This is a genomic window from Microcoleus sp. MOSTC5, assembly GCF_036701825.1.
GTDB classification, from domain to species: Bacteria; Cyanobacteriota; Cyanobacteriia; order Cyanobacteriales; family Microcoleaceae; genus Microcoleus; species Microcoleus asticus.
Map to the genome: position 1 here is coordinate 1 of NZ_JAUBRK010000027.1, position 96,965 is coordinate 96,965.

A 96,965-nucleotide genomic window follows, 5' to 3' on the forward strand; every position below is an offset into this window, starting at 1 on the left:
TTGTGTGTTTCTATAGCTTAACCGAAAAGAGTGCCTTTTTTTCTGTTGATTTTGGGGTCAGATTGCACTCACTTTTTTCACTTCTCTGCTGCAAAAGCGATCGTATCCCTCTTTAAAAACTGTCCGGAGTATTGTAATAAAACGGTGGGTATAAAACCGATGAATACATAGAGAATGCGAGTATAAATTCCGCCGAAAAGACCGAAATGAAGAGTACCGATCGCAATCATAAACTTGAACATAGGCGGCGGTTCTACAACCCGATTGACATTCAACACTTTCCCACTGTATCGGTTCAGTTCTACGTTACTCAAAGCAAATCGAATTGACTCGTGAGGAAGTTGCTTGCTAACCGTAATTTTTTCAGGTTGATGTTCGTCAAAAACTACATAAGTCGTTTTTCCATCCGGCATAGCTGCATCAGCTTTGCGTAATAGTTCGCTTAAAGCTACCGGTTGTTTGGCAGGAGGTAATACTTTTGCAACTTGCGGAGGTTGATTGAATGCAAATAGCAGGGCTAAGCCTGAAAGCGTGGCACCTGTCGCAGCCAGAATCAGTAAAAATGTACTTGATAAAATGCCTCCGACTTGATGGATGTCGTAACTTAATAACGGTAGTGGCGCCGTTGTGCGAACTGTAAAGCCGCTTTTCAATTTTCGCCAACCAGTCCACAACATTGTCCCTGTAATTACGATCAGTAAAAATAGCAAACCAGTCACGCCGACAATCACTTCTCCAACTTGACCTAGAGCTAATTTGGAGTGCAAGTTGTAGATAAATCCCATTAGCGATCGCTCCCATTTTCTCGCCCCTAAAACCTTAGCCGTGTAGGGATTGACAAATGTATCTAGGTTTTCCCCGTCTTTGGCTTTTATTGTTACCTGATAGCTGCCATCCGGCGTTTGAGGAAAGCGAATCGACTCTAGAGGGAAGTCAGGATAAGCAGCTTGAACTGGCGCAACTATTTTATCAAGGGATACTAGCTTTGCTTGGGGAACAACTCGCATTAAAGATGGGTTAATTCTGCGATCGAGTTCTTGGTGAAAGACAATGGCGCCACCTGTCAAACTAATGATACTTAGTAATAGCCCGATTGCGATCCCAATCGCACCATGTATTGTTACTATTTGTTGGCGAACTTTCATAAGTTTCCACTCCTTATTTATATAAAAACCGTATTTAGCGGTAGGTTAATGACACTAGCTGTGAGATTTTAAACGGCGATAATTAGCCATCAAAACTATACGGAAACCGTGGACTCTGCCTCTGTTAAGCTAATGGTCATAGCAGGTATTGGGTTCAGTTCTGAGTTAACCATTCTAAGATCGTTGGCGGAGGCCAAATGCGTCCGCCCTCGCGCCGTGCTTAAAATGCCTTTGTTAGCGTTACTTCGCACTGCTCAGCTTTCAGGCCGTGCAAAATATTAGAGAGAAAAACCACGTCACTCACTCTCCTTTGCCACATTTTGTTTTGCCACCGCCACAATAAGTCCCCCACCAAGGATTGAATTTAGCCGGATCTTCTTGATCTTTGGTCATATTCACAAGCGTTGCAAAGCTAGATGGCTTACTGGCATACCGCAAGTGCATATGTATTGGTTCACCGTTTGATTCACCGTGCGGCGGGATGAAACTGAGATACTGGAAGCGATTGCAGCCTGGATCTTGCTTTTCTTGTTTCACCAACTCAAATAAATCCCAAGTCATTTTATATTCGGCGTAATACTTGGCATCGCCAGTTGCACCCATGTAGACATACTGGCAGTTGCGCGCGATCGGTTTTTTTCCGGCTGCATCTGCGTAGAAGCTGAATTTCTCCATTTTTTCGACATCAATGCGTTTGGGGTTGCGCGGATCTTTGACAGAGTTCTGGTGTTCTGTGTTGAGATTAAACACGCCATTAAATCCTAAGTAAGGGACTTTATAAGCATTCATCGAGATAACTTGAGTGGCTACAGGTGATGGAGGCGTAATTTTTGGGGGCGCTGCCGGAGCAGTCTTTTCAGATCCACTTGCAATGTTTTCTGAGGCTGGTTTCGCGTCAGGTTGACTGACTTGTGGTGCATCTGATAGGGGTTGACAAGCGATCGTTGCTACCCCAGTTAGAATGAGAATTGGATTAAGTTGAAATCGTTTCATGGTGGAGTCTAATGGTAGAAAAATTTAGAACGCGATCGAGCCGTTGCCAAGTCGAAAAATAACTATCAAAACTGTATGGAAAATGAACCAATTACTGTCAATGGTTCACCAGGCTGATTGCTTGAGTCGCGGGCACCACTGACAGATTCAATGTAGTTGACATTGAACAGGTTTTTAATATTTATGGCAGCTCGCCAATTATCGCGCTGATAAAAAACAGCAGCATTGGGGAGGAAATAACTATCCGCTTGAAAGCTGTTAGCTAAATCCCCTTCTCTCTCGCCCACATAGCTGAACCCAAGCCCAAAACCTAAACCCTGCAACTCGCCCCTTTGAATTTCATAAGTTGTCCACAGACTACCGCTATGTTTGGGAACATTAAACAATCTGTTGCCCACCAACTCGCGGTCTGTATCTGCTGTAACTTCAGCGTCAGTGTAGGCGTAAGCTGCAATAATATTCCAACCCGGTAAAATTTGTCCCGAAATATCGAATTCAAGACCTCGACTCCGCTGTTCCCCAGAGGCAATTGAGAATAAAAGATTATTCGGATCTGTGACAGCAACGTTCTGTTTTTTAATGTCAAAGTATGCCACTGTAGCCGCCAGCCTTCTGTCGAGCAACTCAGCTTTGACACCGACTTCGTAACCTTTTCCGGTTTCGGGTTCGATCAGAGCGCCCCCGGCTGTTGTTGCCGAACCTGGATTAAAAGAGCGCGAATAACTCGCATAAAGAGAAAGTTCTGGGATGGGTTGATAAACAATCCCTACACGGGGGGTAAAATCATCGTAGTTTTGAGTTGTTTTGCTTCCCTCTGAGCTGGAATCACCCGGAAGAACTCGGTTTTTTTGCTCTGCGGTGTCATAGCGAATACCTGCTAGCAGCTTTAAATTATCGAAGATTGAAATTTGATCTTGCACGTAGAATCCATATCGGCTTGTCTTTACCCTATTTCCTCCAAAACCAGGTAGTGTATCCTCATCTGGCCTGGGAATTTGTCCGTAAACCGGATTGAAAATATTGATGGAACTCGGTGTTTCAAAATCACCGACTGTGAAAATTCTTTCATTATTGTAGCTGATGTCTGCACCGAATAGAAGAGTGTGTTTGACTGAACCTGTAGCAAACTCACCTACGATGTTTGTTTGGAAGGCGTAGTTTTTATCTTGCCCGTCTTGAGAAGCAAAGAAGCGATCGAGGGTGCTAGTTGCATCATCAAAGCCAAGTTGAAGAGCGATTACATTGAAATCGTAGTCGTAGGATGAATAGCGAAACGCATTTCGTAGCTTCCAGTTGTTACTGAAACGGTAATCGAAATTGTAGCCAACATTCAAGTATTGAGTGTCTACTCTATCCTCGGGTTCGCCGGCAACGCGATCGCGCGGAACGTCAACAACCCGACGACCAATCACAGGCAGTCCATTATCAGCAGCCCGCTTATCATCGATGTATTCTAGAGAAACTGTCAAGTCGGCGCGATCGCTTATTTTCCAAGCAAGCGTCGGCCCAATAAAGAACCGCTGATTGTCTTGGTTAAAGCCCCGATAATTATCACTTGTTTGGTACAATCCGTTCAGGCGGTAAAGCAGGCTGCGATCTGAGGTTAAAGGGCCGGAAATGTCAAAGCGGGGTCGGATAAAACTCTGGTTTCCAAGTTGCAGTTCAGCTTCGTAGAAAGGTTCTGACAGCGGTTTTTTGGATACTAAGTTAATTAAACCGCCTGGTTGAATCTCGCCGAACAAAATTGAAGCTGGCCCTTTCAGAACTTCAACGCGATCGAGGTTGGCGATTTCTGGAAAAGACTGATAATTACCATATCGCCTGAACCCATCTCGCAAGACAGGGGCATCGCCAAAACCCCGAAGGCCGAATGTGGTGCCCCGCCCTGTAAGATTTCCGCCCACTGTGACACCGCTAACGTTGCGGAGTGCCTCATCTAAGCGGGTGACTTGTTGATCTTCTATCACTTCTTGAGGAACTACTTGGATCGACTGAGGAATATCTCGAATTGGCGTGTCGGTTCTCGTCGCAGTGGAAGCATCGGGAGCTCGATAGGGAGTTTGCTGACGGGCGGTGACTGTGATATTAATATCTTCTTGGGGGCTGGGTGTCACGCCTAAAACTAATCCCCGATCGCTGTTTACTACCTCTGATGTCGGTGCTGCTTTTATGCCAGTTACACTCACTTGAATCCGATTGCCTTCCAACTGAGTTACTGTTACGGATGCAATTCCTCGATCGGCACTAGAAGCTTGAAATCCCGCACCTGAAGGTAAAGCTAATTGGGCATTTTCAATATCTGCGATCGCGCTTTTTCCCTCTATTCTGGTCGTAGCTTGCAGCACTTGCCCGTCAGGTGTCTCTAGAATTACTTGTAAACCGCTGGCAGTTGGGTTCAATCGCACGCCCGTTACTTGTACGACTGATTGAGAGATTTGCACAGTATCGTCCAAACCTCTAAAACTCAGTACCGACGGACGCAATAGCCCTTGGGCGCTGGTGCTGGGTTGTTCTATTTCGTCAACTTTAGGAATGGATGTCGTCGGTATTGATAGCCCAGCGGCTACTGGTGGAGGATTGGGGATAGAGGTAGAGCGATCGTCGTTGTCAGAAATATTTTGCGTCAAGAGGGGATTGGGTTGGCGAGATTCGTCCTCCGCAGTTTGCTTTGTTTCAAGCTTTTCACTTTTAATCGACGACTTCTTAAGGGAAAGTTCTGGCCGTACCCCAAGAGCACGATCGGGCAACGGTTGAGGCAATTCCTCTGACTCGCCCGGACGCTCGAAAGGCGTTGGTGTCTGGGGGCTCGATCGCGATGCTTCAGTTAAGTCCTCCTTAGCAGCGTCAGCCGCCACAGACGGCGCGGTACCAATACTCAGCAGTGCAACGCACGCCAACGGTAAATACAGTTTCATCGGAACACCACACACCGGTAATATTTTTGGGCTGCTACGCAATTAGTAAGGGTCGCGGTCAACAAGCCAGCAGTTTATTGCTAATAATTTGCAGTAACTCCGTCAAAATAAAATAACTCTGCTGCCAATGTCAAGTAAATCTCCAACTTTTTTTTTGATAAAGCCTATTCCAGGTTTATGAAGTGTAGTAGGGACACGGCTGGGCCCCGTATCCCTAAGAGGATCGAACGGTAGGCGGGTCTACTTCATAAACCTGGAATCTGCTGTAAGTAGCGAGGACTTGAGCTATAAGCTTCGGACTTAAGTCTTGGAGCGGTCTTTCGGCTTAAGTTGACATCTCGTCGTCGGCTCGCTCTAATCAAGAACTAATCTTAATAAGCTCTTGCGACAGAAGCAAGAAAAACTTTTTGAGGAGGAACATCGAGCGGGCGATCGAACCCCCCTGGATCTGACTCGCCGGGAAGTCCCCACCTAACATTCCTATAGGTAGGGACTTCCCGGCGGTTTTGTTAAAACTTAAAATAGTGTGCAGAATAACGGACTTGCACCTAAAGACAGAGGAAAATAGCGCTACTCCAACATAAAAGCTTTGTCTATGCAGCCAATTCGCACATTTAACGTTTCCCCCTCGCTACCGACAATTCTCGAACCCCTGCGCAAGCTTGCCTACAATTTGCACTGGGACTGGAACGTCGATACCAAAGACCTCTTCCGCCGCCTCGATCGAGACCTGTGGGACTCCAGCAACCAAAACCCGGTACTGATGCTCGGAACCATATCTCAAGAGCGACTGCAAGAAATGGCAGAAGACGAAGGCTTCATCGCCCAAATGAACCGAGCCGCCCAGCAGTTAGACGATTACCTCAAAAATCGCGCCTGGTACCGCAAACAGCGCGGCACCGAGCTGCAGGAATGCTATGCTTACTTTTCGATGGAATTCGGCTTAGTTAAAGCCCTACCGATCTATTCCGGCGGTTTGGGCGTGCTCGCAGGCGACCACCTCAAATCAGCTAGCGATTTGGGCTTGCCCTTAGTCGGTGTCGGCCTGCTGTACCAAGAAGGTTATTTTTCGCAGTATCTCAACGCCGACGGCTGGCAGCAAGAACGCTATCCGCTCAACGATTTCTACAATATGCCGCTGCACCCTGAACGCAATCCCGACGGTTCGGAATTGCGGATTGAGGTGGACTATCCCGGCCGCAAGGTGTATGCCCGAATTTGGCGGGTACAAGTGGGAACGGTTCCTTTGTACCTGATGGATACAAATATTGAACCTAACAGCCGCTACGACCAAGATATTACCGACCAACTGTATGGCGGTGATAAAACTCTGCGGATGCACCAAGAAATCATGCTGGGCATCGGCGGCGTGAAAATGCTCAAGGCATTGGGGCTGACAGTTACTGCTTATCACATGAATGAAGGCCACGCGGCTTTCATGGCTTTGGAACGCATTCGGATGCTGATGGAGGAATATCACCTGAGTTTCGTGGAAGCGGAACAGGTGGTGGTTTCGAGCAGTATGTTTACGACTCACACGCCGGTACCTGCTGGGTTTGACTTGTTCGAGCCGGATATGGTGATGCACTATCTCGATCAATATCCCAAGATTTTTGGCTTGTCGCAAGATGAGTTTCTGGGATTGGGCCGCGAGAATACTCGCGATTTGTCCGGGCCTCTGAATATGGCTATTTTGGCTATTAAAATGTCAAGTTTTGTCAACGGGGTGGCCGCTTTGCACGGTGTGGTGTCGCGCCCGATGTTTCAGGGATTGTGGCCGGGTTTGCCGCAGGAAGAAGTGCCGATTACTTCGATTACCAACGGGGTTCACGCTCGCAGTTGTGTGGCGAAGTCTACTCAGGAGTTGTACGATCGATACCTCGGCCCGGATTGGGAAATGACTCGCAAGGACGATCGACTCTGGGACAGGCTGTCGTCGATTCCTGATGAGGAATTGTGGCGGAATCACGAACGCTGTCGATCGGAGTTGGTGGTGTTCGCACGGGAGTGGCTGCAAAAGACTTTGCGCGAGCGCGGTGCGGCCCAAACGGAAATCGAGCGGGCGCGGGAGGCTCTCAATCCCAAGGTGCTGACGATCGGGTTTGCCCGCCGCTTTGCTACTTACAAGCGGGCTACACTGTTTTTGCGCGATGTCGAGCGAATTATGCGGATCATGCGGGACAGCAACCGTCCCGTGCAGTTTGTGATTGCTGGGAAGGCTCACCCGATGGATATTCCGGGTAAGGAATTGATTCGGGATATCGTTCACTTCATCCGCGAGCACGACACGATGAGCTCGATGGTCTTTTTGCCGAACTACGACATTAACGTCGCTCGGATGATGGTGTCTGGCTGCGATGTGTGGCTGAATACGCCGCGCCGCCCCCGGGAAGCTTCCGGGACTTCGGGGATGAAAGCTTCGATGAACGGTTTACCGAATCTCAGCATCCTCGACGGATGGTGGGATGAGGCTGATTATGTTCGTACCGGTTGGCCGATCGGACATGGGGAGTTTTACGAAGATACTAAGTATCAGGATGAGGTCGAGGCGAATGCTTTGTACGACTTGATGGAAAAGGAAGTTGTACCGCTGTTTTACAACCGGGATGATGATGGAATTCCCCGCGGTTGGACGGCGAAAATGAAGGATTCGATTCGCTTGAATTGTCCTTTCTTCAATACTGCTCGGATGGTGAAGGATTACGCGCGGCGGGCATATTTCCCGGTGAGCGATCGATTCCACACCATGACTTCGGATAATTGCGCTCCCGCCAAGGAGTTGTCTCACTGGAAGAAGCACATTCTCGCGAAGTGGAAGGATATTAAAATTGAGGCTGTTGATATTTCCCAGGATAAGGAAGTTAAGGTCAATCAGTCGATCGCTGTTAAATCTCGGATTAATCTGATGGGATTGACGCCTGCGGACGTGCAAGTCGAACTTTATCAAGGTTCGGTTGATGCTAACGGAAATATCATCGGTGGCGTGCCGGTGGTGATGGAGTATTTGGGAGAAGATTCTCACAATACTAGCCTTTATACGGCTGACATTACTTATACTTCTAGCGGCTTGCAAGGTTTGTCGTTGCGGGTTTTGCCGAAGCACGACAATCTCAGCAGTCCTTATGAAGCTGGCGTGATTCTCTGGGCACATTAGTCAGTTGACTGTTGACTGTTGACTGTTGACTGTTGACTGTTGACTGTTGTCATGCCCTATTCTGTCATTCTTCTTCTTTTTTATCGAAGTTGGGGAATAACGATGTAGCCGGTTGTGCGATCGCCCAATACCAAATTCCGCTCGATTCCCCAGTACCACCAGTGCGCGCCTATATAAGCGCACAGCAAGGCATCTAGCTTGTCTTCTAAGGCTTTGAGGGTTGCAACACTGGTGGGGATTTTTAAAGGAATTAAACCGCCAAGGCTCACAGGCATCTTGCCTGTGCCACAAGACAGATTTAGAGAGGGTTCAAGGCTCGGTAAAATATCTATAATATACTGGCAGAGTTTCATCAATTCTAGTTGACGTTCTGCCAGTTTTCCTTTTTTGTATTTGATGATTTTGTCTAATTTAAATAAGTTTATTGTGGCTGGATGGGGATAGACTTCTATTTGATATCTGCCTAATTTTTGAGCTTCCATTATCGGTGCGTGGACAAATCCTCTGGCTTCTAAACTGAGGCCGAATTCGATTGTTTTTTGGGCGAAGGGGCGGGAAAGATTGGCGGGATAGCAGCCGGCGTGGTAGCGCCCGAAGTGTTTGTGGGTGAGTTTGTCTGCTTCGCGCATTCCCACAGGATTAGGGATGATTGTGGGGGCGTCTACTGCGATTATTGCTGGTTCGGTTGGGGAGACTTGGGTATCGATCCAGGTGAGAATGTCGTTAAGGGATTGTTGGCGATCGCACTCTATTAATTCTAATTGGTTATTTTGCCAATTCAAACAGCACAAACCGCTTGCTCCTGAACTCCAACCTAAGTCTATGCCGATAAATTTCATATAGTTCTGGACGCACGGGTGGTCAGAAACCGGGTTTTTTTGCGAAATACTTAGTTACAGCCGGCAAAAACCGCAAAAAACCCGGTTTCTTTGGCTTTGATGCGTCCACTCAACTCTTCTCCTGCTTCTCATCCGATGGCGGGGGTTGTTGTTTCATTTCCTTTTGGTGTTCTCTGGCTGCTTGCTCCAAAATGAATGCTGACAAGCTGCTGACTGAACGGCGTTCTTGACTTGCCCACTCTTCAAGGATGTCATAGATTCCATCGGCTAAATAGGTCGCTAAGCGTTTGGTCATCAGAGATTCATTATTTTTTAGTATAAGCCGATCGTAATTGTGCTGTATCTAGACCATCCTGTCGAGTTTGGCTCATTTAAAGCATTTATGTGTGCTATATCTATGCTATAGTTTCAAAAAGTCAAAAGCCAGCGCCGAACTTTCCGAGGGCCTGCGCTGGCTGATGGTTCCCCAGATACAAGGAGACAATCCACATAAAAGGAGACTATTACTATGGTAAAGCCTGTGAGCGACGGCAGCGAATATACCCGCGGCTATCAACAAGCTGTGAATGATTTTGGCATAACGCAACTGCTGTCGGGTATCCGCAGCTACTCTGATGAAGACTTTGATGCCGATCGCGCGCACATGACTGGGCCAGAGATCGAAAGCTTTGCGGTGTTTCTGATTCTGCGCGTCGGGGCGAATCTCAAAGGTAGTACGATCGCCCGCTACCTCAACACTCTCAGAAAAGCCAATTCTCCGACGATCGCCGATCGCCCCGCGATCGAACTCAACCCCAATCCGCGATCGAAAACACCTGAAAAGTCAAAGGGGGGCGATCGCACTTCTTGGGCGATCGTCCGAATTTTACCGAATGCTGAGCACTATACAATTGCGCGTTTTGTCAACCGCCAAGATGCGGACGATCGGCGGAGGGCTTTGTGTCGGTTTATTCCAGGGGGTGTGTTTGAAGTTGTGTGCGATCGGGCTTAATTAAAAAACACAAATCCCGTAGTCCGTCGGGGGTTAAAACCCCCGCCGGACTGTTGCAATAAATGTAAAATATCAGTTGGAATGAACTTTTGCTAAAAGGTCGATCGCTTCAATATCGCTTGTACTACAATTAAAATCTATACTCTCTTTACTAAAACCGATGGAAACCATCAATCTTAAAGAAGAAGTCCGCAGCTTAATAGATCAACTGCCTGAAAACTTTACCTTGTCTGACCTGATATCTGCAATTTATCTCAGGCAAGCGATGAAATCCGAACCTATCCATGTTAAAGGCATAAAACAAGGTAAAAAGATCCAACTGTCAGATTATCTCAGGCAACTGTTGAAATCCGAACCTCTCCAAGTTAAAGGCATAAAACAAGGTAAAAACATCCAACTGCCAGCAAATTTTAACATTCCTGATGGCTGCGAAGTTCTGATTGAAGTGCGGGAAGTTTCGCCTGTAAACCATGAGGAGAAACTGAAAAGGATGAAAGAGTTTCTGGCAGCTTTGTCAGATGAAGACAGAGAGGAATGGCAAAAAATTGGAGAATTCTTAGAAAGCGATCGCACAACCAATAGAAAATCATCGGTGATGCCTCCTAAAAAGCGCGGTGCACCACTGTTTGGCAGCGATCGCGATTTAATTTCAATATCTGACGGTTTTGACGAGCCGCTGGAGTTATTGCCATCGCCGTTGGTCGATCGCTTGCTTGAAAAAGCTAAAGACTTGACTAAAGTATCCGCAGAATTAGCTGAAATTATTGCTAAAGTTGAGAAAGAACGCCATATCGATAAACCTGATAATTTTTGGGAAGCACTCCAAAAGTTTCGTCAAGAAAACAATTTAGAAGCAGCAGGAATTGAGCCAGAAGTTTTTGAGGGAGTCAGGGATTCATCACCGGGGCGCGAGGTTATTTTGTGAGTTGGCGATTTTTATTAGATACTAACGTGCTTTCGGAACCAACTCGACCAATTCCCAATTCCAATGTGCTGGAAATGTTAGAGCGACACAAACACGAAATTGCGACGGCAACTGTCGTGTTTCACGAACTTTTTTTCGGGTGTAAACGACTTCCTGAATCAAGGAAACGTGGAATTATAGAAAGTTACCTCAACGAGGTGGTTCGAGTTCAAATTCCTATGCTGCCTTATGATGCTAATGCTGCCATCTGGCACGCGACAGAAAGAGCGCGTCTCTCCAGTATTGGCAAGACCCCATCATTTGCAGACGGTCAAATTGCGGCGATCGCTAAAGTAAACGATCTGATACTCGTAACGAACAATGTGTCAGACTTTGCCGATTTTCTAGATTTACAAATAGCAAACTGGTATGTGTAAATATCGCCGGCTCATCGCACAAGCAATGGTGGAAGAGATACCTCTATTAAGTAAAGATTCTGCGTTTGAGGTCTATTATATTAATCGACTTTGGTAAATTATGAAAAAGATGAAATAAATTATTAGCAGTGTTTTGGTTTTGGGTGTGTGTCTGATTCCTCTGACTGTGCCGATGATGGTACAACCGAGTTGGGCGCAAAGCCAAAATTCACAGGTTGAAAAATTAAAGCAACTCATAGAACAAGTAAAGCAACAGGAAAGGCAAGGACAAGCGCGACAGGCAATAGAAACATGGCAGCAGATTCTAGCCATTGCGCGACAATTTAAAGAGAAAAAAAGTGAAGCTATAGCACTCAATGCCATTGCTCTTAACTACAACAGCATTTCCCAACCGCAAGAAGCATTGAAATACTATAACCAAGCTTTACCAATTTGGTGGGAAGTGAGCGATCACGCAGGGGAAGCTACTACTTTGAGTAATATTGATGCAGTAAACAACCGAAGTCAACCGCCAAGCAGAACAAATCTCCCGCCAATCCCCAAATGAACCAGGTTATTTCCCTGCTGTATTGCAGGCAATTAAGAAACGCTAAACTCTCCCCCACAAAGCCAATCCGCCGCCCCTTCCCCTAGCGGCAATTATCCCATCTTCTACCAGAAAATATGCAAAAAATGCCTGTTTCCCCACACTCAAACTAAAAAATTCCGCCTCCCGCGCTTCTCCACCGCGAATAAATCCTTGATACACAGTTTTACCCAACACTTTCACTGTAATTCTGGTAAAATCAAAAGCTAAAATATTTTTATTAACCAAAAACTTAGTCGGCCCGGAAAGAGTTAGTACGATCGCCCCAACTTGCACCGAATTCTCCACCCGGCCGGTTTCGCTATTCTCTTCCCCTTCAGCAACAGGTTCTGCCGCATAAGCAATTTGAATTTTCGCAATCCACTGAGGGATGTAACGTCCCGCACCCAACACAATCCCCGCTGTTTGTCGAGTCTTTTTGGTGCCGGTGATAAAGCAGAGTTGCCAGTTGCCGATTAATTGCTCGAAAGAATAGCGAATTTTATTTTTTTTCGCGGTTTTCTCAGCTTCTAGGAGGGCGGCGACTACAGCGTCGGGAGATGGTTTAGAATTAGATTGGGCAGCTTGTTCTAGAATAGATATATTTTCCATTTAATAATATACAGATTTGTATTTTAAGGGTGGTAGCTGAGTCTAGATCCCCCTAAATCCCCCTTAAGAAGGGGGACTTTGAATGCTTTTAAGCCTGCCCTTTTTAACAAGGACTTTGACTGCTTCTTGTCCCCCCCTTATTAAGGGGGGCTAGGGGGGATCGAGCCTAAAGTCAACTGCTTGCTTCTTCCCCCTTGTTAAAGAGGGCTAGGGACGATCGCATATGTTAAATGCCTAAGTCCTAAAGCTGCAAGACATTGATAATATTAGCTGAAGTAGCGGAGAAAAACATGGTTGCGATCGCCCCCACAGAGACAGAAATCATCGTCATCGGCAGCGGGATCGGCGGCTTGACTTGCGCTGCAATGCTCGCCCGCTATGGCTTTGAGGTTTTGGTTTGCGAAAGCCATTCGATCGCGGGCGGGGCCGCACACGGTTTTGAACGCAACGGATTTAGCTTCGACTCCGGGCCCTCCCTGTACTCAGGATTATCCTACAGCCCGTCTGCCAATCCCCTGCGGCAAGTTTTGGATGCGATCGGCGAAAAACTCCCCTGCATCACCTACGATACCTGGGGTTGCTGTTTGCCAGAAGGCGACTTTGACACATCCGTTGGTGCGAGTCAATTTGGCGAAGTGCTGGCACGACTGCGCGGCGCGGCAGCAGTCGCCGAATGGCAACAACTCCAGCGCATCATGGAACCCTACGCCAAAGCTGCCATAGCCTTGCCCTCCCTGGCTTTGCGCTTCGATTTGGGCGCTGTTTTTACCCTCGGCCAATTTGCGCCGGCTTTCCTGCAAAGTGCTGGCGACGCGATCGCACTTGCAGGCCCTTTCAGCAAAATTATGGACAAAAATGTCAAAGATCCGTTTGTCCGAAATTGGCTGAATTTGTTGTGCTTCCTGCTGTCTGGACTTCCAGCAGACGGAACGATCGCAGCCGAAGTCGCTTTCATGTTCGCCGACTGGTATCGCCCCAATGCAGTTTTGGACTATCCGATCGGCGGTAGTGCAGCTTTGGTAAATGCCCTGGTACGCGGTTTAGAGCGCCACGGAGGGCGGTTGCTGCTAAATTCCCACGTTGCAGAAGTTTTCGTGGAAAACAACCGGGCTGCGGGCGTGCGGCTGCGATCGGGCAAAATAATTCGATCGCACAAAGCCGTCGTCTCCAACGCTTCCGTTTGGGATACCCTGAAACTGTTGCCTGAAACCTCTGTCCCGCAAAGGTTTCGGCAACAGCGACAGGCGACGCCCGAGTGCGACAGCTTCATGCACCTGCATCTGGGAATTGATGCTGCCGGAGTGCGATCGGACTTGGCTTGTCACTACATCTTCGTCAAAGACTGGGAAATGGGCGTTTCGGCCCCTCAGAACGTCGTTCTCGTCTCGATTCCCTCCCTCCTCGACCCCGACCTCGCGCCTCCGGGAAAGCACGTCATTCACGCATATACCCCCGGAAACGAGCCTTACGATTTGTGGCAAAAGCTCGATCGCACCAGCGAAGAGTACAAGCTGCAAAAACAAGCGCGCGCCGAGGTAATGTGGGAAGCCTTAGAGAGAATTATCCCCAATATTCGATCGCGCTGCGAAGTCACCTTAGTTGGGACACCCCTAACCCACGAACGGTTTTTGCGCCGCCATCGCGGTTCCTACGGGCCCGGAATTCGGGCGGGTAGCGGCTTGTTTCCCGGGCCGAGAACGCCTTTAGCGGGGCTGTTTTGCTGCGGAGATTCGACGTTTCCCGGAATTGGTTTGCCGGCTGTTGCTGCTAGCGGGGCGATCGCAGCCAATACGATCGCACCTTTGTACAAACATATGCAATTGATTCAGGAAGTTATTAGTTAGTTGTTATATCGATTCCGGTTGCACCGTCCGTGCTTGTTGACTGTTGACTGTTGACTGATGACTGTTGACTGTTGACTAATGACTGATGATATCATTTCGGCGCAGGCGGGATTGATATTATTAGACATCTCCCATAATTATTGTGGAACAGGCACCGTGCCTGTTCAAAACCTGCTTTTTAGGAGATGTTTATTAGTTATTAGTTATTTGTTATTTGTTAACGGGATTATTGAAGCGCTTTCCTAGCGAAGGACGCGAAGCAAGAGTAAACAATAATTGTATATACAGCAGTTCTCAATAAAGTGAGGTATGCCCTATGCCCTATGCCCTATGCCCTATGCCCTATGCCCGCTTATCAAGCGTCCACCTCATGTTACTGAGAAAGGCTATAGTTAGTAAAATGTGACCGAGATCTGTCAGCATAGAAATAGATAGTTCGATCGCAAAGAGGCCACCGTGCAACCCGTAGACTTTACAACTTTAACCGCAGCTTGCAGCGAACTGCGAGCCCAATGGCTGCCAGCGCGCTTAGAACAAGTCTACCAGCGCGATCGCTTCACCGTGTCCCTAGCCCTACGCACCATGAAAGGGCGCGGCTGGATTGACCTTTCCTGGCATCCTGTGGCCGCCCGCATCTGCGTCGGCGACCCCCCGCCCCGCATTCCCGACACCTTCACCTTCAGCGAACAACTGCGGCATCAACTCAGCGGTTTAGCCTTAGTTTCCATCGCCCCCGTTGCATCCTGGGAAAGAGTCATCGACTTGCAATTCGCCAAACGCCCCGGAGAACCCGCCCTCTGGCACCTGTACGCCGAAATCATGGGCAAGTACAGCAACGTCATCCTCACCGCCCAAGACAACCTCGTTGTCACCTGCGCCCACCAAGTCAGCGCCAAACAGTCCACCGTCCGTCCCATCCAAACCGGGCAGCCCTACGAAATGCCCCCGTCTTTGACCGATGCAGTCCCGAGTCTAAGCGAATCTCAAAACCGCTGGCAATCGCGAATTAGCCTGGTTCCCGGTCAATTAAAGGGCAATCTGCTGAAGAATTACCGAGGAATGAGTAAAGCCTTAGTTTTGTCAATGATTCGATCGGCAAATTTAGACCCCGAACAATCCACCGACAGCCTCAATCCCGACGACTGGCAGCAACTATTCCAGCGCTGGCTATACTGGCTGCAATGCCTTGAAAACTCCAAATTTCACCCGAGTTTTACCCCCGAAGGCTACACCGTCATCGATTGGCCCGCACCAGAAAATGTAGGGGGGGTGTCCTGCCCGCCCTCTGATTCTTCCTTCCTGACATCCGTTAAATCCGTTACAGAATCCGTTGCCGAACTTCCTTCTTCCGTTCAAGAATTACTTAACAGCTATTACACAGGCGAAATCAATCAAGAAGTATTCGCCCAACTGCGGCACCAGCTTACCCAAAAACTCAACAATGTCTTAGCAAAACTGCGCCTCAAAGCCAACACATTTAAAGAACGTTTGCAGCAATCGGCAGACGCCGACACCCACAAATCCCAAGCCGATTTGCTGATGGCAAATTTGCAGCATTGGGAACCGGGAATGAAATCAATTTCTCTCCCCGACTTTGAAACCGAGAAACCAGTTATCATTCCCCTAAATCCGGAAAAAAACGCCGTTCAAAACGCTCAAGCCCTCTACAAAAAACACCAAAAACTTAAAAGAGCTCGCATTGCAGTAGAACCTTTGTTAGCCGCCGTACAGGAAGAAATCGACTATTTAGAACAAGTTGAAGTCGCACTTTCGGTATTGGAAACCTACCGCAACACCCAAGATTTGCAAACCCTCGCCGAAATCCGCGAAGAACTGATCCAGCAAAAATATCTAGAGGTACCAGATTACCGCAGTACCGACAAAAATGCTGCGATCGAATTTCACCGCTACCAAACCCCCAGCGGCTTTGAATTATTAATCGGGCGCAACAATCGCCAAAACGACCAACTCACTTTTCGCACCGCCAACGACTACGACTTGTGGTTCCACACCCTAGAGATTCCCGGAAGTCACGCTTTGCTGCGTCTGAAACCCGGTACTGTGGCTGAAGAAACCGATTTGCAATTTGCCGCCGACATGACTGCTTACTACAGTCGCGCCCGCCACAGCGAACAAGTCCCCGTGGTTTATACAGAACCGAAATATGTATACAAGCCGAAAGGTGCTAAACCTGGTATGGTTGTATACAAGCAGGAGCGGATTGTCTGGGGCAGACCGCAGCAAGCTCCAGCTTGATTTATACAAAGTGAGTAAAATGGTCGATCGGCAATCGAAACCTGGTTTTTACTCCAAATAACCTGTTTGCAACCGATAAACCTACGCAGAAACCGGATTTTTGAAGCCGCGTTGGATTATACAAAGTGACGGGGAGTGCGATCGCCCTAAAAATTAAAATGCCTCTGTAATATAAAGTTTTATTACACAAAATTAAATTTTGTTGTTATAATACCGCTTAAGAGAGATGATATTTCTTTGAGAACCCGCTGCAAAGAAACGTGCAACTTGGGTTTCCTCACTGTGAGAAAAACACTGTGGGAACACAACGGATTTAACTATTTGTGCAGACCAGCTTTTGCTAAAGCTGGTCGTTTCTGTTTAAACATTAAACCCAAGCCCCCACCGATTTTAGATTGGCGATTGTAGATTTTAGATTAAAACCGCCAATCTAAAATCTAAAATCTACAATCGGTGTGGGCTGCTCCTAGAACGTAAACGTCGTTCTGACAACCCCAATCACCAAATCAGAATTATCTTTATTGTGGTCGGGAGCAGTCAGCCAAATCAGGCCAGGAGTGATAGAAATATTGTCGCTCAACTTAAACTGATAAAAACCTTCAAGGTGCAGCGAAGTATCCTTATCTTCCGGCAAAGTCCGATTAGTAGAATTCGTCACCCGCGGCTCCATACCTACCAGAATCCCCGCCACATTTCCTTCTTTCAACAAATCGGGAAAAGCCAAAGTAACTGCCCAGTTCCAGATTTTTTGATCCCCACGCTGCACAGAACCGGTAGGAGTAGCCAAGTTGGATAAAATGCGCTGGTTGGTGTAACCCGCCCAACCGCCAATTGCAAATCTCCGGTTCAACTGCCACGAAGCTTGCGCGCCGTAGGAATTGCTAGAAACTGGCAGATTGCTATCGCTGTCGAGCCCGAAAGAACCGAGACGCGCCGGGAAATTAGAAGCATTGCTGCCGGTACCGGTAACAAAGTTGTAGGAATTAACGTAAGTTAAACCTAAAGCCATGTTATCGTTCGGTTTGAAAGTCAACTGAGCCAAACCGCCGTAAGAACCGTTGAACAAACCGTTACCCTGCGTCGGGTTCGCCGCGTTGCCGGCCAAATATCCCAAACTCAGCTCGAGTTTTTCCCCGAATTGCTGCCGCAGAGCTATGCCAGAACCGCCAGTCAAGTAGTAAATCGGATTGCGAGTACCGAAGTTAGAAAGAGCGCCGTAGCCGCCGTCTCCGTCAAAGTAAGGGTTGACTGTGTTGGTAAAATCGTCAGCCGCGCCGGCGTTGGCTTCTAGAATTACAGTAGTGCTTTTGCCTAGAGGGAATTGGTAAAGCAGCGCATCTAAACCTACAGTATTGCTAGCCTCGCCAAAAGGCCCAGCATTAAACCGCAATTCCCCTTCAGCAGTTTTCGTATTATTAGTAGAAAACGAACCCAGATTCAAAACTTGCAGTCGAGTTCTGAGCAAATCTTCGCCAGAGAAACTCGTGTCGAAATTGAGACGAACCCTGCTGCCAAAAGCCGTCGTTTTATCAGCTTCGCGACCCTCGGCATCATCTCCTCCGGCGATTCCAGTCAAAGCAAATACCACTTCGCCGTTGAGTTTAGTTGTAGTTGAAAACTGATTTGCTTCTAATTCAGAGGTGCGCGCTTCCAAAACATCGACGCGGCCGCGCAAAGTTGCCAATTCCGCCGCAAATTCTTCTTGCAACCTTTGCACAGAAGCCAAATCTTCTCGCGTCGCCAGATTTCTCGAACCGCCTTGAATCAGTTCGCTAACTTTATCCAAACACGCATTTAAACCTGCTGCAAACTCGTAGCGAGTCATCGCGCGGTTGCCGCGGAAAGTGCCGTCAGGATAGCCAGCTATACAACCGTAGCGCTCTACTAGGGATTGCAAAGCTTGGAATGCCCAATCGGTGGGCCGAACGTCGGAAAGTTGCGAAACAGAAGTTACTTGGCCGGCAGCATCTTCGCTGCTGCTGTCTTCTGCGCTGTATTGGTTGATTTGTTCTAAAACATTCGACTGTGCTTGAGGTTGGGCACTTGGATGGCTCGATTGGGCAATCGGCTCGGGTTGTGCGACGGATTTTTCCGCGCTTAAATTAGCAGGTGCAACGGCGGGTTGCGTTTCGCTTAAGTTTGCGGGCGCGACTGCGGGGATTTGCTCTGCGACTGGTTGTTCGGCACTTAAATTTGCGGGCGCGACTGCGGGTTTGGTTTCGCTTAAATCTGCTGCTGCAACTTCCGGTGCTTTTGCTTGTTCGGCAACTGGGGCGATCGCTTCGTTAGCTAAGCCCTCGTAGAGGTTCGCACTTTCTTTCTCAATAGTTTCAACAGTCAAGTTGCTAGCTAGTGACGCTGGTTCGACCGTCATCGCTGCCGTCTCAGACTTTGCCACCTCGGTTGCAGCACCTGCTAATTGCAATTGATGAGCTTGAGCTGTCGCGGCAATTTCTACAGGTTGCTCTGCTGCTAGCGCCCTCGAAGATACGACTAAACTTGCTGCCAATACAGCGGGACTAACTAAAAGTCCCTTCCACAAAAATTTGGACATTTTTCCTCACACCACATTGAGCCGATCGCCCGTTCCGAAGATTTAGGCGCTCGCAAATCACCTTCAGTATTCCGCCTAATAGTATTTCTTGTCAACAATTGGGGGAATCGTTGTCGCAGATTGCGGTTTGGCTGTCTCTGATTTCATAACACCCCCGTTTATGCCAAAAATCCTTGGTTCGATCTAGATATCTACGTAGAAACCCAGTTGATGGCTTTAGGTGCGTAAGTGATCCCTCGGTAAGATTAATATTGACAGAACTGGCGCTAACAAATCGTTCGATCGGCTACAAATACAAGTGAAAAAACTCAAATACGCCTTAGTTCACGAATGGTTGACGCCCTTAGCTACTGGCGGTTCAGAACTCGTAGTGCAGGAAATCCTCAAACACGTAGACGAGGCAGATGTCTATGCCCTCATCGACTTTGAATCGGCCAATCCCGAAAGCTATCTTTTCGGGCGACAGATTGGCACAACATTTTTGCAGCATTTTCCCGGAGCCCGCAGCGGTGTCCAAAAATATCTGCCCTTGCTGCCGATCGCGATCGAACAACTAGATCTGCGAGAATACGACATCATCCTCTCATCATCCCATGCCGTCGCCAAAGGCATCCTCAGCAGTCCCCAGCAACTGCACGTCTGCTACTGCCACACGCCCATGCGCTACGCTTGGGACTTAACTTTTGACTATTTGCGCAGCAGCAAAGCCGGACGGGGCATCCCGGGGCTGCTGACGCGATATTTGTTGCATCGACTGCGGCAGTGGGACGTAATTTCCGCCAACCGCGTTGATTATTTCATCGCCAACTCCCAACACACGGCGCGCCGAATTTGGCGGTGTTACCGGCGGCGGGCCCAGGTGATTTATCCGCCGGTAAACATCGATCGATTTTCCTTGATGCGGCAAAAACAAGACTTTTACGTCACAGTTTGCCGGTTGGTAAGTTACAAAAACGTTAGTGCGATCGTCCAAGCATTCAATCAACTCGGGCATACTCTAATTGTCATCGGCACCGGGCCAGAATTAGAAATGATTCGGCAAATCGCCAAACCCAACGTGCAAGTGCTCGGCTGGCAGCCCGCCGAAATAGTTGAAAAGTACATGGCAGAGGCGAAAGCTTTTGTCTATGCAGCTTGCGAAGATTTTGGCATAGCTTTAGTAGAAGCTCAAGCTTGCGGAACGCCGGTAATTTCCTATGCAGCAGGGGGCGCTTTGGAGACAGTGCTCGACATTCGCCAACATCCAGAGACTGGGACAGGTTTATTTTTTTCTTCCCAAACCGCAGCAGCATTAGTCGAAGCTGTCGAGGAATTTGAGCAGTTGCAAGGCAAATTTGAGCCAGAAATCTGCAGGTTGCGCGCTGAACAGTTTGCCCCCGAAGTCTTTGGGCAGCGCTATCTAGCTTTTGTGGAACACTGCTATCAGGAATTTCAATCCCGCGATTTTACCAAGTCTGGGAGTTGAGAGAGTTGGAGAGGGGGAGAGTGGGAGAAAGCCGCCTAAAGACCTGAAGGCCTGAAGGTCAGAAGGGGAAAATCTTACTTAGGCATAAGTGCCTTTTGCATAAGTGCCTTCAGAAGCCCTCTGCATAAGTGCCTTGTGCCCTCTTTACTCTTGACCGCTTCCATCGGACTTCTTCCTTCAGAAGCCTTATGCCTTAAGCTTCCGCTGCCTTCAAAATAGCTGCATTCTGCCTTCTCAAGTATTCAGAAGGCAGAAAATTGAGTATTTGAAACATAATTCAGAGAACAAAGCGTCTTGAGGCTTTATGATCAGGACTGTGTGTGGTGTGAAGTGAAGGAGTAAGATGACTGCCGACAGCCAACTAATCTCCGGCAAGGTAATTCGAGCGATCGCAAGACGCGGTTTTGGGCCTGTCCTGCAAGGAGATAGACGAATAAGTCGTTCTCTACAGAGCCTCGACGGAGAACTTTTCAAGCGGTTATTTGACATCCTGTTTTCCTTATCGGTTCTGATCCTGTTTGCTCCGGTTTACCTGCTTTTGGCTTTCTTAATCGCCTTAAGCTCGTCCGGGCCTATTTTTTACGTACAGGAACGAGTAGGCAAAAACCGTAAAAGGTTTTATTGCCTTAAATTCAGAACGATGGTGGAAAATGCGGACGACATATTGCTGGAAATCATGGAAAATTCTCCGCATTTGCGTCAAGAGTTTGAGGACAATTTCAAGCTGAAACAAGACCCTCGAATTACCTGGATTGGAAGATTTTTACGAATGACAAGTTTAGACGAATTTCCTCAGTTTTGGAATGTTTTAAAAGGAGATATGAGCGTCGTCGGGCCGAGACCTTTAGTTGAAGAAGAACTGCCGAGATACGGCCGTCACATCAACAAAATTCTCACCATAAGACCTGGAATTACAGGCTTGTGGCAAGTGTCCGGTCGCAACGACATTCCCTATCCCCGCCGAGTCCAAATCGACCTCTATTATGCAAATGACAAAAACCTTTGGATGGATATGTGGATTGTATTCAAAACAATTGGAGTTGTGATATTTCCCAAAAATAACGGCGCATATTAATTTTTGTCCGCAGTCAGCAATCAGTAGTTAGTTTTATTTGTTACTAGCCACTGATGCTGACTACTGACAGCAAGCGACAAACTCTTTGTCAAAACTAAACAGTTCCTTGATGCCGATCGAAGAATTGTGAGTTAACGTAGAGTTTGAGAAGAGGATCTACAGGCAACAACAGCCTCTGCCCACAAAGTCCGAAGTGAATTAACACAGCCTGTCAAAGGAAAATCAGATGACGCAACGCAAGCGAGCGCTAATAACAGGTATTACAGGCCAAGACGGCTCCTACTTGAGCGAGTTACTGTTAGAGAAAGGATATGAAGTTCACGGCATTATCCGGCGCAGTTCCAGTTTCAATACCGATAGAATTGACCACATCTATGTAGATCCTCACAGCGAGGGAGCGCGGTTGTTTCTGCACTACGGCGACTTAACCGACGGTACTACTCTGCGCCGGATATTGGAAGAAGTTCAGCCGGTAGAAATTTATAACTTAGGCGCTCAATCTCACGTTCGAGTCAGTTTTGACTCGCCGGAATATACGGTTGACACAGTAGGAATGGGAGTATTGCGCCTGCTAGAAGCAATTCGGGACTATCAGCGCCGCACCGGCATAGAAGTGCGGTTCTATCAAGCAGGTTCTTCGGAAATGTTTGGTTTGGTGCAGGAAGTTCCGCAGAAGGAAACAACTCCTTTTTATCCCAGAAGTCCTTACGCCTGCGCCAAAGTTTACGGTCACTGGCAAACAGTAAATTATCGCGAATCTTACGGACTTTTTGCCTGCAACGGCATCTTGTTCAATCACGAATCTCCCCGCCGCGGTGAAACTTTTGTAACTCGAAAAATTACTCGCGCCGTTGCCAGAATAGTCGCAGGCAAGCAGAAAAAGATTTTCTTGGGCAATCTCGATTCCAAGCGGGACTGGGGCTATGCTAAAGACTACGTGCAGGCGATGTGGCTGATGCTGCAAAAAGACAAGCCTGACGATTATGTCATTGCTACTAACGAGACCCATTCCATTAAGGAATTTCTCGATTTGGCTTTTACTTACGTCAATTTAGATTGGCAAAAATATGTGGAGTTTGACGAACGCTACTTGCGTCCGGCAGAAGTCGAACTGTTGATTGGCGATTCGACTAAGGCGCGCCAGCAATTAAATTGGGAACCTTCTGTAACTTTTCAGGAGTTAGTACATTTAATGGTAGATGCTGACATGAAAGCTTTAGACCAGCAAGGTCGGGGTTCGGGCAACGGATTTGATTGAGTAGCTAAACAAAGCCGTCAGTGCGAACAATTTGTAGGGGTAGTGCCCCGTGTCTACCCCCTTTCGCGAAAGGCGCGCACCGGGGGGGTTGCCCCTGCACACAATCCATAAAGGATTAGAGGATTGTTACAGCTAAGTAGGTGGCGACAAATAAACACTACATGGGAGGACGGGTGAACTCACTGCTCTACTCGCTTGTATCTCGCGCTCTTAACCCGTACTCGCCCCTACAATATACTATGGTTTTTTTCGAGCATCTACTCATTAGCGCGATCGGCATTCAAAGAACCAGCTTAATTGCTCGCAAAATTTTCAGATGTGCGGGCTAACAAAAACATTAAAATGATAGTTGAGGACTCGCGACTCATAAATCTAACTTTCGGGTGTGCACGGCTCACATTTTCCCTATCTGCAGCAGCTAAAACTGATTTGCGGGCAACCGCGTCCTGTAGTTGAAAGCTTTTTTTGCTAAAGCAACAATTTTAGAATTGAAATTGTCGATCGACCCTTATTCAAAATCCCGAGGCTAAAATTATGACAAGCTTGGATTTAAGCAGCAAACGCATTCTAGTCACGGGCGGCGCCGGTTTTTTGGGCCGTCAGGTAATCGACCAGTTAGTGAAAGCAGGGGCCGATGCTGATAAAATTGCGGTGACTCGATCGCGCGACTGCGACCTCCGCGTCCTGGAAAACTGCAAGCGCGCCGCCGACCAACAAGATCTCATCATTCACCTCGCCGCCCACGTGGGCGGCATCGGTTTAAACCAACTCAAGCCGGCTGAATTATTTTACGACAATTTGATGATGGGCACGCAACTAATCCACGCGGCCTACGAAGCGGGAGTCGAAAAATTTGTCTGCATCGGCACGATTTGCGCTTATCCCAACTTCACCCCAGTTCCTTTCAAAGAAGATGACCTGTGGAACGGCTATCCAGAAGTAACTAACGCACCTTACGGAATTGCCAAAAAAGCCTTATTAGTGCAACTGCAATCCTACCGCCAGCAGTACGGATTCAACGGTATCTACTTGCTACCAGTAAATCTGTACGGCCCGGAAGATAACTTTGACCCGAAAAGTTCCCACGTCATCCCCGCATTAATTCGCAAAGTCCACGAAGCGCAACAAAGGGGAGACAAAACACTGCCAGTTTGGGGCGACGGCAGCCCTAGCCGCGAGTTTTTATATTCCACAGATGCCGCACGGGGAATTGTGATGGCGGCTCAATCTTACAGTGAATCTGACCCGGTAAATTTGGGAACGAATAGCGAAGTTAAAATTCGCGATTTAGTAGAAACGATTTGCGAATTGATGGGATTTGAGGGAGAAATTGTTTGGGAAACAGACAGACCAAACGGTCAGCCTCGCCGCTGTTTGGATACGGAAAGGGCTAAGCAAAAGTTTGGTTTTGTTGCTGAGGTGAAGTTTAAGGAAGGGTTGAAAAATACGATTGATTGGTATCGAAAACACGCAGTTTGAGTATGAAAAACCCGGTTTCTTCAAGAAACCGGGTTTTTTTAGTTATCAGCCTCTCGGCATTCTGAATCTGGTTTTCTTGATTGGTCTACCTTTAGTAGCTTGGCGAATTGGTGTATGGAAACTATTGTATGGTGTACCTGCCACAATCATTGGCTTGCTTTATATTCCACCGTGACTACTGGCATGACTTTGGGATTACCCACATTATTTACTGTACTGGCTTGGAAAAACAAGAATTGGTCAGTTGTAGATCGATCGCACTACTCATTGATTACGCTAGCGGCGCTGGCGTTCAGTCCATGTTCATTGGGCTTTGAAGAATTTGGAGGCGCGCGATCGCACATCTGGCACAGTCTTAGGTTAGCCATCCCAAAATAACTTATGTATAGAGACTTGGTAGCAGATTAACTGTTTATATCTCAGACTAAGCAATATTTATTAAACATCTATAAGTATAGGTGTAAATCCTTAACAACTGTTGTCTAAAAATGTTGAATGCCAGCTTATAAGTTAAGGTATAAAAACGATATATATATAATATTAGAGCGTTTTTTGTAAAAGTTAATATATTATATATTATTGAATTAAGTCATTTGGTGTAAGCGTTGGTGATTTCCGTTATGAAACGCTAAATATGCAAGTCAGAGAAACCAGTATCCACAAAGCTTCGGGATGTTAAACTTATTTTTCTCATACCCTAATTAAGCAACGCCAGATTTGGGAGCTATCTAACTCACGAACGAGTTCTTTGAACAGCAAATTGACCGCTTTAGGCGTTAGACGCGATCGCACTTACGTGTAATTGGGCATAAGTTCGATCGCCCCCAACAAACTCAGCACAATCCAATTACTACCGGATCAGCGCTCAAAGTACCCGATATCGACTACAGTAAACACAAAATATTATTGGCGGTGATTTGAGTGATTGAGACTTTAGCAACAGGAATCGCAGCAGCCGGTTCGCTGCTAGCATTGGGCGGATTGGGCCTAGAGTTGAACTATCGCCGGACTGGGAGTGCAAATAAACTAGAACTAACAGCCGGAGAATGGCACTTAGCCATCTCGGAACCCAACCGCTATCTTTTAGTCGGGGAAATGGAGTTCCGCAACCTGACACAGCGGTTTGAGATTATGTTGCCGGAAGTGCGGGCACAGGTGAAACTGCTGTCAGACGGAAGTTTGGATGGCGTTACCTCCCAGACAAAGGTGATTCCTTGCCACAAAGAGGCAGCAGCCAGAGCAGACGATTACTGGTTCGGCTATATTGTTAAAGCCCAAAAAAACACAAAAATTAAAGTTTCTGTAGACATTCAAGGGCAAGATTTAACCAAATTGCAGTCAGCTTGGGTGCAAGTACACTTCGTCACCTACGGCCCGGGCGGGCGCATCCCGAAAGTCCGTAACGTAGTAGTCCCGCTGCAATTTCCCAACTCGGACACCGTACCCATCGCCAGAAATGTCGGAGTTGCAGAAGTCTTGCCGATTCGCACTCACATACTGGCGGAACTGGACAATCCCGTCGAAATTGTCAAGCGGTACGTTCTGCCGCGCGCCCAGAAAGGCGATATTGTCGCCCTGGCAGAAACTCCCCTAGCTTTGATGCAGGGACGCTACCGCCATCCCAGCGAAGTCAAACCCGGATGGGCGGCAAAGCGAGTGTGCTTGTTTTTCTTGCCCATGTCGAGTTTGGCCACGGCTTGCGGAATGCAGACGTTGGTGGATGTAGTTGGGCCTGGGCGGGTAGTGGCGGCATTTGCGATCGGCGCTGTGGCCAAAATATTTGGCAAACCGGGAGTCTTTTACCAACTAGCAGGCGAACAAGCCAGGCTGATCGACGACGTTACCGGGACTTTGCCGCCCTTCGACCAATTTATTGTCCTCGGCCCGGACAATCCCCAGCAAGTTGTAGAAGAAATTCAACGAGAAACCGGACTTGCGGCGGCGATCGTAGACGCTAATGACTTGAAAGCAGTTAAGATATTAGCAGCGACCTCCGATTTATCGGTAACATTTTTAGAGCAAGCCTTGCGCAGCAACCCCGCTGGGAATGCTGACGAGCGCACACCGGTCGTTTTAATTCGACCTCTGCCACAAAAATCTTGAGTTGAAAACAGAAAATTAAAAATTCAAAAAGATGATTTGAAATTTTTAATTTTCGATCGATCGAGAAAGGGAGAAGAATCAAAAGTTCTAAGTTTTGAACTCAAAATATACGCTTTCAAAACTCAAAACTTCTCTAACTCTTCCCCTTTCTGAATTTTTATTTTTAAATTTCCATTCCCCACTTTCCTGCTATGACTTCATTTCCCTCCCAAAACCAAAACCAGGTTGTGATTCGCCCGTTTCAGTATCGCGACATCGAGGTGATGGAACAACTGTGCGCGGAAACAGCCGAAGAGCCAGAAAACCGCAAGGGCGGAAGCTGCGACGTGGTACTAGGTAGAAAGTTGCAGCAGATTCGCCGCTGGTACGGACTGCTAAAGATTTTTAGCTGGTTTCCCAACCCTTGTCAGTCTCTGTTCCGGGCCCACGTTGCCGAAGAAGAGGGGAGCGTTAAGGGCATAATTCAGATTTCTCCTTTCAACCGCACCCGCAGCACTTGGCGGATCGATCGCATAGGAGTAGACCCGGAAGCCCGCAGCAAAGGAATTGGTTCCATGCTGCTGCGCTACTGCTTTGAGGCAGTCTGGGAGGCGCGGACGTGGCTGTTGGAAGTGAATGTCGGCGACAAAACTTCCTTAGCTTTGTATCGGCAGAACGGGTTTCAGCCTTTGGCCCAGATGACATACTGGACGATCGCCCCAGAACGCCTTCAAGAAATGGCAAACTCGACGCCAGATTTGCCCAACCTGCTGCCTGTTAGCAACGCCGACGCTCAGTTGCTCTACCAACTGGATACCGCCTCTATGCCGCCGCTGGTGCGCCAAGTATTCGATCGCCACATTCAAGATTTCAAAACCAGTTTTTTCGGCGCTTTAGTCGAAGGTGCCAGACAGTGGCTGGGCAAAACAGAGGTAGTCAGCGGTTACGTGTTTGAACCGCAGCGCAAAGCCGCGATCGGATATTTTCAGGTGCAGCTATCCCGCAACGGCCACCAACCGCACGTCGCTCAGTTGACGGTACACCCGGCCTACACTTGGCTTTACCCGGAACTGCTGTCCCAGATGGCGCGCCTCGTTCAAGATTTCCCAGTTCAAAGCCTGCAACTGGCTTCCGCTGACTATCAGCCGGAACGGGAAGCTTATTTGGAGCAATTTGGAGCAGTGCGCGTGGAACACAGTTTGCTGATGTCTCGATCGGTGTGGCACAAATTGCGGGAGTCCAAGTTGGTTTCTCTCGAAGGACTCCAGCTATCAGAAATGCTGCAAAGCTTCCAGCCAACTCGCAAACCCGTACCGGGCCGGATGTCCTGGCTCGGCCCGATGGCTGGGGAAGCGACAGCAGGGCCCCCGTCCTGTGAGATTAAACCCCTGTTGGCTGACTCAGGAAACAGCCAAACAAATCAAGTTAACCCCTTGAACTTCCCGAATTCCGAATCAGCAGCAACAGATAGCAGCAGCATTTTGCCTCTAAAATTGCCTGAATTGCCTCTAGACGGAGGCTGGCCCGGAGAACTCAATTCTTAATAAGTGAAAGCAGAAGGTAAAAGGTAGAAAACCGAAAAAAATAGAATTATTCATCTAAAAAGTTCCTTTTTTCGGTCATCATCCCAAAATATCCCTTCTGCTTTTGATTGAGCTCAACTTAAGATTACCTATTTTCTTCTTACTTTCTTCTCTTCTTTCTTCGCGTCCTAGCGTTTACGCGCCGCTTCGCTAACGCGTCTTCGCGGTTCGTAAAAAAAATATTCCGGTAATGAAAAGAATTAAATCTAAAATCTAAAATCTAAAATCTAAAATTGAATGTCCAACGATAAATTATGGATTTCAGCTCTGGGATTGGATATCGGTCTCAAACGAGTCGGCATCGCCGGGTGTGACGGCACCGGTTTAATAGCTACGGGCATTACAACTCTGGTACGATCGTCTTTCGATCGAGACGTAGCTTATCTCCGAGAACTCGTCCGAGAGCGGAGAGTGCAAATTTTGGTTGCAGGCTTGCCCTACTCCCTGAGCGGAGAATTGGGTGCTCAAGCCCGACAGGTGCAGAAATATGCTACTCGCATCGCCGCAGCCTTAGAACTCCCCCTAGAGTACGTGGACGAGCGCCTGACTTCGGTTGAGGCAGAGGAATTGATGAAAGCACAAGGGATTTCGCTGTCGCAAAATAAGGGTTCGATCGATCGCAAAGCAGCGGCCCTAATTTTGCAGCAGTGGCTAGACGAACGGAGGCAAAATATCTGCGCCATTCCCAATCCTTGATAGCTTGTAACAGAGGCGTGATATCCTGGTTGTGCAAGTTTGCGAAGCACACCTGTAACCCTTGACAAACTGGAGAAAATTCTGCTGTACCCTCGGTACTAAAGAAGCACAAAATCGTGATTTGTCCTCAGTGTCGCTTGCTGACTCGACTGAGATTTAAACGCTGCACTCCTCGCCTGTGGAAAAAGCCGCGAGTCTCGCGGTTTAAGCTTGTGGACTGGCGATAGTCGCCCACTTAGCCAGAATATCGCCACGAAAATTCCCAATTGTCAAGCAAACGTTACTGAATTATTGACGGAAAATAAGATACACGCGATGTCCTCATCCCCATACCGCAAAAAAGAGAATGGCAATTCCAACGAAGAGTCCGTCACCCTGACGGATGAAGTTGGGCGATCGCTGACTTGCAACATAGAATATTCTATGAACCTAGAAGGTCAAGAATACGCTTTGCTGCTTCCGATTGACTCACCCGTAGAAATTTTTACTTGGCAGGGAGACGATACCGACGAAGCAGCAATTCCTGTAGAAGACGAGACCGAAATTGACAAAATTTTTGATACAGCTAAAGTTGTCCTGCAAGAGCAGAACTTGACCCTTCGACGCACTGCGGTGACGCTGACTGTGGTTGGCGAATTGCCGGAATTTCCCGAAGAGGATATGGCATCCGATGCCGACCCGGATGAGGAGTCCGAGTTCGAGGAGCTGATGTGGCTGACCAGCTTCTACCACGAAGAACAGGAATACGCCATTTATACGCCTCTCGACCCGTTCTTTATCTTGGCTAGAATGAATGACGACGGCAAGCCAGAATTGCTCTCGGAAGAAGAGTTCCAAAGGCTGGAACCGATGTTGCCTATGCTGGAAGACCAGTTTTTTGACGAGCTTGATTAGATATTAATTGCAGGCAGAAGGTCTGACGGCAAAAAGCAGAATTTTTTACTATTTTATAAAAAAGTAAACTGCTCGCTCGATCGAATTTTTTCGAGATTGTGCCTTCAGCCTTTACGCTCGGGCTTTTGAATTGGGCCGCGTGAATTGAGTCTTTTAAATGGCTTGTATCCGTAACTTTTCGGTCATCAATCGCAGGTCATCAGTCATTAGTCGCTAGTTAATCGCCACTTATCCAGGACAACGGACTATGAATAAAGAACAAATGACAACAGGCAGCGCGCGCGAGGGCCGAAAAGGTACTCCGCAAGTCTCTAAATGGTTGTTTTATCTGGCGTTGCTGCCGGCAATCTGGGGGATTTGCGCTTGGCAGGGCTGGGCTTGGTGGAGCTGGGCTTCGGCGCCGCCTAAAATAGCTGAAACGTCAACTTCCCCGGCAGAGGATGCTGCTGTTTCTATCCAAATCCCGGAGGGTACTCCCAGTCAAAAAATCGGCCGGGATTTAGAGGCCGCAGGGTTGATTCGATCGAGTTCGGCATGGAATATGTGGGCCCGCTGGCTGACTCTGCAAAACCGGGAGGGAGGTTTTCAAGCGGGAACTTACCAACTGTCGCCGACTCAGCCTCTGAGTGCAGTTGCTGACAAAATTTGGAAGGGCGAAGTCGTACAGCAGAGTTTCACGATTCCAGAAGGGTGGTCGCTGCAACAAATGAGCGCTTATTTTGAGGCGCAAGGTTTTTTTCCGGCTAAAGATTTTATTGCGGTGGCGAGTCAAGTTCCCTACGCTCAGTACCCTTGGCTGCCGAGCGGCCTGCCTCATTTGGAAGGGTTTTTGTACCCGGATACTTATCAGCTAGACGGCGATGCAATTAGCCCGGAAGCTGTCATCAAGCAAATGCTCGGTCGTTTCGAGCAGTTGGCTTTGCCGATATATCAAAAGAATCAGAAGAATACTAAGCTGGATTTGAAAGAGTGGGTGACGCTGGCGAGTATTGTGGAAAAAGAGGCTGTGGTTGCTTCCGAGCGCAATCGCATTGCTGGAGTGTTTACCAGCCGCTTGAATAAGGGCATGAAGTTGGGTTCAGATCCGACTGTTGAATACGCCCTCGGCATCAGGCAAACCAAGGAAAAACCTCTGACTTTTAAGCAGGTGGAAACGCCTTCTCCCTACAATACTTATGTGAATGTAGGGCTGCCGCCAACTCCGATCGCATCTCCGGGAATAGCAAGTTTGGAGGCGACTCTGAATCCAGAAAATACAGAATACCTGTATTTTATGGCGCGGTACGACGGCACTCACATTTTTAGCCGCACGCAGGCGGAACACGATGCTGCGATTGCTAAAGTTGACCAGCAGTTGCGATCGACCCAATAGATAGGTAATGACTAATACAAAAGTAAAAAGTCAAAAGTAAGACAGCAAAAGCAATAATTATTATTCACTTTTGATTTTTTACTTTCTTAATCTTTAACTTCCAATTTCTTATTTCTCAATCTAAAACCTAAAATCTAAAATCATTATGACTTGGGGTAAAATACTACAGCCGGACTTAGTTCTAGGCGATTCAGTCATGAAGTTAACGGCAGATATTCTGCAAAAATATAATATTAAAGGATTAGTTTTGGATGTGGACGAAACTCTCGTTCCCATTACAGCAATGAATGCTTCTCCTGAACTCACCTTGTGGGTGGAAGAAATAAAACCGGTGGTATCGCTGTGGTTGGCGAGCAATAATGTAAACCAGATTCGGATCGGTCGGATTGCTGAGTCTTTGAATCTACCTTACATTACGGGTGCTGCTAAGCCGTCGCGCCGCAAGTTGCGAAGGGCTATTAGTGCGATGAATTTGCCGGTGGAACAGGTGGCGATGGTGGGCGATCGACTTTTTACTGATGTTTTAGCTGGCAATCGTTTGGGTATGTTCACTATTTTAGTGGAACCAATGGTTGATGCTGGGTATGCGCTTCGCAAGTATCCGGTGCGCTCTTTTGAAGTTTGGATCTCTCAAGCTTTGGGGGCTTCTCTGAAAATTAAAGATTAAATTGGGCATAGGGCATTGGGCATAGGGCATTGGTATAATGACAACAAACAACAGTCAACAGTCAACAGTCAACAGTCAACAGTCAACAGTCAACAAACCAATGACTAAAACTATTGTTGTTAAAATAGGAACTTCGACGCTGACTCGATCGACTACGGGAAACTTAGCTCTTTCAACTATTGCTGCATTAGTCGAAATTTTAGCCGGTTTGCGGCAGCAAGGTCATCGAGTAGTTTTGGTTTCTTCGGGTGCGGTTGGGGTTGGCTGCGCGCGCTTGGGTTTGACGGAACGCCCGCGAAACATTGCTCTGAAACAGGCTGTGGCGGCTGTGGGCCAAGGGCGGCTGATGCGGGTGTACGATGACTTGTTTACTACTCTGCAACAGCCGATCGCTCAAGTATTGCTCACCAGGCGCGATTTAGTGCAGCGTAACGGTTATGTTAATGCTTACAATACTTTTCAGCAACTGCTCAGATTGGGCGTGATTCCGATCGTCAATGAAAACGATACTGTGGCGGTAGACGAGCTCAAATTTGGCGATAACGACACGCTTTCGGCGCTGGTGGCGAGTTTGGTAGAAGCAGATTGGTTGTTCGTGCTCACAGATGTCGATCGGCTGTATTCCGCCGATCCGCGCAGCAATCCCGACGCGCAGCCGATCGCCCTAGTCCAAAGTATGGCACAGCTCACAGAATTTCAGGTGCAAACAGGAGATTCCCGCAGCGGTTGGGGAACCGGCGGAATGGTGACAAAAATTGAAGCCGCGAGAATAGCCACTGCATCGGGAGTGCGCACCGTCATCACTGACGGCTGCTTTCCTGGTAATATCGAGAAAATACTCAACGGAGAGTCGATCGGCACTCAATTCGAGCCTCAACCGCGCCCTGTAAACGCTCGCAAACACTGGATAGCTAACGTGCTAGTTCCGGCAGGAAAACTATATTTAGATGCGGGTGCTGTCAAGGCAATTTCCCACGGCGGAAAATCGCTTTTAGCTGCGGGTATTGCTCAAGTAGAAGGACAATTTCAAGCTGATGATTCCGTGCAGTTGTGCGACGCAACCGGCAAGCAAATTGCTAGAGGACTTGTGAATTATAGCAGTTTAGAATTGAGACAAATCCAGGGCTGCAAGTCCGATAAAATTGCTGAAATTTTAGGCTATGCGGGTGTAGAAACGGCGGTACACCGAGATAATTTAGTGATTGTTTAAACTACTACATATCGAGACAGTCGATCGCGCAATGAGCGAATGCAGAAATTGAGGATACTTGCAGCACAGTATTGCAAGAATTTGTTTGGCTGTGTCGGAACAGCTCGTTCATCGCTTCTGTAAACACTTCAAATACATTTTTTGCTAATTCTAAAGCTGCTTGGCGTTCCGCATTAGTAAGGTTTATCTCTGCTAAAACTTGCAACATCTCTGGCGTGTTTAAAAGGTGATAATTTTCTAAACCCACATCACCTCCTCCAAAATAAACATATTCTTTTTGGGTAATTTGCTGTAATTCCATTACCACTGCTAGCGCCGCCTCAAAAAAAACTTTAGCCGTTCCTTCGAGGACTTCCACTAATACCAGTTTTTGAATGGGAGAGGCTTTCCAAGCGTAGCGTTCGAGCACTGAACACAGCGATCGCGTTTTTTTAGTTTCTTCACCCCAAAGCAGTCTAGAATCACCATAAGTCATTGATTGGTTAAAGCCCAGTTCCTCTAGGTATTCTAGATAATCGTGCCAGTAATAGTTTTGGTTATAAGTATATTTATTAATTAGTTCCTGAACTTTGTTATCACTATAAGATTCTCGGATTACATATTTATTTAAATCGCTCAAGCTCACAGCCAAAGGAGCGAGAATAGGTGCAAAAATTAGTCTTTGCTGCAGGTAAATATTTCGATCGCCTAGAAATGCAAATAAGGGTAAGTCTGCAAATTCTTGCTTTTTTGTTTGAATAAATTCTAGAACTTCTTTCATAGCCTCGCACTCTCACTAAGTTGTTTAAACTGGGGTTCCACACCTGGCTTGATTATCGAGGGTTTGTAGGAAATATCTTTGTATTTGATATCATGTTTATTTGTGTTTGTAGTCAGGACAAAGTGTGATTTGCATCATATTGTGTTCCACCACTAAATCGGGGTTGAGAAGCAGGGCACTCTTACCTGCAGTTACTTGTGCGGCAATGAGTATAGATGACAATTTTCGATGGCGAATTGCCTTTGGATGCGTTCTGGGTTAATCTATCTTTTGGATCAGTTAAGAAAATTATAGGAGTGAATCTTGGAACGGACTTTTTTAGCGATTAAGCCCGACGGCGTACAGCGCGGACTCGTCGGCGAAATTATCGGTCGTTTTGAAGCCAAAGGCTTTAAGCTAGTTGGCATGAAGCTAATCACGGCGAGTCGCGAACTTGCCGAACAGCATTATGGCGTACACAAAGAAAGACCCTTTTTTGCGGGACTGGTAGACTTCATTACTTCCGGGCCGATGGTGGCGATGGTGTGGGAAGGCGACGGCGTTGTGGCCTCGGCGAGGAAAATGATTGGCGCAACAAATCCTCTGAATTCAGAACCGGGGACAATTCGCGGCGATTTGGCTGTGAATGTCGGCCGCAATATTATTCACGGTTCTGATGCTGTGGAAACTGCCCGTGATGAAATTAGTCTCTGGTTCAAGGAAGAAGAATTGAGTGCTTGGACACCTTGTTTAACTCCTTGGATTGTGGAGTAGTTTTGATATTCTCCCGATTGATTAATCGGGAGATATAATACTTATCGCCCTCTTCGCCAGATTTCTCGCCCGTTGAGAATTTCTGGTCAAAACTTAAAATTATTCTCAGTTCTATCAACACGACAAATTATCAAAAATTAGGAAAAGCGATAGAATTTGAGATTTTTTATGGTTACCAGGATATTCCTGGTAACGAGAAGAAAAAACGTTAATCGGAACTTAAAAACTCCAAATAATTATCAGTCAATTCTTTGACTGCTAATTCGTAAAACTGCTGACCGTGTTCGGGGGTTGCTAAGCCCGGATTTGAACCCATTCTACCGTCGGGAAATCGGCGGCGGAAATCAGCAGCACCGTAAATTTTGTACCCGGAAGCGACTTCTTCCGAAAGCGGAGCTTGCTTGATTGCTTCTGGATAAAGGTACTGGGTTAAGGCGATTTCGCTGGGGGTGGCGTGGGAGCCTTCTTGGTTTCCGTACAATTCTTTTGCTAGTTTGTAGACTGAACCGCACATGAACCAGTTACCGATTTGACACTGAATTCGATCGGCATTCGGTAAATTCAAGTCAGACAAATGCGCGTAAGTCTCGGAAAATGCTGCTTTCATCGTGGCAATGTTGCCGCCGTGACCGTTAATGAAAAAATATTTTACAAATCCGGCTTTTGCCAAAGATGTAATATAATCCCTGATTACGAGTATTAGCGTCTGCGGTCGGAGGGTGATTGTGCCGGGAAAGCTGGTGTGGTGCAAAGCCATCCCTACATTAATTGTCGGGCCGATTAAGGCATTGGCAGCTTCGCCGACACCGCGGGCGATCGCACTCGCTGCAATGGCGTCAGTGCCGATCAAGCCGGTGGGCCCGTGCTGTTCGGTGGAACCGATCGGGATAATTATGCCTCGGGAGCTATCGAGATAAGCTTCTACCTCGGGCCAGGTACTCAAATGCAGCAACATGATAGGCAGTCTACAGAATTTTTACTTGCTATCGTCGATCGTAGCGGGCACGGGAAAAAAAGGACTCTGGGCCAACTTATTATTTTATTCTTAAAAAAACCTTTACAGTGCGAGCGCAACTTTACATTTATATTACTTAACCTTAATAATTTAACCAATTAATTACCCAAACTTTACCTTTTAATAACCTTTTAAGAGTAGTATAACAAGCATCTCCCTATAGATTGGGTGTTACCTGGTCGATTAACAGCGGGCAATGTTTTATGAAATTAACACCGACCCCTAAAAATGACCAGACTTCTGAGGCCAGGACGCAGGCAGACAGCGCGGCTCCGGCAACTGCTCTACGGTTGTATTCCTTGCACGAGCAAGTAGCAAAGGTCGAGCGCGTGTCTGTGGGATGGACTGGAGAAGGATTCTAAGCGATCGAACATATCGCGATCGTACAAGCGATCGCAGCGCGAGAGTGCCTCAGCTACCGAACAAGGCCCCTCTCGCTAGCCATATACAAACATAACTCCCACGGATATTTATGTCTTCTGCTGAATTAAGCGAAAGTCCTTCGAGGTTGGCTGTTGGACAAGCCGGCCGAATCTTGTTATTGGAAGGTGAAGACCTGTTGCGGGAAATGCTAGCTTTAGCCCTTAAAGAACAGGGCTATGAGGTGGTGGTTACTAGCGATGGGCGCAACGCTCTGCCTTCTGTACAGGCTTCTTCTTCATACCACGGTGAATTTGCCTTTAACCTGTTAATTATGGATTCAATTAACGGTTTGGATCTGTGTCGAATGTTACGGCATCAAGGAAATCCCGTCCCTATTTTGATTATCGGTGCTAGAGGAAGTGCCAACAATTGCGCTTTTTACTTAGAAGCCGGATCGGATGATTATCTGACCAAGCCTTTTGGAATGCGGGAGTTTATCGCTCGGTGTCGGGCGCTGATGCGGCGCCAGCGCCTCGGTCAGTTGCCGCAACCCGTGAGCCTGCAATATAAGAGCATAACTCTCTATCCTGAAGAGTGCCGGGTGTTGGTTCGCGGTGTGGAAGTGAAATTTTCTCCAAAACAATTTCGCTTACTAGAACTATTTATGAGTAATCCGCGGCGAGTTTGGTCTCGCGATCATTTGCTGGAAAAAATTTGGGGTCAAGATTTTATCGGAGACAGTAAAACCGTTGACGTGCACATCCGCTGGCTGCGCGAAAAGTTGGAAATCGATCCGGGCAAACCGGAATATATCATTACGGTACGCGGGTTCGGCTATCGATTTGGTTAATTTTTTAAATGCGTGGTAGGGTGGCAAGTTGCAGCCGAATAGACGTAGGGACACAACATTGTTGTGTCCTTATTGGTCTGTGTAGGGCTTGGTGAATAAAAGCAGAAGGCTGGCTAGATAAAAGTTTTAATCTTGTTTTGGCCTAACAACTGCAAGTTATAGCATAAGCGAAGCTCAAAACCCTTGCACTTTCGTGTTTCGTCGCTGGGTAAATTTGAGAAATAAACGACGAACCTACTATTTTTAAAGTTGTGTGGCGCGAGGTTATTCGCTAAGTAGCCACGTTCGCCTAAAAAGAAAAAACCACCTTTGATTGCGGACTCGCGCCACCGTCACCTTTCTACAGCAAGACTTTTAGACCAGGCTCAGCAGTCACTCCCGATCGGGCTGGCATTGCGCACCCAGTGCTCTCTAAGCGGATGATGAAGGACTTGCATTCCTGGCTGCAAACCATAACTCAAAACTCCCCTGTCCATTCCCAACAATGAAGTTTCCAGCAATCTCCTGCAACCGCAACAGCCGCCACCATATCTGAACAGGGAATTAATTCAATTAAAGACCATCTTGATGCTTCTTCAGGGTTTTCTTCAACATTTAACAGCGCTGCTGGTTCTCCTGGTGCGAGGGTGACATCAAACTGATTCAGGGGAATAGAAAGTCCTTTACCGACTGCTTTGATATAGGCTTCTTTGCGAGTCCAGCAGGTGAAAAAAGCGGTGGGTTGGAGATGCTCGGGGAGCGCTCGCAGCACAGAGCTTTCTAAAGGTGAAAAAAACTTTTCAGCAATTTCCAGATAAGAAAAATTGGGATTTATGCCTTCAATATCGACACCAATATCTCTATTTTTGGTAACAGCAATTAGAGCCATTCCGCCAGAGTGAGACAAATTGAAACGCAGGGTATTTCCACCTTGGGCGGCGATGAGAGAGGGTTTGCCGTAAGGATTGTAGTCAAAGCGCAAAATGTGAGAATTTATGTTAAGATAGCGGCTCAAAATCGCTCTCAGCGCGCCACGACTTACAATAAATTGCGATCGACCTTTGGGAAAAACAAAACGAGCGGCTTTTGTCCGTTCGTCCGCAGAGAGAGTCTGTTGTAAACTCTGCAAGCAAGATTCTGTTTGAGCCAGAGAAACGCGCCAAACATGAATTTCGCCCACATCTAATGTCAAGTCGAGCGGTGGGGAATTCCACGAATCAAAAGCAGCAATCATGTATTTATCTTCTCTTATGACTCACCTCATGCAGCATTCCCAGAAACAGGCAAGATGCTTGTTATACTTTTAGAAACAGGCAAGATGCTTGTTATACTTTTAGAAACAGGCAAGATGCCTGTTATACAACAGATGAAGTGCAATTTCAAATGTTAATAAATCCAGGTTTGTACAACTTTTCCTGCAATTTTTTGTCCCAACCAAGGCGTATTTGCCGATCGCGACTTCAGACTTTGCCCCTCAACAGTCCAACTAATTTCCGGGTCGAACAAAATCAACTCAGCAGAGACTCCCGGTGCAACCGTGGCGGGGGTTTGTCCGAGACAAACGGCAGGGCCTGCGCTCAAAACCCGCCACAGTTCTAAAGCCGAAAATTCGCCTGTTTCTACCAGTCCGTGCCACAGCAAAGGCAAAGCTAATTCCAAGCCGATCGCCCCGGGCGGACTATCAGCAAAAGCCACAGTTTTCTCCTCATAAGTATGCGGGTTGTGGTCGATCGCGATCGCATCAATTACCCCATCTTTCACAGCTTGAATCAGCGCTAATTGGTCGCTGAGATTGCCCAGCGGCGGTTCTAGGCGTAAATTCGGATCGTAGGCGAACAAAGCAGTCAAAGCATTTTTCCCGCCGGAATCTTTAGAGTTTCCTGAAATTGCCCCGACATTCAACAGCAAGTGCATCCAAGTAACACTCGCAGTCACCGGCAAACCCCGCGCCTTCGCATCTCGAATCAATTCCACGCTGCGCGCTGTAGAAACGCGCATAATGTGCACCGGAGTGCCTGCAGATGCCACCAACTCCAGGATTGCCGCCAAAGCCGAAGTTTCCGCACTCGCCGGAATTCCCGGTAAACCCAAGCGCACCGACACCGCGCCCTCCCTCACCGCGCCATTTCCTGCCAAAGTTCGATCGCACGGCCACAAAGCCACAGACTTGCCCAAAGGCTTGATATACTCCAGCAAACGCCTCACCAGAGCCGGATTAGACAGCGACAAACCGTCCGCAAAACCCACCACCGCAGAGGAGGCCAGCTCGCCCAACTCCGCCATCTGCTGCCCTTTAACGCCCGCTGTCAGCGCGCCCCAAAAATACAAGCGGGGCCGCCCGGCCGACAAACTGCCGATATGTTGCTGCAACAAAGCTAAACCGGCCAAATTGTCAACAGGCGGCGAGGTATCCGGCAAAATCGCCACTCGCGTAAAACCCCCAGCCGCCGCACCCTGCATCAAAGATTCCAGCGTTTCCCGATCCTCAAAACCCGGTTCTCCGCTGTGACTGTAGATATCAGTTAACCCCGGCCCCAAAATCAGTCCCCGGCAATCCCGCACTTCCGTGTCAGCGGGAAACTCAGCAATTTTTTCCTCAACTGCTTTGATATCACCTTCAGCAATCAGAATATCAGCGATGCGATCGCTCCCTGAAACTGGATCTAGCACTCGTACATTTTGTAGCAGTTCGCGGCTCATATAGCAGAAGGAAGAAGGAAGTTCGGCAACGGATTATGTAACGGATGTAACGGATGTAACGGATGTAACGGATGTCAGGAAGAAGGAAGAAGCAATCCACCGCATTAGTTTCAGGAATTAAGAACTTCCTAAGCGTCGGGCGCGGTTGTTATCAAAATTCAAACATTTTTCAGGCGGGCGAAGCGTAGCGGTGGGCGTTCCTTCCGCTACGGGTTCGCGCCGAGCACTTTACTAATTACAGTGCTCCTGCGGCTGTTTGGTCAAAAACGCCGCCGCTCAAATGAGTTGTGACATTCATCGCCTGCAATACCGGCAAACCATCGGGGCCGTGGGGATAATCAATCACGCTAACGGCTCCGTTTCCTTGTTTGAATTTCCAGAAATGTTCGGGTTCTAAATTGAACAGGTGGCAGAGAATAGCTTTGTTAATGGCATCGTGAGCAACGACAATCCCAGTACCAGAAACTGATTGTACAATTTCTCGCCAAGATGCGATCGCCCGAGTCCAAACGTGCTGCAAATTCTCTCCTTCGGGCATTTGCACATTTTCAGGAGATGTTTTCCATTCTTCCAGCAAACCCGGATAGGATTGTTCTATTTCTGATTCAAACTTTCCTTCCCAAAGTCCGTGGCTGATTTCTCTCAACTCATCGCGCAGTTCCAGTTGCAAACCGCCGTGATATTTAAGAATAATTTCCGCAGTTTCTTTCGGGCGCAGCATCGAACTGCTGATTGCAAAATCTAATTTTACATCCTTGAGAAATTCTGCCGCCCGCCGGGATTGTTCGCGGCCGTTATCGTTGAGAGGCACGTCAATTTGCCCCTGAAATTTACCTGCTTTATTCCAGTCGGTTTCGCCGTGACGTACCAGCAACAAGCGCGGGCCTCGGTGTCCGTCCCTCGGTTTGGGAAAAATTTCCCCGGTATGGGAAGTTAAATTCAGCGATTCTAATTGAACTGCAACTTTCTTTTTTGGCTCTCCGAGTTTGTCGTTAGTAACAGGGGAAGTTCCAAAATTAATGACGCTAATTCCGCAATTTGACTGTTGAATTGATTGATAGTAATCCGGGGTAATTTCCGACGCGGTGGCGATGAGAGCGCGGTTGATTCCGTTGTGACCTACTACTAGAATTGTGCCGTGCTGGTGGCGCGATAAAAGTTCTTGCCAAAAATGACGGGCGTTAGCAAAAATTGCCAATACGGGAAAGTGTTCGATGTCTCCGTCAGCAGATGGCAGTTTCATGGAAAATTTGTCTGGCTGTCTTTGCCACTGCTGATATGCTTCGGGGAATTTGTCGATCGCATCTTGGCGCAGCATTCCTTCCCACAGAGGCAAATCGATTTCCATCAAATTATCAGTTGGCTCGAGTTGTGGCGGATTTGTCAAGCGCGACAGGATGATTTCCGCTGTTTCTTTGGCTCGTTGCAGGGGACTGGTATAGGCGGCATCAAAGGCGATACTGCTGAGTGTGTCGCCTACTTGCAGGGCGGCGCTGCGGCCTGCTTCTGTCAAAATCGATTTATCCAGGCGGCCTTGGATGCGGCGTTCTTGATTGTAGGTGCTTTTGCCGTGACGGACTAAGATAATGCGAGTCATTCGATTTTAGATTTTAGATTTTAGATTTTAGATTTAGCCTGCTACCCCGCTGCGGGTGCGCAGTGCGCACCTTACCCATACATGGCGGGTCAAGGATTTGTGGCGTAAGTCTTGTTGAGGCGAGTCAAAAAGATGAGCCAGTGAAATTTTACCAGTTGTCGGGATACTCTCGTCTGCAACGACCTATGATTAAAGACGGAAAAGATTTAGCCACGGATTCGCGCGGGACGGAAAAGCAGGAATGACATTGAAGCGGGTGATTTTAGGTATTTTAACGGCGATCGCGATCGCCCTGGTCGGTTTATCTTTAGTTGCTAGTTGGAACCAGCCACAAATTCAAAGTCGGCTGGAACTCTACCAGACAAATTTGCTGCTTCACGCCTCCGAGTGGCAAGGAGAAAATAATCAGAGTGCTAATTTAAGTTCGGCGCGCAACAATATTGTCGGTGCAGATCCTTTAAATACGGCTTTGACACAGTATCAAGAAGCGCGAGACTCGACTCGCAAAACTCTCGAAACAACTCAAGCACAATTTAAAGAAATTCAGTCGCCCGTCGCCTCCAAGTCTGATGATAATACTCTGAATTCTGCTCAAACTAAGGTTTTGTCAGAGTCGTTCGAGCAACAGTCAGTGCTGCTAAACGAACTTGACTTGCGCCTGGGAATTTTGCAGGCAAGCAGCGGCAAAACTCAGGCGGCGATCCAAACTTGGAAAAATTTAGTTGAGCGGTACAACACTCAAATTGAATACGACCCTTCGGCGGTCACTGCTAAAGTTTTAACGGGAATTTGGAGCAATCCGGCTCAACTGCTGCCGGATGCCGAGCAGAACATTAAAAAGTCTTTGGATGGCTGGTTTCGCTATCGCGCTCTAGCTCAACTTTACAAGCTGCAAGAACGTTCTAAAGAGCTGGTGGCGCTGCAAGCAGCAGAGCAAGCAACGGCTGAGCAAGCTGTAGAAAAGTTGGCAATTATAGTTGGCGTTCCGGCGATCGCACTTTGTATTGGTACGGTTTTGCTGGTTGGTTTGACCGTGCAGTGGCTGTTGCAGCGGAAGCAGTTAGATACAGCAGGTTCCGGCCCGCTGTTGGCGCGAAATGCGAGCTTGACTTGGGATGTGCCTTGGGACGGCGAGATTGTTTGGCAGGTGCTGGTTGTCGGCTTTTTCTTTGTCGGGCAAATCTTGATTCCCTATTTGTTGCTGCCGGTTTCTCTGACTGTTTTAAAACTCGATCCAGCTACTTTTGACCCGCGCAACAAGGCTTTTTATATCTTTGCGACTTATTTGTTGCTGTCGGCTGGGGGGCTTTCGGTACTGTATTTTTCGGTCAAGTCTTTTTTGCCTTTGCCGGAAGGTTGGTTTCGGATTAATTGGCGGGGAAATTGGTTTTTGTGGGGTTTTGGCGGCTATTTTGTTGCTTTGCCTTTGGTAGTTTTGGTGTCGCTGATCAATCAGCAATTCTGGCAGGGACAAGGTGGCAGCAATCCGATTTTGCCGATCGTTCTCGAAGGTAGGGACAACGTGGCTTTGGCGGTGTTTTTCGGCACTGCTGCGATCGCCGCTCCGGTTTTTGAGGAAATCGTGTTTCGGGGCTTTCTGCTGCCTTCTCTGACTCGCTATTTGCCTGTTTGGGGGGCGATCGCAGGTTCTGCTTTCTTGTTTGCCGTGGCTCACTTGAATGTGTCAGAGATTCTGCCTTTGGCGACTTTGGGTGCGGTTTTGGGGTTTGTGTACACGCGATCGCGCAATCTTCTCGCTCCCATGCTTCTCCACAGTCTTTGGAACAGCGGTACTCTCCTGAGTCTGTTTCTTTTGGGCGGCGGCGCAAGTTAATTCGGGCGGTTGTTAATAATTGTGAATTAACGTTGTTTTTTTGACAGTTTTCGTGAGGGCGATCGACAAGGCCAAAAACAGCAGTAGGGTTCTCGGTGCGCCCCTAATATTTAGTTCGGTAAAATAATCCGAATTCCAGTAGGGGCTGGTTCACCCTCATCTTTAATATCAGCAACAGATCCAGATCGACCCGCCCCGGTCGCTTACTTTAGCGGAAAAACTTGGTTTAACATGGAAGTAATATCTTGTCGGCTGATGATTGAGAGACTGGCCCGGGCGATCGCACCAAGCGGAAGTTGACAATCCTGCCAATTTCTAGCTAAATTTTAATTTAGGATGAGGGTTAAACCCAATGAGCAATTTTAACAGCCGCAAGTTAGAGGGAACGCCGAGTTGGATGCGTTTCGCACCCTACGCAGCCCTAGGCATTTTAATATTTTCTCTCAATTCAGGCAGCGAACTCAATTATTTCTTGAGAGGCTACTTGGTCATTCTAGAGGCTCAAGCCGGTATAGTTCTGCTGTATTTTGCGATGTCTAAGTTTCGCAAAAACCCAAATAAATGAGTAAAAATTAGTAAGATTACTTAGCTCGATCGTTCATGGTCGCGCATTCACAGTCTATTGCGGAAGTTTAAAAAAAATGGGGAAAGTAAAAATGGTAAAAGATAAAAACGTAGCAGTTGTGTTAGCTTTCTTTGTAGGCCCTTTGGGAATTCATAAATTTTATTTGGGCAATAACTTAGCAGGGGTATTATACTTGCTATTTTCTTGGACATTAATTCCGTTCGTGATCGCATTTTTCGATTTTCTCGGCCTGCTGCTGATGTCGGAACAAGCTTTTCAGGTTCAGTACAATGGCGGCACGTTGCCGTCGGGGTATGCCCTCAGATCGGCAAAAGATGTAACAGGGGCGATCGGCGAATTGAAAAAACTTTACGATATGGGCGCAATTACGGCCGAAGAATATGAAGAAAAACGCCAAAAATTGCTGCGAGAATTGTAATTAAGAAGGAAGTTCGGCAACCGATTCTGTAACGGATGTAACGGATGTAACGGATGTCAGGAAGAAGGAAGAAAAAAGACGAAAGCCCACTATTAAAAAAGTGGGAGTGAAATAAGTAAGTGTGAGATAAAAGCTATTTAAGGATAAAATTAAAGTGTCTCAAGATTTATACTGGCTGCGTCAAACTCCAAACTGGGTGTGGTATGCTTTTATTCCCTACTTCGGCGGATTGGCGATCGCCTATGCAGGCCAAAAGTCAAATATTCGCAGTTGGATGGGATGGGGTGTTGCCATTACTTTAGCAGCACTAGCGGTATCTTCTTCAGTTAATTTGGGTACGATCGTGTGGATCGCTCAAATTGTCACTGCTTTTAGTTTGAAAAAGCGCTATCTCATCAAAACCGCACCCAGAGGTTTACTGGTTCCGGCAACTGCAACCAATGCCGAAGAACTGGCAAACCTGCGCGGCAAAATAGATATTAACGAGTGTACCAAAGACGATATGGTCAGAATCTTGGGTTTGCCGATCGTCTACGCCAACGATATTGAATCTTTGCAAAACGAAGGCTACATTTTTACCCACGCCGAAGAGTTATCAGAAATAGCCGGAGTTCCCGAAAGTCACGTCAGACGCATCGCCCCGATGATTTGCTTCAGCTACAATTATCAAAAAGAATTGCAGTTTACTTGGAAACGGTTAAATATTCTTTCGCCGGAAGAGTTAATTGCCAGCGGTTTAGATCGGGTTGTTGCCGAAAAAATAGTTAGTGAAAGGCAGAGAAAAGGCGCTTACAAATCAGTTGTCGAAGTCAAGCGGCGGACGGGATTGCCTTTTGATTCCTACCGCCATATTTGTTAATTAGCCGTTGTTAGCACGAACAGTTTATGACAACAAAATTAGAAGTTGACCGACAAAAATTGTATGATACAGATTACCTGAGATGGATTGAAGCTACTTTAGAAAAGTTGCGGGTTCGCGACTATTCAAACATCGACTGGGAAAATCTGATTGCAGAAATAGAAGACATGGGGCGAAGGTAACACCGGAGTTGAGAAAGTAATCTGGTGGTAATTCTCCTGGATCTGTTTAAGTGGCAATTTCAACCGGCTCAAAGAAGTGGTAGCATCTCTTTAATCTAAAATCTAAAATCTAAAATCGATAGATGGATTGAAACCACTGTGGAAAAGTTGCGGGTTCGCGACTATTCAAACATCGACTGGGAAAATCTGATTGCAGAAATAGAAGACATATTGACTTTCTGCCCTCGGTTTGGCCCAGATGAGATCATTCAAGGGTAGCATGGAAAAAAACTCGATCGCCTCTTGGTAATTGACATTCAATGCACCTGCTAGCAAAAATCTCCCCCACCAGGCGGGCCCAGCAAGATTATTAAAAAAGTATTGCTCCTCTTGACATTTACACAGAATAATGATATTAAAATGTATTGATGAAACCCGTACTTTTCCCTAGCATCAACTCCAAGACGGGGTAAGTTTTCAAGACGATGCCTTAAATATCAGTAAATATCAGTGGTATCCTATCAGAATTATTATTGAAACGCAGAACGACACAATAGTAGCAGTAACGCTAAAATCACACTTATGTCTGACTCTCCTCCATCTCAAATCTCCCCAGAAGCTGCACCGGAAAGTGCTGCTACCGAAAACCGCACTGCCAAAACTCGGCAACTGTTGGGCATGAAAGGGGCCGCTAGCGGGGAAACATCCATCTGGAAAATTCGCTTGCAACTGATGAAACCGATTACCTGGATTCCCTTAATTTGGGGCGTGGTGTGCGGGGCGGCGTCTTCTGGAAACTATGTTTGGAACCTAGAGAATTTCTCGATCGCAGCAGCTTGTATGTTGATGTCAGGGCCGTTGCTGGCCGGGTACACTCAAACTTTGAACGATTTTTACGATCGCGACATCGACGCCATTAACGAGCCCTACCGTCCGATTCCTTCCGGTATGATCTCGATTCCCCAAGTAGTCGCGCAAATTTTGGTATTATTAGCCGCTGGCATTGGGGTGGCTTATGCTCTAGACTTGTGGGCGGGTCATGAATTCCCGATAATGACTGTTTTGACTCTCGGCGGCGCGTTTCTAGCTTATATCTACTCTGCGCCCCCGCTGAAACTGAAGCAGAATGGCTGGTTGGGAAATTATGCCCTGGGTGCTAGCTACATTGCCCTGCCTTGGTGGGCTGGTCAAGCTTTGTTTGGTACACTAGATCCAACCATTATGATTTTGACCCTGTTTTACAGTTTGGCCGGGCTGGGGATTGCGATCGTCAATGATTTCAAAAGTGTTGAAGGCGATCGGCAATTAGGGTTAAAATCTTTGCCAGTGATGTTTGGCATCGGCACCGCAGCTTGGATTTGCGTGTTGATGATCGACATATTTCAAGCTGGGATTGCAGGCTACCTGATCAGTATTCACCAAAACCTTTACGCTGTGATTCTCCTGCTGCTGATAATTCCCCAAATCACTTTTCAGGATATGTACTTTTTGCGTAATCCCCTGGAAAATGATGTTAAATATCAGGCAAGTGCTCAGCCTTTCTTGGTTTTGGGTATGCTGGTAGCAGCCTTGGCACTGGGTCATGCGAGTTAAGCAGAGTTTGGAGGTTTGAGTTGTGAGGTTTGAGTTAAAGAGTTTTTAATTCAAAAAATCTAATTCAATTAGAAAAAAAAGACCAAACTCCGCAGCGTTAAGAAAAGTTTTGAATTTTGAGTTTTGAATTAAAAAGTTTTGAATTCAAAAAAAAATAATTCAAGGCAGCGTGTTATTCAAGAAAAAATGTCGAATTAAAAATTAAAAATTGAAGAAAGCTAGCTTTGTGAATTTTTAATTTTTAATCGGACTTGATGAGGTTTGAAGGTCTGAACGTGGCAGAATTTTTCTCAAATATCAAAGGTAAATTGAGCAAAGTCACTAACGCAATAAGCGGTAATTCCGATCGAGAACCGCCCAAGGCTGCGAAGGGTAATAAGCTCAACTCGCCCGAAACCGAGGCGGAATTTTTTACACGGACAACGGCGGTCGGCTCGGAGTATGTGGTAGAAGAAGATCCTGCACCCCTAGAAGAGTCGGAAATAAATTGGGAATTAGACCCGGAGATTCAGAGGTATCAAATAGTTAAGCGCGATTGGGAAGGGTTGAAGCGCTTAATCGCTTGGTTGGAAATTGAACCTCAAGTTACCAGCTTGCAAACCCAGGGAAAAAAATTGTTGCGGCCGGGATTGAGTTTGCTGGAAACTAAATTAACCCAAAAATCGGATAGTAGCGAATTGCCGGAAAATAGCGCACCGCAGAACACCGAATTGCAGAGACATACGGAACTACAGGAAAATAGCGCACCGCCGGAAAATAGCGCACCCCAGGCAAATATTAAAAAACGGATACCTCGCGGCCCTAAATTTTGGATAGGTTTAGGTGTTGCCAGTATAGGCGGGGGCGCTTTAATCTACTGTTTGTGGATTTTGTACACATTAGACAAAGGTTTGCCGGATGTTAACGATTTGTCAGCTTTTAACCGCGACGGAACGCTGACAATTAAGGCGGCAGATAATACGATTTTGTTGCAGTCGGGGCCTGCAACTAGAGATAAACTGAAACTTAAAGAAATTCCTGAACTGTTGGTTAAAGCTTTTATTTCCATAGAAGACCGCCGTTTTTACAAACATCGCGGGGTGGATTATCAAGGTATTGTGCGATCGATTGTTTCTAATTTGATAGCGAGAGATTTAGTCCAGGGCGGCAGTACAATTACGCAACAATTGGCTCGCGTTGTTTTTCTAAATCAGGAAAGAAGTATTAGGCGGAAGGTTCGGGAAGCTCTTTTAGCTCAGAAAATTGAGCGAGAGTTGAATAAAGACCAAGTTTTAGAAAGATATTTAAATTTGGTTTATTTGGGTTCGGATGCCTACGGAGTGGCAGATGCAGCAGCGGTTTTCTTTAGCAAAACTGTCGATAAATTAACCTTGGCAGAGATGGCAACTTTGGCGGGTTTGCCGCCGGCACCAAGCGAATATTCGCCTTTGGTTAACCCTGATATGGCTAAGAAACGCCGCAATCTTGTGCTGCAAGAAATGCAAGAAGCTAAGGTAATTACAGAGGCTCAGGCGAAGGAGGCGATGGCGGAACCTATGGCGGTTAAACCAAGTGCGCCGAAGCGATTTAATGTAGTCGCGCCTTATTTTGCTAGTTACATTCGGAAGGAATTGCCGCGCTATGTTTCTCCGGATGCTTTGGAAGCTGGCGGTTTGACTGTCGAGACGACGGTGGATTTGAAGTGGCAGAAAATAGCGGAAAAGGTGGTTAAAAATGCGATAGAAGTTGATGGTCGCAGTCAGGGTTTTGAACAGGCCGCTTTAGTTTCTATGGACACTAAGACTGGGGAAGTTAAGGCGCTGGTGGGCGGCGGAAATTTTAAGGAAAGTCAGTTTAACCGTGCTACGCAGGCTTTGCGGCAGCCCGGATCGACGTTTAAAGGGTTGGTTTATGCAGCAGCGATGGCGGCTGGTTTTTCTCCCTATGACAGTTACGAAGACGAACCAATTATTATCGACGGCTATCAACCGAATAATTATGGCAAAAAATTTAGCGGTTGGCGATCGATCTCTGATGCTTTGACGCGTTCGGTGAATGTCGTAGCTGTGAAGGTGTTGATGGATGTCGGGTTTGAACCGACGATAAAATTAGCCCACGATATGGGAATTAAGTCTAAATTGAGTCCGATTTATTCCCTGGCTTTGGGTTCTTCGGAGGTGAATTTGCTGGAGTTAACCAATGCTTACGGTACACTAGCATCGCAAGGTAATTTTATTGAAGCCCACGGAATTAAGCGGGTGATTAATCAGCGGGGAAATGTGATTTATCAGGCTAATTTTAAACCGAAGCGGGTTTTGGATAAGGATAGTGCTGCGATTACTACTTGGATGTTGGAGGGCGTTGTGCAAGACGGTACGGGGGGGCCTGCCGCTTTAAACGATCGCGCTGTAGCGGGCAAAACTGGTACTTCGGAAAATGTCAGGGATTTGTGGTTTATTGGTTACATTCCACAGCTTGTGACTGGGATTTGGCTGGGGAATGATGACAATTATCCGACTTGGGGAACTAGCGGTACGGCGGCGTATAATTGGCGCGATTTTATGAGTCAAGCTGTTAAGGGAATGCCGGTTGAGAAGTTTCCGAAGTTGCCGGAGTTGGAGGGCCGCAAAGGCAGTATTAAGGCCAAACCGGTGGAGCCTAAGAGGATTATTCGGGGGATGATTGTGAATGAAGATGGTGCGATCGTACCTTACAATCCTAATCCTGAACCGAAGTATTACCCACCGCAAGAGCCAGCTTATCAAGAACCGGCTTATGAAGAGCCGGCCTATCAAGAGCCTGCTTATCAAGAGCCTGCTTATCAAGAGCCTGCTTATCAAGAGCCTGCTTATCAAGAACCGGGATATTAAACTATCGGTTTGGAGTAAGGACTTTAGTCTTTTTTCAATTGCTTTAGTCTCACCATAAAAAAGCCGTCCATATGATGTCTGTGCGGCCACACTTTCACCCATCCTTCGGGTGATGGCTGTACGGGTAAATCAATTGTTGGCGGTTCTATTTGCCAGTGAGGATTGCTGTCTAAGAACGATCGAATAACTGTTTCATTTTCCAAGGGATGAATTGTGCAAGTTGCATACACTAATACGCCGCCTGGCTTGACAAATGTGGCTGCATTTGCTAGCAATTCCGATTGCAGTTGAGATTGTTGTTCAATGTTTTCGGGCGTGTGGCGCCAGCGGGCGTCGGCGCGGCGGTGGAGGGTTCCGAGGCCGGAACAAGGTGCGTCTAGTAAAACTCTGTCTGCGAGGTTAACAAACTCTGGGAAATGGCGGCTGTCTCCGGTATGAATTTTAATGGATTTCATCTGGAGTCTGTCTGCATTTTCTTTAAGTTTTTTGAGTCTGCTGGCGGTTTTGTCGCAGGCATAAATAGTGCCTGTATCCTGCATTAATTCGGCGCTGTGGGTGGTTTTTCCCCCCGGCGCGGCGCAGGCGTCAATGATAGTTTCCCCTGGCTGGGGCCCTAGTAAATGGGTGACTAATTGAGCGCTGCTGTCTTGGATTGTCCACCAACCTTCGCTGTATCCGGGGAGGTTTTGAATTGCGCCGGTGCTGCCATTTAGTCTTAAAGCTTGCGGCAAGTTGGGGATTCTGCTAACGCTGATTTTTTGGGATTTGAAGGCAGTTTCAATTTCGGCGATCGAGCTTTTTAAGGGATTGATTCTCAGGTCAATTGTGGGGGATTGGTTGAACCATTCACAGAGTTGTTCGGTTTCGGTTTCGCCTATTTGTTCGATCCACAATTCTATTAGCCAGTCGGGGAAACTGTGGATAATTCCTAAGCGTTGGACTGGGTTTTCGGGTAATTTTAGGGAATTCAAACCCCCCCCAGCCCCCCCTTGGTAAGGGGGGGAGTTAGAGGTGGTTTTAGTCTCTGCTTGCTGAGGGGAATTAGGAACACTCTTAGCCCCCCCTTGGTAAGGGGGGGTTGGGGGGGTTAAACGGATGTATTGGCGCAACAAACCGTTGACAAAACTGCTAAGTCCTGAAAATCCGTTTTCTTTTGCTAGTTGAACGGTGGTGTTGACGGCGGCGGAGGGGGGAATCTGGTTGAGATATTCGAGTTGATATAAGCCTAAATGTAGGATGGTGCGGAGTTCGGGCGGTTGTTGGGAGGATTTCTTTGTTGCTAGTTTGTCGATGATAAAGTCGATCGATCGCATTCTCCTGACGCTACCGTAAACTAATTCTGTGACTAAACGCCGATCGAGGTCGTTGAGTTGAGAATTGCTGAAAGCGCGATCGAGTGCGGCATCTGCGAATGCACCGCGGCGGTGGACTTCGCGGAGTGCGAGAAAGGCTATTTGGCGGGGATTTTGCATAACATATTACATAAAAGGACTTACACAATGTTAAGTGTATAGTGTAAATTGCTGCTTATCTAAATTATTGCAAGTTTAGTTTTCAGCTTGTTCTGGTTTTGTTGACACCAACGGTTCTAATAAATTGCGTTATTCTTAGTTGATATACTCTGGCCTATGTGAGTTGTGTTGTAATCTTGCGTGCGCTTTCGCAGCAGTATATCCCGGACTTTTACGCTCATCATTTATAACATATTTTTGCCTGACTAATTTGGTCAGAATGAGGCGTATTCGCAAAATTTTGCTCTTGAAAGTAATGAGCGGTAGTTGGTCAGTATTCTCTATATAACTCCAAGCTCCGGTAATAAAAGTTAGAAAAATATCTGTAGTCGCCGCGAGTGCTTTAAAAGTAAATAGTCATCAAAAATCTAACGGCAACTGATTTTAATGACACACTATAATTAAAATATTGATTTTTTATTCAAGTATGGTATAATTGTATTTAAGTAAAATTTATAACAAATTTTTGGAATTTCACTCGCTTGAAGTAACTTGGTGCAAAGATTATGTATAATCACTATCAGCCTACTACAACAAGGGTCATCGATAAAAAATGAGTTTACCTAGAGCAATAGGTCGCCAAAAAGAAGTCCTCTACCTGCCGCCACAAGGACACTTAGCTGTGCTAGGAACTGCTGGCAGCGGCAAAACAACTCTTGCCATTTTACGATCGGCTTATCTGGCAAGTTCCACGACAGAGCATTTTGGAAAGACGCTTTTAGTTACATTTAATAACACTTTGGTTTCTTACCTAAAACGCCTTCAAGACGACCAACTTGCTGATGTTGTCATCGAAAACTACCACAAATTTGCTAGAGGTTATCTGGCGTCTCGTCGCAAGCTATCACGAAATTCGATTGTTGACTCAGATCGACGCGAGGAGTTAGTGAAGCAAGCGGTGGAAACAGTTTCAAGGAAACACGGAAAAAATTTGCTCTTAAACAATCGTTTGCCAGTGTTTTCAGAAGAAATTCGCTGGGTCATCCAACAGGGTATTACTTCATTGGAAGATTATCAAAATTTTCATACTGTGGGACGTATTGGCACTCGAATAGAATATAGCGAGCGGGAGCTAATGTTTGAAATATACCAAACTTATAGTAAGCTCCGCCAACAATTAGGTATGCAGTATGATTGCGATAATTTGGCTAGTGCTGTTTGTGCAGAATTAGATGCAGATCGGTCGCCACGTCGCTACCGACATATCATAATTGATGAGGGGCAAGATTTTTCTCCAGAAATGATTCGATCTCTAGCTAAAGCTATTCCTTCAAATGGTTCGTTGACATTCTTCGGAGATGTTGCCCAACAGATTTACGGACATCGTATGTCTTGGCGGGAGGCGGGATTAAACGTCACAAAAATATGGGAATTTAAAGAAAACTACAGAAATACTAAGCAAATTGCCAAGTTAGGTCTGGCAATTTCAGAAATGCCATACTTTAGAGATTTGCCCGATCTCGTTGAACCTGTTTCTCCCAATGCTGATGGCCCGCCCCCAACTCTTGTTAAGTTCGCATCTATCCAGCAGGAAATCACATTTATTGTTGAACAAGCTTCTGAGATAGCAAGAACCCAGAGTGTAGCAATTCTAGGACTCGATCGCCGCTATGCAAAGTGGATTATTTCGCAGCTTCAGAGAAGTGTTAATCTAGTAAATCTAGATCTAGATATCAAAGCATGGAAAACAGAACAGGGTATTCAATATTGCGGAACTTATCATTCAGCAAAGGGGCTTGAGTTCGATGCGGTTATACTGCCATTTTGCAACAATCAACTATTGCCAGATCCTGAAGCAGTAACAGCTTTTGGCGAGACGGATGCAATGGCTCAAGCTGGACGTTTACTTTATGTGGGAGTTACGCGAGCTAGAAGTCGTTTAATCATAACTTATAGCGGAGAACTTACGCGCCTTCTGCCAACTGATGAGAGCCTTTACCTAACAGTGTCACTATGATATAAACGATTAAGCAAGAGGTAGAACGTCGAGGAATAACGCGGCTATGTCATTTTACCCCATCGCGCAACCTGGTTCATATTTTGACTGGAACAACGGGAATTTTAGCGACAAAAAAGTTACAGACAGATGAACGTAGTGTTTTCACACCCACGGATATTCAGCGACTAGATCGGCATGAAGGTTACATCTGTTGTTCAATTGAATATCCCAATGCCTGGTATTTCGATAAGGCAAAATCAAAAGACGAATTACATGAATTATTTAAGGATTGGGTAATCTTGTTCATCAACCCTAAGTACCTCTGGTTGCCCGGTACTCGCTTCTGTCCGCGAAATGCTGCATCTGGTTATGGGAACCTTGTTGCAGAAGGTAAGGAGGCATTCTTATCAATGTTTAATCAATCTGTCCCTGGAGCTTATAACAGAACTGTTACCCGTTCTAATACTCATTTAGCTTGCTGTCCTACAGATAACCAGGCTGAAGTTTTAATACCAGACACAATTAGTATAGGGGATATTTTATCGGTCGCAGTACAAACTCACACCCAGGCAAAAAACGAAGCTGCACGCCTTAGTCTTTTAGGTGTGCCGGAAGATAGATTCAATTTTGTAATTGCACCCACCCTGTTTGAAAAGTACAAATTAAGCCAATGTATTAGTTCGGGTAAACGACCCCAAGAAACCCTTGGAACACAAAGGAAAGAAGCATGAACAATGATAACCGCTATCACCTAAATAGGATTTCATTAATAGCCAAAGGACAAGGTGCATTCCTTGGTGCAGCAGTTGGCGATGCACTAGGTTGGCCTCAGGAACCAGAGGCGAAGAGAGTTGATAATAAAAATGCTGCTACAGAATCATCAAATGGATTTCAACAATGGGTGCGGAAATCTGGTGGTCAATATTACCCACATGAAGAGATCATTCTTGCAGGGGAATACAGTGACGATACCCAATTAATTCTATGCACTGCCAGAAGTTTACTGCACGGCGAAAAGTGGTGGCATTACTTTATCAAAAAGGAGTTGCCCACCTGGACTCGTTACGAACGGGGAGGTGGTGGAGCGACAAAAAGAGCAGCACAACGATGGCTCGCCGGACAAGAACCTTGGTCTTCTAGTGAAAAGAATAAGAAGCAGTATTTTGATGCTGGCGGTAATGGTGTAGCGATGCGAATCATGCCACACTGTTTTTTAGGTGCAACCGATACAAATTTTGGAAATATTGCTAAAAATATTGTGGCTAATGGTGTCTGCACTCACGGTCATCCTAGAGCTTTAGTTGGAGCACTTGCTTACGGTTTTGCCCTCTGGGTGGCGTTTCAAAAGACAGGTACTCTCAAATATGGTGAAATTATTGAGCAAGTATTGTCGGCAGTTAACTTGTGGTCAAAGCTGCCAGATTTGGATAATATTTTTCCAAGTTGGAGACCCTCACTTTTTGATGTAAATGGCGAAAAATATGAATATATTTGGCAAAAAACTGTTACAGAAATGCTGGATCTTCTCGAACAATGCCAGCATGGAATGAAGCATGGTGCACTTTCTGTTGAACAAGAGATACTTACTAAATTGGGATGTTTTAATCCAAGTATAAAAGGTTCTGGAACAGTAACCGCTGCTGCTTCTATCTTCCTGGCATCACGTTATGCTGCCGATCCATTTCACGGTATTGTAGAAGCTGGATTTGCTCGCGGTGCTGATACCGATACTGTTGCATCAATGACGGGGGGTATACTTGGTGCTTTGGCAGGAATAGAATGGTTAGGAAACCATGCAGAACAAGTTCAGGATGCTCGTTATCTAATGAAAATCGCCGAATTTTTAAGTAGTAAAGAAACTCTGGTTAAAGACCCAAATTGCGATGACACCCCAATTACAAAATCGCATCTTGATTTCCTCCTAGAAAAGCTAGAAATGTCAAAAATTGGTGATATATTTTTATTTTTAGATGGCAGGGAAGTACAAACATCTGCACTCCTCAACCATCAATCTTTATCTAAAACGACAGTAGCAGTTTCTTGGAAGTTGACTGCTACTGACGGTCAGTCTTTGTATGTGAAGAAAGTTTCCCGATTGAATCCTGAAAAAATCCTCACAACAAAGGAAACAGTTCATATTGACCTTCCTGCTAAAAGCATAGGTGAAACAGAGTTGCAAAAAGTCGATGTAACTAATATGGCAGTGAAACTACGAGTGCGGAACATGGAGAAATCGCGTTTTTTTTATGAAAGGGTATTAGGGTTAAGAGTCGAGAAAGAATCAAATTATTTGGTGAAATGTGGGAATATTGTTTTAGTTCCATTAGATCCAGTTAAAAAACAGCGAGTCTCATCAGATAGTTTGACTTCAGACATGAGACAGACTATCTGTATAGAAGTTGAATCTTTAGAGGTGGTTTACAGTAATGTATGCCAAGTTGGAGCTAAAATTTTGAAGCCGACTTCTGAGAAGCAAGGATGGGTTCACTTCACTTGTCTCGATCCTGACGGTAATGCTGTTGAAATAGATCAGCCCATTATTTTTTAATTAAGGACAAATCATTTTTTAATTATTGACAAACAGCGATCAAATTGTTTGAAAATAGCACTCCACTGTTAACTGCTTCCCTGGCTGTGCCTGGAAATCAATATCCAGAGGCTCTGCCTCGCTTGTCTCAGACTCGCGGGAGGCTTTGAGACTCGCGGCAGGCAGAGCCTCCAAATCTACGTCCCCAGGCAGAGCCGGGGAACAAGAAAAAATCTGAAAAATATTCCTTAAGATTTGTTACAATACACAAAACTTCATACTTTCCCGAACACTGGATGACCTTTTTCAACGCCTCCGAACCCCTAATCCGCTGCAAACAGGAACATCTCGACGTACAAGACCGCGAAGGCCTGTTGCAACTCCGCTGGCAAATTGGAAATATTACTCTTTTCTCAGGACTTTATACCCGCATCGACCAAACTTTTCTGCTTTGGGGTTTGGTGACAGCGGGGATTTTTTTCACCGCTCAGTTTGTCCCCATCAGTTGGAGCTTTCAGGCGATTTTGTGGTCAAGTTTGACTCTAATTGGCACTGCGGTAATGGCCGTTTTGACTTTGTTTTGGGTAAGAGTCGAGCGAGTTAGCTGGATTCTTTACTCTTGGGCGATTTTGATGATAACTGGTTTGGTTGTGACGGATTGCAGTATTTTTGCCGGTTGGGGAGGTTTGCTGCTGCATCTGTGCGATTTGTGGTTGGGGTTGAGCGCGATCGGCTATTTTTGTACGGGACTCGGTTTGCGATCGCGCACTTTTCTCCTGATCGGACTAACTCATTTATTTAGCATCCCTCTATTAACATTAGTTGCACCTTGGCAATATCTAACCACAGGAATAATTATGGCCGGCTGTTTGTTGTTATTGTCCGAATTGCAGTGGGATATGCGATTGCCGATCGACAATAATTTGCTAAGCGCAGAACAGAAAGAATTCAACCTAATTCAACAGCAACTGCGGCAGAGCGGCGCGATTGTATCCAAATAAATCAAAATTGTAAAGAATTCTGTACAACAGCTAACACTTTCCACAAATCGCACACAATAGTAAAGATACAGCATAAATAAAAAACAAACTTTAACCAGAACAGGTGTTTTGCTGTTTTACCTGTGAGTCGCCAACCTCAGGAGAACGGTGTCAGGGAGGCGAGTGGTTAAGAATGCTGTACTTGCGACGATAAAAGTTAAATCCGGTTAAGAGTAGTTGTTAAAACAAAAAAAGTGGTGCAGGGTTTTTACCGTTTCCCCTGCTTCGCAGTCTTTGAGGAGAGGCGAAACCCTCTACTAGAACAGCCTGACGAGATTGACACAGGTTTTGACAGTTGCTCAGGCCGATTTTTAAGTTCAGTGTTTAAGAAAATTGAGAAAATGCTCGCTGAGGAGCCTTGCAGGACTTAGGATTAAATAAGTCCTGCTTTAGTGTGGGAAATTTAAGTTCGGTTTTACTCTGAGGTGCGTTTTCGCAAAATTTCCCTTACTTCCATTAAAATCTGTCCCAACCTATTTTTGCCGCTGCCATCTTTGCCGCAACCCCAATAGTAATCACCAGGAGCATTTTCGACTATTTTTTCATCGCCAGTAGCTAGTAAAATTTCTTTAATTTCGGCATGAGTTTCAAATTTTCGGAGTACAGCTTTTCCCATGATATCATCTTTTACTTCTTCCCAATCTTTGCGGAGGGGACGAGAGCGATCGCGTCCCATTTTGGCGGCATCTTTCGGTGTTTTTGCTTGGCGAATTTGGTCGCAGTCAGCCGTTGCGGGAAACTTTTGTGCTTGAAAATAATGCTCAGTAGTTGGCCAATATTCTCCGTCTAACTCGAATCCATGACTGGAAAAATTAGAAAAACAGCCGTATTCGCTGCCAGTGGTGTAGAAGTAGATAGTCATAATGTCTCCGATTTCAACCGCCCTAATAATCTTGGTCGATCGTCAGCTTTACTTCTTTTGATTCTCCACTATCTTCAAGCGCACATCAATATCTTCAAGATAGGAACCGATGTAAGATAGCAGGGCGTAGATGAATACGAGCACCCCTACCATTTCCAAAATTTCCTCAACAGAAGCCATCAAACCGTAGATCAAGTTTCGCTGACCTACCGCATCTGCATAATAGCCGCAAACCATTTCCATGCCAAGTGCTCCACCTACATATATACTGCCTGCCAGTAAAAAGAAATCCCTTGTTTTCCGGGGTAGGTGCAGGAGAAACTTCAGATAAGCCTGCCCAATAACCCCAACAAAAATCGCCCCCGGAATTACCCATATGAAGTAAAAAAGTCCCCCTAAATGCAGTGCTTTTCGCAAGTCGTTAATAATTAATATTTCGTGCAAACTCAAAATTTCATCTAAAGAAAGAAATACAAAGATGAACCCCAGCGCTTTCCAGTGCCCAAAATACCGATCGCCCTGCTTCTTCTTAGCACTAGCAATAATACCTAGCAAAATCGCGCAAAACAGCAAAGTAAATGACGAGTACCACGAAGGATAATTTATTTCTCTGTCTAAATTAAACAAATTAATCCAGCGTTCTTGATAGTTAAAACCGTACCGCAGAACTTGTACGATGCAACCAGCAATAGAAAAGAAGAGCACCCAAATGCTAAGAGAGAAAGCAACTCTCTTCGGCGAAACAGAAATCAGGAATTTCATCAAGTTTTTGATAAACTAGAACAAGCAAAATCAAACTATAAAGTAAAAAGTAAAAAATCGCAAGAGTGGCGCAATCCGCCCCCTCAGATTTTTATCTACAAAAAATAACCAATCACTGACAATGCACGTTCAAATTGAAACCTTCACTGTCCGCAAGCGGTTTGCCCTTACCATCAGTCGCGGTACAACAGCCCAAAGTACGAATTTATGGGTAAAATTAACACACGAAGGAATCGAAGGTTGGGGAGAAGCATCGCCCTTTTCCACAGGTTCTCGGCCCCAAACTACCGAAATTCTGCTAGCCGTATTGCAGGAAGTTGCACCGCTGCTAGAAAAGTTTACTCCGTTCGATCGCCAAAAAATCGAACAAGTATTAGCAGAGGTCAACTTACCCTCAGCCGCCCGCGCCGGCATAGACATGGCAATGCACGACTGGCTGGGCAAAAAAGCAGGCTTGCCACTGTGGAAAATGTGGGGATTAGATCGATCGCGCACCGTCCCCACCTCCGTCACAATCGGCATTAATTCGCCGTCTGGTGCAAGAGAAAGAGTGCGCGATTGGTTTGGCAAAGATGCGACATATCCAAAAAGAATCAAATACCGCGCCGTTAAGGTTAAATTAGGAAATTCCGAAGGAATCGAAGCCGACAAAGCTATGTTAATAGCAGTGCTAGACGAAGCACCCGCTAACGTTAAAATCAGTGTAGATGCTAACGGCGGTTGGAGTTTGACCAGCGCGCTCGAAATGTGTCATTGGCTGGAAAAATACAATATAAATTATGTAGAACAGCCCCTTTCACCCGTCGCCGATATGGATGAATTCTCAGAACTGTACCGTCAATCGCCCCTGCCAATTTTTGCTGATGAAAGTTGCTTTAATAGTTCCGATATACCCAAGTTAGCGCACTGCGTCCACGGCATCAATATCAAAATGATGAAGTCAGGCGGATTGACCGAAGCAATGCGGATGATTCACACTGCAAAAGCCTGCAATTTGCAAGTAATGTTCGGCTGCTATTCAGATAGTGCGATCGCAAATACAGCAGCAGCACAACTTTCACCGCTAGCTGACTATTTGGATTTGGACAGTCACTTAAATTTATTAGACGATCCTTTCACCGGTGCGATCGTCGAAAATGGGTGTTTGCTGCCAAACGAGCGATCGGGATTGGGAGTGCGACGAATTGACATTGTAGAATAGAAGTATCGCTCAAAATACATCTGGAGAGAGTATGATACCAGTGGAATCAATAGGAGAGCAAATTGATAGAGAAGCCAAGCTTTTCTTTGAAGAACACAAGCCGCCGACTGATTTAATTTTTGATGATGGTGCAGAAATGGAAAGCAACCGCCACCGTATAGCAATGACGGTTTTAATCCGTTCCGTAGAACAAGGTTTAGCTAACCGGAACGATTTTTTTGTCGGTGGCAATATGTTTATTTATTACAGCGCTAAACAGATTCGGAATCAGGATTTCCGAGGCCCGGATTTTTTCGCTGTGTTGGGTGTTGACAGCAATCCTTCCCGACAAGGCTGGGTAGTTTGGGAAGAAAACGGACGTTACCCGGATGTCATTGTGGAACTGCTGTCGCCGTCAACGGCAAATCAGGATACAGGCAAAAAAAAGGATATTTACGAGCAGGTTTTTAGAACTCCTGATTACTTTGTTTTCGATCCTTTCGAGCCGAATTCTTTGCAAGGATGGCGTTTAGATGCCACCCTGCGTTATCAGCCGTTAGTGCCCGACGAGCGGGGTTGGCTGTGGTGCGAAACGTTAGGTTTTTGGTTGGGTACTTGGGAAGGAATTGTCGATCGAGAAACAGCAACTTGGGTGCGTTTTTTCGATGAATCTGGCAATTTAGTTTTGTTGCCGGAGGAAGCCGCTCAACAGCAAGCCGAAGCCGCTCAACAGCAAGCGGAAGCCGCTCAACAGCAAGCAGAATTCGCTCAACAGCAAGCGGAACAGGAACGCCAGCGAGCCTCGCGACTAGAGGCCAGATTGCGAGAATTGGGAGAAGATCCGAATGCTTTGAACGAGTAATCCCAAATCACAGCTAACACCCAATCGATTTTAGATTTTAGATTTTAGATTTTAGATTTTAGATTGAAGCTAAAATTTAAAATCGCCCGTCTCAAAAGTGAACCAATGACTAAAAACTATCCGCTCAAAAATGGCAAAGTTGCCATCCTGCTGCACGAGGGAATTCTCGGCCATTCCGGCAAAACAGGTTTAGCATTTTTGCGCTACAGCGAAGCACAAATTGTAGCAGTAATAGACCGCCAATGTGTAGGACAATCTTTACCTGAATTAACGGGCATTCCTCAACAAGTACCGATAGTTGTTTCCGTTGCAGAAGCACTGCAATTTGCGCCGGATATTCTGCTAATTGGTATCGCTACTTCCGGCGGTGTTTTGCCTGCGGAATGGCTGCCAGAAATTAATCAAGCGGTAGCAGCAGGTTTGTCAGTTGTCAACGGTTTGCACGCGAAACTTGCACCTTTGATAACAGTTCCGTTAACCGAAAATCAATGGATTTGGGACGTGCGTCAGGAACCGGAAACTATAGGGGCGATCGCCTCTGCCGCCGCCGCTCAATTAAGTTGTCGCCGCGTGTTAACCGTCGGCACAGATATGAGCGTTGGCAAAATGTCAACCAGTCTGGAACTCAATCGCACTTGCTTGCGGCGGGGTTTGCGTTCCAAATTTTTGGCAACCGGACAAACGGGTTTAATGATTGGAAATGAAGGCATTCCTTTAGATGCAGTGCGAGTTGATTTCGCCGCTGGTGCTGTCGAACAAATGGCGATCGAATTGGGTTCTGAATGCGATATTCTGCACGTAGAAGGGCAAGGTTCGCTATTGCATCCGGGTTCGACGGCGACTCTGCCGCTGTTGCGGGGTGCGCAGCCAACTCACTTAATTTTAGCGCACCGAGCCGGACAAACTAACATTCGCCATCACCCGCACGTATCGATTCCCAAATTATCAAAAGTGGTTGAATTGTACGAAATAGTTGCCGCTGCTGCGGGTGCTTTTGCAGGGGGAAAAGTGAGCGCGATCGCCCTCAACACTCATCACTTAAATGAGGCAGATGCGCTGTTAGCAATAGCTGAAGTTCAAGCAGAAACGGGGTTGCCTTGTACCGATGCCGTAAGGTTTGGCGCGGAGGTTCTGTGGGAGGCGATCGACAGTTGATATGCTAGAATCAACACCAACTAATAAATAACTAGATAAAACTATGATACAAAGCATTCAAGCAAAAACACTGACCCTGCTAGATGTCGAAACAAAATTTAATTTTAAACTTTGTGAAAACGAGCAATTCTTCCGGGAGTGGATTGACGATTTACCGGAAATTAGCGATGACAAAAAGCGAGCGCTCGACAACGTAAAAGCAGGTTATATCAACAGTGTCAAGTACGCGATGCTGGAAGATACCGTAAAAATGGTGGTACTGGCTCCCTTGCTATTTTTAGCAGATTTCTACTTGACTCCCTTTCACATAGAGGCAGAAAAATCAGTAGAACTGACTATTGAAGATGAAGGTACAATTGTCAGGGGTAGCATCGATGTCCTGCTATTGCTGAAATCTTTTTGGGTAGTTGCGATCGAAGCCAAACGCTGTCAATATTCCGTTGAAGCTGGGCTTCCTCAGTTACTATTTTATATGCTGAATGACCCCAGCTCCGAACCAGTAACATTTGGGTTTCTGACAAATGGTAGCAGCTTTCGATTTATCAAAATGGCCAAACGAGACACACCGCAGTATGCCGTCTCTAAACTTTTCGATATTGCGAATCCCGGAAATGAACTTTACGAAGTCTTTCGCATTTTGAAGCGATTAGCTGGTATAATTTCCAATTACAGCACTTCAACTTGAATACAAAATATGGAACTAGATTCTGAAAATAACAATAAATTCAGTAAAGCTCACTTTGACTTTAAGAATTTGCCCCAACTCACCAACCCTTGGCGACAGCTAAATCTGCAAGGAGTAGCTTTAGGTTTGATTCGCTTGCCGGCTGGCGAGGGCTACACCTTTACTCACAGCCACGCAGAACAAGAAGAAGTTTATATTGTAGTTGAAGGCAAGGGCTTGATGGTTGTAGATGGGGAACTATTGACACTTGAGGGCGGCGATATTGTGAGAGTTTCTCCCGCTGCAAAGAGAGCATTAAAAGCTGCTGACAATACAGCTTTATTTGCGATCTGTACTGGAGGATTGACCGCAGGTTATCCCAAGCAACCCAACGCGCGCTATTTGATAGATGATGGAATTCCCGATTATGACGATGTTCCGCCTTGGTATGAGGGAAATCCCGAAATTGCCGAGAGAAATGCACGGTTAAAAGAAAGGATGTTGAAAGCCCAAGCCAAACGAGACAGCCAACAGGAATCATCATGAATGAAAGTTCTTTTTCGTTGCCGCCACAATGCGTCCTCCGTCCAGCCTCAGATCGAGATATCAAATCAATTAGAAAGTTAGTTTGGAGCGCCAAACTCGATCCAACTCAGTTGCGCTGGCAGCAATTCTGGGTGATAGAATGCGGTGGAAAATTGGTGGCTTGCGGACAGTTGCGGAACTTTGCGGGCGCGCAAGAATTGGGCAGTTTGGTGGTGGCGAAAGATTGGCGCGATCGAGGTTTGGGAAGCTACCTCACAAAATATTTAATTCAACAAGCTACAGAACCGCTATATTTAGAATGTTTGGGAAAGCGACTCGCATCATTTTATACTCGCTTTGGCTTCGTAGAAGTTTCCGTACAAGAATTGCCGCAGTCGCTTAAATTCAAGTTCGGTTTGTCTCAATTAGCTAAAACTTTATTCAGAATTCCTGTAACAATTATGCAGTATCAAGCAGGTTGTCTATAATTATGACTTTTATGAATTTAAGATTCTGAATTTATGAATGGATTTTAAGTTCGACCTGTTCAATAATTGGATAACAGGGTGCGATCGACCTCCATCGATCAAAAACTTCTACCGCCTCGTGATATCTGCGTCAATCTCGATCGCCTATTTTCTATTCCTAAATAGGTAGGTAAAAATCAACATCGCATGGGGAGGGCGGGTTAGTGCCCAACTTTACTTGCTTGTATCACAGATCCGCTTACGGGCCCCTAATGGCGCACCCGTTGTCACAAACCGGGTTTTTAGGGCTTTGGTGCATAAGTTACAGACTAGATATTTATGGATATTCCGGATTGGGCGATCGAGAATGCGTAAGTTCATAATTCACCGTTCGCGGTAGTCCAGTAGGCTAAATTGGCACAGCTACAAGCGCGATATGTAGGCAAAAACCTTTGGAAAATCGTTGCTGGCAGGTGGAAAAGTGTCATGTGCCAGTACCAGACTCGGAAAGTGGACTGGCGATCGCCCCAAAGATATTCGACTCCTGGCAAATTAGTAAGTGTAAAGCAAGTGAGTCACAACCCAATCAAAAAACTAAACGCAAAAATTCAACCCAAAAATAAAACATTTTCGCAGCAGCAGTAATGCGGAATCAGACAATCTCTAATGTAGCTAACAACATCTACCCTTGAGGCAAATCCCACCAACTGCTCAACCACTAAATCCTTAATTCAATACCTCGGAATTACTGGATTTAGACTCCCCGCAACCGCTTCTCAAATCCCCTCAACATTTCAAAAATTCTTTGCCTTTTATCCTGATAAAACCACGGAAGGCAAGAACAATGAAATATCAGGTAATCAATCAATCTCAACCGAGGAAATGCAGCCTTTCAAATAGCATCAACACACAATTACACATCCATATATTTTAACACACCAGGAGTAAATATCATGTTCAACGTAGTAAAAGCTTTCGGCTCGATTTTCTCCACCCAAGGATACAGCACAGCCAATAATATGTTAATCAAAAATTACGTCAACACCAATTTTAACTATTTCAACGAAGAAGCAGTCGTCGATGAATCGATTTACCCGAATCAAACAGGTCGCGTCCGCTTCCAAGGTAGCTGGTGGCCCGCACGGTGCGATCGCCAAATTACCCTCACACCGGGAGACACGGTTTATGTCATCGGGGTTGACAACATCACTCTGTTAGTTTCCCTCGCTCCCGCAGACTAAATCAGAGCATGAACGACCTGGTAATCAATCCCAACCAGGAAATGCTACTTTTCAAATAGCTTGAAATAGGCGATTAAACTTCGATATATATTAACACAAAAGGAGTCAGGAAAATGTTTAACGTAGTAAAAGCTTTCGGTTCAATTTTTTCTCCTCACACCTACAGCACAGGAAACAATCTATTAATGGATAACTACATCAACACCAATTTTAACTATTTCAACGAAGAAGCAGTCGTTGATGAATCGATTTACCCGAATCAAACAGGTCGCGTCCGCTTCCAAGGTAGCTGGTGGCCCGCACGGTGCGATCGCCAAATCACCCTGACACCGGGAGACACGGTTTATGTCATCGGCGTTGACAACATCACTCTGTTAGTTTCCCTCGCTCCCGCAGACTAAACTAGAAAGTAATCTCAACTTTTTGACTGTCAGAACCCCGACTTCTTGAATAAGTCGGGGTTCTGACTATTCTGTTTTTTAGTGGCAATTTGGCGATCGCTTCCACTCAACACCTGACGCAAGACAGCAATATCTGCCTCTGTTTATTTGCCAGTAGAAATATGGCAGATCGCGCTCCAATAAAATGGCATTTTTGAGAGCTTGTTTGTTGAGGCGATCGCGGAGTTGAGATTCGCTATTTTCTCGGGTGACTGCTGCTTTTTCTGATGCCTTAGCGAACCGTGCCAAGAGAGGAACAACCATGACACAAAAACCGATTATGGCAGAAATCGATTTTTAGGTTGGGCAATATTTTATGCTATTGTCAAACTTGGTTTTTACAGGAAATTTCGTATAAAATTGTCGATAACAAAGATACTATAGAAGTGCCTTTACGACCTCTTGTTTGGATGGGAGACTCTCGCAAAAATATCCGCGAGTTTCCTGAAGAGGTACAAAAAGCGGTAGGTTATGCGCTACAACTGGTGCAAGCTGGGGAAACACCTTTGTCAGCCAAGCCCTTTAAAGGGGTGGAAAGCGGTGTGTATGAAATCGTCAAACGTTACGATACGGATACTTACAGGGCGGTTTATGCTGTCAAGATTGGTGACAAAATCTATGTGTTGCACGCTTTTCAGAAGAAATCAAAGCAAGGGATAAAAACCCCACAGGCTGATGTTGACTTAATTAAAAAACGCTATCAAGACGCACTAGCGAGGGAGGAACAATTATGACAGAAGAAACCATTTTTGAAGAAAGCAGCGGTAATGTATTTGCTGACCTTGGATTGGCAGATGCTGACGAACTTTTTGCGCGCGGTAAAATCGGAATTCAGGTACTTCGTCTGTTGAAACAGCGCAACTTGGAACAGCGTGAAATGAGCGAATTACTGGGCATTCCACAACCAGAAGTCTCTCATTTAATGAACGGAGAGTTTCAACGGTTCAGCGAGGGAAAACTACTGCTTTTCCTCAAGCGACTTGATACGGAAATTACCTTACATCTTCGCCCTCGTAATGGGGCAAATCAATCTGCTGAAATTGCGATATCGCTATAGGGGTTGATGAAAGCGGATGGTAATGTCGTTCGTGATTGTATCCGCACCTTCGTAAATGCGATCGCGCAAGCGTGCGCGGCTAGGGCGATCGCCTTCATCAATCGCAGACTTCAACCGCAACAACGCCCGAATCTTCGCCAGCAGATATTTCCGTTTAATCGGCTTGCAAATAAAATCATCTGCGACACAATCTAGCCTATAAACTAAGCTGGGACTATCGCAATCTGTCATCAGCACAATAGGCATAAAAGATAACTTCTGATTCTGACGCACTTGTGCCGTCATTTCATATCCATCTAGATATGGCATGATTGCATCCAGCAGCACTAAATCGAAGCGTTTTTTCTTAATTTGTGCTACGCTGCATTTGAATTGTTAGGCTGTGTGGTATTGCAGCAGACAACCTGCTGAATCAACCTCATAATTTAAACAGGATTATTTACTCTCTAGAGACCCCAGTATGGAACTTAAGAAGCAGTTTACTTTTTCAGGGTTATTTAAGAAGTTTCACGAAGAAGATACTCAGCCGATAGAAATTAATGACGCTAATATATATTGCTATGTAAACGGCAATATTTTGATTGAAATTAACTCCCAAGTAAATCAACACATTAATCACAAAAAATTTATTGAATCTGAACCCATTTATCAGTTGAAAGCTGTGCTCGGAGAGCAACCAGATATTCTGCAATTCTGGGAACTCGATGGACTTGAAAGAGAGATAGTTCAACAAGCATATGAGGGTGATTACGAGATTGAAGGCAAAACTGTTGAGGGATGGAAAATAAAGGCGATTATTGCTGATGCCAGCTTTCAAGTCACCTTGGGGGTTGACAACTATGAAAATATGGAGCAAGAGGGTAAATCTATAGTTAGACTTAGGGACTTGGACATTGATTACAATTTAGATTCCTTAGAAGAGGGAGGAACCCAAGAAATTGTGTATGGTCTTGCAAATATAGAAGTTATACACAATTTGTCAGCTCAAATTGGAAACCTTGAAGCTGAAATGTGTATTGAGTCCGTTTCAACTAGAGAAAGCACAAATACAAGTGGTATCTTAAGCGCAGAGATGACACTCAGAAATATTCGTGAAAATGAACAAGATTCCTATGATAATTATTGTGCTTGGCTCATATCACTTCTTTCACTTGCATCGGGGCATTGCGTTGATAAAATATATAGCATCAAGGGTGTGAGGTATGAGCATTTTCAGATAAAAAGTGAATACTGGTCAGGGAGAAAACTACGTAGTGAAGCAAGGGGAATAGCTGTTATACAATCACCTCATTTATATCAATTTATGCAGCAGTGTGCTAAAAATTTGACAGAGGAAACCTTCAGCGATAAAGGTGTAGGTTTAGCCTTAAGCTGGTACATTGATACATTTGTTAGCCCTATGGCTGCAGTAAATTTCTTACTTTTATGTACGGTTTTAGAATCCTTAAACAAAAAACATTCGATCAATGCTAGTAAGAGCCTTCTTCCTACGAATATTTACCGACAAATCAGACACCAGATTTTAAAGGTTGTATCGGACTTCCCGCAAGGTATTAATAACCAAGATGATCTTAAAAAATATAATATTTTTGCGCTTAAAGTTGAAAAGTCTTTTGCTAGTGGTTCCTACAATCAGATAGGAAATTTACGAACTAGCCTCAAGGAAATGTTTAAGACTTATAGTGTGCCATATGAAGACTTATTTCCAGAATTAGAGTTCATAACAATAAGAGACAAGATTGTTCATGAAGGATTTGGTGGAGTGGATGTAGCTCTTGAACTTCGCAAGTTGTCAAACCTAGTTGTGCGGGTATTTCTGGCAATTCTGGGGTATCAGGGTAATTATATGGAGTCTATAAAAATTGAGATAGATGATCCATTGGGACGAAGTAAACACGGATTGATTTGCAGGTCTTTTCCTTTTATTGCCTCTGAGGATAACACAGAGTCGAACTCGATCGATATTTGCTCTTAGAACATTGGGTGCGCTTAGCCAAAGCTCATGCCTACAAACGCTTACAGACAGCAGCATGAGTTATGTATCAGCCACTTTGCGTCAGTTAGTGACTCAACGCGCCCGATCGCAATGCGAGTATCGATCTAGAAAACATTGCTATTATCGATCGCAATAACTCGAACGATAGAATATACCTGAAAAAAGAACTTAAATATCCAGCGATACGTTCAGCATCTCTTATCTAATTTCGGCAGGGTTTATTTCAATCAACCCTGCCTTGAGTATGCTTAAATAAGCTTAGACACTCGCTAACCATATTTAAACCAGTGAACTTTCAATCAGTCATTGCCACCTTAAACAAATTCTGGAGCGATCGAGGCTGCCTGATCGCCCAATCCTACGACACAGAAAAAGGTGCAGGAACCATGAATCCCCACACCTTTCTCAGAGCAATCGGCCCCGAACCTTGGTCAGTCGCCTACATCGAACCCTGTCGCCGCCCCACCGACGGACGCTACGGCGAAAATCCCAATCGCTTCCAACATTACTATCAATATCAAGTTTTAATTAAACCCTCTCCTCCCAACATCCAAGACATCTATTTAGACTCCCTCAGAGCATTAGGAATTCGCCCAGAAGACCACGACATTCGCTTCGTAGAAGACAACTGGGAATCGCCCACTCTCGGAGCTTGGGGCGTCGGCTGGGAAGTCTGGCTCGATGGCATGGAAATTACCCAATTTACCTATTTTCAACAGTGTGGAAGCATTGACTGTCGCCCCGTCTCCATTGAAATTACCTACGGACTAGAACGCCTAGCAATGTATCTCCAAGAAGTCGATGCGATGACGAAAATTCAGTGGAAAGATGGCATCACTTACGGTGACGTTCACCTGCAAGGAGAAATAGAACAGTGTACTTATAACTTTGAAGCTTCCAATCCAGAATTGCTGTTTACTCTATTTGGATTGTACGAGCAAGAAGCCGAACAATTGACAAAAAAAGGATTGGTTTTGCCGAGTCTTGATTATGTGTTAAAATGTTCTCACACTTTCAATTTACTCGACGCTAGAGGTGTGATTTCGGTAACTGAAAGAACTCGGTATATCACCAAAATCCGCAATTTGGCGCGGCGAGTTGCTCAGCTTTATTTGGAACAGCGCGAAAAGCTGGGTTTTCCTTTAGAAAAAGCTGTAAAAGTTTGAGTTTGAGTTGGATTGTGGGGCGGGCATCTTGCCTGCCTTAAGAACGGGCAAGATGCCCGTTCCACAAAGAGTGAGTTGGATTGGGGGGCGGGCAGATTGCCTGCTTCAAGAACGGGCATCTTGCCCGTTCCACGAAAGCCATATTTTTAATTAATTAAATGCCTAATTATTCTGAAAATAATACAGAAACAAATCCTCAACTGCGAATTGATAATGTTAGTTTAAAAACACCGATCGCCTCAAGTCATTTGTTGGAAAATATATCATTTCAGGTACACAAGGGATCTCGCGTGGCAATTGTTGGCCCTTCAGGTGCCGGCAAAACAACGCTGTTGCGGTTGCTAAACCGGCTCAGCACTCCCACCAGCGGCTCGATTTATCTGGAAAATACAGAATATCGCCAAATACCTGCGATCGAACTCCGCAAACAAATCACCCTCATCCTGCAAGAATCCAAGCTTTTGGGAATGTCAGTGCGAGAAGCATTGGCTTATCCTTTAAAGCTGCGGGGCGTGACTTCATCAAACATTGCTGAGAGAATTAGCGGGGCGATCGAACAACTGCACATACCCCAAGAATGGCTCGATCGCAGCGAATTCCAGCTTTCCACAGGCCAAAAACAGCTCGTGGCGATCGCCCGCGGCATCATCCTACAACCAAAAATCTTGCTTTTAGACGAACCAACATCCGCCCTAGACGCAGGAAAAGCCGCCCACCTTCTGCAAGTATTGATACAGCTAACAAACGGCCAAACCACCATTGTCATGGTAAACCATCAATTAGAATTAGCCGAGCAATTTAGCACGCGAATTCTGCATTTACAGCGCGGAAAGCTCATCGAAGACTCGCCCTCCCATCAAATAAATTGGGTGCAACTGCGGCAAAATTTAATCCAAGCAGAAGCAGAAGCCCAACAAGAATGGTGAACATTAGTAGGGTTCGCAATGTCTACCCTACCAACTGCCACCCCAAAACATAATCAATGAGCGCCCCCACCACCAGCACCCGGTTTCACCTTTTTAAAACCCAAAATAGCAATCCCACTGAACAACAAAGCAATTCCCACAAAGTAAAAACAATCATTAAAAGCCATGACATAAGCTTCGCGGCGCACAAGATTATCAATTGCCTGAATTGCTTGGTTATGCGCCACACTTGCATCAGCACCGCGACTCACAAAATACTGAGTCATTTGATTTATTCTCTCCTGCGTTGCCTGATTGTACAAAGAAACAGATTCCCCTAATCGATTCGAGTGAAATTGCTCGCGCATCGTCACCAAAGTTCCTAGGGCCGCAATCCCCATCGAACCTCCCATATTTCGCATCATATTAAACAAACCCGAAGCAGAACCTGCCTCGTGTTTCTCCATACCAGCAGTGGCAATTGTTGACAGCGGCACCATAATCAAAGGCTGTCCCATTGCTCGCACTAATTGCGACCAACGCAACTGATCGATGCCCGTCTCGTGAGTCATGCTGGCATTCATAAAACAACTCACCGCAAACAAACTCACACCGATGCCAATCATCACCCGTATATCGATTCGCTGCATCAATTTCGGCACCATCGGCACGAGGAATAACTGCGGCACGCCACCCCACATAATCACCTCGCCAATTTGCATGGCATTGTACTGCTGAATCTGACCTAAATACAGGGGCAAAATGAACACCGAACCGTACAATCCCACCCCCAAAGAAACATTCACAACAGTTGCTAAAGCGAAATTGCGGCGACTCAATAATCGTAGGTTAATAAACGGTTTTTTTCTAGTTAGTTCAATCCAGAAAAAAGCGCTGATAAATATGGCAGAAACTATGCTTAAACGCAAAACCAAATCAGAACTAAACCAGTCTTTGCGGCTGCCTTCTTCTAACACAACTTGCAGGGAACCCAGGCCGATCGCCATTGATAGAATTCCCCACCAGTCGCCCCCTTTTAGCAGTTCGAGCCGCATCGGCGTCGGGGCGACGGCATACCACACACCTGTTAGCAGCAGCAGCCCCGGAAGCAAATTTAAATAAAAGACATATTGCCAGCCGTAATTCTCCGTCAGCCAGCCTCCCAATGTCGGCCCGATGGATGGTGCAAAAGTAGCTGTCAGGGCAAACATCGCCATGCCGACTGGTTGCTTTTTGGGCGGCAAATTTGTTAGCAAAAACGTAAAAGCCATCGGAATTAAAATCCCACCAGTCAATCCCTGGAAACCTCGAAAAACAATCATTGAAGTCAAATCCCACGCCCAAGCGCAGCACATGGAAAAGAATACAAAGAAAGCGGCATTTACCAAGATGTAGCGGCGGACTGAAAACACCTGCGATAGCCAACCCGTCAGCGGAATTACGACTATTTCTGCGACTAGATAAGAGGTGGAAATCCAAGAACCTTCTTCTAAAGTTGCGCCTAAAGCTGCTTGAATATCTTTCAGAGAAGCGTTGGTGATTTGGATGTCCAAAACCGCCATGAAAGCGCCGATCATTGTTGCCATGACGCCGATCCAGGTTTTTAAGGGAACGCGATCGTCGCTTTGCTGTGGAATTGCACTTGTATTTGCCATTGGTTTAACCTCTGGTTGCGTAATTAATTTGGATGTTTTAACCGCAGAGGGCCCAGAGGGCGCAGAGAAATAGAAGAGAGAAGTTTACAAATTGTTGAGGATTGCTAGAGATACAGTCAGATATTAGCTTTGGGAATCTTGTTTAATGTTGGCATTTGTGATTTGACGCTAAATCCCTACTGCGAAATTAAACCCATTTTTTGATACAGTGGTCGGATTATGTTTTTTAAAGCTGGCAACTGTTTGGTAAAAACTACCGAGCCTAAAATACAAATTATACCTCCAATGATGACTGTATAGGGAGCGCCGATATAATTTGCCAATCCCCCGGCAACTAAATTCCCAAAGGGTGTCACTCCAAAAAATGCCATCGTGTATATGCTCATCACTCTTCCGCGTTTGTCGTCTTCCACAATTGTTTGCAAAAATGTGTTTCCTCCGGCAAATTGGATAATGAAACCAAAGCCAACGAACAACATCATGATTAATGACAGCCACAAGACGCGGGACAAACCAAAACCTATCAGTCCGAATCCCATAATTGCCGGTGAAATCGCAATCCACTTGCCGAGACCAATTATACTTTTGCGCGAAATCAAATAAATCGCTCCCGTAAAGGCTCCGACTCCCGAAGCAGCCATCAAAAAGCCCAGAGTTTGGGCGTCGCCGTGCAGGAGTTTGGTGGCAAAAATTGGCACTAAAACTGTGTGCGACATTCCGGCCAAACTGACTAATGATAATAGCAGTAAAATTGCTCGAATCGGGGGAAACCCGAAGGCATAAACGAATCCTTCTTTTAATCTTTGTAAGGGTTTGGTATTAGTTGCTGCAATTTTACGGGCTTTGATCTGCATCGCTAATAAGCCTGCAATTACAGCAATGTAGCTGAGTCCGTCAATGAGAAAGCAATAACTTGCGCCGACTGTAGCTATCAGCAAACCTGCCATTGCTGGGCCGATTAGTCTGGCTGCGTTGAACATCGAAGCATTAATGGCGATCGCATTTGCTAAATCTTCTTTCTTTTCCACGAGTTCGGGCACAAAAGCTTGCCGTGCCGGCGCGTCAAAGGCATTAATTGCACCTTGAAAGAAACTCAGTACGACGATCTGCCAAATGTTAACGACTCCTGTTAGCGCTAAAAATGCTAGCGCTAAGGATTGAACCATCGCTAATATTTGAGTGGCAATTATGACTCGGTGGCGGTTCCAGCGATCGATTAAAACTCCTGCAAAAGGCAGTAAAATTAATGTGGGGATTTGACTTGTAAATCCCACCACGCCGAGCATCCAAGGTGAATCGCTCAAATTGTAGACAAGCCAAACAGTAGCGACTTGCGTCATCCAATTGCCAATCAGTGAGATGCTTTGTCCTGCAAAAAACAGGCGATAATTTCTCGATCGCAGCGCTGGAGGAAGTTTTATTGTTTTGATTTTTGCTAGTAGATTCATGCAAGAGTACGGCTAGAGCAATCCTATGGGATTTGTCAATATTTTTTAGGGGGTAGTTTCCCCGCGCCCTTGGTGTCAAATTAAGACTAAAACCCTCTGTTTCTCTTGTTTGTATCGAACTGCGAGATACCCCTAGCCCCTCTTAATAAGGGGGGAATAAGATTGCGATATTTCGTCCTCCTTCTTAAGGGGGATTTAGGGAGATATAGACTCGACTACAAGCGACATTTATTATGGGTTTCAATCTTAAGTTGACACAAATGGCACGGCGGGATTGTCCCTAAACTCATTTTACCGAGCGTTTAGGATTGCTATATGAGCCGAAGGTTCTATTTTTCGGTTCTCCAAAACCAGGAAACGAGCATTTTACGATCGCAACCCGATCGCGCTGCTTCTAATCAATGCTCAACAGCCAAGTACCGAGGTAACGCAGCAAGGGAACGTCCCCAGGGGTGCGGATGCGGACGTTGAAATGGTACATTCCGCCCGGAGATGGGTTTCTGACGTTGGAGAGTACAACCTCAACATTGTTGCCGGCAGCAATTGGTTCTGCGGGATAAATTTCTATGAAACGATTTTCTTTGTCCCAGATTACTTCTTGCAATTGGATTGTTTTGTCTTTGACGCGCACTTTAATGTCTTTTTGGTCGAATTCGCCTTTGTAGTAGTCTGGATAGGATATGTTGAGTTGGGCGATCGCCAGACTTACTTTTTTGGAAGGAATTCGCAGCCGATATCTATCGCCGCTCATCCCCGCTTTGCCGTAATCCAAACGATAGTTTAATTGGTTGGCGCGCTCGGGGCCGCCGAAAATCGTGAATCCTGGCATGGACTGGGCTAAACTGATGGCGGGCAACCCAGTCAGCAAGCAACCTGTAACCGCTAGTGCTGAAAATAATCGTCGCATAACAACTCCTCTAATTAAACTCTTGGTGAACCTTAAATATCGATCGCCCGAAATTTGCGATCGTGCCTACAATATATCGAATGTCTCAGCAATTTGATGAGGGCGATCCGATTTTAGATTTTAGATTTTAGATTTTAGATTTTAGATTTACTTCCGTCTGCTTTGAGAATGAATCAGGGGGCTGGTTAGAACCCGAGGCTTTTCTGTGCCTCCATCCTAAGTCTGCGAAACGCTGAATCTGGGAACCTCGGAACTAATTGCTCGATCGTCAATTATTTTTTGCGTAATACTGATAACTGACATTCAAACTACAGAACTAGCAGACAGAATATTATATCATAATCGGTTGCAAACTTAACAATTTAGCGAATTTGAATGTATAAGATAAGTTAAAGATACGGCTCGAATTTGGGCGATCGGCTTTACTATCAACGAGAGAAGTTTAGGGCAACGGCGGCTCAAATGTAAAGCAACGCATCTGGCGGTGAAAAATCGCAATTCAAGAAACCTGCGGAGGCAGGTTTTGTCTGTGTAGGAGCGGTTTCAACCGCCCTGGGAAGGCTTAAATAAGGAGAGTTCATGAAATTAGCGATCGCAAAAGAAATAGAAGCAGGCGAACGCCGGGTGGCTTTAGTACCCGACGCTGTGGCCCGATTGGTAAAACAAGGCGTCGAAGTTTGGCTGGAAGCCGGCGCGGGGGCAAAATCCTTTTTCTCGGATCTTGCTTACGAAGAAGCGGGAGCTCAAGTTGTCGCCGATACCGCTAAGCTGTGGGGCGAAGCCGATGTCGTCGTGAAAATCGGGGCGCTGCAAGAATCAGAAGTTCATCAACTCCGGGAAGGAGGCGTTTTCATCGGATTTTTGAATCCTCTGGGAGATCCAGCTTTAGTGCAGCGTTTAGCCGATCGCAAAGTAACGGCATTCAGCATGGAAATGATCCCGCGCACCAGCAGAGCTCAAAGCATGGATGCGCTGTCATCTCAGGCTAACGTCGCCGGTTACAAAGCCGTACTGATCGCAGCCGCAGCTTTGCCGAAATATTTCCCAATGCTGACAACGGCGGCGGGTACGATTCGCCCCGCGAAAGTCTTGGTAATGGGCGTGGGCGTTGCTGGCTTGCAGGCGATCGCCACGGCGCGCCGTTTGGGTGCGGTAGTCGAAGCCTTCGACATCCGCCCGGAAACAAAAGAACAAGTGCAAAGTTTGGGCGCTAAATTCCTTGATGTCGAACTCAAGGAAGAAACCGTCGCCGCCGGAGGTTATGCTAAAGAGCTATCAGAAGCAGCCACAGAATACACCCGCCAAGTGCTCACCCAACACGTCAGCGCTTCCGATGCAGTGATTACAACCGCTCAAGTTCCCGGCAGAAAAGCACCTATTTTAGTTACTAGAGAAATGGTTTCTCAAATGAAGCCCGGATCGGTAATTGTTGACCTCGCGGCCGAACAAGGCGGCAATTGCGAATGTTCTGAAGCGGGGAAAGATGTTGAATGGAACGGCGTTAATGTCATCGGCCCGATTAATGTGCCCTCGTCGATGCCGGTACACGCTAGCGAAACTTACTCGAAGAATATCTCGGCTTTACTTCAGTTGATGGTGAAAGATAAAGAACTCAATTTGGATTTTGAAGACGATATCATTTCTGGTGCTTGCGTTGCCCGCGACGGTGAGATTAGCAACCAGCGAGTTCGCGATGCTTTGACGGCTGAGGCTTCAGCAGTCAATAGTTAGGAGTCATTATAGGGAACCTAAATCATAATGTCTATCGTTACAATGCTCTGCATTGTAATGTACTCCAGGAGGCTCTGCCTCCAGTCTATACCGGAGGCAGAGCCTCCCATGAATGCTTTCCCAGCCAGGAGGCTGGGAAAGCATTCATGACAAATTACCAATTTCCAATTACCAATTACCAATTGTTATGGCAGAAGGATTGATTGCAGGTTTAGTGGTGTTTACTCTAGCGTCGTTTGTAGGATTTGAAGTAATCAATAAAGTCCCGCCGACGCTGCACACACCTTTGATGTCGGGATCGAATGCGATTTCTGGAATTGCGGTTTTAGGTGCAATTCTGATTTCTGGTCAAGGCAATGTGACTGTTACTTCGATTTTGGGGACGATCGCGATCGCCCTGGCCACAATTAACGTTGTTGGCGGTTTCTTAGTAACCGATCGAATGCTGCAAATGTTCAAGAAAAAAGAGGTTAAAGCGTGAGCGATTTTCTGCCCAGTGGCATTCAACTAGGTTATTTAGTTGCCGCATCTTTATTTATTGTCGGTTTGAAACAGTTGGGTTCCCCTGCAACCGCCCGTCAAGGGAATGTGTTAGCTGCGATCGGGATGTTAATTGCGATCGTCGGTACGTTGCTGGAAAAGCAAGTAGTCAGCTACGAATTGATTGCTGTCGGAATTATCGTCGGTTCCATTTTGGGAACGATTATGGCGAATACCGTGGCGATGACGGATATGCCACAGATGGTGGGTTTGCTTAACGGTTTCGGGGGCGCGGCTTCTGCACTCGTTGCTGTGGGCGAATTCTGGCGCTATCTCAGCATCCCGGAATCGCCAACTCCAGACGCGACAATCACGATCCTTTTGGGTGTGCTGATCGGCGGAATTACTTTCACTGGTAGCCTTGTGGCGTTTGCGAAACTGCAAGAATTGCTACCTGGTGCGCCCATGACGTTTCCGCTGCAACAGCCGTTTAATGCCATGCTGGCGATCGCGCTTTTAGCCGGCAGCGGTTATATGCTGACGAATCCCGAAAATGTGCCGGTATTCCTGGCTTTAGTGGCGATTTCCAATATTCTGGGAATCATGTTTGTGCTACCGATTGGGGGCGGCGATATGCCGGTGGTGGTGTCGCTGCTTAACTCTTATTCGGGGATTGCGGCGAGTGTGGCTGGGTTCATTTTAATGAACAATATGCTGATTATCGCTGGTGCATTGGTGGGCGCGTCGGGGATTATTTTGACGCAAATCATGTGCAAGGCGATGAATCGATCCTTGGGTAGCGTGCTGTTTAGCGCGTTTGGTAGCGGTGGCGGTAGTGCTGGGGCTGCTGCTGGGGCTGCTGGTGCTACTGACAAAACTGTTCGCAGCATCAATCTCGAAGAAAGTGCGATGATGTTGGGTTATGCGCGATCGGTTGTAATTATTCCCGGTTACGGAATGGCTGTAGCGCAAGCACAGCACGCGGTGCGCGAGTTAGCCGACGGTTTGGAAAAAATGGGTGTTGACGTGAAATACGCGATTCACCCGGTGGCTGGGCGGATGCCGGGGCACATGAATGTGCTGTTGGCGGAAGCAAACGTGCCTTATCCGCAGTTGTACGATATGGACGATATAAATCCGCAGTTTGACGAGACGGATGTGGCGTTGGTAATCGGGGCTAACGATGTAGTGAATCCGGCGGCGCGTCACGATACGGCGAGCCCGATTTACGGGATGCCGATTTTGGAGGTTGATAAGGCCAAGCATACGATCGTGATCAAGCGCGGGATGAGTGCTGGTTTTTCGGGTGTTGATAACGAGTTGTTCTACAAGGATAAGACGATGATGTTGTTTGGTAGCGCTAAGGATGTGGTTGCCAAATTGGTTTCTGAGGTGAAGCAGTTGTAGGATTTTTTAACCGCAGATGAACGCGGATTAACGCGGATGATTAAACCCGGTTTCTACAAGAAACCGGGTTTTTGTTGGGGTTGTGTTTTGGCGTTATTTTATGCAATGCTAGCTTGGTTCACATATTCACGTTCAGATGGGTGTATGTGAAAATCCTTTCTCAATCAAAATTTTAAGGCTTTATAGATTTAGACTTTACAAGTCTCTGCACGAGAGAATAAAAAATTTAGTTTCATCATCTCGATCTGCCTCTCCCCGCACCTCCTCGATTCCCATTCCGTCTTCGCCACACAATACGGCGCACCATACCCTGCCGGCAGGTGGCCTGAAGGTGCATTGCTATTGAAAGTTAGTTGAGAGTATAGCAACCATTTTTCTTTCTCTCCTTTCTGTTTCCAGCCGATCGCTTCATAATAAGCTAACAAGACTTGTCCATTAAACTCTTTAGTGCCACCCAGATTTTGATAGATGCGCTTCTGCACGGAAAAGCCAAACCGTCCATTACTGTATTTTACCCAAAGTCGATCCATCGCCCGCAAATCTGGACAGGAAAAATTTTCGATATCTTTTATCTGTATTAGCTCACCCCTATTTTGGTGACCTTGTTGTTGTTTCCCTCCCACCTCTAACATTTTGTTATAAGTTTCCTCATCTGCTTCTTTCCACTTCCCAGCAGCCAATAACTTTTCCAGTTTAATATAGTTTGCTTTAACAATGGGTTGACTTACCAAATCCGACTGATTTGCAACATAAGTTTTAATAGGGATTCCCCCCTGAAAAGTATTAATTTGTACTCCAGCAACTTTGGTCGCTGCTTGGTGCAGCGCCGCTTGATTTTTTTGAGATGACTTCTGCTGTATGCAGCTTGTTAACGAGAGTCCTAAGACGGTAAAAATTAGCCAGCAAGAGCGAGATTTCATAGATTTGGCTGATTGTTTTAGGGAATAAAGGAGTAAATGAATAATTTATACAACCGGGATGTGTTGTTTTCCTGGTAGGAAATTAATCATGAAAGTATACCATTTTTTTTGCGCTCGTAGTTAGCCGTTTATCACTTTTGAAGTGCTATCCCCATTTGAGTGCAGCAGATTTAGCGAATGCTTGGGCTTATGCTGAGGCACACCCAGAGGAAATTGAAGCAGCGATTAAAGAAATTGAGGAAGGCTAAAACATGGCACGAATTTGCCATAACAGGACTTACGCACTCCGACAAAGAAACCGGGTTTTTTACCGAATCTGCGGGCAGCAACGAAGTATTTTCTTAAAAAAACCCTGTTTCTGGGCCCCCATGCGTAAGTCCTATATAATGTAGATAATATATTCCTACGATCGCACTTATGACTATACAAGAATTAGAAACTCAAGTCTTAACGTTAAATGCGGTTGATAAAGCTAAACTAATCAGCATCCTAACTCAAACTTTAACCAACGGTTCTCTAGGTATTAAAAAAACTCCTGGTGTGTGCGGAGGCGATGCTTGTATCGGTAATACTCGCATACCAGTTTGGTCACTGGTGTGCGATCGACGTTTAGGTGCTTCCCATGCTATCATCCTAGAATCATTTCCCGATCTAACCGCCGCTGACTTGGTAAATGCGTGGGCTTATGCCGATGCTTACCCAGAGGAAATTGAACAAACAATTAGAGAAAATGATTGAGATAGCAAACAATGACACTGAAAGAATTAGAAAAACAACTACTTGCCTTAACTCCCGCTGAAAAAACTCAGGCAATACAGCTATTAGTCCAAAGTTTAAGCAATACTTGGCAAGGAATAGAAAAAACTCCCGGCGTGTGTGGTGGTAGGGCTTGTATTGCGGGGACTCGTATCCCTGTTTGGGTAATGGTTGAAGCTCGTCGTATAGGATATAGTGAAGCCGATTTGCTAGAAAATTATCCCACTATTAGTGCAGCGGATCTGGCAAATACCTGGGCTTATGCTGATGCCTATCCTGATGAAATTGAACTGGCAATCCGGGAAAATGAGGAAGCCTAAAACATGGCGCGTTTATATTCAGATGAGCAATACCCAATAGCTGTTGTCAGAATTCTGCGAACTCTCGGTCACGATGTTTTAACTGTTCAAGAAGCAGGAAATGCTGGACTTAAAATTCCTGACGATCAAGTGTTAGAATTTGCAACGAGTGATTCTCGCTCGGTGTTAACACTCAATCGGCAAGATTTCATCCGACTGCATCGCATCCAACCTAATCATTCTGGTATTATTACCTGCACTAACGATCGCAACTGGGGAAGGTTGGCATCACGTATTGATGAAGCTATTTTTGCTGAAGAAACATTGACTGGCAAATTGATTCGGGTAATACGTCCCCAAAGCTGAAAAAAAGCCCCTCGCCCTTCCCGACCTCACAACCTTACAATTAAATCCCCCATTGCTCCCAAGATTAGGTAAAATTATTGGCGTGTCTGAGGATAAACTATATGCGCTGGGTTCGATATATTGCGATCGCGATCGTCAATGGTTTCGGTGTCGTCATCGGTATTATTTGGGTTGCAGTCCCCACAACAGTGGCTCAACCTTCCCTAAACTACCAACTCGCACTCTCTGGGCGACAGCCAGACGGCGAAACTCCGCAATCCCTTTCCGAACTCTACAAATTGCGCGATCGGCTCCAAGTACAATTAGATAACCTTGCCAAAACTTCCGACAGCGCCCCGTTTCCTGCAGAACTTTGGAAATCAGCAATCCACCGCCAGCAATCCCAAACTCTGACGCAGCAACTCCAAAATGTTCAAAGTCAGATTCAAATAGAAGAAAGAGCCAAATATAATTGGGACGATGCTGCTAAATTAGCCGCCCAAGCAGTCTTAATTGGACGCACTTCTAATCCTTCTTCTGCTACCTGGGAACAGTCCCAGCGGCTGTGGCAGTTGGCTATCAATACCCTGCGACTCATTCCTCACGATTCTTTTTTGGCCGATCGGGCGATCGACAAAACCATCGAATACCAAGGAAACCTCAGTGTCGCTACCTATGAAATGCAAGTTGCACGTTCTGTTGAGAAAGTTAGAGCAGAGGAAGAAGAGATAAGAGAGCGAGCCAGAAAAGAGCAAGAGAAAAAAGAATTTGCTCGTCGAGAAATAGAGATAAAAGAGCAAGAGAAAAAAGATATAGCTCGCAAAGAACTAGAAAGACAAGAATTTCAAAGGCAAGAATTAGCCAGACAAGAACTAGAAAGACAAGAGTTTCAAAGGCAAGAATTAGCCAGACAAGAACTAGAAAAGCAAGAATTAGCTAGAAAAGAATTAGAAAGGCAAGAACTAGAAAAACAAGAATTAGCTAGAAAAGAATTAGAAAGGCAAGAACTACAAAGGCAAGAATTAGCCAGACAAGAACTTGAGAAGCAAGAACTACAAAGGCAAGAACTAGCTAGACAAGAACTTGAGAAGCAAGAACTACAAAGGCAAGAATTAGCCAGACAAGAACTTGAGAAGCAAGAACTAGAGAGAAATCAGCAAGCAACTTCTCAACCAACTCCTGAATCAACTGCAACACCAACGATCGCCCCAGTTACGCCCGCAGCGTCCCCGTCGAACTTTTTCTTTGCGGGAGATACGAACAGAGATGGCCAAATCAACGAGCAAGACGAAGCCGGAAAAGAACAATGGTCTTTGTCCAACGGCGCGCTAATTTTATTTAACGATCGCAATAACGATCGCGGCAAGATACCGACTTGGCAACAAACCAAAGTTAGCGCTCCCCGCCGTGCAGCAATGCTTTCTCAAGTTAACTTAACACTGTCTGAAAACTTCAAAACCTCTCAATTATTTATCACTGCTGACAGCATTGCCAGCCCTCACATCAGCGTTTTCCAGAAGACGGGCGACGGGTGGCAACCTGTAGATATATCCGGTGCTAAACCTCTAGTTTTCAGCACGAATATTGTTTTAGGTGTGGAAGCAAAACAATTTGCCGATCGCAATTGGAACGGCACTGTTAATCTCAAAGCAACTGCCCAAAACAACGGTCAAGAAATCGCCTCCACAACAATCCAAATGGGCGTTAGTCCTTGGATGATAGCGCCAAATACAGCACCAGTAACCGAAGTTCAAGTCAGCGACAGAGGCTCGGTAAACAGCGAATTTATCTCGCAACTAAAACAAGCAGTAGAACCCACTGGCGCTCAAGTAAAAATTCTCCAGGGCGATCGCACTTGGATGCAAGATACCCAGAAAAACGGCTACGTTCAATTGCCAGAAAAATCGGATATACGCCTGTTTAATGTAGCCCTAAAAAGCAATAGCGAGCCCGAGAAAAACCCGCCTGTTAAATCAACTCAAGACCGGGATTTGAAAGTAGTTAAAATTGGCAATCCTCGTTCTTTAGACCCTGTAAGTCAGTGGTCTGACGGATACGGCAATTTGCAGGTGACACCGCCGATTCCCGGACACCCAATGGGTCGAGTTTATTACGGGAATTCGGGAAATGCTAGTTTTAATCCAGAGGTACTTGATTTTATTCAAGCTCAGAGAATTCAAGGGCCGCCAGTGGATATTGATACTTCTTGGCTTCTGACTCGCCAAGTAGATGAAATTATCAATTTTATTCCCACTCAAACTCCCGGACAATATGTAATGGCGATCGCCAGCCCCGAAGCCGGAGTTAAGCTGTTGGAAGAATTGGAGGGAAGAGGTTACGGCGATGTGACGATCAATCGCGGTTTGAGCACTCAAACAACTGTCAGCGCCGCCTTAAAAAACCGTGCTTTAATTCAACACAATCTCTATTTGCAAAATCAGAAACTTAATCCGATTATAGAGAAGTTGAAAAGAGAGTTTTTACTCGGAGACGACCAAATTATTCAAGTTCCGGTGATGTTTGGCTACAGCGGTTATGCTTGGTGGCCAAATATGGTCAATTCGGTGCCAGTTAACGGCAAGTTGTTAGTTTCAAATCCGCGCGGGCCAATGATTGAGAGTGTAGATTACACTCAGGAAAGATTGCGCCAACTGCTGCTTCCTGCTGGCGTCAGCGTTAGTTTTCTGGATGACAGGTATTATCAAGAATTGAAAGGAAACGTGCAGTCGGCGACGAATACTGTGAGGAAGCCAGAAGAGCGGCCTTTTTGGCAGTCTTTGCCTAATAATTACTAATGGGTAATTGGTAATGAGGAATGGGGAATGGGGAATTGGGAATTGGGAATTTGTAGGGGCTGGTTCCACCAACAATACGCGCCTGTAACTAACAATCTCATAAACCCGCCCCCACCCAACGGTAAATCGCAAGATACCTCTTTAAAGATACAAGGGGTGGGTTTTACCAACAATCTATATTTAAAAGTAACTATCTCGTAAACCCGCCTTCCTATGCTAATATTTAGGAAAATTATGCTAGGAGTTTAACAGATGGCTACCCTGCAAATAGAAAATATACCAGAGGAATTGTACGCGAGACTCCAAGAGTTAGCCGCAGCTCAAAACCGCTCGATTAGCGCGTTTGCGATCGCCATTTTAGAAGCCGAGTTGTCAACAGAGACAAAACCCCTCTCAGGAAAAGGTAAAAAGTCTGTAACAGAACTATTGGCAGAAATCAGCCGTCGTCGCGAGTCTCGTCCGGCGAATATGGGGATGATACTAGATAGTACCGCTTTAATGAGAGAGGATCGCGACAAATAATATCTTGCACCATTTTTATGAACAGGCAAGATGCCTGTTCCACAAAAGTACCATTTTTATGAACAGGCAAGATGCCTGTTCCACAAAAGTACCATTTTCTTGTCGGGTGGTTTATTTTTACCAGTAAAAAGCTCGATCGCTATAATATACATACGACATTCCCAGCAGTCAAACCCCTCATTAACTATGACACTAAAAGAATTAGAACTACAACTGCTTTCCCTGACTCCGCCCGAGAAAGCTCAAGCAATACAGATATTAGCTCAAAGTTTAGCCAACACCTGGCAGGGAATTGAAAAAACTCCCGGTATAGTCGGCGGTAATGCCAGGATTGCAGGGACTAGAATTTCTGTTTGGGGATTGGTAGAGTCTCGTCGATTAGGTGCAACTGATGCTCAACTTTTAGAAGATTATCCGCATCTTAGTGCTAGCGACTTGAAAAATGCCTGGGCTTATGCTGAAGCATTTCCTGACGAGATTGAAGCAGTAATTAAGTTGAACGATATAGACTAATATCATGGCAGGTTTGTATGCAGATGAACAATTTCCTCGGGTAGTAGTTGAATTACTTCGCGCTCTAGGTCACGATGTGCTTACTGTACAAGAAGCGAGTAATGCAAATCAGGGCATTCCTGATGAAGATGTCCTGGCTTTTGCTGTCACAAAGGAACGGGCAGTTTTAACACTCAATCGAATCGATTTTATTCGACTGCACGCTTCACAACCTAATCATGCTGGTATCATTGTCTGCAAAGACGATCAGCAGGACAGACAGAGGATGGCTACACGAATTTCGGAGGCTATTTCTAATGTGGAAACATTGAGAGGAATGCTGGTTCGAGTCAATCGTCCATCTCAATAAGTAACAGAGATTTAAAAAGCTGGTAAATTGCGATCGCCCCAGCAGACAGATTTCTCGATCGACACGGAGGGCATTTTGTCAAGAGCCTTGCCGTATTGGTACAGTGCAGGCGATCGCACCAGTAACGTAAAATGTCTAACAGCGGTCTTTGTAAAATAAATTTAGCCCCATGAGCGACGAACAGGAAAAAAAACAAATTTTGACCCAGCAACCGGAAACAATTTCCACTGCCAGTGATGAGTTCGATCGCAGTGAAATTGCCAGGACAGATTCAACTTCCGCACCAGCAGAAACTCCCGCAGAAATTGTCGCGCCCGAAGATATTTCAGCGCCAATCGACGAAGCCGAAACAATTCCAATTGCTGCCGATAGCGCGCCGGAAACAACTCAACTTGCAAGTTATCCGGCTCCAACAATTCCAACTGCCAACCCCGATCCCAAACCAGCTCGCTCCTGGCAAATATTAGCAGTTTTTCTCAGCGGAATGTTAGTCGGTTCCGTCCTTAGTCTCGGCAGTTTGCTAGCGTGGAGAATGTATCAGGAAAGAGCGAACCTTCAAATCAAACTACCCGCTGACGTACCCCTCCCCGAAAGCCCTCCGCCTGTCGCAACAGCGCCCGCCAACCGCCGGCTCGGACTTCCCCCTGCCCCTGGAAGAGGACTGCCCGCCACAATCCCTCCGTCGCCCAGTCCCACTCAAATACCCTCTGTGTCTGGCGTTCCGCAACTTGCTTCCCCCTCGTCGTCGTCTTCTCCTTCTCCTTCTCCTTCTCCTTCTCCTTCTCCCGCTGCGGTTGAAACCCCTGTAACTGAGCGAGTTAACTTTCAAGCAGGTGCTACGGGAACTATTCTGAGCAGTAGTTTGCGAGCCAACATATCCAAGCGCTACTTAGTGGAGTGCAATAGCGGCCAAAGCATGACAATAAATGTTCAAGAAGGTCAAGTTAGCGCAGCAATTATTGCTCCTAACGGTGAAAATGTAGGTACTGCTGACAGCACAGGTCAGTGGCAAGGTCAACTAGCCAGTAGCGGCGATTATACTATTGAAATTTCAGGCGATCGCCAAGCAAACTACCAAGTTAAAATTGAAGTCAAATAGCAACTATAATTGTATCAGGGGGCAGTTACAAAATACATAAAGTCCCCCTGTAGCTAATTACCAATTACAAATTACTTATTACCAATGATCGCACAAGTATCTGAAAACATCTACGAAGCAAAAACCCAGGAAATTGCCAAAGAAATACTGCGGGTAACTCAAGAGAAAAAGCGCTCTTTTTTCGGTCAACTCCAAGACCAAATGCGCTGGGACGACAAACTTATGGATTGGGCGATGGCTAACCCCGGACTGCGGGTGCAGTTGTTTCGATTTATTGACTGTTTGCCTGCCCTCCGCAGCAGGCCGGAAATTGCCCGCCACCTGCAAGAATACCTGACCGCCCAAGAGGTAGAATTGCCCGAAGCATTGAAAAAATTGCTCAACTTTGCTAACGCTGATTCGGTTCCGGGTCAATTGGCGGCGACGACGGTTGCGCCTGCTGTGGAAACTTTGGCGCACAAGTATATTTCTGGGGAAAATATCAAGCAGGTAATTAAAACCTTAGAGCGACTTCGCAAAGATAAAATGGGTTTTACAGTTGACCTTTTGGGGGAAGCTGTCATTACTGAAGCGGAGGCGCAAAGTTATCTTAACCGCTATTTGGAATTGATGGAGGAACTGGCGAATGCAGCGAAGAATTGGTCGCAGGTAGATGCAATTGATAAAGCTGACGGCGAAACTCTGCCGCGAGTGCAAGTATCGGTAAAGTTAACGGCTTTTTATTCTCAGTTTGACCCGTTGGATGCTAAAGGTAGCGAGGAGAAAGTAAGCGAGAGAATTCGCCTGTTACTGCGCCGCGCAAAGGAGTTGGGAGCAGCCGTTCATTTCGATATGGAACAGTATGCTTACAAGAGTTTGACTCTGAGCATTCTCAAAGACTTATTGTTAGAAGAAGAGTTTCGCAGTCGCACGGATATCGGAATTACATTGCAAGCATATTTGCGCGACAGTGCCCAAGATTTGCGAAACCTGATTTCCTGGGCAAAAAAACGCGGAAATCCGGTGACAGTGCGGCTGGTAAAAGGCGCTTACTGGGATCAGGAAACTATCAAAGCGATGCAGAAAGATTGGCCGCAGCCGGTCTACAATGACAAAGTTGCTACCGATGCCAATTTCGAGCAGATGACGCAGTTGCTGCTCGAAAATCACGAATATTTGTATGCAGCTATTGGCAGTCATAACGTACGCTCGCAAGCGAGGGCGATCGCCATTGCCGAAACTCTCAACATCCCGCGCCGCCGCTTTGAAATGCAGGTACTGTACGGCATGGGCGACAAATTGGCTAAGCTTTTGGTCGATCGGGGTTATCGCGTCCGAGTCTACTGTCCCTACGGCGACTTATTGCCGGGAATGGCTTATTTGATCCGCCGTTTGCTGGAAAATACCGCCAACAGTTCTTTCATCCGGCAAAGTTCCGAAGAAATGCCGATAGAACAATTGTTAGCGGCGCCAGTTGCTAACGGAAATGACCAGCTAGTTTACAGCAAAGTATTTCCCAACGTTGCCGATACCGACTACGCCAATACCAAATTGCGGCAACAAGCAGAAACAGCCATCAAATCAGTGCGCGCCAACTTAGGTAAAACCTATTTACCGCTAATCAATGGCGAGTACCAAAATACTGAAGCAACAGTCAATTCCCTCAACCCTTCCAATCCCACAGAAGTAGTCGGCAAAATCGGATTGCTTTCCGAAGAACAGGCAAAACAAGCCCTTGAAGCAGCCAAATCAGCCTCCACCAGTTGGCGAAAAACCCCCGTCCGACAGCGCGCCGGCGTCCTCCGCAAAGCCGCAGAATTGATAGAACAAAGACGGCACGAACTGTCAGCTTGGATGGTGTTTGAAGTCGGCAAACCTGTCAGAGAGTGCGATGCCGAAGTCTCCGAGGCTATTGATTTTTGCCGGTACTACGCCGACGAAATGGAACGGTTGGAACAAGGGAAAAATTACGACGTAGCCGGAGAAACCAACCGCTACAGCTATCAGCCGCGCGGCATTTCTTTAATCATTTCCCCTTGGAATTTTCCCCTCGCAATTCCTGTGGGAATGACAGTTGCATCGCTGGTGGCAGGGAATTGTACTTTGCTCAAACCTGCGGAAGTTTCCTCAGTAATTGCAGCAAAAATCACAGAAATTTTGCTAGAAGCTGGCATTCCCAAAGGCGTATTTCAATACGTGCCTTGCAAAGGTTCAACCGTCGGCGCTTACATGGTGAAACACCCCGACGTTCACATGATTACTTTCACCGGTTCTCAGGAAGTTGGCTGTCAGATTTATGCCGATGCTGCGATTTTGCAGCCTGGACAAAAACACCTGAAACGAGTAATTGCGGAAATGGGCGGTAAGAATGCAATTATTGTCGATGAAAGTGCGGATTTAGACCAAGCAGTTGCAGGCGTAGTTTATTCGGCATTTGGCTACAGCGGCCAAAAGTGTTCCGCTTGTTCGCGAGTAATTGTGGTCGAATCGGTGTACGATAATTTTGTGGCAAGATTGGTAGAAGCGACGCGATCGCTCAATGTCGGCCCAGCAGAAAATCCCGGCACTCAAGTCGGCCCTGTGATCGATGCAAATGCCCATTCGCGCATCCGCGAATACATCGAAAAAGGTCGCGCTGAAGCTAAGATAGCTTTAGAAATGCCGGCACCGGAAACCGGTTATTTTGTCGGCCCAGTCATTGTTACGGAAGTATCGCCGACAGCAACTCTCGCCCAAGAAGAAATTTTCGGCCCAGTTTTGTCGGTGATTCGGGCAAAAAATTTCAGCGAAGCGATTGTTATTGCTAACGGTACGAATTTTGCTTTAACCGGCGGATTGTATTCTCGCACGCCTTCGCATATCGATCGAGCCGCATCCGATTTTGAAGTCGGAAATCTGTACATCAATCGCGGAATTACTGGCGCTGTGGTATCGCGGCAACCTTTCGGAGGATTCAAACTTTCGGGAGTTGGTTCTAAAGCTGGCGGCCCGGATTATTTGCTGCAATTTCTGGAACCCCGCACCATAACTGAAAATATTCAGCGGCAGGGTTTTGCACCGATTGAAGGAGTGGATGATTAATCATTCCTTTGTTGGCAGTGAGGACTGAAGTCCTCTCTTTGGCTGTTAAGTTGGTAGGGTGCGCAATGCGCACCTTACGGGTGGGGTGACAGAAAAAATTTCTGCGATATGAGCTAGTTATAAAATGGAATCTACTAAAGATCGCGATCGGCTAAATTTTCAAAACCCTTCACTTGACAAGTGGCTGCGATTTTTAATTATAGCCGTATTGGTCATCGGTATTTTATTTCGCTTCGCCAATCTCGATCGCAAATTTTACTGGCTCGACGAAACATATACTTCTTTGAGAGTTTCTGGCTACACCGAAGCCGAAATTATCAAACAAATTTCCTACCAGAAAATAACCTCGCCTGCGGATTTACAAAAATATCAGCAGATAAATTCCGAAAAAACTTTAAGCGATACCCTGAATTCTTTAGCAACAGAAGACCCCCAACACCCGCCGCTGTATTACGTACTAGCGCGATATTGGGCGCAGTGGTTCGGCAGTTCCGTTGCAGCAATGAGAAGTTTAGCCGCCGTGATTAGCTTGCTAGTATTTCCCGCAATTTATTGGCTGGCTTGGGAGTTATTTGAATCTTCAACAGTGGCGTGGATGGCGATCGCCATTTTCGCAATTTCTCCCTACCACATCTTGTTTGCCCAAGAAGCAAGACAGTACAGTTTGTGGACAGTAACTACTATTTTATCCAGTGCAGCCTTGCTGCGAGCAATGCGCCCTGACGAAAATCAAAATCCTGTCGCCCTCGTTCTTTCCTGGGCGCTTTATGCAGGCACAGCAACACTGGGATTGTACACCCACTTGTTATTTGTCTGCGTCGCCGCCGCCCACGCAATCTACGTCGCAGTCATTGCCAACTGGCGCGATGTTAAAACATTTATTGCCTATTATGTAGCAGCTTTAATCGCCTTAATCGGCTTCATGCCTTCCCTCATAAATACTGTAGAAAACTTCAATCAAATTAGAAGCACAACAGCATGGGCAGAACAGACCAATTTCTTAAGATTAGTCAGCAGGTGGATTGGTTCCGTCACCATAGCATTTTTTGATATTGGCATTGATGGAACTGCCAACGCCACACAACTAGCCTTGCTAATTCCCGTTGGCATAATGATTTTTGCTTTAGTCGGCTATGCCCTTTATTTTCTGTACCGACATACACCAAAGCGAGTGTGGTTGATAGTATTGTTATTAATTGCAACAACAGCTTTGTTTTTAGCAGTACCTGATATAATGAAAGGTGGGAGGCGGTCGGCAAATCCGCGATATTTAGTTCCTTGTTATGTGGGAATTCAGCTAGCAGTGGCTTACCTGCTGTCTGCGAAAATTAGTAACAATTTGGATAACTTCAAACAGCAAAAACTGTGGAGAATAGTTATAGTTGCACTGTTTGCCGCAGGTCTTATATCCGGTGGAGTTAGTTCTCAAAGAGAGACTTGGTGGAATAAAGGCAGCGGCTGGCTTCGAGCCGAATTACAAGTAGCTGAGACTGTAAATCAAGCCAGCAATCCCCTAATTATCAGCGATGCCCCGATCGCATATATGATGCCTTTAAGTTATTACCTAAAACCAAAAGTAAAACTGCTAATAGAACCCCGCTGTTACACTTCTTGCTACAAAAATCGAAAATTGGCACTTAAAAAACCGCAACCCTCGAAAATTCCCGATGGTTTCAGCGAGTTGTTTTTATACAGACCGTCCTCAACTTTGCGATCGGCAATTCAGCAACAAAACTATCAAATAGATCCGGCTGACGCTAATGTTGACCTCAAACTCTGGAAAATTACCAAAAAATAACCTACAAAATTAAGGCAAAAAATGTCTTATTCACCGAGACATACTGCCCAGAAAATGGTTTTTTGGAAGTATGTCGCAAGTATAGTTCAATAGGGTTGTTTTTCGCGTTAAGCTAGAAGTTAAGAAGCAAAAAATAACATAAAAAATCTACAATGACAGTCACTGAAACCTCGAATATTCGCAAACTGCTGTGCGATCCAGACTTAGGGCTAATTCCTCACCTAGAAAAGTGCCTGAAAGATTTGCACTCATCTGCGATCGCCAGCGGAGAGAAATTCAAGGTAGAACCTTATGATATAGAACTCAAAAGCTGCCACACCCAGAAACATCCCAACGACCAAAAACCCATCGTCACCCAGTCAGTGTTAATAAAAATCCCCCTGACAGGGAAAGTTGAAGACAAGATGCAACTATATCTGATCGCAACTGAGTTGCAAAACCAAATCGACATCAAAATTATCGACTGGAGTGCCTTAGAACGCCGCCAATACGACATTCAGGGCATCCCATTAAAGCAGCCCATCACCAAAATAGACGGCGAGATGAATTACGAGTTAGTATTCGATCGACCAAACTACTGCTGCATCACCCTGTGCCGCCAATTTGATTTAAGTTACGCCGCCAATTTTTAATACTAATTCCCAAAAGTAGGGACACGGCAATGCCGTGTCCGACGCGGGGAGTAGGACACGGCATTGCGTGTCCCTAAGTGAATAATTGGTATAAGATTGAGAATTGTAGATCGATCGCACAAAATCAAATTCAAACAGCTCGATTGGCAGTTTCCGCAAGAATCCTCTTAATTTCAGCAGGAGTCAGATTCGGATTAGCTTGCAACATCAAAGCTATCACCCCAGCTACCTGCGGCACAGCCATTGAAGTACCCGCAAAATATTGATAGGGAATCCCCGGTTCAGAAAGCGGCACAGTTGAATAAACGTCACCAGAATCAGCCCTGCCACCGTCGCCGCCCGGAGCAACAAAATAATTAATTGCCTCCGCACCCGCCCGGTTAGAATAATCTGCAAACAAGCCGTTCCGGCTAACACCACCGACAGCAATTCCTACCTCATTGGCAAACCGAGCCGGATAATCCACCTCCGGGCGAGCATCATTTCCCGCCGCCGAAATCACGATCGCCCCTTGAGCTTCAGCGACTCGAATAGCATCCAATTCTTCTTCATTCAACTGGAGACCGCCCAAACTCACATTAATTATCTTGGCTCCATTTGCCACCGCATAATTAATCGCATTAATTTCATCCCTAATTTTCCCCACCCCCTCCTGATCGAGTATTTTCACAGCCATAATCTTCGCAGTTGGAGCCGTGCCAGTAATCCCAACCCCATCTTTTTTCGCAGCAACTAAACCCGAGATATGAGTGCCGTGACTGTTATCATCCATCGGGTCATTATCGCTGTTGACAAAATCCCATCCCCGGAAATCATCAACAAAGCCATTGTTGTCATCATCAACCCCGTTGCTAGCTTTATTGCGACCGGCCACGTCAACACCGCTTTCTCCCGCATTGCTCCAAATATTCCCCGTCAAATCCGGGTGATTGTAGTCAACTCCGCTGTCGATAACTGCCACCACAATTCCGTCTCCAGTCAAGCCCTTCGCCCAAACTTCTGGAGCTTTAATTAAATCTCTGCCCCACTCGTCGCCGCCCAAGTCGGGAACATCAGGAAAAGTTGCAGTACCTTGAGCTTTAGCAACTGCCGCCGCTGCATTCACCAAACCGAACCCAAAACGAGAGTCAAAACCCTGCAAGTTGCTCGGATTGTTAGGAGAAACAGTTGCAGGAGTTGCAGACAGATTTAGGTTAAAGTTTGTACTGCCTTGGTATTGATAAACTCGGACAAAGTAAGTGCCTGCTGCCAAAGCGTTGAGGTCGATCGACTCCGGCGATAAATCCGGTTCTTGAGAAGCAGCAATAATATCGGTAAAGTCAATAGAATTGTCGCCGTTGATATCTTTAATCACAGCAACGTCAACATCCGCCGTCAAACCGCTGACAGTTAATTTAAAGTCGCTAGTTGCAGGCAAAGTAAAGCGGTAAAGGCCGTCTGGCCGGGCGTTGCTAACCGAGTCTGCGATCGTTTGAGTGCCGGCCAAAACGCCTAAATCGCGAGCTTGATCCAGTTGGTTGCCCAATACGGTAGTTGCAGAGATGAATGTATTGGCAAGGTCTTGTGGAGATGCGTTGGCTACCAAGCCTAAAATAGCATTGGATTGGCGAATTTTAATTAATGTATTGGAAATACCCGGGGCGATCGAGATTTCTTCGAGAATCAAGTCAGCTTCGGTAAGATTGTCAGTCAGTCCGATCGAATCCACAAAACTGTTAAAGTCAGTAATAATATCTGCTGCCGCCGGATCGGAGACTGCGGAGTTGCTGCGGAGGACAAAGGTATCTGGGCCCAAACCCCCTGTCAGCGTATCTTTGCCCCCATCGCCCACTAAAACGTCGCTGCCGCCGCCGCCGTTGAGGCCGTCCTCTCCCTTACCTCCCTGCAAGGTATCGCTGTTGGCATCGCCAAACAGGATGTCGCTGTTGACACCGCCGTTTAGCAAATCGTTGTCCGCACCCCCGAACAGGGTATCGGAATTGCCACCGCCGAGAATGCGATCGTTACCATTATCGCCGCTGATGCGATCGGCATCCGACGCACCCACAATAAAATCGTTGCCTTCGAGGGCAAAAAGTCCGTTAGGATAAGGAGTCAAAAAGCCTGGTGTTAAAGTTAAACTATTGGGGCTATCGTCTAAAAGATACGAAAGACCATCAGAAGTCGGGCCGACCATAAAAATATACTCCTTAAATACGAGCTCTCTAAATTTTAAAGTTTAAATATCAATAGTCGGGACAAGATTTCGATATGAGGTGCTGGTAAACGAGAAAATGCGGGTTCCAGGGTTCAAGCGGGAACGAAATATCAATGCTTCCAACGTTCAAAAAAAACAGTCTGGAGTGTTGAAATATGAAATAGTGGTTAAGAAAGCAGTCATCCCAAATTCAAAATCGGGATCGGAAAATGGGAAAACAACACTTGCATCGAATTCAGAATTTTTTAAATCTCGCGAAATCGCATTTAAAGCCTTATTTGCGCTATGTGATTTTGGGCGGGACGTTTTTATTTATTGCCAAAGCTTTTTTAACTCACTGGCGAGAAGTCGCGAATATCCAAATTCGAGCCGAAAGTTTTCCGTTGCTGGCGATCGCCCTTGGCGTCACTTTATTTTCTCTAATTTTTGTCGGCTGGGTGTGGATGTTGATTTTGCGGGAATTCCGCCAACCTGTAACTGCCGCCTGGGCAATTCAAGTTTTTCTCAAAACTAATATTGCCAAGTATTTGCCGGGGAATATTTGGCATTTTTGGGGTCGAATATTGGACGCGAAAAAGGCAGGTATTTTTCCGAAAGCTGCTACTCTCAGCGTGTTGCTGGAACCGCTGCTGATGGCTTCTGCTGGCGTGCTGATTGGGTTGATTTGTTTTGACAAATTCAATTGGTTGTTGCGGCTTGTCGGTTGTGCTGCTATTTTGACGGCGATTCATCCCCGAATTTTAAATCCGATCGTTTTGTTTGTAGAGCGGTTGAAGTTATCAAAGAATAAAGGGGAAAATTCAAAGACTGGGGAGGCTGCGGGCGAGGGACTAAATATTCCTACAGAGTCTACTTTAAATTTAGCTAAAAAAACATCGAATGTCAAGTCCCGCCGCAAAATTAATTTGCCAATAAAACGCTATCCTTTAGTGCCGTTAATCGGACAAATGTGTTTTATCGGATTGCGGGGCTGCGGTTTTTTGCTAACTGTAATGGTTTTAACTCCGGTGAACTTTAGCAATATTCCCAACTTGTTAGGTGCTTTTTGTTTTGCGTTTGTTGTCGGTTTAGTCGTACCCGGAGCACCGGGGGGAATGGGAGTATTTGAAGCAACGGCGATCGCCCTGCTGTCCGATCGCTTTTCTACGGGTATAATTCTGAGTGCGGTGGCTTTGTATCGGATAATTAGCATTATGGCGGATGTTTCCGGTGCATTTTTAGCGAAGCTCGATCGCCAGCGAAATCAGCGCAGTCAAAAAAGGCGAATTTGAAATCAAATATTTGAGGAATATAATTTGCTGCGTTCGAGAAATCCCTGAATCTGGCAATGTAGTAAAAGCTATAATCAAAGTCCTGAGTGCCAAGTCACAGACTTAGGTAAATTACTTGAACTTTGGCTGACCGTGTAAATCCAATCATCTCAGTGGCAGCCAATTCATCACATTACAGGTTCTTTGAAATAATGACTCTAACCTCCGGTTAGCCATGACTCATAACAACAATAGAACGACAACAATTCGTTACCTTCTAATTACATCAGGTGTACTGGCGAGCGGTGGATTAGGCTATCTTGCTTATACCATGTTGCAGCAACCCAACGAAGTACGCTACTACGAATCCGAACAGCAATGTATTGTAGATGCGACGAACCAAAGCAACGGGTTCACCAAAGAGCAGTGTCAGGCCCAGTTCCGGTACGCCATGCAGGAATACGAACGCATTACGCCCGTGTATCGCACGCAGCCAGAATGCCAAGAAGACACAGCAAGCATTTGCTCGCAGGTATCGAATTCCAGCGTTGCTACCCCCGGATGGCGACCAGACTTCGGCGGCTTCTATTTCACCGATGATGTCGATGATGATGCCCCTCCAACAGTGGTCAACGGCGGCTCCAGCGGCTCCTACACGGTTTATCCAGTGCAACCCGTTTATCGCTCCAACATCGGAATTGTAACTCCAGAGAGAACCCAGATTACTCGTCCCCTACAGGGCATACCGCTAGATTCTCCCTACTTTTTCTCCAGTCGCGACACCCCAAATCGCCCCCCAGGCCACGCAGCTCAGGGAACCATCAAGGGACGAGGGAGCTTTGGTAATGCTGTCCGCTCCACGGCTCCTTTGGGAGACGGAGGCAAGTGATATCGATTCCGGTTGCACTCCTTATCATTGTTGACTGTTGACTGTTGACTGTTGACTGTAGAAGGAGGGGTCAAAAAAATGAAAATTGCGCTCCTGATTTGTTGGCAGCTTGATTCGACTTTATGCCCGAGGATGAAGCGCGGATTTGATATCATTGCGGCGCAGCCGGAATAGATATGATGCAAGCATTTTTGAGCGGCGATTCATCCCACAACTATTTTTTCTCTAGTTCTTTTCTCTGTTTTTGTAGATCCTTGAGTTCCACACCACTAGCAAGGCGCTTCAACCATGTATCCCTTTTTGTTTCAGCGACGACGCAACTGGCAGCAGCACGTATTAGATAACGCCTACCAATGTCAGCCTCTTGCAGACATCAACCAGCGCTACTGGGCAGAAGCATTACAGCGTCCCTTTGGGGTGATGTTTTCGCGCCAGGAAGAGGCGAGGATCTGGGATGCTACTGAGGCTCTTTGGGATATGTGTCGGGAGTTTTTGGACTGGTTTTTCACCGCCGATGGCCTAGAAAATCGGATGAAAAAACTCGCTATTCCCCCTGCTTTCTGGGAAGCAATTCAGGTTTCGTGGGATCGGGTTGACGAAGCAGAAGATATGTCTCTTTATACCCGTTTCGATCTTGCCGTCACTGAAGATGGAAAAATTAGCCTTCTAGAAATCAACGGCGAAACTCCTCTCTTGGGTGCAGAAACAGTCTATCAATGGCTGTGGTTAGATGACATGAAAAAACCAAGCCGAGATTTGCGATCGCTTCCCAACGATGCCAATCAGTTCAACAACTTTTGGGACGAAGTTGCGGGTCGATTCCGCACTCTAAGTCGCCATTATGATTTAAAGCAGTTCGGCCTGAGCTTGTTAATTGACGAGCATCTGTCAGAAGATACCGAGATGGCAGGACAACTGGTCGAAATTATTAATCAAGAATTGGGAAACGATCGCTTTTTTACCCAACTTGTAGGATTGCGCAACCATCTGGGCGTGGATGAAGAAGGATTTTTTGTCGATCAATTCAACAATCGGATATTGCGGCTGTGGAAAATTGTCGATTGGCTGGATTTGCAAATCGCAAGCGGATCTTTTAACGCAGATGAAGCCCTAGCATCGCGCCTGATAGCAGGGGACGTGAAAATCATTGAACCGCTGTGGAAACAGATTTTAAGCAATAAAGGATCGATGGTGTGGATGTGGGAATTATTTGGCAACCACCCAGTATACGCTCAATTCTTGCTACCCACTTTCTTCACAGATACTATCTCGCTCGAATCCACAGCATTACTGACCCAAATGCACGTCAAAAAGCCCCTCGTCGGTCTAGAAGGTGTTGGGGTTTCTATTGAAACAGGCGATTTTGTTGCCGGAGCCGTTCATACCCGCGAGGCGATGGGCTACGATCGCGAAGGATTCATTATTCAGTCCTATCAACCCTTGCCCGAATATTTTGGCTACCACTTCGTCGTAGGTTCCTGGATTGTCGGCGATACTCCATCTGGCATCGTATTGCGCGGAGATAGCAATCCGATCACTGGACGACATTGCTTAATCGTTCCGCATATCGTGAGCGATCGTCTGGTGAATACTTAAGTTCTAATTAGAAAAACTATGAAATTACAAACTCATGATGTCCGGGGAATTCCGATTCTTAGCAGTGAGTGGAGTGTAGATGAATTTATTGCCGATGAGTTGAAAATTCCCGAAGTCGCGCCTACAATTCAGGCTGGATTTATGGATCTCCTGAGCCGAGATGTGTTCTCTGAGGGAGACAGTCAGCCACTCTACGAGCATCTGCTATCTCGCAGTTCGGAGTTCTCGTTAGAATTCATGAGTGCGATCGAACTTTGGCTGCAAGACGAATTACGGCACTACGTTGCTCTACGTAAGGTCTATCACATGGTATCAGGTTTGTCCCCAGAGGCGATCGACCAAAAAAACCAGAGTCGGGTGCATGAACTCGAACCGATCTCGTTTCTGATTGAGAACGAATTCACCATTCTAGTTGGTTTAATGTTTGACGAAATGGGTTCCGTGTGGTCTTATCACCGGGATATTAAGGAATTCTACCAACACTATGGGAACGGCTTTGCTCGCGTAGGACATTTGGTAACGCAGGATGAGGGGCGGCATTTTAGGAATGCTGCGACTCTCATCCAACATCGCCATCCCGACAAAATCGATCGGATCGAACCCTTGTTAGAAAAGATTAGACCTCTTGCAAAAAAGATTTATGTTATAATTAGAGGTTTTAAATTTCATCCCCTAGAGCTAACTCATAATTGTAAATTGCTGACAACAAAT

Annotated in this window: 87 protein-coding genes and 1 pseudogene; 66 read left to right on the top strand and 22 right to left on the bottom strand. The window is 46.1% G+C overall.

Annotated elements, in window-relative coordinates:
* Positions 1 to 77 precede the first annotated feature (77 nt).
* The 3 genes from QUA54_RS16400 to QUA54_RS16410 form a co-directional block, all read right to left on the bottom strand.
* Positions 78 to 1,145, bottom strand: coding sequence for a PepSY-associated TM helix domain-containing protein (locus tag QUA54_RS16400; RefSeq protein WP_333415458.1), 1,068 nt, complete (start codon positions 1,143 to 1,145; stop codon positions 78 to 80).
* A 300-nt stretch (positions 1,146 to 1,445) separates the two neighbouring features.
* Positions 1,446 to 2,138: a hypothetical protein gene (locus QUA54_RS16405; RefSeq protein WP_333415459.1), complete on the bottom strand. Its 693-nt coding sequence runs from the start codon at positions 2,136 to 2,138 to the stop codon at positions 1,446 to 1,448.
* Between the two features lie 65 nt (positions 2,139 to 2,203).
* A complete protein-coding gene (locus QUA54_RS16410) occupies positions 2,204 to 5,053 on the bottom strand; it encodes a TonB-dependent receptor (RefSeq protein WP_333415460.1) in 2,850 nt (949 codons plus the stop codon).
* Positions 5,054 to 5,648: 595 nt separating this feature from the next.
* Between QUA54_RS16410 and glgP the strand changes: the two genes are divergently transcribed.
* Positions 5,649 to 8,207: an alpha-glucan family phosphorylase gene (gene glgP, locus QUA54_RS16415; protein ID WP_172188861.1), complete on the top strand. Its 2,559-nt coding sequence runs from the start codon at positions 5,649 to 5,651 to the stop codon at positions 8,205 to 8,207.
* Positions 8,208 to 8,287: 80 nt separating this feature from the next.
* Here glgP and QUA54_RS16420 read toward each other — a convergent pair whose 3' ends face one another.
* Positions 8,288 to 9,046, bottom strand: a complete 759-nt coding sequence (locus QUA54_RS16420; RefSeq protein WP_333415461.1) for a DUF429 domain-containing protein — start codon at positions 9,044 to 9,046, stop codon at positions 8,288 to 8,290.
* Between the two features lie 109 nt (positions 9,047 to 9,155).
* Positions 9,156 to 9,341, bottom strand: coding sequence for a ribbon-helix-helix domain-containing protein (locus QUA54_RS16425; protein WP_333190835.1), 186 nt, complete (start codon positions 9,339 to 9,341; stop codon positions 9,156 to 9,158).
* A 213-nt stretch (positions 9,342 to 9,554) separates the two neighbouring features.
* On the opposite strand from QUA54_RS16425, the gene QUA54_RS16430 reads away from it, so the two are divergent.
* From QUA54_RS16430 to QUA54_RS16445, 4 genes are all read left to right on the top strand, one after another.
* Positions 9,555 to 10,037, top strand: coding sequence for a hypothetical protein (locus QUA54_RS16430; protein WP_333415462.1), 483 nt, complete (start codon positions 9,555 to 9,557; stop codon positions 10,035 to 10,037).
* 160 nt (positions 10,038 to 10,197) lie between these two features.
* Complete coding sequence (locus QUA54_RS16435) at positions 10,198 to 10,962, top strand: hypothetical protein (RefSeq protein ID WP_333415463.1); 765 nt, start codon at positions 10,198 to 10,200, stop codon at positions 10,960 to 10,962.
* Positions 10,959 to 11,378 (top strand): type II toxin-antitoxin system VapC family toxin, encoded by a 420-nt coding sequence (locus QUA54_RS16440; protein WP_333415464.1) that lies wholly within the window; start codon positions 10,959 to 10,961, stop codon positions 11,376 to 11,378. Before QUA54_RS16435 ends, QUA54_RS16440 begins: the two co-directional genes overlap by 4 nt.
* 133 nt (positions 11,379 to 11,511) lie before the next feature.
* On the top strand, positions 11,512 to 11,925 hold the full coding sequence (locus QUA54_RS16445) for a tetratricopeptide repeat protein (protein ID WP_333415465.1): 414 nt from the start codon (positions 11,512 to 11,514) through the stop codon (positions 11,923 to 11,925).
* Positions 11,926 to 11,967: 42 nt separating this feature from the next.
* Here the strand turns inward: QUA54_RS16445 and QUA54_RS16450 are convergent, their stop codons facing one another.
* Positions 11,968 to 12,555 (bottom strand): hypothetical protein, encoded by a 588-nt coding sequence (locus tag QUA54_RS16450; protein ID WP_333415466.1) that lies wholly within the window; start codon positions 12,553 to 12,555, stop codon positions 11,968 to 11,970.
* A gap of 290 nt (positions 12,556 to 12,845) precedes the next feature.
* Here QUA54_RS16450 and QUA54_RS16455 point away from each other — a divergent pair, with 290 nt between their 5' ends.
* Positions 12,846 to 14,399 (top strand): NAD(P)/FAD-dependent oxidoreductase, encoded by a 1,554-nt coding sequence (locus QUA54_RS16455; protein ID WP_333415519.1) that lies wholly within the window; start codon positions 12,846 to 12,848, stop codon positions 14,397 to 14,399.
* A 456-nt stretch (positions 14,400 to 14,855) separates the two neighbouring features.
* Positions 14,856 to 16,655: an NFACT RNA binding domain-containing protein gene (locus QUA54_RS16460; protein ID WP_333415467.1), complete on the top strand. Its 1,800-nt coding sequence runs from the start codon at positions 14,856 to 14,858 to the stop codon at positions 16,653 to 16,655.
* A 466-nt stretch (positions 16,656 to 17,121) separates the two neighbouring features.
* On the opposite strand, the gene QUA54_RS16465 is transcribed toward QUA54_RS16460, so the two are convergent.
* Positions 17,122 to 19,209: an iron uptake porin gene (locus QUA54_RS16465; protein ID WP_333415468.1), complete on the bottom strand. Its 2,088-nt coding sequence runs from the start codon at positions 19,207 to 19,209 to the stop codon at positions 17,122 to 17,124.
* A 298-nt stretch (positions 19,210 to 19,507) separates the two neighbouring features.
* On the opposite strand from QUA54_RS16465, the gene QUA54_RS16470 reads away from it, so the two are divergent.
* The 12 genes from QUA54_RS16470 (at position 19,508) to proB (ending at position 32,990) form a co-directional block, all read left to right on the top strand.
* Positions 19,508 to 20,674, top strand: coding sequence for a glycosyltransferase (locus QUA54_RS16470; protein WP_333415469.1), 1,167 nt, complete (start codon positions 19,508 to 19,510; stop codon positions 20,672 to 20,674).
* 343 nt (positions 20,675 to 21,017) lie between these two features.
* The gene (locus QUA54_RS16475) at positions 21,018 to 21,749 is read left to right on the top strand and encodes a sugar transferase (RefSeq protein WP_172188878.1); all 732 of its coding nucleotides are present in this window, start codon (positions 21,018 to 21,020) and stop codon (positions 21,747 to 21,749) included.
* A 226-nt stretch (positions 21,750 to 21,975) separates the two neighbouring features.
* Positions 21,976 to 23,007 (top strand): GDP-mannose 4,6-dehydratase, encoded by a 1,032-nt coding sequence (gmd, locus tag QUA54_RS16480; RefSeq protein WP_172188880.1) that lies wholly within the window; start codon positions 21,976 to 21,978, stop codon positions 23,005 to 23,007.
* A gap of 534 nt (positions 23,008 to 23,541) precedes the next feature.
* On the top strand, positions 23,542 to 24,486 hold the full coding sequence (locus QUA54_RS16485; protein ID WP_333415470.1) for a GDP-L-fucose synthase: 945 nt from the start codon (positions 23,542 to 23,544) through the stop codon (positions 24,484 to 24,486).
* Positions 24,487 to 24,600: 114 nt separating this feature from the next.
* Entirely contained in the window at positions 24,601 to 24,864 is a 264-nt protein-coding gene (locus tag QUA54_RS16490) for a hypothetical protein (protein ID WP_333415471.1), read from the top strand.
* 543 nt (positions 24,865 to 25,407) lie between these two features.
* Positions 25,408 to 26,589, top strand: coding sequence for a F420-0:Gamma-glutamyl ligase (locus QUA54_RS16495; RefSeq protein WP_333415472.1), 1,182 nt, complete (start codon positions 25,408 to 25,410; stop codon positions 26,587 to 26,589).
* A gap of 191 nt (positions 26,590 to 26,780) precedes the next feature.
* Positions 26,781 to 28,112, top strand: a complete 1,332-nt coding sequence (locus tag QUA54_RS16500; protein ID WP_333415473.1) for a GNAT family N-acetyltransferase — start codon at positions 26,781 to 26,783, stop codon at positions 28,110 to 28,112.
* Between the two features lie 276 nt (positions 28,113 to 28,388).
* Positions 28,389 to 28,847, top strand: a complete 459-nt coding sequence (gene ruvX / locus QUA54_RS16505) for a Holliday junction resolvase RuvX (protein ID WP_172188893.1) — start codon at positions 28,389 to 28,391, stop codon at positions 28,845 to 28,847.
* A gap of 315 nt (positions 28,848 to 29,162) precedes the next feature.
* Positions 29,163 to 29,741, top strand: coding sequence for a DUF3727 domain-containing protein (locus QUA54_RS16510; RefSeq protein ID WP_015174712.1), 579 nt, complete (start codon positions 29,163 to 29,165; stop codon positions 29,739 to 29,741).
* Between the two features lie 247 nt (positions 29,742 to 29,988).
* Positions 29,989 to 31,113, top strand: coding sequence for an endolytic transglycosylase MltG (gene mltG, locus QUA54_RS16515; RefSeq protein WP_172188897.1), 1,125 nt, complete (start codon positions 29,989 to 29,991; stop codon positions 31,111 to 31,113).
* A 145-nt stretch (positions 31,114 to 31,258) separates the two neighbouring features.
* Positions 31,259 to 31,780 carry a YqeG family HAD IIIA-type phosphatase gene (locus tag QUA54_RS16520; RefSeq protein WP_333197336.1) on the top strand — a complete coding sequence of 174 codons (522 nt, stop codon included), beginning with the start codon at positions 31,259 to 31,261 and terminating at the stop codon, positions 31,778 to 31,780.
* Positions 31,781 to 31,880: 100 nt separating this feature from the next.
* Positions 31,881 to 32,990: a glutamate 5-kinase gene (gene proB / locus QUA54_RS16525; RefSeq protein ID WP_172188901.1), complete on the top strand. Its 1,110-nt coding sequence runs from the start codon at positions 31,881 to 31,883 to the stop codon at positions 32,988 to 32,990.
* Between the two features lie 4 nt (positions 32,991 to 32,994).
* Here proB and QUA54_RS16530 read toward each other — a convergent pair whose 3' ends face one another.
* On the bottom strand, positions 32,995 to 33,750 hold the full coding sequence (locus QUA54_RS16530; protein ID WP_333415474.1) for a hypothetical protein: 756 nt from the start codon (positions 33,748 to 33,750) through the stop codon (positions 32,995 to 32,997).
* Positions 33,751 to 34,053: 303 nt separating this feature from the next.
* Between QUA54_RS16530 and ndk the strand changes: the two genes are divergently transcribed.
* The gene (gene ndk, locus QUA54_RS16535) at positions 34,054 to 34,503 is read left to right on the top strand and encodes a nucleoside-diphosphate kinase (RefSeq protein WP_333190817.1); all 450 of its coding nucleotides are present in this window, start codon (positions 34,054 to 34,056) and stop codon (positions 34,501 to 34,503) included.
* A 208-nt stretch (positions 34,504 to 34,711) separates the two neighbouring features.
* Here ndk and QUA54_RS16540 read toward each other — a convergent pair whose 3' ends face one another.
* On the bottom strand, positions 34,712 to 35,458 hold the full coding sequence (locus QUA54_RS16540; protein ID WP_333415475.1) for a creatininase family protein: 747 nt from the start codon (positions 35,456 to 35,458) through the stop codon (positions 34,712 to 34,714).
* A 263-nt stretch (positions 35,459 to 35,721) separates the two neighbouring features.
* Between QUA54_RS16540 and QUA54_RS16545 the strand changes: the two genes are divergently transcribed.
* Together QUA54_RS16545 and QUA54_RS16550 are read left to right on the top strand one after the other, a co-directional pair.
* Positions 35,722 to 35,880, top strand: a complete 159-nt coding sequence (locus QUA54_RS16545; RefSeq protein ID WP_172188909.1) for a hypothetical protein — start codon at positions 35,722 to 35,724, stop codon at positions 35,878 to 35,880.
* 110 nt (positions 35,881 to 35,990) lie between these two features.
* Entirely contained in the window at positions 35,991 to 36,731 is a 741-nt protein-coding gene (locus tag QUA54_RS16550) for a response regulator transcription factor (protein ID WP_333190814.1), read from the top strand.
* 457 nt (positions 36,732 to 37,188) lie between these two features.
* Here QUA54_RS16550 and QUA54_RS16555 read toward each other — a convergent pair whose 3' ends face one another.
* The 3 genes from QUA54_RS16555 to QUA54_RS16565 all read right to left on the bottom strand — a co-directional run bounded on the left by QUA54_RS16555 (position 37,189) and on the right by QUA54_RS16565 (position 41,007).
* Complete coding sequence (locus QUA54_RS16555) at positions 37,189 to 37,944, bottom strand: 4'-phosphopantetheinyl transferase superfamily protein (RefSeq protein ID WP_333415476.1); 756 nt, start codon at positions 37,942 to 37,944, stop codon at positions 37,189 to 37,191.
* Positions 37,945 to 38,096: 152 nt separating this feature from the next.
* Positions 38,097 to 39,410: a dihydroorotase gene (locus QUA54_RS16560; RefSeq protein WP_333415477.1), complete on the bottom strand. Its 1,314-nt coding sequence runs from the start codon at positions 39,408 to 39,410 to the stop codon at positions 38,097 to 38,099.
* 235 nt (positions 39,411 to 39,645) lie between these two features.
* Positions 39,646 to 41,007: a histidine phosphatase family protein gene (locus QUA54_RS16565; protein WP_333415478.1), complete on the bottom strand. Its 1,362-nt coding sequence runs from the start codon at positions 41,005 to 41,007 to the stop codon at positions 39,646 to 39,648.
* Between the two features lie 241 nt (positions 41,008 to 41,248).
* Here QUA54_RS16565 and QUA54_RS16570 point away from each other — a divergent pair, with 241 nt between their 5' ends.
* From QUA54_RS16570 to QUA54_RS16605, 8 genes and pseudogenes are all read left to right on the top strand, one after another.
* On the top strand, positions 41,249 to 42,841 hold the full coding sequence (locus tag QUA54_RS16570; protein ID WP_333415479.1) for a type II CAAX endopeptidase family protein: 1,593 nt from the start codon (positions 41,249 to 41,251) through the stop codon (positions 42,839 to 42,841).
* Positions 42,842 to 43,193: 352 nt separating this feature from the next.
* The gene (locus QUA54_RS16575) at positions 43,194 to 43,406 is read left to right on the top strand and encodes a hypothetical protein (RefSeq protein ID WP_172188922.1); all 213 of its coding nucleotides are present in this window, start codon (positions 43,194 to 43,196) and stop codon (positions 43,404 to 43,406) included.
* A 91-nt stretch (positions 43,407 to 43,497) separates the two neighbouring features.
* Positions 43,498 to 43,845: an NINE protein gene (locus QUA54_RS16580; RefSeq protein ID WP_333197347.1), complete on the top strand. Its 348-nt coding sequence runs from the start codon at positions 43,498 to 43,500 to the stop codon at positions 43,843 to 43,845.
* A gap of 154 nt (positions 43,846 to 43,999) precedes the next feature.
* On the top strand, positions 44,000 to 44,704 hold the full coding sequence (locus tag QUA54_RS16585; RefSeq protein WP_333415480.1) for a helix-hairpin-helix domain-containing protein: 705 nt from the start codon (positions 44,000 to 44,002) through the stop codon (positions 44,702 to 44,704).
* Positions 44,705 to 44,730: 26 nt separating this feature from the next.
* A pseudogene (locus tag QUA54_RS16590) lies at positions 44,731 to 44,970 on the top strand (DUF29 domain-containing protein); the annotation flags it as partial.
* A 42-nt stretch (positions 44,971 to 45,012) separates the two neighbouring features.
* Positions 45,013 to 45,144, top strand: a complete 132-nt coding sequence (locus QUA54_RS16595; RefSeq protein ID WP_333415520.1) for a DUF29 family protein — start codon at positions 45,013 to 45,015, stop codon at positions 45,142 to 45,144.
* A gap of 303 nt (positions 45,145 to 45,447) precedes the next feature.
* The gene (chlG, locus tag QUA54_RS16600; protein WP_333415482.1) at positions 45,448 to 46,458 is read left to right on the top strand and encodes a chlorophyll synthase ChlG; all 1,011 of its coding nucleotides are present in this window, start codon (positions 45,448 to 45,450) and stop codon (positions 46,456 to 46,458) included.
* A 254-nt stretch (positions 46,459 to 46,712) separates the two neighbouring features.
* A complete protein-coding gene (locus QUA54_RS16605; protein WP_333415483.1) occupies positions 46,713 to 49,307 on the top strand; it encodes a PBP1A family penicillin-binding protein in 2,595 nt (864 codons plus the stop codon).
* A 23-nt stretch (positions 49,308 to 49,330) separates the two neighbouring features.
* Here QUA54_RS16605 and QUA54_RS16610 read toward each other — a convergent pair whose 3' ends face one another.
* Positions 49,331 to 50,779 carry a 16S rRNA (cytosine(967)-C(5))-methyltransferase gene (locus QUA54_RS16610; protein WP_333415484.1) on the bottom strand — a complete coding sequence of 483 codons (1,449 nt, stop codon included), beginning with the start codon at positions 50,777 to 50,779 and terminating at the stop codon, positions 49,331 to 49,333.
* A gap of 592 nt (positions 50,780 to 51,371) precedes the next feature.
* On the opposite strand from QUA54_RS16610, the gene QUA54_RS16615 reads away from it, so the two are divergent.
* The 4 genes from QUA54_RS16615 (at position 51,372) to QUA54_RS16630 (ending at position 56,285) form a co-directional block, all read left to right on the top strand.
* Positions 51,372 to 52,775 (top strand): UvrD-helicase domain-containing protein, encoded by a 1,404-nt coding sequence (locus QUA54_RS16615; RefSeq protein WP_333415485.1) that lies wholly within the window; start codon positions 51,372 to 51,374, stop codon positions 52,773 to 52,775.
* Between the two features lie 35 nt (positions 52,776 to 52,810).
* Positions 52,811 to 53,488 carry a DarT ssDNA thymidine ADP-ribosyltransferase family protein gene (locus QUA54_RS16620; protein WP_333415521.1) on the top strand — a complete coding sequence of 226 codons (678 nt, stop codon included), beginning with the start codon at positions 52,811 to 52,813 and terminating at the stop codon, positions 53,486 to 53,488.
* Positions 53,485 to 55,305, top strand: a complete 1,821-nt coding sequence (locus QUA54_RS16625) for an ADP-ribosylglycohydrolase family protein (RefSeq protein ID WP_333415486.1) — start codon at positions 53,485 to 53,487, stop codon at positions 55,303 to 55,305. Before QUA54_RS16620 ends, QUA54_RS16625 begins: the two co-directional genes overlap by 4 nt.
* Before the next feature lie 275 nt (positions 55,306 to 55,580).
* Complete coding sequence (locus QUA54_RS16630; RefSeq protein WP_333415487.1) at positions 55,581 to 56,285, top strand: hypothetical protein; 705 nt, start codon at positions 55,581 to 55,583, stop codon at positions 56,283 to 56,285.
* 454 nt (positions 56,286 to 56,739) lie between these two features.
* On the opposite strand, the gene QUA54_RS16635 is transcribed toward QUA54_RS16630, so the two are convergent.
* Positions 56,740 to 57,186 carry an NADAR domain-containing protein gene (locus tag QUA54_RS16635; protein ID WP_333415488.1) on the bottom strand — a complete coding sequence of 149 codons (447 nt, stop codon included), beginning with the start codon at positions 57,184 to 57,186 and terminating at the stop codon, positions 56,740 to 56,742.
* Between the two features lie 48 nt (positions 57,187 to 57,234).
* Positions 57,235 to 57,948, bottom strand: a complete 714-nt coding sequence (locus QUA54_RS16640) for a hypothetical protein (protein ID WP_333415489.1) — start codon at positions 57,946 to 57,948, stop codon at positions 57,235 to 57,237.
* Positions 57,949 to 58,069: 121 nt separating this feature from the next.
* On the opposite strand from QUA54_RS16640, the gene QUA54_RS16645 reads away from it, so the two are divergent.
* The 8 genes from QUA54_RS16645 (at position 58,070) to QUA54_RS16680 (ending at position 64,443) form a co-directional block, all read left to right on the top strand.
* A complete protein-coding gene (locus QUA54_RS16645) occupies positions 58,070 to 59,149 on the top strand; it encodes a dipeptide epimerase (protein WP_333415490.1) in 1,080 nt (359 codons plus the stop codon).
* Positions 59,150 to 59,180: 31 nt separating this feature from the next.
* Positions 59,181 to 59,990, top strand: a complete 810-nt coding sequence (locus QUA54_RS16650; RefSeq protein ID WP_333415491.1) for a Uma2 family endonuclease — start codon at positions 59,181 to 59,183, stop codon at positions 59,988 to 59,990.
* A 105-nt stretch (positions 59,991 to 60,095) separates the two neighbouring features.
* Positions 60,096 to 61,145 (top strand): DUF1611 domain-containing protein, encoded by a 1,050-nt coding sequence (locus QUA54_RS16655; protein ID WP_333415492.1) that lies wholly within the window; start codon positions 60,096 to 60,098, stop codon positions 61,143 to 61,145.
* Between the two features lie 43 nt (positions 61,146 to 61,188).
* Positions 61,189 to 61,830 carry a type I restriction endonuclease gene (locus QUA54_RS16660; RefSeq protein ID WP_333415493.1) on the top strand — a complete coding sequence of 214 codons (642 nt, stop codon included), beginning with the start codon at positions 61,189 to 61,191 and terminating at the stop codon, positions 61,828 to 61,830.
* A gap of 9 nt (positions 61,831 to 61,839) precedes the next feature.
* Positions 61,840 to 62,355, top strand: a complete 516-nt coding sequence (locus QUA54_RS16665; RefSeq protein WP_333415494.1) for a cupin domain-containing protein — start codon at positions 61,840 to 61,842, stop codon at positions 62,353 to 62,355.
* Entirely contained in the window at positions 62,352 to 62,822 is a 471-nt protein-coding gene (locus QUA54_RS16670; RefSeq protein ID WP_333415495.1) for a GNAT family N-acetyltransferase, read from the top strand. Before QUA54_RS16665 ends, QUA54_RS16670 begins: the two co-directional genes overlap by 4 nt.
* A 932-nt stretch (positions 62,823 to 63,754) precedes the next feature.
* The gene (locus QUA54_RS16675) at positions 63,755 to 64,042 is read left to right on the top strand and encodes an NfeD family protein (protein WP_333101688.1); all 288 of its coding nucleotides are present in this window, start codon (positions 63,755 to 63,757) and stop codon (positions 64,040 to 64,042) included.
* 113 nt (positions 64,043 to 64,155) lie between these two features.
* Positions 64,156 to 64,443 carry an NfeD family protein gene (locus QUA54_RS16680; protein WP_333190795.1) on the top strand — a complete coding sequence of 96 codons (288 nt, stop codon included), beginning with the start codon at positions 64,156 to 64,158 and terminating at the stop codon, positions 64,441 to 64,443.
* Positions 64,444 to 64,521: 78 nt separating this feature from the next.
* On the opposite strand, the gene QUA54_RS16685 is transcribed toward QUA54_RS16680, so the two are convergent.
* On the bottom strand, positions 64,522 to 64,746 hold the full coding sequence (locus tag QUA54_RS16685) for a hypothetical protein (protein WP_333415496.1): 225 nt from the start codon (positions 64,744 to 64,746) through the stop codon (positions 64,522 to 64,524).
* A 122-nt stretch (positions 64,747 to 64,868) separates the two neighbouring features.
* Between QUA54_RS16685 and QUA54_RS16690 the strand changes: the two genes are divergently transcribed.
* Both QUA54_RS16690 and QUA54_RS16695 read left to right on the top strand, forming a co-directional pair.
* Entirely contained in the window at positions 64,869 to 65,216 is a 348-nt protein-coding gene (locus tag QUA54_RS16690; RefSeq protein WP_333415497.1) for a type II toxin-antitoxin system RelE/ParE family toxin, read from the top strand.
* On the top strand, positions 65,213 to 65,539 hold the full coding sequence (locus QUA54_RS16695) for an XRE family transcriptional regulator (protein ID WP_333415498.1): 327 nt from the start codon (positions 65,213 to 65,215) through the stop codon (positions 65,537 to 65,539). The genes QUA54_RS16690 and QUA54_RS16695 overlap by 4 nt, the downstream gene beginning before the upstream one ends.
* Here QUA54_RS16695 and QUA54_RS16700 read toward each other — a convergent pair.
* Complete coding sequence (locus QUA54_RS16700) at positions 65,534 to 65,890, bottom strand: response regulator (RefSeq protein ID WP_333415522.1); 357 nt, start codon at positions 65,888 to 65,890, stop codon at positions 65,534 to 65,536. The two genes, QUA54_RS16695 and QUA54_RS16700, sit on opposite strands and share 6 nt — an antisense overlap.
* Positions 65,891 to 65,999: 109 nt before the next feature.
* Between QUA54_RS16700 and QUA54_RS16705 the strand changes: the two genes are divergently transcribed.
* The 3 genes from QUA54_RS16705 (at position 66,000) to QUA54_RS16715 (ending at position 69,627) form a co-directional block, all read left to right on the top strand.
* Positions 66,000 to 67,514 carry a hypothetical protein gene (locus QUA54_RS16705; RefSeq protein ID WP_333415499.1) on the top strand — a complete coding sequence of 505 codons (1,515 nt, stop codon included), beginning with the start codon at positions 66,000 to 66,002 and terminating at the stop codon, positions 67,512 to 67,514.
* 308 nt (positions 67,515 to 67,822) lie between these two features.
* Positions 67,823 to 68,701 (top strand): glycine--tRNA ligase subunit alpha, encoded by an 879-nt coding sequence (gene glyQ / locus QUA54_RS16710; protein ID WP_242720870.1) that lies wholly within the window; start codon positions 67,823 to 67,825, stop codon positions 68,699 to 68,701.
* Between the two features lie 158 nt (positions 68,702 to 68,859).
* Positions 68,860 to 69,627: an ATP-binding cassette domain-containing protein gene (locus QUA54_RS16715; protein ID WP_333415500.1), complete on the top strand. Its 768-nt coding sequence runs from the start codon at positions 68,860 to 68,862 to the stop codon at positions 69,625 to 69,627.
* A 53-nt stretch (positions 69,628 to 69,680) separates the two neighbouring features.
* Here QUA54_RS16715 and QUA54_RS16720 read toward each other — a convergent pair whose 3' ends face one another.
* The 3 genes from QUA54_RS16720 to QUA54_RS16730 all read right to left on the bottom strand — a co-directional run bounded on the left by QUA54_RS16720 (position 69,681) and on the right by QUA54_RS16730 (position 73,616).
* Entirely contained in the window at positions 69,681 to 71,261 is a 1,581-nt protein-coding gene (locus QUA54_RS16720) for a DHA2 family efflux MFS transporter permease subunit (RefSeq protein WP_333415501.1), read from the bottom strand.
* Between the two features lie 176 nt (positions 71,262 to 71,437).
* The gene (locus QUA54_RS16725) at positions 71,438 to 72,709 is read right to left on the bottom strand and encodes an MFS transporter (RefSeq protein WP_333190787.1); all 1,272 of its coding nucleotides are present in this window, start codon (positions 72,707 to 72,709) and stop codon (positions 71,438 to 71,440) included.
* A gap of 394 nt (positions 72,710 to 73,103) precedes the next feature.
* Positions 73,104 to 73,616 carry a DUF2808 domain-containing protein gene (locus QUA54_RS16730; RefSeq protein WP_172192134.1) on the bottom strand — a complete coding sequence of 171 codons (513 nt, stop codon included), beginning with the start codon at positions 73,614 to 73,616 and terminating at the stop codon, positions 73,104 to 73,106.
* 579 nt (positions 73,617 to 74,195) lie between these two features.
* Here QUA54_RS16730 and QUA54_RS16735 point away from each other — a divergent pair.
* The 3 genes from QUA54_RS16735 to QUA54_RS16745 all read left to right on the top strand — a co-directional run bounded on the left by QUA54_RS16735 (position 74,196) and on the right by QUA54_RS16745 (position 77,234).
* Positions 74,196 to 75,347: a Re/Si-specific NAD(P)(+) transhydrogenase subunit alpha gene (locus tag QUA54_RS16735; protein WP_333190785.1), complete on the top strand. Its 1,152-nt coding sequence runs from the start codon at positions 74,196 to 74,198 to the stop codon at positions 75,345 to 75,347.
* A 187-nt stretch (positions 75,348 to 75,534) separates the two neighbouring features.
* Entirely contained in the window at positions 75,535 to 75,828 is a 294-nt protein-coding gene (locus QUA54_RS16740; protein WP_006633295.1) for an NAD(P) transhydrogenase subunit alpha, read from the top strand.
* Positions 75,825 to 77,234 carry an NAD(P)(+) transhydrogenase (Re/Si-specific) subunit beta gene (locus QUA54_RS16745; RefSeq protein ID WP_333415502.1) on the top strand — a complete coding sequence of 470 codons (1,410 nt, stop codon included), beginning with the start codon at positions 75,825 to 75,827 and terminating at the stop codon, positions 77,232 to 77,234. Before QUA54_RS16740 ends, QUA54_RS16745 begins: the two co-directional genes overlap by 4 nt.
* A 188-nt stretch (positions 77,235 to 77,422) precedes the next feature.
* Here the strand turns inward: QUA54_RS16745 and QUA54_RS16750 are convergent, their stop codons facing one another.
* Positions 77,423 to 78,154 carry a GUN4 domain-containing protein gene (locus tag QUA54_RS16750; RefSeq protein WP_333415503.1) on the bottom strand — a complete coding sequence of 244 codons (732 nt, stop codon included), beginning with the start codon at positions 78,152 to 78,154 and terminating at the stop codon, positions 77,423 to 77,425.
* Positions 78,155 to 78,291: 137 nt separating this feature from the next.
* Between QUA54_RS16750 and QUA54_RS34480 the strand changes: the two genes are divergently transcribed.
* The 12 genes from QUA54_RS34480 (at position 78,292) to QUA54_RS16805 (ending at position 90,322) form a co-directional block, all read left to right on the top strand.
* Positions 78,292 to 78,402: a DUF433 domain-containing protein gene (locus QUA54_RS34480; RefSeq protein ID WP_445301561.1), complete on the top strand. Its 111-nt coding sequence runs from the start codon at positions 78,292 to 78,294 to the stop codon at positions 78,400 to 78,402.
* 169 nt (positions 78,403 to 78,571) lie between these two features.
* On the top strand, positions 78,572 to 78,892 hold the full coding sequence (locus QUA54_RS16755; RefSeq protein WP_333415504.1) for a DUF433 domain-containing protein: 321 nt from the start codon (positions 78,572 to 78,574) through the stop codon (positions 78,890 to 78,892).
* A gap of 11 nt (positions 78,893 to 78,903) precedes the next feature.
* Complete coding sequence (locus tag QUA54_RS16760; protein WP_333136494.1) at positions 78,904 to 79,230, top strand: DUF433 domain-containing protein; 327 nt, start codon at positions 78,904 to 78,906, stop codon at positions 79,228 to 79,230.
* A 3-nt stretch (positions 79,231 to 79,233) separates the two neighbouring features.
* Positions 79,234 to 79,575 carry a DUF5615 family PIN-like protein gene (locus tag QUA54_RS16765; protein ID WP_333415505.1) on the top strand — a complete coding sequence of 114 codons (342 nt, stop codon included), beginning with the start codon at positions 79,234 to 79,236 and terminating at the stop codon, positions 79,573 to 79,575.
* A gap of 101 nt (positions 79,576 to 79,676) precedes the next feature.
* Positions 79,677 to 82,349, top strand: coding sequence for a protein-arginine deiminase family protein (locus tag QUA54_RS16770; RefSeq protein WP_333415506.1), 2,673 nt, complete (start codon positions 79,677 to 79,679; stop codon positions 82,347 to 82,349).
* A 252-nt stretch (positions 82,350 to 82,601) separates the two neighbouring features.
* A complete protein-coding gene (locus QUA54_RS16775) occupies positions 82,602 to 82,871 on the top strand; it encodes a FitA-like ribbon-helix-helix domain-containing protein (protein WP_333415507.1) in 270 nt (89 codons plus the stop codon).
* A gap of 186 nt (positions 82,872 to 83,057) precedes the next feature.
* Positions 83,058 to 83,384 (top strand): DUF433 domain-containing protein, encoded by a 327-nt coding sequence (locus tag QUA54_RS16780; RefSeq protein ID WP_333415508.1) that lies wholly within the window; start codon positions 83,058 to 83,060, stop codon positions 83,382 to 83,384.
* Positions 83,385 to 83,388: 4 nt separating this feature from the next.
* Complete coding sequence (locus QUA54_RS16785; protein WP_333415509.1) at positions 83,389 to 83,733, top strand: DUF5615 family PIN-like protein; 345 nt, start codon at positions 83,389 to 83,391, stop codon at positions 83,731 to 83,733.
* 169 nt (positions 83,734 to 83,902) lie between these two features.
* A complete protein-coding gene (locus QUA54_RS16790) occupies positions 83,903 to 84,832 on the top strand; it encodes a hypothetical protein (protein ID WP_333415510.1) in 930 nt (309 codons plus the stop codon).
* A gap of 84 nt (positions 84,833 to 84,916) precedes the next feature.
* Positions 84,917 to 87,892, top strand: a complete 2,976-nt coding sequence (gene pruA / locus QUA54_RS16795; protein WP_333415511.1) for an L-glutamate gamma-semialdehyde dehydrogenase — start codon at positions 84,917 to 84,919, stop codon at positions 87,890 to 87,892.
* Between the two features lie 124 nt (positions 87,893 to 88,016).
* Complete coding sequence (locus QUA54_RS16800) at positions 88,017 to 89,690, top strand: glycosyltransferase family 39 protein (protein ID WP_333415512.1); 1,674 nt, start codon at positions 88,017 to 88,019, stop codon at positions 89,688 to 89,690.
* Between the two features lie 152 nt (positions 89,691 to 89,842).
* A complete protein-coding gene (locus tag QUA54_RS16805) occupies positions 89,843 to 90,322 on the top strand; it encodes a hypothetical protein (protein ID WP_333415513.1) in 480 nt (159 codons plus the stop codon).
* Between the two features lie 130 nt (positions 90,323 to 90,452).
* Here QUA54_RS16805 and QUA54_RS16810 read toward each other — a convergent pair whose 3' ends face one another.
* A complete protein-coding gene (locus QUA54_RS16810; RefSeq protein WP_333415514.1) occupies positions 90,453 to 92,498 on the bottom strand; it encodes a S8 family serine peptidase in 2,046 nt (681 codons plus the stop codon).
* Positions 92,499 to 92,728: 230 nt separating this feature from the next.
* Here QUA54_RS16810 and QUA54_RS16815 point away from each other — a divergent pair, with 230 nt between their 5' ends.
* The 4 genes from QUA54_RS16815 to QUA54_RS16830 all read left to right on the top strand — a co-directional run.
* Entirely contained in the window at positions 92,729 to 93,790 is a 1,062-nt protein-coding gene (locus QUA54_RS16815; protein ID WP_333415515.1) for a lysylphosphatidylglycerol synthase domain-containing protein, read from the top strand.
* Positions 93,791 to 94,004: 214 nt separating this feature from the next.
* The gene (locus QUA54_RS16820) at positions 94,005 to 94,658 is read left to right on the top strand and encodes a DUF1190 domain-containing protein (RefSeq protein ID WP_333415516.1); all 654 of its coding nucleotides are present in this window, start codon (positions 94,005 to 94,007) and stop codon (positions 94,656 to 94,658) included.
* 288 nt (positions 94,659 to 94,946) lie between these two features.
* On the top strand, positions 94,947 to 96,254 hold the full coding sequence (locus QUA54_RS16825) for a glutathionylspermidine synthase family protein (RefSeq protein ID WP_333415517.1): 1,308 nt from the start codon (positions 94,947 to 94,949) through the stop codon (positions 96,252 to 96,254).
* 18 nt (positions 96,255 to 96,272) lie between these two features.
* A partial coding sequence (locus tag QUA54_RS16830) for a hypothetical protein (protein ID WP_333415518.1) occupies positions 96,273 to 96,965 on the top strand: 693 nt, incomplete at its 3' end.

What these genes read in the sequence shown, in the direction of transcription:
- QUA54_RS16400 (WP_333415458.1), bottom strand. Translation starts at nt 1,145, where the DNA reads ATGAAAGTTCGCCAACAAATAGTAACAATACATGGTGCGATTGGGATC.
- QUA54_RS16405 (WP_333415459.1), bottom strand. Translation starts at nt 2,138, where the DNA reads ATGAAACGATTTCAACTTAATCCAATTCTCATTCTAACTGGGGTAGCA.
- QUA54_RS16410 (WP_333415460.1), bottom strand. Translation starts at nt 5,053, where the DNA reads ATGAAACTGTATTTACCGTTGGCGTGCGTTGCACTGCTGAGTATTGGT.
- glgP (WP_172188861.1), top strand. Translation starts at nt 5,649, where the DNA reads ATGCAGCCAATTCGCACATTTAACGTTTCCCCCTCGCTACCGACAATT.
- QUA54_RS16420 (WP_333415461.1), bottom strand. Translation starts at nt 9,046, where the DNA reads ATGAAATTTATCGGCATAGACTTAGGTTGGAGTTCAGGAGCAAGCGGT.
- QUA54_RS16425 (WP_333190835.1), bottom strand. Translation starts at nt 9,341, where the DNA reads ATGACCAAACGCTTAGCGACCTATTTAGCCGATGGAATCTATGACATC.
- QUA54_RS16430 (WP_333415462.1), top strand. Translation starts at nt 9,555, where the DNA reads ATGGTAAAGCCTGTGAGCGACGGCAGCGAATATACCCGCGGCTATCAA.
- QUA54_RS16435 (WP_333415463.1), top strand. Translation starts at nt 10,198, where the DNA reads ATGGAAACCATCAATCTTAAAGAAGAAGTCCGCAGCTTAATAGATCAA.
- QUA54_RS16450 (WP_333415466.1), bottom strand. Translation starts at nt 12,555, where the DNA reads ATGGAAAATATATCTATTCTAGAACAAGCTGCCCAATCTAATTCTAAA.
- QUA54_RS16455 (WP_333415519.1), top strand. Translation starts at nt 12,846, where the DNA reads ATGGTTGCGATCGCCCCCACAGAGACAGAAATCATCGTCATCGGCAGC.
- QUA54_RS16465 (WP_333415468.1), bottom strand. Translation starts at nt 19,209, where the DNA reads ATGTCCAAATTTTTGTGGAAGGGACTTTTAGTTAGTCCCGCTGTATTG.
- QUA54_RS16475 (WP_172188878.1), top strand. Translation starts at nt 21,018, where the DNA reads ATGACTGCCGACAGCCAACTAATCTCCGGCAAGGTAATTCGAGCGATC.
- gmd (WP_172188880.1), top strand. Translation starts at nt 21,976, where the DNA reads ATGACGCAACGCAAGCGAGCGCTAATAACAGGTATTACAGGCCAAGAC.
- QUA54_RS16485 (WP_333415470.1), top strand. Translation starts at nt 23,542, where the DNA reads ATGACAAGCTTGGATTTAAGCAGCAAACGCATTCTAGTCACGGGCGGC.
- QUA54_RS16490 (WP_333415471.1), top strand. Translation starts at nt 24,601, where the DNA reads ATGGAAACTATTGTATGGTGTACCTGCCACAATCATTGGCTTGCTTTA.
- QUA54_RS16500 (WP_333415473.1), top strand. Translation starts at nt 26,781, where the DNA reads ATGACTTCATTTCCCTCCCAAAACCAAAACCAGGTTGTGATTCGCCCG.
- ruvX (WP_172188893.1), top strand. Translation starts at nt 28,389, where the DNA reads ATGTCCAACGATAAATTATGGATTTCAGCTCTGGGATTGGATATCGGT.
- QUA54_RS16510 (WP_015174712.1), top strand. Translation starts at nt 29,163, where the DNA reads ATGTCCTCATCCCCATACCGCAAAAAAGAGAATGGCAATTCCAACGAA.
- mltG (WP_172188897.1), top strand. Translation starts at nt 29,989, where the DNA reads ATGAATAAAGAACAAATGACAACAGGCAGCGCGCGCGAGGGCCGAAAA.
- QUA54_RS16520 (WP_333197336.1), top strand. Translation starts at nt 31,259, where the DNA reads ATGACTTGGGGTAAAATACTACAGCCGGACTTAGTTCTAGGCGATTCA.
- proB (WP_172188901.1), top strand. Translation starts at nt 31,881, where the DNA reads ATGACTAAAACTATTGTTGTTAAAATAGGAACTTCGACGCTGACTCGA.
- QUA54_RS16530 (WP_333415474.1), bottom strand. Translation starts at nt 33,750, where the DNA reads ATGAAAGAAGTTCTAGAATTTATTCAAACAAAAAAGCAAGAATTTGCA.
- QUA54_RS16540 (WP_333415475.1), bottom strand. Translation starts at nt 35,458, where the DNA reads ATGTTGCTGCATTTGAGTACCTGGCCCGAGGTAGAAGCTTATCTCGAT.
- QUA54_RS16545 (WP_172188909.1), top strand. Translation starts at nt 35,722, where the DNA reads ATGAAATTAACACCGACCCCTAAAAATGACCAGACTTCTGAGGCCAGG.
- QUA54_RS16550 (WP_333190814.1), top strand. Translation starts at nt 35,991, where the DNA reads ATGTCTTCTGCTGAATTAAGCGAAAGTCCTTCGAGGTTGGCTGTTGGA.
- QUA54_RS16555 (WP_333415476.1), bottom strand. Translation starts at nt 37,944, where the DNA reads ATGATTGCTGCTTTTGATTCGTGGAATTCCCCACCGCTCGACTTGACA.
- QUA54_RS16560 (WP_333415477.1), bottom strand. Translation starts at nt 39,410, where the DNA reads ATGAGCCGCGAACTGCTACAAAATGTACGAGTGCTAGATCCAGTTTCA.
- QUA54_RS16565 (WP_333415478.1), bottom strand. Translation starts at nt 41,007, where the DNA reads ATGACTCGCATTATCTTAGTCCGTCACGGCAAAAGCACCTACAATCAA.
- QUA54_RS16570 (WP_333415479.1), top strand. Translation starts at nt 41,249, where the DNA reads ATGACATTGAAGCGGGTGATTTTAGGTATTTTAACGGCGATCGCGATC.
- QUA54_RS16575 (WP_172188922.1), top strand. Translation starts at nt 43,194, where the DNA reads ATGAGCAATTTTAACAGCCGCAAGTTAGAGGGAACGCCGAGTTGGATG.
- QUA54_RS16580 (WP_333197347.1), top strand. Translation starts at nt 43,498, where the DNA reads ATGGTAAAAGATAAAAACGTAGCAGTTGTGTTAGCTTTCTTTGTAGGC.
- chlG (WP_333415482.1), top strand. Translation starts at nt 45,448, where the DNA reads ATGTCTGACTCTCCTCCATCTCAAATCTCCCCAGAAGCTGCACCGGAA.
- QUA54_RS16605 (WP_333415483.1), top strand. Translation starts at nt 46,713, where the DNA reads ATGAGGTTTGAAGGTCTGAACGTGGCAGAATTTTTCTCAAATATCAAA.
- QUA54_RS16610 (WP_333415484.1), bottom strand. Translation starts at nt 50,779, where the DNA reads ATGCAAAATCCCCGCCAAATAGCCTTTCTCGCACTCCGCGAAGTCCAC.
- QUA54_RS16615 (WP_333415485.1), top strand. Translation starts at nt 51,372, where the DNA reads ATGAGTTTACCTAGAGCAATAGGTCGCCAAAAAGAAGTCCTCTACCTG.
- QUA54_RS16625 (WP_333415486.1), top strand. Translation starts at nt 53,485, where the DNA reads ATGAACAATGATAACCGCTATCACCTAAATAGGATTTCATTAATAGCC.
- QUA54_RS16630 (WP_333415487.1), top strand. Translation starts at nt 55,581, where the DNA reads ATGACCTTTTTCAACGCCTCCGAACCCCTAATCCGCTGCAAACAGGAA.
- QUA54_RS16635 (WP_333415488.1), bottom strand. Translation starts at nt 57,186, where the DNA reads ATGACTATCTACTTCTACACCACTGGCAGCGAATACGGCTGTTTTTCT.
- QUA54_RS16640 (WP_333415489.1), bottom strand. Translation starts at nt 57,948, where the DNA reads ATGAAATTCCTGATTTCTGTTTCGCCGAAGAGAGTTGCTTTCTCTCTT.
- QUA54_RS16645 (WP_333415490.1), top strand. Translation starts at nt 58,070, where the DNA reads ATGCACGTTCAAATTGAAACCTTCACTGTCCGCAAGCGGTTTGCCCTT.
- QUA54_RS16650 (WP_333415491.1), top strand. Translation starts at nt 59,181, where the DNA reads ATGATACCAGTGGAATCAATAGGAGAGCAAATTGATAGAGAAGCCAAG.
- QUA54_RS16655 (WP_333415492.1), top strand. Translation starts at nt 60,096, where the DNA reads ATGACTAAAAACTATCCGCTCAAAAATGGCAAAGTTGCCATCCTGCTG.
- QUA54_RS16660 (WP_333415493.1), top strand. Translation starts at nt 61,189, where the DNA reads ATGATACAAAGCATTCAAGCAAAAACACTGACCCTGCTAGATGTCGAA.
- QUA54_RS16665 (WP_333415494.1), top strand. Translation starts at nt 61,840, where the DNA reads ATGGAACTAGATTCTGAAAATAACAATAAATTCAGTAAAGCTCACTTT.
- QUA54_RS16670 (WP_333415495.1), top strand. Translation starts at nt 62,352, where the DNA reads ATGAATGAAAGTTCTTTTTCGTTGCCGCCACAATGCGTCCTCCGTCCA.
- QUA54_RS16675 (WP_333101688.1), top strand. Translation starts at nt 63,755, where the DNA reads ATGTTCAACGTAGTAAAAGCTTTCGGCTCGATTTTCTCCACCCAAGGA.
- QUA54_RS16680 (WP_333190795.1), top strand. Translation starts at nt 64,156, where the DNA reads ATGTTTAACGTAGTAAAAGCTTTCGGTTCAATTTTTTCTCCTCACACC.
- QUA54_RS16685 (WP_333415496.1), bottom strand. Translation starts at nt 64,746, where the DNA reads ATGGTTGTTCCTCTCTTGGCACGGTTCGCTAAGGCATCAGAAAAAGCA.
- QUA54_RS16695 (WP_333415498.1), top strand. Translation starts at nt 65,213, where the DNA reads ATGACAGAAGAAACCATTTTTGAAGAAAGCAGCGGTAATGTATTTGCT.
- QUA54_RS16705 (WP_333415499.1), top strand. Translation starts at nt 66,000, where the DNA reads ATGGAACTTAAGAAGCAGTTTACTTTTTCAGGGTTATTTAAGAAGTTT.
- QUA54_RS16715 (WP_333415500.1), top strand. Translation starts at nt 68,860, where the DNA reads ATGCCTAATTATTCTGAAAATAATACAGAAACAAATCCTCAACTGCGA.
- QUA54_RS16720 (WP_333415501.1), bottom strand. Translation starts at nt 71,261, where the DNA reads ATGGCAAATACAAGTGCAATTCCACAGCAAAGCGACGATCGCGTTCCC.
- QUA54_RS16725 (WP_333190787.1), bottom strand. Translation starts at nt 72,709, where the DNA reads ATGAATCTACTAGCAAAAATCAAAACAATAAAACTTCCTCCAGCGCTG.
- QUA54_RS16730 (WP_172192134.1), bottom strand. Translation starts at nt 73,616, where the DNA reads ATGCGACGATTATTTTCAGCACTAGCGGTTACAGGTTGCTTGCTGACT.
- QUA54_RS16735 (WP_333190785.1), top strand. Translation starts at nt 74,196, where the DNA reads ATGAAATTAGCGATCGCAAAAGAAATAGAAGCAGGCGAACGCCGGGTG.
- QUA54_RS16740 (WP_006633295.1), top strand. Translation starts at nt 75,535, where the DNA reads ATGGCAGAAGGATTGATTGCAGGTTTAGTGGTGTTTACTCTAGCGTCG.
- QUA54_RS16750 (WP_333415503.1), bottom strand. Translation starts at nt 78,154, where the DNA reads ATGAAATCTCGCTCTTGCTGGCTAATTTTTACCGTCTTAGGACTCTCG.
- QUA54_RS16755 (WP_333415504.1), top strand. Translation starts at nt 78,572, where the DNA reads ATGACTATACAAGAATTAGAAACTCAAGTCTTAACGTTAAATGCGGTT.
- QUA54_RS16760 (WP_333136494.1), top strand. Translation starts at nt 78,904, where the DNA reads ATGACACTGAAAGAATTAGAAAAACAACTACTTGCCTTAACTCCCGCT.
- QUA54_RS16765 (WP_333415505.1), top strand. Translation starts at nt 79,234, where the DNA reads ATGGCGCGTTTATATTCAGATGAGCAATACCCAATAGCTGTTGTCAGA.
- QUA54_RS16770 (WP_333415506.1), top strand. Translation starts at nt 79,677, where the DNA reads ATGCGCTGGGTTCGATATATTGCGATCGCGATCGTCAATGGTTTCGGT.
- QUA54_RS16775 (WP_333415507.1), top strand. Translation starts at nt 82,602, where the DNA reads ATGGCTACCCTGCAAATAGAAAATATACCAGAGGAATTGTACGCGAGA.
- QUA54_RS16780 (WP_333415508.1), top strand. Translation starts at nt 83,058, where the DNA reads ATGACACTAAAAGAATTAGAACTACAACTGCTTTCCCTGACTCCGCCC.
- QUA54_RS16785 (WP_333415509.1), top strand. Translation starts at nt 83,389, where the DNA reads ATGGCAGGTTTGTATGCAGATGAACAATTTCCTCGGGTAGTAGTTGAA.
- QUA54_RS16790 (WP_333415510.1), top strand. Translation starts at nt 83,903, where the DNA reads ATGAGCGACGAACAGGAAAAAAAACAAATTTTGACCCAGCAACCGGAA.
- pruA (WP_333415511.1), top strand. Translation starts at nt 84,917, where the DNA reads ATGATCGCACAAGTATCTGAAAACATCTACGAAGCAAAAACCCAGGAA.
- QUA54_RS16800 (WP_333415512.1), top strand. Translation starts at nt 88,017, where the DNA reads ATGGAATCTACTAAAGATCGCGATCGGCTAAATTTTCAAAACCCTTCA.
- QUA54_RS16805 (WP_333415513.1), top strand. Translation starts at nt 89,843, where the DNA reads ATGACAGTCACTGAAACCTCGAATATTCGCAAACTGCTGTGCGATCCA.
- QUA54_RS16810 (WP_333415514.1), bottom strand. Translation starts at nt 92,498, where the DNA reads ATGGTCGGCCCGACTTCTGATGGTCTTTCGTATCTTTTAGACGATAGC.
- QUA54_RS16815 (WP_333415515.1), top strand. Translation starts at nt 92,729, where the DNA reads ATGGGAAAACAACACTTGCATCGAATTCAGAATTTTTTAAATCTCGCG.
- QUA54_RS16820 (WP_333415516.1), top strand. Translation starts at nt 94,005, where the DNA reads ATGACTCATAACAACAATAGAACGACAACAATTCGTTACCTTCTAATT.
- QUA54_RS16825 (WP_333415517.1), top strand. Translation starts at nt 94,947, where the DNA reads ATGTATCCCTTTTTGTTTCAGCGACGACGCAACTGGCAGCAGCACGTA.